Origin of the sequence: Streptomyces sp. NPDC048278 (assembly GCF_040652195.1) — a bacterium.
In the GTDB taxonomy this organism is placed as follows: domain Bacteria; phylum Actinomycetota; class Actinomycetes; order Streptomycetales; family Streptomycetaceae; genus Streptomyces.
In genome coordinates, this window is sequence record NZ_JBEZLP010000025.1 from 57,013 (window position 1) to 164,327 (window position 107,315).

Genomic DNA, 107,315 nt, shown 5'->3' on the forward strand with positions numbered 1-107,315 from the left:
CCTTCCGCGAGCCCGCCCTAGCGCAGGGCCGCGTCGAGCCCGCGAGGAGACCATGGACGAGGGGATACCGACGGCACCGGCGACGCCCGGCGACACCACCGGCAGCGCCCCGTCCCTCCCACGGGAGGATGCGGCAGGGGCCGCGGGACAGCGGCGGCGGTCGCGGAGCCGGCGGACGTTCGCCGCGGGGGCGCTCGCGCTCTCCCTGCTCTCCGCCGCGGCCGGCGGGCTGATCGGCGGCTACCTGCAGCGCACCGGCGGCCTGGAGTCCGTACAGCTGCCGCAGCCCGGTCCGCCCCCGCACGGTGCGTCCGAGCAGGGCCCGCCGCCCGGGCCGCCGCCCGGCGGCGCCGCCGGGATCGACGCGCGGGCGCTGCCCAGCGTCGTCACCCTGCGGGTCACCGGCACCGGAACCGGCGAGCAGGCCACCGGCACCGGCTTCGTCATCGACACCCGCGGGCACATCCTCACCGACAGCCACGTCGTCGCCCCCGCGACCGCCGCGGGCGGCCGGATCACCGTGACGTTCAGCAGCGGAGCCACCGCCCGGGCGACCGTCGTCGGCCGGGACGCCGGCTACGACCTCGCCGTCGTCCAGGTGAACGGCGTGCAGGACCTCACCCCGCTGCCGTTCGGCCGGCCCGGCGACCGCTCCGGTTCCTCGGACAGGAACTGACAGAAACGTCATAGGCGGGGCCTCACCCGTGCCCCGACTAGGCAAACAACCTGGAAAACCGGTCGTACACGCGCAGTCGGACACCCCGGGGCAGTACCGGTCGGACAGGTCCGGCGGGTACCGTGGACCCGGCCCGGACCACGGAACACCCGCAACAGCGACCGGAGGGCCGAGGACCGAGGACATCGCAAGGAGCTTCAGGTGTTCAATGACATAGGACCGCTCGAGCTGGTGACGATCGTCGTGCTCGCCGTGCTCGTCTTCGGTCCGGACAAGCTCCCGAAGGTCATCCAGGACGTCATGCGGACCATCCGCAAGATCCGGGAGTTCTCGGAGAGCGCCAAGGAAGACATCCGGCAGGAACTCGGCCCGGAGTTCAAGGACTTCGAGCTGGAGGACCTCAACCCGAAGACCTTCATCCGCAAGCACCTGGACAGCGACGAGATGGGGCTGAAGGAGATCCGCAACGGCTTCGACCTGAAGAAGGAGATGGCCGAGGTCACGGAGGCGGTGAACAGCCGCGAGACCGACGCCTCGCCGTCGTCCTCCGGGAGCGGCTCTTCGGGGAGCGGCCGGCTCGACATGACCAAGAAGCCGGAGGATCCGGGCAAGGACGACCGTCCGCCCTACGACGCGGACGCCACCTGAGTCCGGATCACCGACCCGCGCATGAGCGGCGCACGTGACGCGTTTCATACCGCGTGTGCGCCGCTCATTCGTCTCTTACGGCCCGAACCAGCCGCCCGTGCGACCCACGCACCGGGCGGTTTCACGGCTGGTCCCGGCGGGGTCGATATGCTGCCGAGTTGTTGTGCGGACCGGACGAGTGCGCCCGAAGGGGGGCGGGCCGCCCCGGACCGACGAGAGCTAGGAGGCGTCCGGGCAGATGGAGACGACAAGTCGGGTGGACGGACAGGCACCGGTCGTGGAGGGCGTGCAGCAGGCCCCCTCCGCCCGCCGCACGGTCGACGGCTACCTGGAGGCGCCCTTCCCCTGGTACGGCCTCGACGAGGCGTTCACGGGGCCGCGCTGGCTCATGCAGGTGGGTGTGGCGGCCGACGGCGCGGTGGAGCACGGGTCGATCGGGCACGGCGACGAGCCGTCGGTCCGGAACGAGCACCTCGCCTCGGCCGTCGGTGAACCGCGGGAGAAGTTCGCGGTCGTCGTGACCGTCGCGGCGAGTCCGTCCCGGCGGAGCGCCGACGGGACGGGGCTGCTGGAGGCCACGTCGGTGTCGTCCGCGGCGTGGCTGGCCGGGGTCGGGCTGCTGTCCTTCACCTGGCCGGGGCAGATGGACCACAGCCTCCGGGACGACTGGCTGGAGCAGCAGACCGAGACGGCGTGGGAGCTGGCGGACGAGCTGAGCGGGCCGGAGTGGTCGACGCTGTCGCTGCCGGTGGACGGGGTGGCGACGCCGTTCCACTACCGGGAGTCGGAGTTCGGGTGGGTGCTCGCCGGGTCCACGGAGGAGGGGGTGCACCTCGGGGCGTACGGGCGGGGGATGTCCGCGTACGGGCTGGGGTTCGCCGTGATCAAGGACGTTGCCGCGTACGCATGAGAAAAGGGGCGCCGGTGGTTTGGCGCCCCTTCGCCGTAGGGGGTGCGGTGCGTTCGCGACTGCGGACGAGCGGTGGTTGCTCGCGCCCACGCGGCGGAGCCGCATGATGAACACAGCCCCGCGCCCCTGACGGGGCGCTCGCTGCGGGCGTCTCAGAACTTGTTGCGCGGTGTGATCCCCAGGGACAGTCCCGAGAGGCCGCGCTGCCTGCCGCCCAGTTTGCCGGCGATGCCCCGCAGGGCCGCGCCCGCCGGGCTGTCGGGGTCGGTCAGGACGACCGGCTTGCCCTCGTCGCCGCCTTCGCGGAGGCGGACGTCGATGGGGATGGATCCGAGGACGGGGACCGTCGCGCCCGTCGTGCGGGTCAGGCCGTCGGCGACGGACTGGCCGCCGCCCGTGCCGAAGACGTCGACCATCTCGCCGCAGTGCGGGCAGGGCAGGCCGGACATGTTCTCGACCACGCCGACGATCTTCTGGTGGGTCTGGACCGCGATCGAGCCGGCCCGCTCGGCGACCTCGGCCGCCGCCTGCTGGGGCGTCGTCACGACCAGGATCTCCGCGTTCGGGACCAGCTGGGCGACCGAGATGGCGATGTCGCCGGTGCCGGGCGGGAGGTCGAGGAGGAGGACGTCGAGGTCGCCCCAGTAGACGTCCGCGAGGAACTGCTGGAGGGCGCGGTGCAGCATCGGGCCGCGCCAGACGACCGGGGCGTTGCCCGGGGTGAACATGCCGATGGAGATGACCTTCACGCCGTTGGCCGACGGCGGCATGATCATGTTCTCGACCTGGGTCGGGCGGCCGTCCGCGCCGAGCATGCGCGGGACGGAGTGGCCGTAGATGTCCGCGTCGACCACGCCCACCTTGAGGCCGTCGGCGGCCATCGCGGCGGCCAGGTTGACCGTGACCGACGACTTGCCGACGCCGCCCTTGCCGGAGGCGACCGCGTAGACCCGGGTGAGGCTGCCGGGCTTGGCGAAGGGGACCTCGCGCTCGGCCTGGCCGCCGCGCAGGGCGGTGGCCAGCTCCTTGCGCTGCTCGTCGCTCATCACGTCCAGGGTGACGTCGACGCGGGTGACGCCCTCGACCCGGGAGACCGCGTCGGTGACGCGCTGGGTGATCGTGTCCCGCATGGGGCAGCCCGAGACCGTCAGGTACACGGTGACCGCGACCGCGCCGTCCTCCCCGATCTCCACCGATTTGACCATCCCCAGTTCGGTGATGGGTCGGTTGATCTCGGGGTCGTTCACCGTCGCCAGTGCCTCGCGCACCGCGTCTTCGCTAGCCATACCCCCGATGGTACGGCGCGGCGCGCGGCCCCTATAACGCCCCTCAGCGGTCGTCTACGTCACGCCCGGGCGACCGTTCTGCCGGGAATACGGCATGTTCGTGATGACCGTCCCGCCGTTCGTCCATCTCCTTCAGCAGGTCCTGGAGCTCGGAGCGGATCCAGTCCCGGGTCGCCACCTCGCCCAGGCCCATGCGCAGGGCGGCGATCTCCCGGGTGAGGTACTCGGTGTCGGCGATGGACCGCTCGTTCTGCTTGCGGTCCTGTTCGAGGTTGACCCGGTCGCGGTCGTCCTGCCTGTTCTGCGCGAGCAGGATCAGCGGGGCCGCGTAGGAGGCCTGCAGGGACAGGGCCAGGGTCAGGAAGATGAACGGGTACTCGTCGAAGCGGAGCCCTCCGGGTGCCGCGATGTTCCACAGCACCCAGAGGATGATCACGAACGTCATCCAGACGATGAACCGCCCGGTGCCCAGGAAGCGGGCGATGCGCTCGGAGAGCCGTCCGAAGGCCTCCGGGTCCCACTCGGGCAGCAGCCTGCGCCGCGGGGCGCGCGGCTGGTCCAGGCGGTGACCGCGCGACCGGCCGGCGGCGGTGGCGCCGGCGGGCGTCCGCTCACGGGTGCCCTCACGCTCAGGCGCCATGGATCCCCGCCCCCTTCTCCGCCGTCCGCTCCTTCTGGCCCCTCTGTCCCGCCTGTCCCCTCTGTTCCGTCTGTCCCGCCTGTTCCTTCTGGTCCCCCTCGTCCAGGTGGAACTCGGTCTCCCGCCAGTCCTCCGGCAGCATGTGGTCGAGGACGTCGTCCACGGTCACCGCGCCGAGCAGCGACCCCGCCTCGTCCACCACGGGCGCCGCGACCATGTCGTACGTGGCGAAGAACCCGGCGATGACCGGGAGCGTGGCGTCGGGGTCGAGGGGTTGCAGGTCGTCGTCGCCGACCAGCGAACTGACCAGGGTGTACGGGGGATCGCGCAGCAGCCGCTGGAAGTGCACGGTGCCCAGGTACTTGCCGGTCGGGGTCTCGTCGGGCGGCCGGCAGATGTAGACCTGGGCGGCGAGGGCCGGGGAGAGGTCGGGGTTGCGGACCCGGGCGAGGGCGTCGGCGACGGTCGCGTCGGGCCGCAGGACGATCGGCTCGGTGGTCATCAGACCGCCCGCCGTGTGCTCCTCGTACGACATCAGGCGCCGCATCTCGGCCGCGTCCGCCGGCTGCATCAGGCTCAGCAGCCGTTCCTTGTCCTGTTCGGGGAGTTCGGCGAGCAGGTCGGCCGCGTCGTCCGGGTCCATGGCCTCCAGGATGTCCGCCGCCCGCTCCTCCTTCAGCTTGCCGAGGATCTCGATCTGGTCGTCCTCGGGGAGCTCTTCGAGCACGTCGGCCAGGCGGTCGTCGTCGAGGGCCGCGGCGACCTCGGTGCGGCGCTTGGCGGAGAGGTGGTGCAGCACGTTGGCGAGGTCGGCGGGGCGCAGCTGCTCGAAGGTGGCGAGCAGGCTCTCGGCGCCCTGGCCGTGCTCCTCCAGGGAGAACCCGGTGACCTGCGACCACTCGACGGTGAGCGTCTCCCCCCTGGCCCGCCGGAGGGCACCCTTCTTCCCCTTGCGGACGAAGACCCGGTCCACCTCCCAGTCCCGGCGGGCCGGCAGCTGCTGCACGGCCAGGTCGAGGACGGTGACCTCCTCGCCGGTCTCGGCCAGCTGGACGCGGCGGTCGAGGAGTTCGCCGAAGACCAGGCGTTCGGTGGGGCGCTGCTCGAAGCGGCGGACGTTCAGCACACCGGTGGTGATGACCTGGCCGGACTCGACGCCGGTCACCCGGGTCATGGGCAGGAAGATGCGGCGCCGGGTGGACAGTTCGACGACCAGGCCGAGCAGCCGGGGCGGGCGGCGGCCGACGCGCAGCATGACGACGAGGTCCCGGACGCGGCCCACCTGGTCGCCGGTGGGATCGAAGGCGGGGACACCGGCGAGGTGCGAGACGAAGATGCGGGGAGCGCCGGCTGCCATGGTGTTGCTTCCTTTACCTACCGGAGTACCGCTTGCGTGGTTTTCGGTCCCTTCTGCCCGCTCGGTGGGCTTCAGGCTAGCCCGTACCGATCGGATACGCCCTGGTGAGCGGTCCGGACGGACCGGCTCCGGCGGGCGGGTGACGCACCGGTACGCTGCGGTACGCCCTGCCGGACCCCTCAGAAAGGTGGCCCTGTCCGTGACCGCTGTCGCCCCGGGCCGTACCCGCCACGCCGCACTGGTCACCGCAGTGTGCGCCCTGGCCGTCCTCACCGGATGCGGCGGGGATCCGGACGCGGGCACGAACGGGGTGGGCAAGCTGTCGCCGGACGTGATCCAGTCGAGGACGCGGACGGCGGCGTCGTCGGTGGCGACGGTGCGGATGGCGGGCACGGTGGTCACGAGCGGGCGCACGTACGAGCTGGACATGCGCCTGAACAAGGAGGGCGGGACCGGGTCGGTCACGTCGAAGGGATCCACGTTCCAGCTCCTCCGGGTCGGCGGCACGTTGTATCTGCAGGCCGACGCGGGGTTCTGGAACCACGCGGACGGCAGTGACACGACCGCGGCGACCAAGCTCGACGGCAAGTACGTCAAGGTGCCGCGGACGGATCCGGCGTACAGGAAGTTCAGCGGCTTCACGGACAAGGACGTCCTCCTCTCGGGACTGCTGACCCTGCACGGTTCGCTGTCCACGGCCGGTCACCACGAGCAGTCGGGCACCCGCACGATCCGCATCACGGGCGACGGCGGCTCCGGCGGCACCCTCGACGTCTCCCTGGAGGGCAAGCCGTACCCCCTCCGTCTGGAACGCGGCGGCGGCGCCGGCACCCTCACCTTCTCCGACTGGGGTAAGGACTTCAGCGTGGTCGAACCGGAGAAGGGTGAGACGGTCGACTACGGGAAGCAGCTCCCGGCGTCGTGACCCGGCTCAGGTGCCGGCTACTTGGACTTCCGGCCGGACTTCCGGCGCCGCGAGAGCAGCCGTGGCAGGGCGGCCGGGGCCGGGCGCCGGGTGGTGGCGGGGGAGGCGAGCGGGGGCGCCGCCAGGTTCTCCTCCGGCAGCGGTGATGTCGTCCCCGTCGGGGTCAGGCGCAGCACCCTGCACTCCCTCGCCCAGCGGTCGGTCATCGCCTCGCCGTCGGGGGCGTTGAGGCGCTTGCCCTTCAGCTCCGCCACCGCCGCGTCCCACTCCGGGGTGCCGACGGGGAGTTCCGTGACCGTCGCGGTCCAGGTGACCAGCCGGCCGCCCTTGTCCTTGCTGCGGACGGTCACCTCCGCCGAGCCTCCGTCGGCCAGCTCGCCCAGCGGCTGCTCGGCTCCGTCGCCGACCAGGCAGACGCCCCCGTCGGCCCACGCGTGCCACACCGCACGCGCCGTCGGCGCCCCGGCGGCCCGCACCCAGACGAGGCCGGACTTCTTCGTGGCCTCCTCGACGAGGGCCTGGCCGAGCAGCTCGCTTGTCATGGCGCCCACCCTAGGCCGGATCACAGCCAGCCGTTGCGCTTCAGCGTGCGGTGGATGCCGAGGCAGATCACCCCGGTGATGGCCATGATCACCGGGTAGCCGTACCGCCAGTGCAGCTCCGGCATGTGCTTGAAGTTCATGCCGTACACCCCGCACACCATCGTCGGTACGGCGATGATCGCGGCCCACGACGTGATCTTGCGCATGTCCTCGTTCTGCGCGACGGACGCCTGTGCGAGGTTGGCCTGGAGGATCGAGTTGAGGAGTTCGTCGAAGCCGACGACCTGCTCCTGGACGCGGGCGAGGTGGTCGGCGACGTCCCGGAAGTACTTCTGGATGTCGGGGTCGATCAGCCGCATCGGCCGCTCGCTCAGCAGCTGCATGGGACGCAGCAGGGGCGACACCGCGCGCTTGAACTCCAGTACCTCGCGCTTGAGCTGGTAGATCCGCGCCGAGTCGACACCGCGCGAGACGCCGCCGCGGCGGCCCGGCGTGAAGACCTCGGTCTCCACCTCGTCGATGTCGTCCTGCACCGCGTCGGCGACCGCCACGTACCCGTCGACGACGTGGTCGGCGATGGCGTGCAGCACGGCCGAGGGGCCCTTGGCCAGCAGCTCGGGGTCGTCCTGGAGCCGGTGCCGCAGCGCCCGCAGCGAGCCCTGCCCGCCGTGCCGGACGGTGATGAAGAAGTCCCGGCCGGTGAAGCACATGACCTCGCCGGTCTCCACGACCTCGCTGTTGGCGGTGAGCTGGTCGTGCTCGACGTAGTGGATGGTCTTGAAGACGGTGAAGAGGGAGTCGTCGTACCGCTCCAGCTTCGGCCGCTGGTGGGCCTGGACCGCGTCCTCCACGGCCAGCGGGTGGAGCCCGAACTCGCTTGCGATGCCGGCGAATTCGGCCTCGGTCGGCTCGTGCAGGCCGATCCACACGAACCCGCCGTCGCGGCGCACCAGCCGCATCGCCTCGTGCGGGGTCAGCGGCTTGCCGGTCTCGACGCGGGCGCCGTCCCGGTAGACGGCGCAGTCGACGACGGCCGAGGGCGTGCCGGGGTCGCGGGTCGTGTCGTACGCGCCGTTCTCCGGCCGCAGGCTCTTGCGCAGCGAGGGGCGGGAAGGGCGGACCACGGCACGGAGGTCGCGGATCATCGACATGGGCAGGCTCCTTCGCGACAGGCAGCGGAAGACCGCCGAGGAACGGGTGGAACTACCCGGAATGAGGACGTCCTGGCTTCGGATGTTTGGCACGTCCACAAAGCGGGGAGCACCGCACCGTTGCGGTGGCGACTTCGCTACTGATTCAGATCAGACGAACGGATCCAGACAGATCCGGAGCGGACCGGTCAGAGGGATCAGGCAAGCGAAACGAAGTGCTCTTCCGAACGACAACGCGCACGAAAAGGCGGCAGCCAGCCAGAGAAAGAGATTCAGAGGCCGGAAGAGCGAGTGGTACTGCACGGGTGACTTCGATCCATGACAGCCCCACCTCCTCCAGCCGGTCCCTCGTAAGGGAGTCCTGTCGGTGTCAGGGTCTGACCGCGACGCACTGCGTGCTGCCCCGAACCACCGCGGTCAGAGTAGCAGCAGCCCTCAGTGTCAAGGCGCCGCTTTGCCCGGTACTGACGAGTTCTATGCTCACGACATGGCTGAAGTTCTTCCTCTGGTAGAAGCCCGGTTGACCACCGCACTGGGCGAACCGGACGCGCGCGCGGCGGTCACCTTCCTCGGCACGGACCGCATCGAGGTGCTCCGTTTCCACGAGGATCTCCAGGGCGAGAACGTCGTCCGCTACGCCACGCTCGGCATGTCCGCGCACCCCATGGCCGACCCCACCGCGGTGGTCGCGGACCCCGTCAAAGGGCCGCGCGCCGAGCTGGTCCTGTCGGTCCGCGCCGGGCTCGCCGAGACCGACAAGGTGCTCCGCGCGCTCGCCGTACTCGCCGCGTCCCCGCAGGTGGAGGGCCTGGTCGTGACGCCGGGCGCGTCGCTGGACGTCGGCGGCCCGCTGTGGCCGGGCGCGCCCTTCACCTCCGTCCTGGTCGGCGAGCCGGGCGGCCTCGTCGAGGACCTGGAGCTGGACGGGCCCCTCGACCCCGTACGGTTCCTGCCGCTGCTGCCGATGACGCCGAACGAGGCCGCCTGGAAGCGCGTGCACGGCGCCGGCGCCCTCCAGGAGCGCTGGCTCGCGAACGGGGCCGATCTCCGGGACCCGCACCGGAAATCCGTGCCGCTGGACTGACCCGGGGGTGAGCAAGCTCACCAAGCGGCCTGCGTCGCCGGGCAGTTGGCAAAGCGGGTGACGCCGTCGCCGCCGGCGTGCCGTGCGGCGGGCGCCGGCCGTCCACGCGGCCGGGTGCGCTGGACGGGTGATCGTCCTTGACGTGGGGGACCCGGGGTAGGACCGTGGGGCTCTATGAGGGGCGAACCCAGTTGCCCGAAGTGTGGTGGCCGGGTCAGGGCTCCCGGACTCTTCGCCGACACCTGGCAGTGCGATGTCCACGGGACCGTGCATCCGGTACAGCCCGTGATCCCGCCCAGCGTCGAGGCCCTCGGTGTGGTGGTGCACCGCACCCAGGTTCCGGTGTGGATGCCCTGGCCGCTGCCGGTCGGCTGGCTGTTCACGGGCGTGGCCTGCGCCGGTGACGACCGCAGCGGGGGCCGCGCGACCGCCGTCGCCTGCTCCGGACCCGCGCCGCTCGGCGGCATAGGGGAGATGATCCTGGTCGCCGAGGAGCTGGGGGTCGGTCTCGGCGCCCGGTACGCGGGGATCGACGGACCGGACCCCGGGCCGTACATGAACGTGGAGAAGCCGCCCCAGACGAAGGTGCTGGCCGCGGGGCGGCCCACACCGCTGTGGCACGTCTCCGGGGCCCCCGACGACCGGGCCGTCTTCGCGGGCGAGGCGCGGGGACTGTGGCTCTGGACCGTGGTGTGGCCCGAGCAGACGGGGCTGCTGATGTACGACGAGCTGGTGCTGACCGATCTGCGCGATGCGGGGGCCGAGCTGGACCTGGTGCCGTGCGGGGCGTTGTCGCCGCGGTTGCTGGAGCCGTAGCGCCGTAGGCGCCGTAGAGCCGGTGCGAAGGTCGTCCGCGTCCCGGTGCGATGGTCGTCCGCAGGCCGGTGGGGGCTGGTCGCGCAGTTCCCCGCGCCCCTGGGTGGGACAGGTAAAGGGTGCTCACCAGTTGCGGGTGTGACAGGGGCACCCTGCGTCGGCCGTTATCCTTGACGCGTCCCTTGCCGTCCCGTCCCGCTGGAGTCCGTGTCGTGCGTATCGATCTGCACTGCCACTCCACCGCCTCCGACGGTACGGACACCCCGGCCGAGCTGGTGCGCAACGCCGCCGCTGCCGGTCTCGACGTCGTAGCGCTGACCGACCACGACACCACCCGCGGGCATGCCGAGGCCGTCGCCGCGCTGCCCGAGGGGCTCACCCTGGTCACCGGGGCCGAGCTGTCCTGCCGTGTCGACGGCGTCTCCATGCACATGCTGGCCTACCTCTTCGACCCCGAGGAGCCCGCCCTGCTCGCCGAGCGCGAGCTGGTCCGGGACGACCGGGTGCCGCGCGCGCAGGGCATGGTCGCCAGGCTGAACGCGCTGGGGGTGCCGGTCACCTGGGAGCAGGTGCTGCGGATCGCCGGGGACGGTTCGGTGGGACGCCCGCACGTCGCCTCCGCACTCGTCGAGCTCGGTGTCGTACCGACCGTGAGCGACGCCTTCACCGATCAGTGGCTGGCCGACGGCGGCCGGGCCTTCGTGGAGAAGCACGAGACCGACCCCTTCGAGGCGGTCCGGCTGGTCAAGGGCGCCGGCGGGGTGTGCGTCTTCGCGCATCCCGGGGCCGCGAAGCGCGGGCGTACGGTGCCCGAGTCGGTGATCGCCGAGCTGGCGGCGGCCGGTCTCGACGGCATCGAGGTCGACCACATGGACCACGACGAGGACACCCGCGCACGGCTGCGGGGTCTCGCCGGGGAGCTGGGGCTGCTGGTCACGGGGTCCTCGGACTACCACGGCAGCCGCAAGACGGTGACGCTGGGCGAGTACACCACCCACCCCGACGTGTACGGCGAGATCACCCGCCGGGCGACCGGGGCGTTCCCGGTGCCGGGGACCGGCGGAGCCTGAGGCCCGGTCCTCGCCCGCCCAAGTCCCTCCTCCCGCAAGGCCTGTAGCACCCCCATGTTCGATCTCGCCGTCTTCGGTTCCCTCTTCCTGACCCTCTTCGTCATCATGGATCCCCCGGGGATCACCCCGATCTTCCTCGCCCTCACCGCCGGCCGGCCCGGCAAGGTGCAGAAACGGATGGCCTTCCAGGCCGTGTGCGTGGCGGGCGGTGTCATCACGGTCTTCGGGCTGCTGGGGCACCAGATCCTGGACTACCTGCACGTCTCCGTGCCCGCGCTGATGATCGCGGGCGGGCTGCTGCTCCTGCTCATCGCCCTGGACCTGCTCACCGGCAAGAACGACGAGCCGAAGCAGACCAAGGACGTCAACGTGGCGCTGGTGCCGCTGGGCATGCCGCTGCTGGCCGGCCCCGGGGCGATCGTGTCGGTCATCCTGGCCGTCCAGAAGGCCGACAGCGTGGCCATGCAGGTGTCCGTGTGGACGGCGATCCTCGCCATCCATGTCGTGCTGTGGCTGGTGATGCGCTACTCGCTGCTGATCATCCGGGTCATCAAGGACGGCGGTGTGGTCCTGGTGACGCGGCTCGCCGGCATGATGCTCTCGGCGATCGCCGTGCAGCAGATCATCAACGGCGTCACCCAGGTGATCAAGGGCGCGTAGCGCGGCGCGACGGGCCCGCAGACGCAGAACCCCCGTACGGCATCGGTGCCGTACGGGGGTTCTGAAGACTGTGCGGTGCTCCGCGCGTCGTCGGTGTGGCTGTTCTCGTCCGTCGTTGTCGCGTCGTCGTGTTACGAAACCTGGGTCTCGGCCGGTCGGATCCACAGGCGCTGCCCCACGGCGGCGGCCTGCTGCACGATCCTGCTGACGGAGGCGGCGTCCACGACAGTGCTGTCCACGGTGGTGCCGTCGACCTCGTCGAGTCGCATGATTTCGAAGCGCATGGCCTCTCCCTTCGTCGTCCTGTTCCGTAGGAGTCAACGGCTTGCGTGTTACAAACATTCCCTACGCTAAAGAAATTTTTCGAACGTCTAATTACCGACCGGTAAGAGTCTGCGGGAGACTGACCGGGACCGGTTGTGTTCGCAGCGTGACCGCCGGGACAATGGAGGCGATGAACGACGACCTCGCCGCCCTCCAGGCCCGTATCGACCGCACGAACGAGCTGCTCACCCGCATGCTCGCCGAAGTGGCCAAGACGCCCTCGACGCATGCCATCTTCGTGGACGCGGGCTACCTCTACGCGGCCACGGGCCGGCTCGTCGCCGGGACGGAGGACCGCCGCGCCTTCGACCTCGACGCCGAAGGTTTGATCGAGGCGCTCATCGACAAGGCGCGCCAGATCTTCGCCGACAGCCGCCTGCTGCGCGTCTACTGGTACGACGGCGCCCGCCGCCGCATCCACACCGCCGAGCAGCAGGCCATCGCCGAACTCCCCGACGTCAAGGTCCGCCTCGGCAACCTCAACGCCAACAACCAGCAGAAGGGCGTCGACTCCCTGATCCGCACGGACCTGGAGTCACTCGCCCGGCACCGCGCCATCAGCGACGCGGCCCTGCTCGGCGGCGACGAGGACCTGGTCTCGGCGGTCGAGGCCGCCCAGGGCTACGGAGCCCGCGTCCACCTCTGGGGCATCGAGGCCCCCGAGGGCCGCAACCAGGCCGAGCCGCTGCTCTGGGAGGTCGACAGCCAGCGCACCCTCGACCTCGAGTTCTTCAAGCCGTACGTCTCCAGACGCGCCGCCCCCGCCTACGAGGCCGGTGCCACCAGACCCACCCGCGAGGACGTCCGTTTCATCGGCGCGCAGATCGCCGCGAAGTGGCTCTCCTCGCGAGGCCGCGAGGCCCTCGTCGAACTGCTGCCCGGCCACCCCTACCTGCCCGGCCCCGTCGACCAGGACCTCCTCGTCGAGGCCGAGGGGATGCTCCAGTACTCCCTGCGCGGCCAGGCCGACCTGCGCCGCGCCCTGCGGGACGGCTTCTGGGAGCACCTCCAGACGCAGTACTAGACCCGGTCCCGGGTGCTGTCCCAGAAACCGGCGATCGCCTCGGCGGTGGCGGCGGGGCGGTCGGTGTTGGGCGAGTGCTCGGCCCCCTCGACGACCGTCCGGTGCGCGCGCAGCCGCAGTGCCATCTCGTCCAGCAGCGGTACCGGCCAGGTGTCGTCCCGCGCGCCCGACAGGACGTGGAAGGGCAGCGGCACGGCGGCGAGCTCCGCGACGCGGTCCGGTTCGGTGCACAACTGGCGTCCGGTGGCGATGAGTTGGGCCGGCTTGTTGCCCAGCCAGCGGCGCCGCAGATCCTCGCCGTCCTCCAGGCCCTCCGCCGCGCCGTCCGGTTCCTCCAGCTCTTCCGGTGCCTCCATGGCCTGCATGGCGTCCCACACCTCGGCCATCGACATCACGGCGAGCGCGTCCCGGAGCAGCTTCACGCGCTGCTGCTGGGAGGAGGAGATCTGTGCCGGGCCCGACGCCATCAGGGTCAGCGAGCGGAACGGCGTGCGGTCGAGGAGCACGGCCGCACGGGCGATCTGACCGCCGAGGGAGTGCCCCAGCAGATGCACTGGCCCGCCCGCGCCGACCGCCGCCGCCTGCGCGAGCACGTCCCGCGCCAGCTCCTCCCGGGCGTAGGCCGATTCGTCCTGCGCGGGCCCGTCCGACTCGAACTGCCCGCGACCGTCCACGGCGACCGTCCGGTACCCGCGCCGGCCCAGCGGCACGAGCAGCCGGTTGAAGTCCTCCTTGCTCCCGGTGAACCCGGGCAGCAGCAGCGCGACCCCCCTGGGCTCGACCCCGGCGGCCACGGGCGCGTCGACGACGGCGAACTCACCCCGGTCGGTGGTGAGCGCGTACGCGCGGGCGCCGGCGGGCGGGACGAAGGTGCGAGGCCTGCTCATGGGGGAGAGGGTATCCGCAGCCCGGTGACCGACCGGGAGCCGGTGGGTGAATCCCGGTGCGGGTGCGGGTGCAGGTGCGGGTGTGGGTGTGGGTGCGGGCGGGCGGTGCGGACATGCGGACGGCCCGGACCACACGGGGTGGTCCGGGCCGTCGTCACGCGTGTGCTCAGGCCTCCGGGGCCGCGGCGGTCGCCTTCCGCGTCCGGCGGACCTTCGGCTTCGCCTCCGCGTCGGCCGCCTCGGCGGATGCAGCGGTCGCCGTGGACTCGGCCGCCTTGCGGGTGCGCCTCGGCTTCGCCGCCGGCTCCTCGGTCGCCTGCGCCGGGATCTCCGCGGTGGCGGCGGCTGCCGTCTTGCGGGTGCGGCGGGGCTTGGCCTCGGTGGCTTCGGCGGTGTCGACCGCGGCTTCGGCGGCTGCGGCCGTCTTCCGCGTGCGGCGCGGCTTGGGCGCGGCCTCGGCTTCCGCCACGGCGGTCTCGGCGACGGCGGCTGCCGTCTTCCGGGTCCGACGGGGCTTCGCCTCGGTGACCGCCTCGGCCGGCTCCGCCTCGACGACGGCCGCCGTCGCCTTGCGGGTGCGGCGGGGCTTGGCCTCGGTGGCTTCGGCGGTGTCGACCGCGGCTTCGGCGGCTGCGGCCGTCTTCCGCGTGCGGCGCGGCTTGGCCGCCGCTTCGGCCTCGCCGGCCTCCGGGACGGCGGCTGCCGTCTTGCGGGTGCGGCGGGGCTTGGCCTCGGTGGCTTCGGCCGTGTCGACAGCGGTCTCGGCGGCTGCGGCCGTCTTCCGGGTGCGGCGCGGCTTGGTCGCGGCCTCGGCTTCCGCCACGGCGGTCACCGGTTCCGCCACGGTGGTCACCGGCTGCGGCTCGGCCGCCACCGGCTCGGCCGGCTCCGCGACCTTGCGGGTGCGGCGACGGGCCGGGGCCGCCGGGGCCTCGACGGCCTCCGCGGGAGCCTGCGCGACCTCGGTCACGGGCTCGGCGGCCTTACGGACACGGCGGCGCGGCTTCGCCTCGGTGGCCTCGGCGGTGTCCACCGCGGCCTCGGCCGCGGCGGCTGCCGTCTTCCGGGTGCGGCGCGGCTTCGGCTCCGCCACGGTCTCGACCGCCTCGACGGCTGCCACGGGGGCGACCGCCTCGGGTGCCTCGGCCGTCTTGCGGGTCCGGCGGCGGGCGGGGGCCGCCGGCGCCTCTTCGGCCACCGGTGCCTCGGTCACCACCGGAGCCTCGGTCACCACGGGTGTCGTCGCCTCCGCGACCGGCGTGGCCTCCGCGGACCTGCGGGTGCGGCGGCGGCGCGGCGTCTCCGCCACGGCCGGTTCCACGACGGCCTCGACCGTCTCGACGACGGCCTCCGGCGTCACGGTCACCGGGGCGGCGGCCGTCACCGGCTCCTGCGACGCCCCGTTGCGGGTGCGGCGACGGCGGCGCGGGGTCCGGGTGGCCGCGGGCTCCGACGCCGCGAGAGCGTCGTCGGCGGCGGGCGGCGCGGCCTCGGCGGCGGGCGCCGCGGACGTCGTACCGGAGGCCTGGTCCAGGGCCGTACCGTTGCGCGTGCGACGGCGGCGGCGCGGGGTGCGGGCCGGACGCTCGCGCTCCTCGGTACGGGCCTCCTGACGGGCGTCGGTGCGACCGCCCCGGCCACCGCGACCGCGGGCACCGCGGCCACCGGTCTCGCCCAGGTCCTCCAGCTCCTCCGCGTCGAGCCCGGCGCGGGTGCGCTCCGAGCGCGGCAGGACACCCTTGGTGCCCGCGGGGATCTTGAGGTCCTCGAAGAAGTGCGGGGAGGTGGAGTACGTCTCCACCGGGTCGGGGAACTTGAGGTCCAGCGCCTTGTTGATGAGCTGCCAGCGCGGGATGTCGTCCCAGTCGACGAACGTGATCGCCGTACCCGAAGCGCCCGCGCGGCCGGTACGGCCGACCCGGTGCAGGTACGTCTTCTCGTCCTCGGGGGACTGGTAGTTGATGACGTGCGTCACGCCCTCGACGTCGATGCCGCGCGCGGCGACGTCGGTGCAGACGAGGACGTCCACCTTGCCGTTGCGGAACGCGCGCAGCGCCTGCTCGCGGGCGCCCTGGCCGAGGTCGCCGTGGACCGCGCCGGAGGCGAAGCCGCGGCGCTGGAGCTGCTCGGCGATGTCGGCGGCCGTGCGCTTGGTACGGCAGAAGATCATCGCGAGCCCGCGGCCGTCGGCCTGCAGTATGCGCGCGATCATCTCCGGCTTGTCCATGGAGTGCGCGCGGTAGACGAACTGCGCGATGTTCGCGACGGTCGCGCCCTCGTCGTCCGGCGCGGTGGCGCGGATGTGGGTGGGCTGGCTCATGTACCGGCGCGCGAGGCCGATGACCGCGCCCGGCATGGTCGCCGAGAACAGCATGGTCTGGCGCTTCGCCGGAAGCATGTCGATGATCTTCTCGACGTCGGGCAGGAAGCCCAGGTCGAGCATCTCGTCGGCCTCGTCGAGGACGAGCGACTTGATGTGCTTGAGGTCGAGCTTCCGCTGGCCCGCGAGGTCCAGGAGCCGGCCCGGGGTGCCGACGACGACATCGACGCCCTTCTTCAGGGCCTCGACCTGCGGCTCGTAGGCACGACCGCCGTAGATGGCGAGAACGCGTACGTTGCGGACCTTGCCGGCCGTCAGGAGGTCGTTGGTGACCTGGGTGCAGAGCTCGCGCGTGGGGACGACGACGAGCGCCTGCGGGGCGTTGGTGAGGGCTTCGGGGGCGGCGCGGCCGGCCTCGACGTCGGCGGGGACGGTCACGCGCTCCAGGAGCGGCAGGCCGAAGCCGAGGGTCTTGCCCGTGCCGGTCTTGGCCTGGCCGATGACGTCGGTGCCGGACAGGGCGACCGGGAGCGTCATCTCCTGGATGGGGAAGGGGTTGATGATGCCGACGGCTTCCAGGGCCTCGGCGGTCTCGGGGAGGATTCCGAGTTCACGAAACGTCGTAGTCAGGGTTTTGCCTCTTCTGTGTGGCGCGGCGCGAGGCGAGCGCGGGGGTCTTTGACGGACCGTGCCGGGGACGTCGGCTGCCTTACGGGCGGGCCGTGGGGGGCACGCCGTAGTGCACGGGACCTCTGCCGACGCTCTAGCGCTCGTACCGCTGAGGGTGTGTCCCTCCGGTCGTCGTACGCACAGTGCCGTACGAGCCGGGAGGGCTGTCGGGTCGGAGCCGATCGGGCCACCGACCGGGCATCCTCATACGTGCGGCCTGTCGAGGTACGTCGGAATTCGACGGCGTACCAGCAGGCGCATTACCACCATACCCCGGAATCGTGCACATGTGATGGCCGATTTGGTCACGTCGTGGTAGTCACAGTGGTTGACCAGGGGCTTCCCCGGCACTTCTCCGGGTCTCCCTGAGATTTCCCGGGGGCCTTCTCGTGGCTTCCCGGGGCTTCCGCGAGGCGGCGGGCGGGCTATTGTGCGCTTCATGACGAGCTCTGACAAGCCTGAGACCGCCTCCGCCGAACCGACCGGTGTCGCCGCCCAGGACTGGGCGCAGGCGGCTGCCGACCCGCACTACCGTGCCGCGGTCGTGGATCTGCTCGGCGCCCTCGCGTACGGCGAGCTCGCGGCGTTCGAGCGGCTCGCGGAGGACGCCAAGCTGGCGCCCTCGCTGGTGGACAAGGCCGAGCTGGCGAAGATGGCGTCGGCGGAGTTCCACCACTTCGAGCGGCTGCGGAACCGGCTCACGGAGATCGGCGAGGACGCCACGCAGGCGATGGAGCCGTTCGTCGCGGCCCTGGACGGCTTCCACCGGCAGACGGCGCCGTCCGACTGGCTGGAGGGCCTGGTCAAGGCCTACGTCGGCGACTCGATCGCCAGTGACTTCTACCGGGAGGTCGCGGCCCGCCTCGACACCGACACCCGCGAACTCGTACTGGCCGTCCTCGACGACACCGGGCACGCAGGGTTCGCGGTGGAGAAGGTCCGCGCGGCCATCGACGCCGACCCGCGGGTGGGGGGCCGACTGGCCCTGTGGGCGCGGCGGTTGATGGGGGAAGCGCTGTCCCAGTCCCAGCGGGTGGTCGCCGACCGGGACGCGCTGTCGACCATGCTGGTCGGGGGCGTGGCCGACGGGTTCGACCTCGCCGAGGTGGGGCGGATGTTCTCGCGGATCACCGAGGCCCACACGAAGCGGATGGCGGCGCTGGGGCTGGCGGCGTAGCGCTCTGTGGGGGGTGGTTGCGGGGGGTTGCGCGGCTGCGGGTGCGTTGTGGCCGGTCGCGCAGTTCCCCGCGCCCCTTTCGGGGCGCTTCGGCTCGGGCGCTCGGAACGTGCTCGGCGTGCGAGTGGACGCTACGCCGGGATCGATCGTCGGCGCAGGTGGCGGCCCGCCGGGCGGAGCAGCAGGGACAGGGACGCCGCCGAGACGATCGCCGCGCCCAGAAGAGTGACCAGGACCGTGCCGGGGCCGAGCGCGCTGTGGGTGACGAAGTCACCGAAGAGGGCCCCCGCGACGCCCGTGCAGAACACCAGGGGACGCGCCGGGAGCCGGTGGGACAGGCGGCTGGCGGCGGCCCACGACAGGGCCAGGCCGAGCAGTGCGGATCCAAGGACTTCCAGGAGCATCACGAGTGGTCCCTCCCACGGCCGGCCGGTGCTTCACGGTCGTAGCCCGTCATACCCGTGACCTGCGGAATGCAATCCTCCTCTGTGGACGACTTGTGGGCCACATGTGGAGGGGCGACATGACGAGGGGCCGGGTGGACACACGTCCACCCGGCCCCTCCGTGCTGCTGTGGTCAGACCGCGCTGAAGCCGACCTTGCGCACCGTCGGCTCACCGAGCTCGATGTACGCCAGGCGGTCCGTCGGGACCAGGACCTTCCGGCCGCGCTCGTCCTCCAGGGACAGCACCTGTGACTTGCCGGCCAGCGCGTCGGCGACGAGGCGCTCGACCTCCTCGGCGTTCAGACCGCTCTCCAGAACGATCTCGCGAGGCGCGTGCTGCACGCCGATCTTGACCTCCACGGCTATGTCCCTCCGACGGTCAGTGAAGTGCGCGACCTTCCGCGCCGTACGCAGCACACATTAGCCCGGTGAGGGGAGGTACACGCTGCGCACGTGCACGCCAGGAGCGAACAGCGAACGGGAATTCGCCGTCGGGCGGTGTCAGTGGTGGCCGTCGAGGCCGTGCAGCGGGAATCCCGCGATGCCCCGCCAGGCGAGCGAGGTCAGCAGCTGGACCGCCTGGTCGCGCGGGACCGAGCGGTCGCTGTGCAGCCAGGAACGGGCCACCACCTGGGCGAGACCGCCGAGGCCGGAGGCGAGCAGCATCGACTCGGCGCTCGGCAGGCCGGTGTCCTCGGCGATGACCTCGCAGATCGCCTCGGCGCACTCGTTGGTGACCTTGTCGACGCGTTCGCGCACCGCCGGCTCGTTCGTCAGGTCGGACTCGAAGACCAGGCGGAAGGCCCCGCCGTCGTCCTCGACGTACGCGAAGTACGCGTCCATGGTCGCCCGGACCCGCTGCTTGTTGTCGGTCGTCGACGCGAGCGCGCCGCGCACCGCCCCGATCAAGGCCTCGCAGTGCTGGTCCAGCAGGGCCAGGTACAGGTCGAGCTTGCCCGGGAAGTGCTGGTAGAGCACCGGCTTGCTGACGCCCGCGCGTTCGGCGATGTCATCCATGGCAGCCGCGTGGTACCCCTGCGCGACGAAAACTTCCTGGGCGGCGCCCAGCAGCTGGTTCCGTCGGGCACGGCGCGGCAGGCGGGTGCCCCGCGGGCGCGCCGCCTCTGTCTGCTCGATGGCTGTCACGCCGCCTCCCAAAGTCGTCCACATGAGTCGTCCACATGCGGATCGCTCCGCGCGGCCATCGTACTTTTCGGTAACCGTGCTGTGCGCGGTGCGAGCGCAGAATTTCACGTACCGGACGACGGCGAAAGCCGCACCGGGAAATTACCGGGACATACGAACAGGCCAGGTGGGCACACCGGAGCCCGGTCGGTCGGTCACGGTCAGCGGTAGTCGTCCTCGTCCAGGGAGACCACGCGCGCCTGCTCGATCAGATCGGCCTCGTTCGCGCGGGCCGGATCGACACCCGTGAGCGGGTCGTCGTGGGACGGCGTGACGTCCGTGTGCTGCTCGGCTGCGTCGCCCTCAGGGGCCTCGACGTCGATCTCCGGGGGGTCCAGCGCCTCCAGATCGCCGAGTACGTCGGGGTCGGTGGGGTCATGGGCCATGGTGGGCTCCCTTCCTCGGAAGATCCCTGGCGGAAGCAGGGGGCCACATACGGGTGCCCTGTCTACGAGCGTAGGAGACACCGGATGCGGACGCTATGCCGTCACTGTGCTTCTGCTGTGCCTCGATCGTGCCGTCGCCGTGCGTCGCCGAGCCGTCGCCATGTCACTGTCGTGCCGTCCGGGGCCGTCCGGGGCCGTTCGCGGCCGTCCGGGGCCGTTCGCGGCTCGCGCGGCCGGGGCCGGGCACGGCCCGCGCACGGCTCGCCCGGTTAATTCTGTGACGGCGAACACATGAATCACGGTGTGATCGTCTCGTAACATTGGCGCATGTCTTCGACCGAACTGCCCTTCGTGCCGCCCACCAGCGTGCTCCCCGAGGCGGCGGCAGTCAGAGTCGCGGAGGGCGAACGGCTGCGGTCGGTGGGACTGCCCGGCGTGACCCTCTCGGTGCGTTCACGCCCGCCCGCGCGCGAGGGCCTGCCGCCCGCGCTCTACATCCACGGGCTCGGCGGCTCCTCGCAGAACTGGTCGGAGCTGATGGAACAGCTCGAAGGCGTCGTGGACGGCGAGGCGATCGACCTGCCGGGCTTCGGCGACTCGCCGCCCCCGGACGACGGCGACTACTCGGTCACCGGCCACGCGCGCGCGGTCATCCGCTATCTCGACGCGGTCGGCCGCGGCCCGGTCCATCTCTTCGGCAACTCCCTGGGCGGCGCGGTCGCCACCCGGGTCGCCGCCGTCCGCCCGGACCTCGTACGCACCCTCACGCTCATCTCGCCGGCCCTGCCCGAACTCCGCGTGCAGCGCACCGCCGTGCCGACGGTCCTCCTCGGCCTCCCCGGCGTCGCCGGGCTCCTCACCCGTACGACCGGCAAGTGGACCGCCGAACAGCGGGTACGGGGGGTGCTGGCCCTCTGCTACGGCGATCCCGGCCGGGTGACGCCAGAGGCGTTCGAGCACGCGGTCCAGGAGCTGGAGCGGCGGCTGCGGCTGCCGTACTTCTGGGACGCGATGGCGCGGTCCGCGCGCGGGATCGTCAACGCGTACACGCTGGGCGGCCAGCACGGGCTCTGGCGCCAGGCCGAGCGCGTCCTCGCCCCGACCCTGCTGATCTACGGCGGCCGTGACCAGCTCGTCGGCTACCGCATGGCTCAGAAGGCCGCGCGCAGCTTCCGCCACTCCCGGCTGCTCTCCATGCCGGACGCCGGGCACGTGGCGATGATGGAGTACCCGGCGGCGGTCGCCGGGGAGTTCCGTGAACTTCTCGCCTCAGCCGACAGGTTGGGCGACCGGCCGGCTGCCGGGACCCTCGGCGGCGGTCCGGTCGCGCCGGGCGCGGGGAGCTGAGGGACGCGTGGGACGCCACAGCCGCCGCAGGCCGGCAGCCAAGGGTGACGCGGCGGACATAGGCAACGCGCGCGCAGTCCGGAAGCAGGGCCCGGGGGGCTCGGGGGACGGCGCGCGCGGTTCCGCGGGGCCTGCGGGTCCTACCGGGCCTGCGGGGCCTACCGTGCCGCGCCCGGCCGACGGGACTCCCGCGGGCGGGGCACCGCGGTTCACGGACGGCACACCCGCGCAGGGCGTTCCACGGCTGCCCGACGGCACGCCCGCCCGGGGGGTCCCTGGGTTCGCCGGCGGGCCGGCGGCCGGTGCCGTGCCTCGCCACGCCGACGGGACCCCGGCGCACGGTGTCCCGCGTCTCCCGGACGGGACCCCGGCGCACGGGGTCCCACGAGTCCGTGGCGGGCACCCGCAGCAGCGTGAGGCAGGCGGCGGCTGGGGCCGGCTGGGCGGGCCGGACGGTGCCCCCGGCGGGCCCGCCGGTGCCGCCTTCGGGGCGACCGGTGTGTCGATACCGCGGCAGCGGCGGGGCGGGCCCGGTGGGCCGCGGCAGGACTACGTCGACGCCTTCGACGAGGAAGTCGACGTCTTCGCACCCCGCCCCGGCATCGGCGCCCAGCGCGCGGAAACGTATCCGCCCGGCTCGGGTCCGCACACGTCCCCGCTCCCGTCCGGCAACGACGGGGGTGCGGGCGAGGCCGGCGACGCGCTGCCCACCGGCGAGCCCGCGCAGCCCAAGGGCGGCAAGAGCCGGGCCTTCGCGGGGGTCGCGGCAGCCGCCGTCACGACCGTGCTCGCGGTGATCGTCGCCGGGCAGGTGATCGACGGCCGGGACGGCGCCGCCGTACGGTCGCAGTCGGCCGTGGGCGGGACGCGGGCCACCGACGGCGCCGCCTCGCGCGGGGACGGCCGCAGCACGCCGTCCGCGTCGGCCTCCGCCTCGCCGGGCGTCGTGACGCTGTCGTACGAGCAGGCGATGGGTGAGAAGTACCCGCTGAGCGCCGAGCTGGCCGGGTCCGGGAAGTTCAGCACCGTGCCGGGGAGCGCGAAGGCGCCGGGCAAGGGGCGGAAGTACACCTACCGCGTCGACGTGGAGCAGGGGCTGGGGCTGGACGGGAAACTCTTCGCCGAGGCCGTGCAGAAGACGCTCAACGACGACCGCAGCTGGGCCCACGACGGCACCCGTACCTTCGCGCGCGTGTCCACCGGCAAGCCCGACTTCGTGATCACGCTCGCCAGCCCCGGCACCACCGCCGACTGGTGTGCCAAGTCCGGCCTCGACACGACCGAGGACAACGTGTCCTGCGACTCGGCGTCCACCGAACGCGTCATGATCAATGCATACAGATGGGCCCAGGGCAGCAAGACGTACGGCGACAAGATCCATGCCTACCGGCAGATGCTGATCAACCACGAGGTCGGCCACCGGCTCGGCTACGGCCATGTGACCTGCGACAAGGACGGCGAGCTCGCGCCGGTCATGCAGCAGCAGACCAAGTTCCTGGACCACGACGGAATCCACTGTCTGCCCAACCCCTGGCCGTATCCCAAGAGTTGACAGGTGGCTCATACATCACATTGACATGCGCAGAAAGTTCGTACATATTTCTGGGCATGTCGTCCCTTCACGCCTCCGCGCGCGCCGCCATCGAGCTGGCGCTCATCGGCGTGACCGCGCTCTGCGTGGCCGACATTCACTGTCGCTGACGCCCGCCTTCAGGCGTTCGCGTCGCGATCCCTCTCTGCCGCCGTGACCTGGGTCACGGCTCTTTCGACGACCTGGCGCCCGGGCAGACGTCTGTTCACTTTCGTCTCACTCCTCGTCAATCTGTCTCGCCAGTCGAGACTCGCCTTCCGAGAGGTCGTCATTCCGATGCGTCACCCGTCCGTGAACAGCGCCCGCGCGGCGTACGTTTCGCTCGCCCTGGTCGTGGCGGCGGGCGCCGCCGCCTGCGGGCCGAAGGACAACGATGCCAACGGCTCGAGTGGCGACGCCACGCCGCACAAGGGCGGCACGCTCACCGTCCTGAACTCCGACCCGCAGTCGGACTTCGACCCGGCCCGCCTGTACACCTCCGGCGGCGGCAACGTGCCCTCCCTGGTCTTCCGTACGCTCACCACCCGCAACCGCGCTGACGGCGCCGCCGGCACCAAGGTCGTCCCCGACCTGGCCACCGACACCGGTCGCCCCAGCAAGAACGCGACCTTGTGGACGTACACCCTGAAGGCGGGCCTCAAGTACGAGGACGGCACCCCGATCACGTCCGCCGACATCAAGTACGGCATCGAGCGCTCCTTCGCCCCCGAACTCAGCGGCGGTGCGCCCTACCTGCGGGACTGGCTGGCCGGGGCGGCCGACTACCAGGGGCCGTACAAGGACAAGAAGGGGCTCTCGGCGATCGAGACGCCGGACGACCGCACGATCGTCTTCCACCTGAACAAGCCCGAGGGCGAGTTCCCGTTCCTGGCCACGCAGACGCAGTTCACGCCCGTCCCGAAGGCCAAGGACACCGGCACCAAGTACGAGGAGCACCCGGTCTCGTCGGGCCCCTACAAGGTCGTGAAGAACGAGAACGACGGAGAGCACCTGGTCCTGGAGCGCAACACGTACTGGTCCGCGTCCGTCGACGACCAGCGCAAGGCGTACCCGGACAGGATCGACGTGCAGTCCGGCCTCGACTCGTCCGTGATCAACCAGCGGCTGTCGGCGTCCCAGGGGACGGACGCGGCGGCCGTGACGACGGACACCAACCTGGGTCCGGCCGAACTCGCCAAGGTGACCGGCGACAAGGAACTCGCCGCGCGCGTCGGCACCGGCCACTTCGGCTACACGAACTACATAGCGTTCAACCCGAAGGTCAAGCCGTTCGACAACCCGAAGGTGCGCCAGGCGATCTCGTACGCCGTCGACCGGTCGTCCGTGATCAACGCGGCGGGCGGCAGCGCCCTCGCCGAGCCCGCGACCACCTTCCTGCCGAACCAGAAGTCCTTCGGCTACACGCCGTACGACCTCTTCCCGGCGGGCGACACCGGCAACGCGGCCAAGGCCAAGGAGCTGCTGAAGGAAGCCGGTTACCCGAACGGGCTCACCGTCACGCTGACCCACGACAACGCCGACAACTTCAAGACGAGCCCCGAGATCGCGACCGCGATCCAGGACGCCCTCAAGAAGGCCGGCATCACGGTCAAGCTCCAGGGCCTGGAGGACAACAACTACTCCGACACGGTCCACAGCGTGAAGACCGAGCCGGGCTTCTTCCTCGCCGCGTGGGGTGCCGACTGGCCCTCCGGCGGTCCCTTCCTCGCCCCGATCTTCGACGGCCGGCAGATCGTCAAGGACGGCGCGAACTTCAACGCCTCCCAGCTCAACGATGCTTCGGTCAATGCCGAGATTGACGCGATCAACAAGTTGACCGATCTTGACGCGGCTGCCAAGCGGTGGGGTGCACTGGACAAGAAGATCGGCGCGCAGGCCCTGACCGTGCCGCTGTTCCACCCGGTCTACAAGCGGCTCGTCGGCAAGGACATCAAGAACGTCGTGATCAGCGACTGGACCGGTGTCCTGGACATCTCCCAGGTCGCGGTGAAGTAGCGCCGTGAGCGAGGCACTTGTCGCCACCCTGGCCCCCGAGGCGTCCGCCTCGGGGGCTTCGGGGGCCCGTCAGCTCTGGCGGCGGCTGCGTGTGCAGCGGGCCGCCGCGGTCGCGGCCGGCGTCGTCGCGCTGCTCGTCCTGGTCGCGCTCGCCGCGCCGCTGCTCACCGCCCTCGAGGGCCAGGACCCGACCACCTACCACCCCGCCCTCATCGACTCCGCGCGCGGCGGCGTGCCGACCGGCTCCCTCGGCGGCATCTCCGCCGACCACTGGCTGGGCGTGGAGCCGCAGACCGGACGGGACCTGTTCGCACGGCTGGTGTACGGGGCGCGGGTGTCCCTGGGGGTCGCGTTCGCGGCGACCGTGATCCAGGTCCTCCTCGGTCTGCTCGTCGGCGTGACGGCCGCGCTCGGCGGCAGGTGGATCGATCAACTGTTGAGCCGGATCACGGACATCTTCGTCGCGCTGCCCCTGATGATCATGTCGCTGGCACTGCTCGCGATCGTGCCGCAGAGCTTCCCGCGGCCCGTCCTGGTCACCCTCGTCATCGGGTTCATCTCCTGGGGCACCATCGCGAAGATCGTGCGCGCCCAGACGCTCACCCTGAAGGGGCTCGACTACGTCGCCGCCGCACGGCTCAGCGGCTGGGGTGCCTGGCGCATCGCCCGCCGTGAACTGCTGCCCGGCCTGGCCGCGCCCGTCATCACGTACGCCTCGATCCTCATCCCGGTCAACATCAGCGTCGAGGCGGCCCTGTCCTTCCTCGGCGTCGGGGTGAAGCCGCCGACGCCCTCCTGGGGCCAGATGCTCACCGCCGCCGACGTCTGGTACCAGGCGGCCCCGCAGTACCTGCTGCTGCCGGCGGGCGCGCTGTTCGTGACCGTCCTCGCGCTGACCGTCCTCGGCGACGGCGTCCGCACCGCCCTGGACCCGCGCGCCGCCTCCCGGCTCGGCGTCGGCACCGGCCGCAGGCGCGCGGCCGGGACGACGGCGACGGCGACCGCGACGGCAACCGCGAAGACGACGGCCCCGGCGAAGGAGGAATCCGCGTGAACGGCTTCGGCGGCTTCCTGCTCCGCCGCATCGTCGGCGCCCTGGCGACCCTGCTCGCCATCTCGGTGATCGTCTACGTCGTCTTCTACGTCACCCCGGGCAACGTCGCCCAGATCACCTGCGGCCCGCGCTGCTCCCCGGAGCAGGTGCACCAGGTGGCCCAGCAACTGCACCTCGACGACCCCCTGTACGTGCGCTACTGGCACTTCCTGGAGGGCCTGGTCGTCGGCCAGGACTACTCCACCGGCACCTCCGTGGAGCACTGCTCGGCGCCCTGCCTCGGCCTGTCCTACCAGACCGACCAGCAGGTCCTGAGCATCATCCTGACCAGGCTTCCGGTCAGCCTCTCGCTGGTGTTCGGCGCGATGGTGCTGTGGCTGCTCCTGGGCGTCGGCACGGGAGTGCTCTCCGTCTGGCGGCGCGGCCGGCTCACCGAGCGCGTGCTGACCGGCCTCACACTGGCGGGCTGGGCCACACCGGTCTTCGTCATCGGCCTGGTCCTGATGATCGTCGTCTGCGGAGAACTGCAACTCCTGCCCTTCCCGCAGTACGTGAAGTTCACCGACGACCCCGAACAGTGGGCGTGGAACCTGCTGCTGCCCTGGTTCTCGCTCGCCCTCATCGAGTCCGCCGCCTTCGCCCGGATGACCCGGGCGTCGATGCTGGAGACCCTGGCGGAGGACCACATCCGCACCTTCCGCGCGTACGGCGTCGGCGAACGGTCGATCGTCGGGCGGCACGCCCTGCGCGGGGCGCTCGCACCGGTCATCGCGCTGAACGCCAACAACTTCGGCTCGGCCGTCGGCGGCGCCGTGCTCACCGAGTCGCTGTTCGGACTGCCCGGCCTCGGCCAGGAGCTCGTGCACGCCGTCAGCGTGGTCGACCTGCCCGTCGTCGTCGGCATGGTCCTCGTCGTCGGCTTCTTCGTGGTCCTCGCCAACGCCGTCGCGGACGTGCTGTACGCGGTGGCCGACCGACGGGTGGTACTGACGTGAGTCTCGTCCAAGTCACTGATCTGACCGTCGACTTCGGCGACCTGCGGGCCGTCGACGGACTGTCGTTCACCCTGGAGCGCGGCGCCGCGCTCGCCCTGGTCGGCGAGTCCGGCTCCGGCAAGTCCACGGTCGCCTCGGCCCTGCTGGGCCTGCACCACGGCACGGGGGCCCGGCTCGGCGGCTCGATCGAGGTCGCCGGCACCGACGTACAGGCGGCCTCGGACGCCGAGCTGCGGAAGCTGCGCGGGGGGAAGGCGGCGATGGTCTTCCAGGACCCGCTGTCGTCCCTCGACCCGTACTACGCGATCGGCGACCAGATCGCCGAGGTGTACCGCGTGCACACGCGCGCGTCACGACGCGCCGCACGCGCGCGTGCCGTGGAGGTGCTCGACCGGGTCGGCATCCCGGACGCCACGCGCCGGTCCCGGTCCCGTCCGCACGAGTTCAGCGGCGGCATGCGGCAGCGCGCGCTGATCGCCATGGCGCTCGCCTGCGAGCCCGAACTGCTCATCGCGGACGAGCCCACCACCGCCCTCGACGTGACCGTCCAGGCCCAGATCCTCGACCTGCTGCACACCCTGCGCGAGGAGACCGGCATGAGCCTGCTGCTGGTCACCCATGACGTGGGCGTCGCCGCCGAGAGCGTCGACCGGGTGCTCGTCATGCGGCACGGGCGCGTGGTCGAACAGGGGCCGGTCGCCGCCGTGCTCGGCGCTCCCGCCGAGCCGTACACGCGGGAACTGCTCTCCGCCGTCCCGCGCGTGGACGCGGTGCGCGCGCCGTCGCAGGCCTCCGGGGAGGCCGTCCTGGAGGCGAAGGGCCTGCGCCGCGAGTTCGGGCGCGGGAAGCGGGCGTTCGCGGCCGTGGACGACGTGACCCTGACCGTGCACCGGGGCGAGACCCTCGGCATCGTCGGCGAGAGCGGCAGCGGCAAGACCACCCTCGGCCGGATGCTGGTCGGGCTGCTGGAACCGACGGCGGGGGAGGTCCGTTACGACGGGCACGCGCGCGTGGGCGTGAACCCGGCCGTCCAGATGGTCTTCCAGGACCCGGTGTCCTCCCTCAACCCGCGACGCAGCGTCGGCGAGTCGATCGCCGATCCGTTGCGGGCGCGGGGCGAACGGGACGAGGGGCGCATCCGGGGGCGCGTGATCGAACTGCTGGAGCGCGTGGGGCTCGAAGGGGCGCACTACCAGCGCTATCCGCACGAGTTCAGCGGCGGCCAGCGCCAGCGCGTGGGTATCGCGCGGGCGCTCGCGGCCGACCCGCGCGTCATCGTCTGCGACGAGCCGGTCTCCGCGCTGGACGTCACCACGCAGGCCCAGGTCGTCGCGCTGCTCGGTGAACTCCAGCGGGAACTCGGGCTCGCGCTCGTCTTCGTCGCCCACGACCTCGCCGTCGTGCGTCAGGTGAGCGACCGGGTGGCGGTCATGCGGCGCGGCCGGATCGTCGAGACCGGGCCCGCCGACGAGGTCTACGACAACCCCCAGGACCCGTACACCAGGCAACTCCTGGCCGCCGTGCCCGCCCTCGACCCCGAGGCCGCGGCCCGGCGGCGGGCGGCGCGCCGGGAGTTGGCGTCGGCGTGACGTTTCCGCAGATCCGGACGTGACGTTCCGCCGCCGATCGGTTGCCTAGCGCGACAGAACGCGACCCGCACGGGAAAGTTACGACCGTTCACCCCTTTTGGTGGCGCGATGGACAACCGTCCGTCGCGCCACCGTCTTGTCCGCATACCGTTCGTCCCGCTGCGAGCCACCGAGCCACGGTGGCTCCCATACGGGAGATCGATCGGGGGTGCACACGTGCGCATCGGACTCGTTACGGAGGGTGGTTATCCGTATGTGAGCGGTGACGCCGGACTCTGGTGCGACCGGCTCGTGCGCGGGCTCGGGCGGCACGAGTTCGACCTCTACGCGCTCAGCCGCACCCGGCGCCAGGAGGACGAGGGCTGGCTGCCGCTGCCCTCGCACGTCAGCCGGGTCCGGACGGCTCCTCTGTGGACCGCCGACGAGGACGGCGCCAGGTACGGACGGCGCGCGCGCCGGCGCTTCGCCGAGAGCTACGGCGAGCTCGTGGAGGTGCTGTGCGCCGGTCCTGCCGCGGACGGCACGGACGGCGCGGGCGACTCGAACGCCACGGACGGGCCGGTCGGTGCGGGCGCGCCGACCGGTGCGGGCGGCCTCCGGGCCGTGCCGGATTCTCTGACGGACCGTTTCGGCAACGCGCTCCGCGGGCTCGCCGAACTCGCCCGTGACGAGGGCGGCCTGGCCGGCGCGCTCCGCTCCGACACCGCCGTACGCGCACTGGAGCGCGCCTGTCGCGCGCCCGGCGCCCTCGGTACGGCGCACGAGGCACGCGTGCCCGATCTGCTCGCCGTCGCCGCCCACCTCGAACGCGCCCTGCGCCCCCTCTCCCTGGACTGGTACGGCGACGACGGCCTCGGCGCGGCCGATCTCTGCCACGCCACCGCCGGCGGCCCGGCCGCCCTGGCCGGCCTGCTCGCCGGGCACTTCTCCGGCGTGCCGCTGCTGGTCACCGAGTACGGCGTGCACCTGCGCGCGCACTACCTCGCCGCCGGCCCCGACGCGGCCGGCCCCGCCGTACGCGTGCTGCTCGCCGCCTTCCACGGCCGGCTCGCCGCCGAGGTCTACCGGCGCGCCGCGATCATCACCCCGGCCAACGCGCACGCCCGTCGCTGGCAGGAGCGCTGCGGCGCCGATCGGGCCCGCATCCGTACCGTGCATCCCGGCCTGGAGGCCGCCCGCTTCACCGAGGTGGGCGAGGCCCCGGACCGCGCCGATCCGGACACGCTCGTGTGGGTCGGCCGGATCGAGCCGGCCAAGGACCTGGTGTCACTGCTGCACGCCTTCGCCGAGGTCCGCAGGGCGGAGCCCAAGGCGCGACTGCGGGTCGTGGGCGCCCCGGCGGGGCCGGACGGCACGGCCTATCTGGGACATTGCAGGGCGCTCGCCGCACAGCTCTTCCCCGACGAGGCCGAGGGTGTGCACGCCGTCGGCGACAACCCGGTCTCCTTCGAGGAGATAGGCGGCCCGGAGGCGCCGACCCTCGCCGACGCTTATGCGTCCGGCGCGGTCGTCGTCCTGTCCAGCGTCGTCGAGGGCTTCCCGGTGGGACTCGTCGAAGCGATGTTCTGCGGCCGGGCGACCGTCTCCACGGACGTCGGCGCCGTGGTCGAGGCCATCGGCGGCACCGGGCTCGTCGTGCCCCCGCGCAATCCGCGGGCGCTCGCGGAGGCGTGCGTGGCGCTGCTGCGCGACCCCGAGCGCCGTGAGCGCCTCGGAGCCGCCGCGCGCGCCCGGGCGCTCGAACTGTTCACCGTCGAGCAGAACATCGCGGCATTTCACAGCATTTACCTGGAGATCGTCTCGCACTGCCCGGTACGCCGGGTCGTTCTCGACCAGGCGGGCGAGCCCCTGCCGTTCGCCTTCCCGGCCGAGGCCCACGTGCCGGGCCGCTGGACCGGCCCCACGGCCCGCGTCGCGCATCGCAGGGTGCCCGGCTGGGCCCTGGGCACCGCCATGAAGCCCGGCCCCGCACGGGCCACCCCGCTCACGGCCGCCGAGGGGGCGCTGTGAACGGCGACGAGGGCAGCACGCCCAACGGCGGCCCGGGAGAGCTGGACCGGCCCGGACGGCCCGCCGCGGCCGACGCCTGGGACACACGGTCGCAGGGGTGGCTCCTGGAAACGGACGAGGCCGGCCCGGGGCACGCCCTCCCCGCGCGCCGCACCCCGGCGTCCGGCGCGGTCCCCGCGGTCGGCCTGCGGGAGGCCGGGGACACCGTCGGCAGCCGCAGAACCGCACCCCGCCGAGGCGGTGCCGCCGACCCTGTGAAGGCGCTGCTGCACCGGCACCGTGCGCTCTGCGAGCGGGCCGTGGACCCGCTGGAGATCGCCGCCGGCCTCGAGGCGCACGGCGTCACCGACCGCACCGCGGCCCGCTTCCGGCACCGCGACGTCTTCTCCCTCGCCGAAGAGCTCTACGCGCGCGTGCCCCGCGACGGCGACCGACGCACGCCCCCCGAACCGGAGCCCGCGCCGCCCGTGCGCGCCGACCGGGTCCTGCTCGCGCTCCTCCCCGGCGCCGTGTGCGCGGCGGCCGTGACCGCCGTACGGCTCACCGAGGGCCGCCCCCGCCTCCTCGCGGCAGCCGTCGGCGTGCTCGCCGTCGCCCTGGCCGTACGCCCGGTCCTGCGTCGCGGCCCCCTGGCCGCACCGGCCCGGACACCCGCCTGGCGCGCCGCCACCGGCACCCGCGCCTCCACCTGCTGGCTCCTCGCCTACGCCCTGCTCGGCGACGGCCTGCTGCGGGCCCTCGTGGACGGCGGCCCCGACGGCCTCCCGACCGGTGCCGCCGACGGCCCCTGGCCGGTGGCCACGGCCTCGGTCCTCGCGCTCACCCTGGCCTGCGCCCCGGCCGCCTGGAGCACCCACCTGTTCACCGCGGGCGCCCGCCGCAGGCTCGCGGTCAGCCGGGGCCTGGAGGAGTTCACCGGAGCCGTACAGCCGTTGCTGCTCGGCATGTTCGCCGTCTTCCTCGGCGCCCTCACCGCCCTGCTCGCCCTGTGCGGCGCCGCCCTCGGCGAACCCGCCGGCTACCCGGCGGCCCTCACCCTCGGCGCCCTCCTGCTGCTCGCCCGCCTCCTCACCGTCCACAACGTCCCGCAGGGGCCCGCCCTCCCCGTCGCCGCGGCCACCGAAGCGGCGGCCCCGGCCTTCGTCCTGGCCGGCCGGCTGCCCGGCTGCGCCTTCCTGGCCGTCCCCGTCGACACCCTGGTCGACGCCTGGGGAACGGGGGCCGTCCCGGCCCTCGGCTGCGGCGGCGCCGCCCTCGCGCTGCTGATCCGGGCGACCCGCACCCTCACCCGGGCCCCGGCCCACGCGCCGACGGGAGACCCGGCATGAGCAGAGCCGCCGACGACCACGCACTCCGCGCCGAGCCGTCCCGGCGGCGGGCCCCCGGCACCCCGCCTGAGGCAACCGCACCACCCCTTGAAGGAGACCACCACATGACCACCTCCCGACCCGGACCCGGAGCGTCCGGAACCACCGGAAGCGCCGGAACCACCGGAGTCGCCGGAGCGCACACCCCGGGAGCCGCGCGATGAGGGTTCTGCTGATCGGAGCCAACGGATACCTCGGCCGCTTCGTCGCCGACCGCCTGCTCGCCGACCCGGCCGTCCAGCTCACCGCGCTCGGCCGGGGCGACGACGCCGACGTCCGTTTCGACCTCGCGACCGGGAGCCCCGGCGCGCTCACCCGCTTCCTCGACGCGGTCCACCCGGGCGTCATCGTGAACTGCGCCGGCGCCACCCGCGGCGGGGCCCGGGAACTCACCCGGCACAACACCGTCGCCGTCGCCACCGTCTGCGAGGCCCTGCGCCGCAGCGGCTGCGGCGCCCGCCTGGTGCAGGTCGGCTGCAGCTCCGAGTACGGCCCCAGCCAGCCCGGCTCCTCCACCGCCGAGGACGCCGTGCCCCGCCCCGGCGGCCCGTACGGCGTGAGCAAGCTCGCCGCCACCGAACTCGTCCTCGGCTCCGGCCTCGACGCCGTCGTCCTGCGCGTCTTCTCGCCCGCCGGACCGGGCACCCCGGCCGGCTCACCGCTCGGCCGCCTCGCCGAGGCGATGCGCCGCGCCATGCAGTCCGGCGACGGCGAGCTCAAACTCGGCGGCCTCGGCGCCCAGCGCGACTTCGTCGACGTACGCGACGTCGCCCGCGCCGTCCACGCGGCCTCGCTCTCCGCCGCCCAGGGCGTCATCAACATCGGCTCCGGCCGCGCCGTCCGGCTCCGCGACGCCGCCGCCGTCCTCGCCCGGGTCGCCGGATACGGCGGCGCCCTGCACGAACTGGACGGCCCGCCCGGCCCGCTGCGCGGCGCCATCGGCCACCCCCGGACCGACGGCGAGCACACCGGCCCCGTCGCGTACCCGTACCCGGACGGCTGCGGCAGCTGGCAGCAGGCCGACGTGCGCTGCGCCCGCGACCGGCTCGGCTGGCGCCCCCGCATCAACCTGGAGGAGTCCCTCGCGGACATCTGGATGGAGGCCGCGTGCCGCATCTGACCAGCACCAGGGCGGGCGCCGCGACCACCGGCGTCCGCACTGCCGTCGGCGTCCCCGGCTACGCCCACCCCCTCCTCGCCCCCGCCCAGTGGGCCGAACTCACCCGCCCGGGCACACCCCTGAACTGGGTCGTCCTCAACGTGGCGAACGGCCCCGGCAGCCTCCCCGACCCGCACTGCCTGGAGGCGGTCGGCCGGCTCCGCAACGCGGGCGTCCGCGTCCTCGGCCACCTCGACACCACCTACGGCGCCCGCTCCCACGGCGACCTGCTCGCCGACGCCCGCCACTTCCACGACTGGTACCGCGTCGACGGCTTCCTGCTGGACCGCTGCCCCACCGAGCGCACCGCTCTCCCCGAGATCCGCCGCGCGGTCGCCGCGCTCCGCGCCCTCGGTGACGGCACCCACATAGTCCTCGGGCACGGCGCCCACCCCCATCCGGGCTACGCCGAGAACGCCGACCAGCTGGTGACCTTCGCCGGTCCCTGGAGCGACTACCGCTGGTCCCAGGTCGCCGAGTGGACCGCCGACTACCCGCCCGACCGCTTCTGCCACTTCGTGCACGGCGTACCCCTCGGCCACCTCGACGAGGCGCTGCGCATCGCCCGCTGGCAGGGAGCCGCCACGATCTACTTCACCGACCGGACCGACCGCTGGGGCCGCGCCGATCCCTGGGAGGCCATGCCCGGCTACTGGGACGAATTCGTCTCGCGGATCGGAACAGGTGTCTCGGAATGAAGAAGCCCGTGGCAGTGTTACAGGGAGAACAGACGTAGTGATTGACCGATCAACGGAGTCCCCGTGTCGCTGCCACCCCTGGTCGAGCCAGCCTCTGAGCTCACCGTAGACGAGGTCCGCAGGTACTCCCGCCACCTGATCATCCCGGACGTCGGGATGGACGGGCAGAAGCGGCTGAAGAACGCCAAGGTGCTCTGTGTGGGCGCCGGCGGCCTGGGCTCGCCGGCGCTGATGTACCTGGCCGCCGCGGGCGTCGGCACCCTGGGCATCGTGGAGTTCGACGAGGTCGACGAGTCGAACCTGCAGCGCCAGATCATCCACAGCCAGGCCGACATCGGCCGCTCCAAGGCCGAGTCCGCCCGTGACTCGGTCAAGGGCATCAACCCCTACGTGGACGTGATCCTTCACGAAGAGCGGCTCGAGGCCGAGAACGTGATGGACATCTTCAGCCAGTACGACCTGATCGTCGACGGCACGGACAACTTCGCCACCCGCTACCTGGTGAACGACGCCTGCGTGCTGCTGAACAAGCCGTACGTCTGGGGCTCCATCTACCGCTTCGACGGCCAGGCCTCGGTCTTCTGGTCCGAGTACGGCCCCTGCTACCGCTGCCTCTACCCGGAGCCCCCGCCGCCGGGCATGGTCCCCTCCTGCGCCGAGGGCGGCGTCCTGGGCGTGCTGTGCGCGTCCATCGGCTCCATCCAGGTCACCGAGGCCATCAAGGTCCTCACCGGCACCGGTGAGCCCCTCGTGGGCCGCCTGATGATCTACGACGCCCTGGAGATGCAGTACCGCCAGGTCAAGGTCCGCAAGGACCCGAACTGCGCGGTCTGCGGCGAGAACCCGACCGTCACCGAGCTCATCGACTACGAGGCCTTCTGCGGCGTCGTCTCCGAGGAGGCCCAGCAGGCGGCGGCCGGCTCGACGATCACTCCCAAGCAGCTCAAGGAGTGGATCGACGAAGGCGAGAACATCGAGATCATCGACGTCCGCGAGCCGAACGAGTACGAGATCGTCTCCATCCCGGGCGCCAAGCTGATCCCGAAGAACGAGTTCCTCCTCGGCACCGCCCTGGAGGGCCTGCCCCAGGACAAGAAGATCGTCCTGCACTGCAAGACGGGTGTCCGCAGCGCGGAGGTCCTCGCGGTCCTGAAGTCCGCGGGCTTCGCGGACGCCGTCCACGTGGGCGGCGGCGTGATCGGCTGGGTCAACCAGATCGAGCCCTCGAAGCCGGTCTACTGAGCTTCCGGCTGAACACAGGCTCCGCGAAGGGCGGGGGTTCCGGGCGGCACGACAGGCGCCCGGAGCCCCCGCCTTCGTCATGAGCAGACCGTGCCGTCCTTCGGGACCGTGCCGTCGACCAGATAGGCGTTCACCGCCGAGTCGACGCAGTCGCTCCCGCTGCCGTACGCGCCGTGGCCCTCGCCCTTCCAGGTCAGCTCGACACCGACCCCCTTGCCGAGTTCGTCGGCCATCCTCCGGGCGCCCTCGTACGGGGTCGCCGGGTCGCCGGTGTTGCCGACCAGCAGGATCGGTGCCGCGCCCGGTGCGCTCACCTGAGGGGTGTCCCACTGTCCCGCCACCGGCCAGTCGTGGCACCAGCCGGCCGAGTCCCAGCCCAGGAAGTCGCCGAAGACGGGCGAGACCTTCTCGAACTCCGCCAGCCGCTTCTTCGTCTCGGCGAGCGTCGGCCGCTCCTTGTCGTCCAGGCACGATATGACCCGTTGGGAGTGCGTGGTCGTGCCGTAGTGCCCCGAGGAGTCCCGCTCGTTGTACTGGTCCGCGAGTGACAGCAGCTCCGAGCCGTCGCCCTCCTCGGCCGCCTTGAGCGCGCTGGTCAGCGTCGGCCAGCTGTCCTGGCTGTACAGCGGCAGCACGATGCCGGTGACCGCGAGGCTCTGGGTCAGCTTCCGCCCGGACGACGTGGGCAGCGGCGTGGTGTCGAGCCTCTTCAGCAGACCGGCGATCTTCCGGGAACCCTGGTCCGGGTCCTGGCCGGTGGACTTGAGGTAGTCGTCCAGGGCCCGCTGGAAGCCGGCGGCCTGGTTCTTCTCCTGGCCCACCGAGTCGGCCGTCGGGTCCACCACCGCGTCCAGGATCAGCCGCCCCACGTTCTTCGGGAACAGGTGGGCGTACACACCGCCCAGTTCGGTGCCGTAGGAGATGCCGAAGTAGTGCATCTTCGTGTCGCCGAGGACCTGGCGCATCAGGTCCATGTCGCGGGCCGTGTCGGTGGTCGAGACATGCGCGATCAGCTTGCCGGCGGCCTTCTCACAGCCCTGGCCGAAGTCCGCGGCGTCCTGGAAGTACGCCGTCTCCTCCGCCGCGGTGTCCGGGGTGGCGTCGATCGACTCGGCGCGCTGGATGTCCTTGTCGCTGCGGCAGCGGATCCCCTCGCTGGCCCCCACCCCGCGCGGATCCCAGCTCACCAGGTCGTACCGCGCGCGCAGTGCGGAGACGGTGGTGGCGAAGTACGGCATCGTCGAGACACCGGAGCCGCCCGGTCCGCCGAAGTTGAACAGCAGCGAGCCGATCCGCTTGCCCGAACCCCCGCTCGCCTGCTCCCGGATCAGTGCCAGCCCGATCGTCTCCCCGTCCGGCTTCGCCCAGTCCAGCGGCACCTTGAGGGTCGCACACCGCCACTCGTCGCCGGGCGCGGCCGAGTCCGAAGTGGCCTTGCAGCGGCTCCAGTCGAGCTTCTGGGAGGTGAGGGAAGCCGGCAGGGCCACCGAGCCCGTGGCGGTGGACGTGGCCGCCGACGGCTGCCCGGACGACGCCTTCCCCTCGTCATCGCCCCCACCGGACGACCCGCCGCCGCACCCGGCCACGAGCAGCCCCGCGGCGACAGCCGCCGCCCACCGTACATATCGCAACATGCGCGCACACCCCCCACACAGGCTCTCCGCGCATTCGTTGCGGGAGAGCGGTCAGGCCATACTAGGCGGATCGAGCCGAGGCCGTTCCAGCCTGTGGATAACCCTGTGACCTGCGGTTCTGCTACGTACAGACCGTTCCCGCCCTCGGTACCGTCCCCTCCAGCAGGTAGCCGTTCACGGCACCCTGCACGCACTTGTTCTTGCTGTCGTACGCCCCGTGCCCCTGCCCCTTGTAGGTCAGCTCGACCCCGACGCCCGTCCCGAGCGCGTCCACCATTTTCTTCGCGCCCTCGTACGGCGTCGCCGGATCCCCCGTGTTGCCCACGACCAGGATCGGCGCCGCCCCGGGCGCGCTGACGTCGGGGTGGTCGGCGGCGCCCGGCACCGCCCAGTTCGTGCAGCTGACCATGGACCAGGCGAGGTAGTCGCCGAACAGCGGCGAGGCGGCGCGGAACTCGGGCAGCTTCTGCTGGACGTAGTCGGCGGTGTACCGCGGCTTCTCGTCGGCGCAGTTGATGGCGATGTTCGCGGCCGTGATGTTGCTGTACTCGCCGTTCTCGCTGCGGCCGTTCATCGAGTCGGACAGCAGCATCAGGATCTTCCCGTCGCCGTCGTAGGCCTCTTCGAGTCCTTCGGTGAGGTACTCCCAGAAGTCCTTGGAGTACAGGGACTGCGCGATGCCGTTGGTGGCGGCGGACTGGGTGAGCTGGCGGGGCAGGATGCCCGGGATCGGCTTCCTGTCGAGGTCCGCGAGGAGCTTGGCGATACGGTCCTTCACGTCCTGCGGGGTGTCGCCGATCGGGCACTCCGTCGTCTTCGAGGTGCAGTCCTCGGCGAAGTTGTCGAGCGCGAGCTGGAAGCCCTTCGCCTGCCCGAGCGAGCTCTGCTCCGGGTCCTGGGTGGGGTCGACGACGCCGTCGAAGACGGCCCGGCCCACGTTCTTCGGGAACAGGTGGGCGTAGACGCCGCCGAGTTCGGTGCCGTAGGAGATGCCGAAGTAGTGCATCTTCGTGTCGCCGAGGACCTGGCGCATCAGGTCCATGTCGCGGGCCGCGTCGGTGGTGCGGACGTGCGGCAGGATCGCCTTGGAGTTCTTCTCGCAGGCCGAGTTGAACTGCTTGGTGCGGTTGATCAGCTGGGTGCGCTCGGCGCTGGTGTCGGGCGTCGCGTCCTGCTGGAAGTAGTTGTCGAGCTGGGCGTCGTTCTCGCACTCGACGGGGTCGCTGCGGCCGACGCCGCGCGGATCGAAGCTGACGAGGTCGTAGCGGGTGCGCAGAGCCGCGTAGTCCGAGCCGAACGCGGGGAGCGTGGTGACGCCGCTGCCGCCGGGTCCGCCGAAGTTGAAGATCAGTGAGCCGATCCGCTTGCTCGCGTCGCCGCTGGCTTTGGCCCGGATCAGCGCGAGGCCGATGGTGGCGCCCTTCGGTTTCGACCAGTCCAGGGGCGCCTTCATGGTGGCGCACTGCCAGGTGCCGCCGCTGGGCAGCGGTGACGGGGCGTCGCCGCCGCCCTCGGCCTCGTCGGGCGCCGGGCAGTTCTTCCAGTCCAGCTTCTGCGCCGCCAGATCCCCGCCCGTGGAACCGTTGCTGCACCCGGTCGGCAGGGAAACCAGCACCAGGGCGGCGGTCAGGGCGGCGGCACGGATCCGGAAGGGGTTCGGCATGCTCCCATCCTGGGGTCCCGCACAGCCACGCGCGCGGGGCGCGAGCCGTCCGAGGTACGGCCCTACAGCGCGCCCTTGCGGGAGAGGTGGTTGAAGGCCAGCCAGCCGGGCAGGACCGGCAGCCACAGGGTCAGCAGCCGGTACAGCAGGACGGCGGGTGCCGCGACCTCCTTGGGGAGGCCGACGGCGATCAGGCCGACGGTCAGGGTCGCCTCGACCGCGCCGACACCGCCCGGGGTCGGCGCCGCCGAGCCGAGCGCGTTGCCGGCGAGGAAGACGACGGCGACGCTGGCGATGCTCAGCGAGGTCGACTGGTCGCCGAACGCGCGGATGGAGGCGTCCAGGCACATCACGAAGCAGGCGGTCAGCAGCAGCATGCCGCCGATGCCGGTGACGAGCTTCTGCGGACGCTGGAGCACGTCCAGCATGCGCGGCACGACACCCGCGAAGAGCGACCGCACGCGCGTGCTGACGAACTTCCGCAGGAACGGCACCGAGGTCACCACGAGGACCAGCACCGCGACGGTCAGCAGGCCCGCGATGACCGTGCGGGACGGGGACAGCGACGGGGTCTTCTCGGTGCCGGTCAGGTAGCCGAAGGACAGCAGCATCAGGATGTGACAGCCGAGCGAGAACAGCTGTGAGGCGCCCACACTCGCCACCGCGAGCCCGGGGCGCACGCCCGCGCGCTGGAGGAAGCGCGTGTTGAGGGCGACACCGCCGACCGCGGCGGGCGCGACGATCTTCACGAACGACCCGGCGAGCTGCGCGGCCACGGTCCGCACGAACGGCACCCGCTCCGGCACGAACCCGAGCAGCGACATCGCGGCGGCGACGTAGCTGATCGCCGAGAACAGCACCGCGGCGATCACCCAGCCCCACTGGGCGTTCGCGACCAGGGGGCCGAACTCGATGTGGGTGAGCTGGGTCAGCAGGTAGTAGCCGCCGATCGCGCCGGCGATGACACTGATCAGGGTCCGCGGCCGTACCCGCTCCAGGCGGGCCGGCTCGACGGGCGCCTGCGGCCTGATCCGCAGCACCTGGTGCCGGATCTGGGTGAGCAGGTCCTCCTCGCGGGCCTCTTCCAGCGCGTCGTCCAGGGCCCGCTTCTCGGCCCGCTGCTCGGCGCGCACCGTCTTCTTGTCGGGCTTCTCGGCCTCCGCCGCGCGGGCCTGCTTGGCCTGCCGGGACGCCTCCAGGACCGCGTCCCGCTCGCGCTGGGCGCGCTCCCTGGCCAGTCTGCGCAGCGTCGCGCGCGTGGAGCGGGTGAGCGCGATCGGCTGGAGCATCGGCAGGCAGTCGGCGACGGCGTCGGGGCCGAGCACGCCGACCGCCGAGGCCACCGCCCGCTCGGCGCCCGCCCGCAGCCCGAGCGTGGTGACCAGCTGGGCGATGTCCATGCGCAGCAGCAGTTCACCCGCGGCGATCTCGCCGCCGCGCAGGTCGGTGAGGATCACCGTGCCGGAACGATCCACCAGGATGGCGTCGCCCGCGAGCCTGCGGTGCGCGATCCGGCGCGACTGCAACGCCTGCACCTGGTGCCAGGTGTTGCGCAGCAGTTCGTCGGTGATCTCCTCGTCGGCCAGCGAGTCCAGCGTGCGGCCACCGGTGTGCTCGTAGACGAGCATCACGGCGTCGGGGCCGAGCTCGGAGGTGGCGATCAGCTTGGGCGCGTTGGCGCCGGCCGCGATCGCCGCGTACGCCAGCAGCGCCTCCTGTTCCAGGGCCTGGCGCAGGGACTGGAGGCTGGAGCGGGTGGCGAAGCCGCGCAGGGTCAGGTTGCGCCACGCCCGGTAGAAGAAGCCCTGGGCCTGCTGTTCCCGGTCGACGACCGTGACGTCCAGCGGCGGGCCGTCCTCCAGGGTGACGAAGTAGCGCCGGCCCCGGTCGCCGTTCTCGGTGTCCAGGGCCTCCTCGCGGGCCGCGCCGACCGGGTGGAAGCCGACGTGCCTCAGGCCCGCCAGCAGGGTCCGTCCGGTGGGGCGGACGTTCGGGGAGCCGACGGCGTACAGCGTGCCGTAGGCGACGGTCCAGCCGATCAGCACCGTGAGGATGATCGAGAACGGTGTGGTGTAGCCGGTGACCAGCATGGAGAACGCGTCGAGCAGCAGCACGATCCACAGGACCGAGCGCCATCTCGGCCGCCGGGACATGCCGACGGCCGTCATATAGGCGATGACGGGCGCGAGATAGCCGTGCACCGGGTCGGTGAGGGCGTGGATGTCGCCCGGGGAGGGCTGGGTCAGCGCCTCCTGGATCGAGCCCGGGGCGGCCCGGGCGACCCACAGGTCGGTGGCGAGGGTCACGCCGTGCGCGAGGACGGCCGCGAGCACGCCGTCGGCGATGCGCAGCCCGTCCCGCTTGATCAGCCGCTCGATCGCGAACGCGACCGGCACCAGCAGGATCGCGATGCTGGAGGCCAGCCCCGCGAACCGGATCAGCAGGTCGGGGGCCTGTCCGGTGCCCTTGTTGATGTCCTGTTCGAGCCCGGAGGTGGTGCCGTGCGCGAACGCGGCGATACCGAGCAGCACGGCGACGGCGAGCACGCCGACCAGGAGCCGCATGAGGTCGGAGGGGCGGTGCACGCGCGCGGGGAGCAGCGGTTCGTCGCCCTCCACCTCGTAGGCGTGCGTCTCGTCGCACCCGTGTTCCGCCTCGGCTTCTGCGTCTGCTTCCGCTGCGGTATCGGCTTCGGCTTCGGCTTCGGCTTCTGTTTCTGCTTCGACGGTGCCGGGGCCGGTGGCGTCCGACCGCGCGGTGCCGGGGCGTGCGGGGCCGGACTCCGGCGCGTCCGGGCGTGCGGCGGCGTCAGAGGTGCCGGCCCCGCCCTCGGGGTGCACGCCCTGCTGCTCGGTCGTCTCTTCTTGATCTCGTATCACCAGTCACCGCCCGCACGATGGTGGCATGCTCCACCGACACCCGAGGGCATCAGGGTGCAGATGCGGGGGCGCACAGTCTGCCCCAAGCGGCGCGAGAGGGCGAGGCGGCGGCCCGCCGCGGACCGCGCCGGTTGTCGGTGGGGTGCGGCAGGATGGGGCGAATGAGCGAGCAGAGCCTTCCCGAGGACACCCGAGAGGGGTACGCGGACGAGCTGCCCGAATACGCCGAGCGGGTCCTGGAGGTCGCCGAGCGGATCCCGCCCGGGCGCGTGATGACGTACGGCGACGTCGCGGAATGGCTGGAGGAGGGCGGCCCGCGCCAGGTGGGGCGGGTGATGTCCCTGTACGGCGGTGCCGTCCCGTGGTGGCGGGTGGTGCGCGCCGACGGCGTCCTGCTCCCGGGGCACGAGCTGAGTGCGCTGGATCACTACCGCGCGGAGGGCACGCCGCTGAAGGAGGCGAGCAGGGCCGCGGAGGGCCATCGGCCGCGGCTCGACATGAGGCGGGCGCGGTGGGACGGCGGCGCGGACGCGGGGGCTCACACCTGACAGCTTCCGCCATCGGAGGCCCTCGGGGGGAACCTGTGGCCCGTACGAGGGACATCGGGGACGTGCGTGGCATGGCGTACGTTCGTGAGATGTGCGGCGCAGGTGCCGCGGGCGCCGCACGGGGCGGGCGGGAAGAAGCGGAAGCGCTGCTTCCGTCCGGTTCGTCGGCGTAGCGTCGGCTGCGCGTGTCCCGCTCACCCCGCGGCCACCCCTGCGCACGCGCGACCGCGCACCGACCAGCACACCCACCAGGACCGGCGAACCACGTGAGCTCCTCTTCCTCCACCAGGCGCCTGCCGCACCAACAGGGGCGGCAGGGGAGCCGTGGCGCTTACCGACTGGTCCGTACCCCGCCGGCCGACATGGGTCCCCCTCCTCTGGACGCGGCACAGCGCGCCGTGGTTGACCACGGGTCCGGCCCGCTGCTCGTCCTCGCGGGCCCCGGCACCGGAAAGACCACCACCCTGGTCGAGTCGGTGGCCGCGCGGATCGCCCGGGGCGAGGACCCCGAGCGGATCCTGGTCCTGACCTTCAGCCGCAAGGCCGCCGTCGAACTGCGCGACCGCATGGCCCTGCGGGTCGGTGCCGGCCGCGCGCCCCGGGCGACCACCTTCCACTCGTACTGCTACGCCCTGGTCCGCGCCCACCAGGACAGCGGCCTGTTCGTGGACCCGCTGCGGCTGCTGTCCGGCCCCGAGCAGGACGTCGCCGTCCGCGAGCTGCTGGCCGGCCAGCCCGACCTGGAACGGCTCGGACTGAACCATGTCCGCTGGCCGGACGAGCTGCGCGCCTGCCTGACCACGCGGGGCTTCGCCGACGAGGTCCGCGCGGTCCTCGCCCGCAGCCGCGAACTGGGCCTCGACCCGGCCGCCCTGGACGCCTTCGCCCGCCGCATCGGCCGCCCCGACTGGGGGGCCGCAGCCGCCTTCCTCGCCGAGTACCTCGACGTCCTCGACCTCCAGGGCGTCCTCGACTACGCCGAACTCGTCCACCGCGCGGTGCTGCTCGCGCACCGCCCCGAGGTCGCCCTGGACCTCGCGGGGCGCTACGACGCCGTGTACGTCGACGAGTACCAGGACACCGACCCGGCCCAGGTGCGCCTGCTGCACGCCCTGGCCGGCGGGGGCCGCACGCTGGTCGCGTTCGGCGACCCGGACCAGTCGATCTACACGTTCCGCGGCGCGGACGTGAACGGCATCCTGGACTTCCCGTCGGCCTTCGCGCGCGTGGACGGCCGTCCGGCACCGGTGGAGGTGCTGAGCACGTCCCGCCGGTCCGGGGCCGGCCTGCTGACCGCGACCCGCCTGCTGACCCGGCGGATGCCCCTGACCCGGCTGCCCGCCGACAAGGCGCGCGCCCACCGCGAACTGACCGCCGCGCGGGACGACGGCCGCGTCGAGGTCTACACGTACCCGACGTCCGGCACCGAACTGGAGAACATCGCCGACATCCTGCGCCGCGCCCACCTGGAGGACGGCGTCCGCTGGAGCGACATGGCCGTCCTGGTGCGCGCCGGCTCCCACACCATCCCGACGGTCCGGCGCGCGCTCACCGCGGCCGGCGTGCCCCTGGACATCGACGGCGACGACGTGCCGCTGCGCCACGAACCGGCGGTGGCGCCCCTGCTGACGGCGCTGCGGGCGGTGGCGGAGGCGGAGGCGGCGCACGACGCCGAAGAGGGCGCGGTCTGGCTCGACATCGAGACCGCGCTGACCCTGCTCACCTCACCCCTCGCCGGCATGGACGCCGCCGACCTGCGCCGCCTCGGCCGCGCCCTGCGCGACGAGGAGCGGGCGGCCGGCAACGCGTTCCCGCCCCCGTCGGACGAACTGCTCGCGCGGGCGCTCGCCGAGCCCGGGCGCCTGGCCGTGCACGACCCCGGGTACGCGCGCGGGGCGCAGCGGCTCGGCGCGCTGCTGGCCCGGGCCCGGGAGCGGCTCGCGGGCGGCGGTACGGCCGAGGAGGCGCTGTGGGTCCTGTGGAACGGCACACCCTGGCCCTCCCGCCTGGAACGCTCCGCCCGGCGCGGCGGCGCGGCCGGCCGCAATGCCGACCGTGACCTGGACGCCGTGTGCGCCCTGTTCGCCACCGCCGCCCGCGCGGAGGAACGCAGCGGCGGCCGGGGCACCCTGAACTTCCTCGCGGAGACCGAGGCCGAGGACATCGCGGCCGACACCCTCGCCGGCCGCGCGGTGCGCCCGGACGCCGTGCGCCTGATGACCGCGCACCGCGCCAAGGGCCTGGAGTGGCGCCTGGTCGTCGTGGCCGGCGTCCAGGAGGGCCTGTGGCCGGACCTGCGCCGCCGCGGTTCGCTCCTGGAGGCCGACCGCATCGGCCGCGACGGACTCGCCGAACCGCTCACGCCGGGCGCGCTGCTCGCCGAGGAGCGCCGCCTGTTCTACGTCGCCGCCACGCGCGCGCGTGAGCGCCTCGTCGTCACCGCCGTGAAGGCCCCCGCGGACGACGGCGACCAGCCCTCCCGGTTCCTCACCGAACTGGGCGTCGAACCCCAGGACGTCACGGGCCGGCCGCGCCGTCCGCTCGCCGTGGCCGCCCTGGTCGCCGAGCTGCGCGCCACCACCGTCGACCCGCGCGCGTCCGACGCCCTGCGGGAGGCCGCCGCCCGCCGCCTGGCCCGGCTGGCCGCCCTCGCCGACGAGGACGGCCGCCCCCTGGTGCCGTCCGCACACCCCTACCGCTGGTGGGGCGTGTTCGAGCCGACCGAGAGCAAGGTGCCGCTGCGCGACCGCGACCAGCCCGTGGTGCTCTCCGGCAGCGCCCTCGACCAGCTCGCCAACACGTGCAGCCTGCAGTGGTTCCTCGGCCGTGAGGTGAAGGCCGACGCGCCCGCTACCACCGCCCAGGGGTTCGGCAACGTCGTGCACGTCCTCGCCGACGAGGTCGCCTCCGGGCGCACCCCCGCCGACCTCGCCGTCCTCATGGAGCGGCTGGACTCGGTGTGGAACGCGCTCGCCTTCGACGCGCCCTGGAAGTCGGCGCAGGAGAAGGACAACGCGCGCGTGGCGCTCGAACGCTTCCTGAAGTGGCACGTCCTGGACCGCACCGCACGTACCCCGGTCGCCAGCGAGCAGGACTTCGACGTCACCCTCGGGGCCGGTGACTACGAGGTACGCATCCGCGGCCAGATGGACCGGGTGGAGGCGGACGCCGAGGGCCGCGCGTACGTCGTCGACTTCAAGACCGGCAAACAGGCGCCCAGCGCGGCCGAGGTGGCCCGGCACCCGCAGCTCGCCGTCTACCAGCTCGCGGTCCGCGAGGGAGCCGTCGACGACGCCTTCGACGGCGCCCGGCCCGAGCCCGGCGGCGCCGAACTGGTCCACCTCAGACAGGGCGCCGCCCAGCGGGACGGCGGCGAGACCCTGCCCAAGGTGCAGGCACAGGAGCCGCTGGAGGGGGAATGGGTCGGCGAACTGCTGGCCACCGCCGCCGGCAAGGTCCTCGACGAGCGGTTCGCGCCGACCACCGGGCAGCACTGCACCCACTGCGCCTTCCGCGCCTCGTGCAGCGCGCGACCGGAAGGGCGGCACGTGGTGGAGTGAGCGCAGTGGGTGCAGTGCTGAACGCTGGCAGTGGGCGCAGGGACAGTGGGCGCTGTGGCAGTGAGCGCTGTGTCATCGATTGCGCTGTTTTATCGATTGTCAGTGCTCGCCGCTAGCCTCTTTCCTCATGCCCGCCCGTATCACCGACCCCGAGCAGCTCAAGGAGCTCCTCGGCATCCCGTTCACCCCGGAGCAGACGGCCTGCATCACCGCGCCGCCCGCCCCGCAGGTGATCGTGGCCGGGGCCGGGTCGGGCAAGACGACGGTGATGGCGGCCCGCGTGGTCTGGCTGGTCGGCACCGGACAGGTGGCCCCGGAACAGGTCCTCGGCCTGACCTTCACCAACAAGGCGGCCGGCGAGCTCGCCGAACGCGTCCGCAAGGCACTCGTCGGGGCCGGTGTCACCGACCCCGACGTCATCGACCCCGACCACCCGCCGGGCGAGCCGGTGATCTCCACGTACCACGCCTTCGCGGGCCGGCTGCTGACCGACCACGGCCTGCGCATCGGCCTGGAGCCGGCCTCCCGGCTGCTCGCCGACGCCACCCGCTACCAGCTGGCCGCGCGGGTGCTGCGCGAGGCCCCCGGCCCCTACCCGGCCCTCACCCGGTCCTTCGCCGACCTGGTCAGCGACCTGCTCACCCTCGACTCCGAGCTCGCCGAACACCTGGTACGCCCCGAGGACCTGCGGGCCTGGGACGCCGGACTCCTGAACACCCTGGCAGGCGTGAAGCTCGGCAACGCCGACCTGCGCAAGGTCCCCGAGACGGCCGCCGCGCGCCGCGAACTGGCCGAGCTGGTCGTCCGCTACCGGGCCGCCAAGCGGGAGCGGGACCTGCTCGACTTCGGCGACCAGATCGCGCTGTCCGCGGCGCTGGCCGGCATCGCCGAGGTGGGCAGGCTGCTGCGCGACGAGTTCCGGGTCGTCCTCCTCGACGAGTACCAGGACACCTCGGTCGCCCAACGCGTCCTGCTGGCAGGCCTGTTCGGCGCCGGTACCGGGCACCCCGTGACCGCGGTCGGCGACCCCTGCCAGGCCATCTACGGCTGGCGCGGCGCCTCCGTCGCCAACCTGGACGACTTCCCCGGGCACTTCGCGCACGCCGACGGCCGCCCCGCCACCCGCCAGTCGCTCAGCGAGAACCGCCGCAGCGGTGGCCGCCTCCTCGACCTCGCCAACGGCCTCGCCGAGCCGCTGCGCGCCCTGCACGCGGGCGTGGAGGCCCTCCGCCCCGCCCCGGGCGCGGAACGCGACGGCACGGTCCGCTGCGCCCTGCTGCGCACCCACGCCGAGGAGATGGACTGGATCGCCGACTCGGTCGCCCACCTCGTCCGCACCGGCACGGCCCCCGGCGAGATCGCGGTCCTGTGCCGTACGGCGACCGACTTCGCGGAGATCCAGGGCGCCCTCGTCGCCCGTGACGTCCCCGTCGAGGTCGTCGGCCTCTCCGGGCTGCTGCACCTGCCCGAGGTCGCCGACCTCGTCGCCGTCTGCGAGGTGCTCCAGGACCCGGGCGCCAACGCCTCCCTGGTCCGGCTGCTGACCGGCCCGCGCTGGCGCATCGGCCCCCGCGACCTCGCCCTCCTCGGCCGCCGCGCCCGGCTGCTGGTGTCCCACGCGCGCGTGGGCGACCCCGACGACCCGGACCGCAGGCTCGCCGCGGCCGTCGAGGGGGTCGACCCGGCCGAGGTGATATCCCTCGCGGACGCCCTGGACACGTTCCTGGAGCTGCCGTTCGACGGAGACCGGCCCGGACAGGGCGACGACGGGCTGCCGTTCTCGCCGGACGCGCGCGTGCGCTTCGCCCGCCTCGCCACCGAACTGCGCGAGCTGCGTCGCTCCCTGTCGGACCCGCTGATGGACGTCCTGCACCGCGTCCTCGCCGTCACCGGCCTGGAGGTGGAGCTGTCCGCGTCCCCGCACGCGCTGGCCGCCCGCCGCCGCGAGACGCTCTCCAACTTCCTGGACGTCGCCGCCTCCTTCGCGGCCGGCGACCAGGAGGCGACCCTGCTCGCCTTCCTCGGTTTCCTGCGCACCGCCGCCCAGTACGAGAAGGGCCTCGACAACGCCCTGCCCGGCGGCGAGAACACCGTCAAGGTGCTCACCGCGCACAAGTCCAAGGGCCTGGAGTGGGACGTCGTCGCGGTCCCCGGACTGGTCAAGGGCACCTTCCCGAGCGGCCAGGGCCGCGAGAAGTGGACCGCCCAGGCCAAGGTGCTCCCGCACGCCCTGCGCGGCGACACCGCCACCCTGCCCGACGTCGAGGCCTGGGACTCGCGGGGCATGAAGGCCTTCCACGAGGCCATGAAGGACCACCAGCACACCGAGGAACTCCGCCTCGGCTACGTCACCTTCACCCGCCCCCGCTCCCTGCTCCTCGGCTCCGGCCACTGGTGGGGCCCCAGCCAGAAGAAGCCGCGCGGGCCCTCCGACTTCCTCCGGGCCCTGTACGACCACTGCGCCGCCGGGCACGGCGAGATCGAGGCCTGGGCCGACGAACCGGAGGAGGACGAGGAGAACCCGGCCCTGCACGCGGTGAGCGCGGACCAGGTGTGGCCGCTGCCCCTGGACGAGGCCGCCCTGGCCCGCCGCCGCCAGGCCGCCGCGACCGTCCTCGCCCACCTGGACGCCCTCGCGGCCGGCACCGACGCGGGCGCCGCTGCCGCGGACCACGAGACCGCCGCCGCCGAGGACCCGGACTGGCCACCGCCGCCCGAGGACGAGGAACCCGCCCCCTACGAGGACGACCTCCCGGACGCGGACTCCGCCGACTGGGACTCCTGGAGCACCGACCGCCCCGCCGTCCCGCACCAGGCCGAGCCCGAGGCGGTGCCCGAGGCGCTGCCCGAGGCCGTGCCCGCCCAGCGCACGCCCCCGCGCACGCCGGAGCATGACAGCGCCGGCGCCGACAGCGCCGCCAGCGCCCAGGAACGCGAGCGCGGCCTCCTCACCCCCGAGGAGGCCCGCACCATCGCCTCCTGGGACCGCGACCTCGACGCGCTCACCGGAGAGCTGCTGCGCGCCCGCCGGAACACCACCGACGTCCCTCTCCCCGCCACGCTGTCCGCGACCCAGCTGATGCGGCTGGCCGAGGACCCGGACGGGCTCGCACAGGAACTCGCGCGCCCCATGCCGCGCCCCCCGCAGCCGGCCGCGCGCCGGGGCACCCGGTTCCACGCCTGGGTCGAGGCACGCTTCGAGGAACTCACGCTGCCCATGCTGGAGCCCGACGAGCTGCCCGGCAGCGACGCCGAGATCGCCGACGAACGCGACCTTGAAGCCCTCAAGGAGGCCTTCGAACGCACCGAGTACGCGCACCGCACGCCGTACCGCGTCGAGGCCCCCTTCCAGCTCTCCCTCGCGGGCCGGGTCGTCAGAGGCCGTATCGACGCCGTCTACCGGACGGACCACGGCGCGGGCGCGACGTACGGGACGACGTACGAGATCGTCGACTGGAAGACCAGCCGCACCCGCCCCGCCGACCCGCTCCAGCTGGCGATCTACCGGATCGGTTGGGCCGAGCAGCAGGGAGTGCCGCCCGAGTCGGTCACGGCCGCGTTCGTGCACGTACGCACCGGCGAGGTCGAACGTCCGGACGGTCTGCCGGACCGGGCCGCCCTGGAAAGCCTGATCGTCGGACAAGCCGTCGGGCATCCCGTCGGGCAGGCTGCCGGCCATCCCGACGGACAGGCTGTCGGAGAAGCCGAGTGTGACGAACCGCCCGCCGAGGATGTCGGTCCGGGCCGATAGGCTCGTGACCATGAGCCAGACCCCGGACAGCGCCGTCCGTACGTACATCGAGGAGCACCGCGCCGCCTTCCTCGCCGACCTCGCCGAATGGCTGCGCATCCCCTCCGTGTCGGCCCAGCCCGACCACGCCCCCGACGTACGCCGCAGCGCCGACTGGCTCGCCGCCAAACTGGCGGAGACCGGCTTCCCGACCGCCGAGGTCTGGGAGACACCGGGCGCCCCGGCCGTCTTCGCCGAGTGGCCCGCGGGCGACCCGGACGCGCCCACGGTGCTGGTCTACGGCCATCACGACGTCCAGCCCGCCGCCCGCGAGGACGGCTGGGACAGCGAGCCCTTCGAGCCGGTCGTCCGGGACGACCGGCTCTACGCGCGCGGGGCGGCCGACGACAAGGGCCAGGTGTTCTTCCACACACTCGGCGTCCGCGCCCACCTCGCCGCCACCGGCCGCACCGCACCCGCCGTCAACCTCAAGCTGCTGATCGAGGGCGAGGAGGAGTCCGGCTCGCCGCACTTCCGGGCCCTGGTCGAGCGGCACGCCGGGCGGCTCGCCGCCGACGCCGTGATCGTCTCCGACACCGGCATGTGGTCCGAGGACACCCCCACGGTGTGCACGGGCATGCGCGGGCTCGCCGAGTGCCAGATCGTCCTGCACGGCCCCGACCAGGACATCCACTCCGGCGTCTTCGGCGGCGCCGTCCCCAACCCCGCCACCGTCGCGGCCCGCCTGGTCGCCGCCCTGCACGACGAGCACGCGCGCGTGGCGATCCCCGGCTTCTACGACGGCATCGTCGAGCTCGGCGACCGTGAGCGGCAGCTCTGGGCCGAGCTGCCGTTCGACGAGGAGGGCTGGCTGCGCGAAGCGCATTCGTACGCCACCGAGGGCGAGGCCGGGCACACCACCCTGGAGCGCGTCTGGGCCCGCCCCACCGCCGAGGTCAACGGCATCGGCGGCGGCTACCAGGGTCCCGGAAGCAAGACGATCATCCCGTCCTCGGCGCTGCTGAAGCTGTCGTTCCGGCTCGTCGCCGGTCAGGAGCCCGACCACATCGAGAAGGTCGTCCGCGCCTGGGCCGAGGCCCGGATCCCCGCCGGCATCCGTGCCGAGATCACCTTCCTGCCGGCCACGCGCCCGTGCCTGACCCCGCTCGACCACCCCGGCCTCCAGTCGCTCGCCCGCGCCATGGGCCGGGCCTTCGAGACCCCGATCCGCTTCACCCGATCGGGTGGCTCGGGGCCGGCCGCGGACCTCCAGGACGTCCTCGGCGCACCCGTTCTGTTCCTGGGCATCTCCGTCCCCTCCGACGGCTGGCACGCCCCGAACGAGAAGGTCGACCTGGACCTCCTCCTCAAGGGCGTCGAGACCAGCGCCTACCTGTGGGGCGACCTCGCCGAGAACTGGCGCCATGCCCCCTGAGCCACCGACGCCGTCCGGAGCGGCACCCCGGGCGGGGCACACTGGAAGGGCCGCCCCGCCCGCCCCGCCCCCGCCCCACCCGTTCTCCTGCCGCCCCTTCGTCCCGCTGAACCGCCCGCTGAAACATCCGTTGCACTGGGGGAGTTGGAAGCACCCGTGACCACCTGGACCGACCACACCGCCGACCGACCCATCTCGCTCACCGCCCCGAGCGGTATCGACCGCGCCGCCCACCACCGGCTCGACGAAGCCTGGCTCGCCGCGGCGTGGAGCCACCCCGACACCCGCTGTTTCGTGGTCTCCGGCGGTCAGGTCCTCATCGACGAGACACCCGACGGCCACACCGAACTCGTCATGACGCCCTCCTTCGAGGCCCCCCTCACCGAGGCGCACCGCTACTTCCTGGGCACCGACGAGGACGGCGTCAGCTACTTCGCCCTCCAGAAGGACGCCCTGCCCGGCCGCATCGACCAGTCCGCACGCCCGGCCGGCCTGCGCGAGGCCGGACTGCTGCTGTCCCCGCGGGACACCGGCCTGATGGTGCACGCGGTCGGCCTGGAGAACTGGCAGCGCACCCACCGCTTCTGCTCCCGCTGCGGCGAGCGCACGGTGATCGCCGCAGCCGGTCACATCCGCCGCTGCCCCGCCTGCGGTGCCGAGCACTACCCGCGCACCGACCCCGCCGTGATCATGGCCGTCACCGACGAGGACGACCGCATCCTGCTCGGCCGCCAGGTCCACTGGCCCGAGGGCCGTTTCTCCACGCTCGCCGGCTTCGTGGAGCCCGGCGAGTCCATCGAGCAGGCGGTGCGCCGCGAGGTCTTCGAGGAGGCCGGGATCACCGTCGGCCCGGTCGAGTACGTCGCCAGCCAGCCCTGGCCGTTCCCGTCCAGCCTGATGCTCGGCTTCATGGCCCGCGCCACCACGACCGAGGTGACCGTCGACGGCGACGAGATCCACGAGGCCCGCTGGTTCTCCCGCGACGAACTCCGCGCGGCCTTCGACTCCGGTGACGTCCTGCCGCCGTACGGCATCTCGATCGCGGCCCGCCTGATCGAGATGTGGTACGGCAAGCCACTGCCGACGAGGAGTTTCGTCTGAGACCGGCCGGCACGACCACAGAGGAGTACTGGAACCACAACGTCCACTACCACCCCGTGGTACTGGACGCGGTACCGGACGGCTGCCGCGCCGCCCTGGACGTCGGCTGCGGCGACGGCCTGCTCGCCGCCAGGCTCGCGACCAGGGCGGAGTCGGTGACCGGCGTGGACCGGTCGGCGGAGATGATCAGGCTGGCCCGCAAGCGGGAGGCCGGGAACGTCACCTTCCTGGAAGGCGACTACCTCGACGCCGCCGCCCTCGACGCGGAGAGCTACGACTTCGTCAGCGCGGTCGCCGTCATCCACCACGCCCCCTTCGACGACGCGATCGAACGGCTGGTGGGGCTGCTCGCGCCCGGCGGCCGGCTGGTCGTCGTCGGCCTGGCGCACGACCACACCCTGCTGGACCGGGTCGTCAGCGGCTGCGGGCTCCCCGCGAGCCTCCTGACAGCGCGTCGGCACGGCGGCAACCGGGTCCCCGCCGACATGCCCGTCGAGGACCCGATCATGACCTGGAGAGAGGCCCGGCGGGCTACCGCGCACCTGCTCCCCGGGCGCCGGTTCCGGCGCCGGTTGCTGTGGCGCTACACGCTGGTCTGGGACAAGCCGGACACAACGAGCGAAGGCGGCCCCTGACCGATCCTGACCGATCCTGACGGATACGGAACGAGGCTCTTACGGCCGGGACAGCGGTGCGGAACGCACGATGCGAAATCCCACGTCGTCGATCCGGAAGGTCGGGTGGCTGCGCCGCCGCACCGACGCCCGGCAGCTCCAGTGCTCGTCGGCCCACCCACCACCACGGAGCACCCGGTAGGCGCCGTACACCTCGGCGTCGTAGACGTCCCAGCACCAGTCCCAGACGTTGCCCAGCATGTCGTACAGGCCCCACGCGTTGGGCTCCTTGCCGCCGACCGGGTGGATCCGCTCGTCGGAGTTCCCCTGGTACCAGGCAACCTCGTCGAGCCGTCCGTACCGCGGGCCGGTCGTGCCCGCACGGCAGGCGTGCTCCCATTCGGCCTCGGTCGGCAGCCGGTACCCGTCCGCGGAGGTGTCCCACTCGGCCGTCTCGGCGTCGACGCACAGCTGATACGCGGGCGTCAGCCCCTCGTGCCGGGACAAGTCATTGCAGAACCGGACCGCGTCCCACCACGAAACGCCCTCGACCGGCAGCCGCTCACCCTGGGCACTGCTCGGCCGTCGGCCCGTGACCCGTGCGTACCAGGACTGCGTGACCGGGAACGCCGACATCCGAAGCGGCGCGACCTCGACCGGCCAACTGCTCTGCGTCCGCCGGTCCGACAGCGTCACCTGCCCCGCCGGAACCGCAACCATCCTGTTCTCCGCCCCCGTGTCCACGGCAGGTCACCCTACCGGCGTCCGCCGAGAGCACGCCGGAGCGGCGTCGCGGCCGTGCTCCTGCCGAGCGCTGTACGGGGGCCGGGTGTACAGAACCCCCGATCCGGCGTCAGGCCGGTCGGGGGTCGTGTGTGTCAGGCGGGTCAGACGCCGAGCGCCTGCTTCACCTGGGCGAGGCTCGGGTTCGTCATCACGACCTCGGTGCCGCCACTGGAGGGAACCACCTGAACGGTCGGGACCGTCTGGTTTCCGCCGTTCGCCTTCTCCACGAATGCGGCCGACTCCGGGTCCTGCTCGATGTTGATCTCGGTGTACGCGATGCCCTCGCGGTCCAGCTGGCTCTTCAGCCGGCGGCAGTAGCCGCACCACGTGGTGCTGTACATCGTCACAGTGCCCTGCATCTCGCTCGCACTCCTTCGGCAGGTCGGGGAAGGTCCTCCGGGGAGGCAACGTACGCGACCCGCCCGCCATTCCCGCAGCACGGGCCGCGAGCGACGGCTCCCGCACGGGCGCGCGTGACGCCTGCCGCATTCGTACGACCGCGTGGGGTCGCCTGTGGACAACCGGCACAGTCGTCTCCGGCGACCTGGCAGCATGGCCATGTGACAGCAGCAACGCACTCCTCCCTCTTCCCGCCGGTACCGGACTCTGCCGACGCGGTGCTCGAAGGGCTCGACCCCGAGCAGCGCGCGGTGGCGACCGCCCTGCACGGTCCGGTGTGCGTGCTGGCCGGAGCGGGTACCGGCAAGACCCGGGCGATCACCCACCGGATCGCCTACGGGGTGCGGGCCGGCATCCTCCACCCGTCCAGCGTGCTCGCCGTCACCTTCACCAACCGCGCCGCCGGGGAGATGCGCGGCCGGCTGCGCCAGCTCGGTGCCCAGGGGGTGCAGGCCCGCACCTTCCACTCGGCCGCGCTGCGCCAGCTCCAGTTCTTCTGGCCGAAAGCGATCGGCGGCTCCCTGCCCCGGCTCGTCGACCGCAAGATCCAGCTCGTCGCCGACGCCGCCGCGGCCTGCCGTATCCGTCTCGACCGGGGCGAGCTGCGGGACGTCACCGCCGAGATCGAGTGGTCCAAGGTCACCCAGACCGTCCCCGCCGACTACCCCATTGCAGCTGTGAAGGCGGGCCGGGAGGTCCCCCGCGACCCAGCCGAGATCGCGCAGCTCTACTCGGCGTACGAGGACCTCAAGCGTGACCGCACGGTCATCGACTTCGAGGACGTCCTGCTGCTGACCGTGGGCATCCTGCAGGATCGGCACGACATCGCCGACCAGGTCCGCGCCCAGTACCAGCACTTCGTCGTCGACGAGTACCAGGACGTCAGCCCGCTCCAGCAGCGGCTGCTGGAGCTGTGGCTCGGCGACCGCGACAGCCTGTGCGTCGTCGGCGACGCCAGCCAGACCATCTACTCGTTCACCGGAGCAACCCCCGACCACCTGCTCGACTTCCGCACCCGCCACCCCGGGGCGACCGTGGTCAAGCTGGTCCGCGACTACCGCTCCACACCCCAGGTCGTCCACCTCGCCAACGGGCTGCTCGCCCAGGCCCGCGGCCGGGCCGCCGACCACCGCCTGGAGCTGATCTCCCAGCGCCCCGCCGGACCCGAGCCCGTCTACACCGAGTACACCGACGAGCCCGCCGAGGCCGAGGGCGCCGCCCGCCGTATCCGGGAACTCGTCGACGCGGGAGTCCCGGCCGCCGAGATCGCCATCCTCTTCCGTACGAACTCCCAGTCCGAGACCTACGAGCAGGCCCTGGCCGACGCCGGGGTGCCCTACCAACTGCGCGGCGCCGAGCGGTTCTTCGACCGGCCCGAGGTGCGCAAGGCGGGCGTGGCCCTGCGCGCGGCGGCCCGCTTCGGCGGCAACGACGCGCTGCTCGACGACACCGTGGACCTGCCCTCCCAGGTGCGCGCCGTGCTCTCCGGAGAGGGCTGGACCACCGAGCCGCCGGCCGGCTCGGGCGCCGTCCGGGAGCGCTGGGAGTCGCTGGCCGCCCTGGTCAACCTCGCCCACGACGTCGCCGCCGCCCGGCCCGCCGCCACCCTCGCCGACTTCGTCGCCGAACTCGACGAGCGCGCGGGCGCCCAGCACGCCCCGACCGTCCAGGGCGTCACCCTCGCCTCCCTGCACTCGGCGAAGGGCCTGGAGTGGGACGTCGTCTTCCTGGTCGGCGTCGCCGAGGGCATGATGCCGATCAGTTACGCGAAGACCGACGAACAGATCGAGGAGGAACGCCGTCTCCTCTACGTCGGAGTGACCCGCGCCCGGGAACGGCTCCATGTCTCCTGGTCCCTCTCCCGCACCCCCGGCGGCAGACCCGGCCGCAGGCCCAGTCGCTTCCTGGACGGTCTGCGCCCCGGCTCCACCGGCACCGTCGGCCGTGCGGGCGGCGCCGGTGGCGGAGGTGTCGAACGCGGCTTCACGGGCGGCCCCGTGGCCGCGCCCCGGCGCACCCAGCGCAGTCCCGCCCGGTGCCGGGTCTGCGGACGCACGCTGACCGACGCCGGCGAGATGAAGCTGATGCGCTGCGACGGCTGTCCGTCCGACATGGACGAGGGCCTCTACGAGCGGCTGCGTGAATGGCGTGCCGACCAGGCCCGGCTCAGCGGCCAGCCGGCCTTCTGCGTCTTCACCGACAGGACCCTGATGGCCATCGCCGAGAGCGCTCCGGACGACGACCGCGAGCTGGCCCGCATCCCCGGCGTCGGCATGCGCAAGCTCAACCGTTACGGCGCCGATGTTCTGGCCATATGTGCAGGCCAGGAGCCCGAGGGAGGAGAAGCGGGGGGCTGTTGAGAACTCGTCGAAAAAATAGTTTGCGCATGCCCCAGCAATCCCCATAGGTTCTAGGCACGGAAGCGGCGGCCTTCTCGAAGGCCCGGTTCCGTGTTGTACTTGCATACCCGAGCGGATCGGCTCAACACCGATCCCCTAGACGCCGAGAGGAGGCGAGTCCAGTGATCAGCATCGAGACCAACATCAGCGCGGCCAAAATGACCGATCCCTCGGCCGTCTCCCTGTGCATGCTCGGCGTCTCCAACCTGGGCACCGGTCTGTCCGGCATTCCTGCCGTGCGTCCGGCGTCCTCCGTTTCTCTCGCGGGTCTTCCCGTCCGTGAGCGCAATGAGCGACCGACCAAGGCACTGGAAGCAGTAGCGGCACAGGCCAAGGCCTATGCCTTTACGGCAGCCGGTGCCGGTAGCCGGAAGCAGACGACGCAGCACCACCTGATGTGGGCCTTCCGTGGGCCAGAACCCTGGAGTGATCCAGCCTGATCGATCAGGCCGGCGCCTTCAGGGCCGCGGAACCCCATCCGGGATCCGCGGCCCTTCTGTTTTCCCTGAACAGGGAGAACGGCGCGAAGGGGCCTCGGGGCAAGAGCAGAACCCGGTACCAGCCGCCAACCGGTCCAACCCGACCGGCACGACCAGACGAGGAACAACAGCCGTGCAACTCGAAGCGCACGCCCCGTCCGTACCGCCTTCCGAAACGATCCCCCCGCCCGGCCTCACGGAGGACTCCACCTTGATCCCGCTCACCGCGCTCACCGCGCTCGACGACGCCATCGAGAACCTCGGCGTACCCGTCCCCTGCCGTTCCTACGACCCGGAGGTCTTCTTCGCCGAGTCGCCGGCGGACGTCGAGTACGCCAAGTCCCTCTGCCGCACCTGCCCGCTGATCGAGGCCTGCCTCGCCGGGGCCAAGGAGCGGCGTGAGCCCTGGGGCGTCTGGGGTGGCGAGCTGTTCGTCCAGGGCGTCGTCGTCGCCCGGAAGCGGCCGCGTGGCCGCCCGCGCAAGAACCCGGTCACGGCATGAACATCCTCGGAACGATCGACCGCCCCCTCACGCACGATCCCAAGAAGCAGGCCCCGATGAAGCCGTCCACCAGCGAGCCCGCAGGCTCCGCGATCTCAGACTTCACCACTGCCGGTACCGACACCGGCTCGCGTCAGAACAGGACCCGAGAAATGCAACTCATCCCAGAAGCCCTGGCTCGTGCGCATATGCACGAGCGACTGCACGAGGCCGAGCGGGAACGCCGGGCCGTGCGCCTGGCGACCGCTCGCCGGATGCAGCGCCGGGCCGAGCGCGCCTCGATGCGTGCCCGCCGTGCGCTCGCCATCGCCGTGATGCAGTAACCCAGTACACCTGAAGCGGTGGCCTCCCTACCTCGGGAGGCGAAAGCTCCCCGCGGGGGCCGGTCCGGCCGAACGGACCGGCCCCCGCGGTGCGTTGTGCGCGCTGATCCACCTGCGGCGGAGTTATCGTCACCAGGTGACGAGTCTTCCCGGAGGCAGTGATCACGGCGGCTCCGCCACGGAGCCCCACCCGCTCGCGTGCGCCCGCTGCGGCACTCCGGCCGACGGCCCCCCGCCCGTCACCTGGACCTGCTCCGTGGAGAACGGCGTCCGCCAGTTCTTCTGCGAGGCCTGCTCCAGGGACAACCTCAGAGCGATCGAGGGCCGGCTCGACTCGCCCTGGTGGTGAGCCCGGCCCGCTACTGGACCTCGACGGCCGCCTCGGCCTCTTCGAACTCCTCGGGCAGGAACCCGGGCAGCCATGCCTCCAGTTCCTCCCGCAGCCGTACCGTCGCGCCCAGCTGGCAGAGCACGCCGATGGTGCTCAGGGTCACCCGGTGTATCAGGAGGTAGGCCGGCGGCAGGTTGAGCTGCTTGCCCAGCTGGTGGGCGGGGTTGCGGGGGTCCGCGATGCGGGCCGCCTGGCTGCGCATCCAGGTGCGGGTGAAGGTGAACTCGTCGACCTGTGCCGGTTCGATGATCGGCAGCAGATAGTCCAGGACGGCGTCGGGGTCCAGCTCTATGGACTCCTTGACGAACCCCTCCGCGCACAGCAGCTCGTAGACCGCCTCGGCGTCACCGTCCAGCGTCATCCGCAGCGAGTCGCCGATCGGGCTGGGCAGGCCGCCGGAGAGACGGTCGACGGTGCCGAAGTCCAGCACGCCGAGACGCCACTCCTCCTCGTCCTCCGGGCCGCCGGGCAGCAGGCGGAAATTGCCGGGGTGCGGGTCGGCGTGCAGCAGGCCGGTGCGGGCCGGGCCCGAGAAGAGGAAGCGGGCCAGCAGCTGACCGGCCCGGTCGCGCTGCTCCGGGGTACCCGCCGAGATGATCTCGGAGAGCGGTATTCCGTCGATCCACTCCGTGACCAGGACCTGGTCGCACTGGTGCACCACCGCGGGCACCACCACATCGGGGTCGCCCGCGAACTCCGCCGCGTGCGCGGCCTGGGCCTGGGCCTCCAGCGCGTAGTCCAGTTCCTCGGAGACCCGGTCGCGCAGCTCCGCGATCAGCGGCTTGATGTCCATACCGGGGATCAGCGGACCCAACAGGCGGGCGAAACGGCTCAGTTGCCCCAGGTCGGAGAGCAGGGCCTCGCCGGCTCCCGGGTACTGCACCTTGACCGCCACCGCCCGGCCGTCCTGCCACACCGCCCGGTGCACCTGACCGATCGAGGCCGCCGCCGAGGGCTTCTCCTCGAACTCCAGGAACAGCTCGCGCCAGTCCTTCCCGAGGCGCTCGGTGAGGACCGCGTGCACGGTGCGGGTCGGCATCGGCGGCGCGGCGTCCTGGAGTTTGGTGAGGGCCGCCCGGTAGGGGCCGGCGACCTCCTCCGGGAGGGCCGACTCGAAGACGGACAGCGCCTGCCCGAACTTCATCGCCCCTCCCTTCAGCTCGCCCAGGACCTTGAACAGCTGCTCCGCCGTGCGCTGTTGGAGCTCGCGTCCGACGATCTCCGCGGACTCGCCCACGATGCGCTTGCCCAGACCCCAGGTCGCCCGGCCGGCGAAGCCGAGCGGGAGCGCGGCGAGCTTGGCGGTCCGGGTGACCGCCTTCCGGGGAAGATCAGACATGCGCCCTCCAAGTCCCAGTCGGCCGCGCCGCGTCCGCGTGCTCTCGTCGCTCCGCCGACGGCCGTTGCCTCACCATTGTCGCGTGTGGATCCCCGTTGGTTGAGGAGTGTTCCCCCTTAGCTTTCTCCGCTGCTCCGCACGGGCATGCGGGGTGCGGCCAGACCGGTCGCGCGTGCCAGTGCAGAACCGGCACGGACGCCTCCCAGCGCACTCCCGTCACGGCCGGCGACTCCCCGTCGAGGAAGGCCAGGGCGTGCGCGGCGGCCAGCCCGGCCACGGCTGCGGCCAGCGTCTGATCGCAGGCGCCCACCCGGCGCGCCTGCCCGGACCGCCACTGGGCGATCAGGCGCGGCCAGACCGGGTCCCGGTCCGTGCGGTGCTCGTGCAGACAGCGGGCGCAGCCTGTCCCGCCGGGCAGGACGAGGGGGCCGACCACGCCGGTGCCCTCCACGACACCCGTATAGAGATGAGGGGTCCCCGAGGCCATGAGCGGCTCGGCGGCGCGCGCGTCCGGGGCGTGCACCAGGACGTCGTCGCGCGGGGCGATGATCACGAGTGCCAGGCCGGGCTCCGCCTCGGCCGGGTCCGGGCGGCGGGGCGGGCGGTCCGGGGCCGCCCGGCGGACGACTCTGCGCGCGGCCTCGGCACGGGTCTCGCCGACCGCCTCGGCCGGCAGCCCGCCCGGTGCCACGTCCCACTGCTGGACGCGGCCCACGTCCCGCACGTCGACCTCGCCGACGCCCGCACCCGACAGGAGCGCCGCCAGCGTGACCCCGACCCGGCCCGCGCCCTGCACCCGCACCCGCAGCGCCCGCCGGGCCGCCAGCCGGTCGATCGCACCGCCCGGCTCCGGAGTGATCAGGGAGAGCGCGGCGAGATCGGGCCGCAGCCGCTCCAGCACCTCCTTCTTCCCGCGCAAGGCCTCCGCGGCAGGCCCGCCGCCCTGCGCGTCGTCCACCAGCCCGGCCCGGGACAGCCGTTCCACCAGTGTGTCGACATGGCCGTCCGGCAGGTCCATGCGCCGCCCCTCCGTACGCAGCAGGGCAAGCCCGCGGGCGCCGTCGAGCAGGTCGAGGAAGCTCCCGGTCGCCGTGTCCATCGGCCCCAGTGTCATCGCGTGCGCGGGAGTCATCCCGAACTGCACGGTGTTGAGGTCGCGCCAGCCGCGCCGCAGCGCGGGCTTCACCAACGGATGCATGACAGGCCCCCGTAGCCGTCGAAAGGTCACAGAACGTCCCCGTGTGCCGGTGAAGCCGGTCCCGCTCCGGGCCCGCTCCGCCGACGATTGCCAGCATGCCGGGGCCGCCGGGCGGGCGCCGAAAGTTGTCCACAGGCGGTGAGTATTCGTCGTACAAATCAGACGCATGGTGGGGGATCGGCACCGAACCGTCCCGGACCCGGGACTTCCCCCGTGTGCAGCGGGTAACGTCGGGGCGTGCCCGCCGACCCACTGCACCGCGCCGGAAAGCCACAGCGCAGCACGACGAGCCAGCCGCCCAGCGGCTTGGGGGCGAGCGCGATCGAGGTTCGCAGGAGCGCCCGGCGCCGCCGGACCGTTTCCGCGTACCGCGAGGGCGATCGCACCGTCGTGCTGATCCCCGCCCGGATGTCCGAGGCGGAGGAGAAACGCTGGGTGACCGTCATGCTCAACAAACTCGCCGCGCAGGAGAGCAAGCGAGTGCTGGGCGACACCGAACTGGCGGAGCGTGCCCAGCGGCTGTCGGACCAGTACTTCGGGGGCCGGGCCCGCCCCGCCTCGGTGCGCTGGGTCACCAACCAGAACACCCGCTGGGGCTCGTGCACCCCCTCCGAGGGCAGCATCCGCCTCTCGCACCGGCTGCAGGGCATGCCCGAGTACGTCGTCGACTACGTGCTCTGCCACGAGCTCGCGCACCTGCTGGTGCCCGGGCACGGCCCCCGGTTCTGGCGGCTGCTGGAGGCGTTTCCGCGGACCGAGCGCGCCCGTGGCTACCTCGAAGGGGTGGTCGCGGCCGACCGGCTGCCCCACGTGCCCGGCGCGCGCGATGAGTGACACACGCCGGGAACGCTCCCTTCGGGGTCGCTGAGCGCGGTTGTGTACCGGGTCTGTACCGACTTCTTCCGATGTCCGAGTTAGCCGTTAGCCTGACGCGACGCACTCGTATTCGGGATGGGGGACGGTCGTAACGCATGGCCAGGGAATTCCAACGCGGCCACAAGGCCAGGATCAGTGACCTCACGGCCGGCACGGATCTGTACGTAGGCGTGCAGATCGCCGGCCCCGGGCTGACCTTCGACATCAGCTGCTTCGGCCTCGACGCGGACGAACGGCTTTCGGACGACCGCTACTTCGTCTTCTTCAACCAGCCGAAGTCGCCCGAGGAGTCCATCCAGCTGCTGGGTGCGCAGGCGGGCGACACGGAGTCCTTCCGGATCACGCTGGACCGGATCCCACCGCAGATCCAGAAGCTGGCGTTCACGGCGACCCTCGACGGCGCCGGGCAGATGTCGCAGGTCGCGCCCGGATACATCCGGATCGTCGCGGGCGGCGAGGAGGTGGCCCGGTACTCCTTCAACGGCTCGGAGTTCTCCACCGAGCGCGCCGTGATGCTCGGCGACTTCTACCTGAAGGACGTGTGGCGCTTCGCCGCCGTCGGCCAGGGCTTCGACGGCGGTCTGGAGGCGCTGCTGAAGAACTTCGGCGGCGAGGTGATGGAGGAGGAGCCGCCCGCCGCGCCCGAGCCGCAGCCGTCGCAGGCCGGGTCCGCACCCGGATTCGCGCCGCCCGCGTTCGCCGCCCCGGCCGCACCCGCGCCGGTTCCCACCCCCGCACCGGCCCCGGCGCCCGCCGCTCCAGCCGCCCCCCAGGGCTTCACGCCGCCCCCGGCCCCCGGCCCCGTGCCGGCCCCGAACATGCACGGCGCGCCCACCGTCATCGCCCCGATGACCCCGCCCGTCGGCGGCACCGTGCCGCCCCCGGCCCCGGCGCCCGCGCCGGGTGCGCCCATGCCGCCGCCCGGCTACGGCCGTCCTCCGGCGCCCCCGCAGGCCCCGGGCCCGCCGCCCGGATACCCGCAGGCGCCCCAGGCTCCGACCCCGCCCCCGGGCTACGGTCAGCAGCCGCCGTTCGGACAGGTCCCCGGGCAGGGGCAGCAGAGTTACGCGGTCCCGCAGGGCGCCCCCCAGGGCGGTGCCGGTGTCGGGGCGGCGCTCCAGAAGTTCAAGGAGACGCCCACCGGGCAGCGCTGGACCCCGCAGAACAGCAAGCTCATCCGCGCCGACCTCGGGATGGGCGGGCAGCCGGTGCTGGCCCGGCAGGGCAGCATGGTGCTCTACCAGGGCAAGGTCGACTTCAGTTACAAGGGCGCCGGGTTCGCCGGCCGGATCGTCGGCAACGCCACCGGCCAGGAGATGCAGCTGATGCGCTGCACCGGCCAGGGCCAGGTGTTCTTCGCCGAGAACTCCGCCAACCTGCACCCGATCGAGCTCCAGGGCGACGCGATCTGCGTCTCCGCCGAGAGCGTCCTCGCCTTCGACGAGGGCCTCCAGTACGAGGTCCGCCGCATCGAGGGGCACGGCATCCCCGGCGGCGCGCTGTTCACGATGCAGTTCCAGGGCACCGGCACGATCGTCGTCAAGACGCACGGCACGCCCGTGGTGCTGCCCGTGACGCCGACGACCTTCGCCGACTGCAACGCGATCGTCGCCTGGTCGGCGGCGTCCCAGGTGATCGTCTCCAGCCAGGTGCGGATGCGCCGCAACGCCTATCCGGGCGACACCGGGGAGAGCGTCAACCTGCAGTTCCGGGGCGCGCCCGGCAACTTCATCGTCGTCCAGCCGTACGAGGTCTGAGGGAGCCCGTCATGAACCAGCCGCTCGCGGGCTACGCCCCCGCACCCGTCACCGCCCGCATGGACAACCACGGCGACCACATGCTGAAGGTCGCCATGCAGACCGGGAACGACCTCCTCGCGCGCGTGGGGTCGATGGTCGCCTACGAGGGCTTCGTCCAGTACGAGCCCAACCCGCCTGCCGTGCGCCAGATCGCCCGCGACTGGATGACCGGCGAAGGCGCACCCTTGATGAAGTGCTCCGGTGACGGCCTGCTCTACCTCGCCGACTACGGCGCGAACGTCGTCGTCATCAACCTCAACGGCGACGGCATCTCGGTCAACGCCACCAACCTGCTCGCCTTCGACGCGCACCTGACGTGGGGCGTGGAGCGGGTCAAGGGGCTCGCGAAGTTCGCCGGGCAGGGCCTGTGGAACACCAAGATCTCCGGGCAGGGCTGGGTCGCGCTGACCTCCCGGGGCAAGCCGATCGTCGTGGACTGCGGCGGCGGCGAGGACGAGACGTACGTCGACCCGGACGCGCTGGTCGCCTGGTCGCCGAACCTCAAGGTCAAGGGCAAGCGCAGCTTCAAGGCGCAGTCGCTGATCGGCCGGGGCAGCGGCGAGGCCTACCAGATGGCCTTCTCCGGCCAGGGCATCGTCGTCGTCCAGCCCAGCGAGGACAGCACCGACCGCCTCCGGTTCCGGGGCTGAGGGGGAGTCAGGAAACCATGCAGAGCCCGCTTTTCGCCTTCAACGACTCCCAGGCCAGGGATCGCTACAGCCTGCAGAACAAGCAGATGCTGCGGGTCGTCCTGGAGGGCCACGACGACATCCTCGCCCGCAAGGGCACCATGGTCGCCTACCAGGGGCTCGTCGAGTTCGACGCCGAGTACCAGGGCCGCAACCAGGCACGCGCGCGTGCGTACACCGGCGAGGGCCTGGACCTGATGCGCTGCCACGGGCAGGGCACGGTCTACTTCGCCAACCTCGCCCAGCACATCCACGTCCTGGACGTCGAGCAGGACGGCCTGACCGTGGACAGCAGCTACGTCCTCGCCATGGACTCCGCACTGCACCACGAGGTCGTCGCCGTCGACAGCCTCTACGGCATCTCCGGGTCCGGGAAGTACCAGCTCAACATCACCGGACGCGGGCAGGTCGCCCTGATGACCTCCGGCGCGCCGCTGCTGATGCAGGTCACGCCCGACAAGTACGTGAACTGCGACGCCGACGCGATCGTCGCCTGGTCCACCGGGCTGCGCGTCCAGATGCAGGCCCAGACGCATTCCTCGGGAGTGTGGCGGCGCCGCGGCAGCACCGGGGAGGGCTGGGAGCTGAGCTTCATGGGAAGTGGCTTCGCGTTGGTCCAGCCGAGTGAACTGCTGCCGCCGCAGCACGCCCAGATCGGTCAGGGCGTCGCCGCCCAGTTCGGGATGGGCCAGCAGGGAGCGCGCGGGATGAACCAGGGCAACGTCTGGAGCTGACCGTCACCATGTAAGGGGCGCCCGCACTGGCCGGCGCCCCTTACCCGCGTCCGGCTCAGAGCCTCGCGCGGGTCCCTTCCAGCAGCCGTACGACCGACTCGTCGGCGACTTCCGGCACCTCGTCGTAGGCGAACCAGCGCAGGTCGAGGGACTCGTCGCTGATCGCGTGGGCGGCGCCGCGCGGGGCGAGGGCCGCGTACTGGACGTCGAAGTGCCAGTGGCACGGCGCCGGGATCGCGTGCCGGTCCAGGCGCACCGGGCCGCCCGGCAGCAGCGTCAGCCCCGGGATGCCGGACTCCTCGGTCGCCTCCCGCAGGGCCGCCGCCGCCGGCGTGGCGTCGCCCGGCTCGCAGTGGCCGCCCATCTGCAGCCACATCCGCAGCTTCCTGTGCAGGGTCAGCAGCACCCGGCCGTGCTCGGGGTCGACGACCAGCGCGCTCGCCGTGACATGGCCGGCGTGACAGGCCTTCCACATGCCGTCCGGGTGGGCCGCGAGGTGGTCCAGGTAGGCCTGGCGCAGCTCGTCCTGGCCCTCGTACCCCTTGAGGACGAGGACCGCGTCGTCGTGCAGGCTCACTCGGTGTCGTCGCCCTTTTCCTGGTCGTCCTTCTTGCGCAGGTCGGGCTTCTCCGCCGCCTCGCCGAGCATCTTGTCCAGCTCGGAGAAGTCCAGCTGCTCGCGGTGCACGAAACCGTCCGGGTCGTCCAGGTCGGACGCCGTCGGCAGCATGTCGGGGTGGGCCCAGAGGGCGTCCCTGCCGTCGACACCGCGCGCGTCGGTGAGCGAGGCCCACAGGCGCGAGGCGTCGCGCAGCCGGCGCGGGCGCAGCTCCAGGCCGATCAGGGTGGCGAAGGTCTGCTCGGCGGGCCCGCCCGTGGCACGGCGGCGGCGCAGGGTCTCGCGCAGCGCGTCGGCGGACGACAGACGCGGTTTCGCCGCCGCGTGGACCACCGCGTCCACCCAGCCCTCGACGAGCGCCAGAGCCGTCTCCAGACGGGCCAGGGCGGCCTTCTGCTCGGGCGTGTCCTCCGGCTGGAACATGCCCTGCTGGAGTGCGTCCTGGAGCTGCTCGGGGTTCTGCGGGTCGAACTGGCCGACCACGTCCTCCAGCTTGGCCGTGTCCACCTTGATGCCGCGGGCGTACCCGTCGACCGCCCCGAACAGGTGCGAGCGCAGCCACGGCACGTGCGCGAACAGGCGCTGGTGGGCCGCCTCGCGCAGCGCGAGGTACAGCCGCACCTCCTCCTTGGGCACGCCGAGGTCCTTGCCGAACGCCTCGATGTTCACCGGCAGCAGCGCGGCCTTGCCGGCCGGGGTCAGCGGCAGGCCGATGTCGGTCGAACCGACGACCTCGCCCGCGAGCACGCCCACGGCCTGCCCGATCTGGGTGCCGAACATGGCGCCGCCCATCGAGCGCATCATCCCGATCAGCGGGCCCGCCATGGCCTGCATCTCCTCCGGGAGGACGTCGCCCATGGCGGCGCCGACCCGCTCGGCGACCGGGTCGACCAGCTCCTGCCAGGCGGGCAGCGTCGCCTCGACCCACTCCGCACGCGACCACGCCACGGCCGAACCGGAACCCGACGGCAGCGACGTCGCGTCGTCCAGCCACAGGTCCGCCAGCCGGACGGCCTCCTGGACCGCGGTGCGCTCGGCGGGGCCGACGCTCGCGTCCTTGACGCCGTCCGAGGTGCCCTGGGAGACCGTCTGGCGGGCGATCTGCTTGGCCATGTCCCAGTTCACCGGGCCGCCCTCGTACGAGAGCATCTGGCCCAGCTGCTGGAAGGCCGCGCCCAGGTCGGTGGGGTTCAGCGAACCGAACATGGCAGCGAACGGATTGTCGGCGCCGGGGCTGCCGAAGCCGCCGGCTCCGGGCGTGCCGAAACCGAACGGGTTGGCCGGTCCCTGCCCACCACCGCTCTGCTGGTCCCTCTTCTTGCCCTCGTCGCCGTCTTCCGGCTCCTCCGGCGGAAGGCCGAAACCGAATGGGGTGTCACTCACGGGAATCCTCGGCTGGTAAGGCCACCGGTTCTCTCCGGCGGCGCGGCTGCCCGACAACACCACCCAGCGTAGACACCCTGACCCGATCGGGCCTCGGTGCTTCGCCGACAGTCGGCCTGCGGCAGGATGGATGCCACCTGGTACGTACGCGTCACTCACGCTCGTACTGAAGACAACCGCTGGAGACGCCCGGTGAGTTCCCCAGATCCGCAGGTTCGCGCAGCGCGAAACCACTCAACCCCTCCCGCGGTGCGCGGGCCCGTCGTCGCCGTGACCGGCGCCGCGACCGGGGTCGGCGCGCTGCTCACCGAGCGGCTGGCCGCGTCCGGGGAGGTCAGGCAGGTCATCGCGATCGACGAGCGGCGCGGGGAGTGCGCGGACGCCCAGTGGCACATCCTCGACGTGCGGGATCCGGCCATCGCGGACAAGCTGCGCGGGGCCGACGTGGTGGTGCACCTCGCGCTCGACCTGGACCTGGAGACCGATCCGGCGGCGCGCACCGCGTACAACGTGCGCGGGACGCAGACCGTGCTGACCGCCGCGGCTGCGGCCGGGGTGCACCGCGTCGTGCTGTGCACCTCCGCGATGGTCTACGGCGCGCTGCCGGACAACGAGCTGCCGCTGTCGGAGGACGCGGAGCTGCGTGCCACCGCGGAGGCCACCGGGGTCGGCGACCTGCTGGAGATCGAGCGGCTCGCGCGCCGGGCGCCCCGCGCGCATCCGGGGCTCAATGTCACGGTCGTGCGCCCCGCGGTGCTGGTCGGGGGCACCGATACCGCGCTGACCAGGTACTTCGAGTCGCCTCGGCTGCTTGTCGTGGCCGGGTCGCGGCCCGCCTGGCAGTTCTGCCATGTCGAGGACCTGTGCAGTGCGCTGGAGTACGCCGTCCTGGAGAAGGTCGAGGGGGAACTCGCCGTCGGATGCGACGGCTGGCTGGAGCAGGAGGAGGTCGAGGAGCTCAGCGGGACCCGGCGGATGGAGCTGCCGTCGGCGGTCGCGCTGGGGGCCGCGGCTCGGCTGCACCGGATCGGTCTCACGCCGTCGCCGGCCGGGGATCTCGCGTACACGATGTATCCGTGGGTGGTGAGCGGCAGCCGGCTGCACGACGCCGGGTGGCGGCCGGGGTGGACGAACGAGGAGGTGCTGGCCGAGTTGCTGGAGGAGGTGGCCGGGCGGCACACGGTGGTGGGGCGGCGGCTGGGGCGGAAGGACGCGACGGCGGCGGGGGCCGCGGGGGCGACGGTGGCGTTGCTCGGGGCGGCGGCCGTGGTGCGCCGGGCGCGGAAGGCTCGGCGGCGGATCTGAGGGCAGGGGCTGCCGCCCCCGGACCGCCGCGCTTCGGCCTCCGGCCTCGTCCTCGAACGCCGGACGGGCTGGAGGGGGCGTGGAGAGCTGTTGAAAGCAGTGCGGGGGACAGGGCTGTAGAAGTCTCCAAAGCCGTACGCGCGTGTGCCTGGTGTTGGTCGTATTCCGTGTGGTCGTGGGCTTGCGGCACGATGGGGGTATGACTGGTGTGAGTGATCATCCTGGGGAGCGCGGCGCCGACGATCCCGTGAAGCTGATCGGGATCCGGGAGGGTGCGCTCTCCGTGGACGAGGTGTTCGCGGCGGTGGGGGACGACGCGGCCGGTGGGATCGCGCTGTTCGTGGGGACCGTGCGGAATCACGACGGGGGCGCCGATGTGGACGCGCTCGGGTATTCGTGTCACCCCAGTGCCGAGGACGAGATGCGGCGGATCGCCGAGAAGGTCGTCGCCGAGTACCCGGTGCGGGCGCTGGCCGCCGTGCATCGGGTGGGGGACCTGCGGGTGGGTGATCTCGCGGTCGTCGTCGGTGTGTCGTGTCCGCATCGGGGGGACGCCTTCGAAGCTTGTCGAAAGCTGATCGACGACCTCAAGCACGAGGTGCCCATCTGGAAGCACCAGAAGTTCTCGGATGGGACGGAGGAATGGGTCGGGGCCTGCTGAAGGACCCTTGAGGACCCTGTCCTGCCTCCGCTTGCGTAACCGTACCCCTCGCGTGAGCGTTGTCAGTGCGGATGATTAATCTGCTGATCAGTCAGTCGCGGACGCTCATGGGGTTGGGAGGTCGGTATGGCGGCGCTCGTCTGGTTGCTGATTCCGCTTGTGGCGGCGGTCGGTGCCGGTGTGTGGGGCAGCTGGGCCAACCGGACCAGGAGGGCGCGCAGCGACGGGCCGGAACTCGACGGGTACGCGCGCTTCCGCGAGGCCATGGAGAAGTCCCGCTCCGGCGGCTGAGGGGGGCCGGGGCGCGTGTGACGGGTGGCCCTGACGGTGCGCTGACAGACCCGTCCCGTACTGTCTTCGCATGCCACGCCGCACCGCGACGATGCTCGCCTCCACTCTGATGCTGATCGCGCTCCTGTGCGCCGGAGTGCTCATCAACGTGCCGTACTCGGAGATGTCTCCCGGCCCGACCGTGAACACGCTCGGGGACCACGACGGCGAGCCGGTGCTGCAGATCTCCGGCCACAAGACCTACGCGACCTCCGGGCATCTGAACATGACCACGGTGCGGGTCACCAGTGCCGACTACAAGATGAACCTCGTCGAGGCCGTCTACGGGTGGCTCTCGCACGACAACAAGGTCGTGCCGCACGACACGCTCTACCCGGACGGCAAGACGGAGCAGCAGTCCACCCAGGAGAACGCCGAGGAATTCAGCGAGTCCCAGGAGAGCGCCAAGGTCGCCGCGCTGAAGGAGCTGGGCGTCCCGGTGAAGTCCTGGGTGATCGTCTCCACGGTTCTCAAGGGCTCCCCGGCCGAGGGCAGACTGCACGCCGGTGACGTGATCAAGGCCGTCGACGGCACGGCGGTCAAGCAGCCGGCCGACGTCGCCACCCTGGTGACCAAGCACAAGCCCGGCCAGGACGTGGTCTTCACCGTCGTGCCGGTCAAGGCGCAGGCCGCCGCCGAGAAGGCGAACAAGACGGCCACCGAGACCGAGAAGGTGACGGTCACCACGACCACCTCGGACGACAGCGGCGAGAAGCGCGCCATCGTCGGGATCTCCGCCGGGACCGATCACACGTTCCCGTTCTCCATCGACATCAAGCTCGCCGACGTCGGCGGACCGAGCGCGGGGCTGATGTTCTCGCTCGGGATCTACGACAAGCTCACCCCGGGCAGCCTCACCGGCGGCAAGTTCGTCGCCGGCACCGGCACCATCGACGACGACGGCACGGTCGGTCCGATCGGCGGCATTTCGATGAAGACCATCGGCGCGCGCAGCAAGGGCGCCCAGTACTTCCTGACTCCGGCCGACAACTGCGCCGAGGCCGCCAAGGACACCCCGAGCGGGCTCACCCTCGTCAAGGTGAAGACCATCGGCGATGCGCTCGGCGCCCTCAAGGACATCCGCAGCGGGGACACCGGTGCCCTGCCGAAGTGCACCGCCAAGGGCTGAGCGGGCCTACCGGCAGCCGGGGGCGCCCCTCCTGACGAGGGGCGCCCCCGGCGCCGTCCGCAGACATCCGCAGCCGCCGGGAGCCGTCCGCGGCCGTTCGGCGACTGCCTCAGTCCTCAGTCCTCGAAGGTCGCCCTCAGCGCGTCCGCCAGGCCCGGGACCAGGTCGGGGCCGGTGAGCACCTCCGTCGGCGAGTCCTTCTCGCGCAGCCGGACCGCCGAGTCGCGGCTGCCGTCGCGCAGCACCGCGACGGTCATCCGGACCTCCTGGCGCTCGGGGTGGCTCGCCACCCACGTGGCCAGCTTCGCCTCGCTCAGCCCCTCGGGGACCTGGGACTCGGCGGACGGCGGCAGCATCAGCCGCTCCACCGTGAGGGCGCAGCCGACCACCGGGTCCGGCCAGGCGATGGTGCCCAGGAACTCGTCCAGCGCCTTGTCCGTTGGCACTTCGTCCTGCTCGATCGGGGTGAGGCCGGTGGTCGCGGACTCGTCCTCCAGACCGAGCTGGGCGGCGAGAGCCGGTTCCTGGGCGCGCAGCCGTGCGGTGTCGACGAGGGCGAAGAGGCGAGCGGGCTGGTCCCAGCCGAGGCCGGAGGTGTACTCGTCGATCTCGAGTACGGCTCGGGTGAGCGGGTTCGCTGCCATGGGAGTGTTGGACATGGTCACAATCCTGCCTCGTTCATGGCCGGAATCGGGAACCGAGTAAGCCGTGAGTAAGTTGCATAGGTGTGGCCCCGCGATCACAGGGGGCCACGTCCGGCCCGTGAACAAGAGGGCCTGACGCAACAACAACGGATCAACAGCGGATCAAACAGCGAACTTCGAGGTGCGCACCTTGGCTTTCCAGATGCCGGACCGCGGCGGAGGCCCGACGGGGCCACGGATCAGAGCGACCGGACGTCCGTCCCGGCGGGTCCGGACCCTGCTCCTGACACTGGGCGTCCTTGCCGCGCTCGGCATGGCGTTCACCATGTTCGCGGGCTTCTGGACCGACTGGCTCTGGTACCGGTCGGTGCACTACTCCTCGGTGTTCACCAAAACCCTGTGGACCAAGATCGGGCTGTTCTCCGTCTTCGGTCTGCTGATGGCGGCTGCGGTGGGCTTCAACGTCTGGCTGGCGCACCGGCTGCGCCCCCCGCTGAGCGCCATGTCCATGGAGCAGCAGAGCCTCGACCGCTACCGGATGGGCATCGCGCCGTACAAGAAGTGGCTGCTGCTCGCGGTCACCGCGCTGGTCGGGCTGATCGCCGGCGCGTCCGCGGCCGGCCAGTGGCGCACCTGGCTGATGTGGGTCAACGGCGTGCCCTTCCACCAGAAGGACCCGCAGTTCCACCTCGACGTCTCCTTCTACGCCTTCGACCTGCCCTGGTACCGCTTCCTGCTGGGCTTCGGCTTCGCCACCGCGATCCTCTCCCTGATCGCCGCCGCGCTCACCCACTACCTGTACGGCGGGCTGCGCGTCACCAGCCCCGGTGCGCGTGCCACCGGTGCCGCGACGGGCCACCTGTCGGTGCTGCTCGGTCTCTTCGTCGCCCTCAAGGCGGTCGCCTACTGGCTCGACCGCTACGGACTGGCGGTGAAGTCCAGCGACTTCAAGGCCACCGGCAACTGGACCGGCCTGAGATACGTCGACGCGAACGCCTATCTGCCCGCCAAGACGATCCTGTTCTGCATCGCCGTCATCTGCGCGCTGCTGTTCTTCGCCACCCTGTGGCGGCGCACCTGGCAGCTGCCCGTGATCGGCTTCGGCCTGATGGTCCTGTCCGCGATCCTCATCGGCGGCCTCTACCCGGCGATCGTCCAGAAGTTCCAGGTCCAGCCCAACGAGCAGGCCAAGGAAGCCCCGTACGTCCAGAAGAACCTCAAGGCGACCCGCGAGGCGTACGGCATCGACGACACCAAGGTCACCGAGTACAAGGGCACGAGCACGACCACGGACAAGACCAAGCTCCGGGACGACGTCGACGCCACGGCGAGCATCCGGATCATGGACCCGAACATCGTCTCGCCCACGTTCCAGCAGCTCCAGCAGATGCGGAACTACTACGCGTTCCCGACCAACCTGGACGTGGACCGCTACTCCAAGGACGGCAAGGTCCAGGACACCGTCATCGGGCTGCGCGAGCTGAACCTGGCCGGCATCCCGAAGAACAACTGGATCAACGACCACTTCCGGTACACCCACGGCTACGGCGTGGTCGCCGCCAAGGGCACCGAGGCCGACGACCAGGGCCAGCCGGTCTTCACCGAGTCCGACCTGCCGTCCACGGGCGACCTGGGCACGTACCAGCAGCGCGTCTACTACGGCGAGAAGACGAACACGTACTCGATCGTCGGCGGTCCCCAGAAGGAGATCGACTACTCCGACGACGACGGTGAGAAGCTCACCAGCTACGCGGGCAAGAGCGGGGTCAGCCTCTCCAGCCCGATCAACCGCGCCGCGTACGCGGTGGCGTTCAACGAGCCGCAGATCCTGTACTCGGGCGCGATCGGCGAGGGCTCGCGGATCCTGTACAACCGCACGCCCAAGGAGCGGGTCGAGGCGGTCGCCCCCTGGCTGACCATCGACGGCGACGCGTACCCGGCGATCGTGGACCACCGTATCCAGTGGATCGTCGACGCCTACACGACGTCGAACGGGTATCCCTACGCCTCCCGTACGACCCTCGGCGACACCACCGCCGACTCGCTCACCGCGACCAACAACTCGCGCGCGGTGGTGGCCCAGCAGAACCAGGTCAACTACATCCGCAACTCGGTCAAGGCGACCGTCGACGCGTACACCGGCGAGGTCAAGCTCTACCAGTGGGACACCGAGGACCCGGTGCTGAAGACCTGGATGAAGGCCTTCCCGGGCACGGTGCAGCCCAAGAGCGCCATCTCGCAGGACCTGATGGACCATCTCCGGTACCCGCAGGACCTGTTCAAGGTGCAGCGCGAACTGCTCACCCGCTACCACGTGACGGACGCCCAGACGTTCCTGACCGGCAGCGAGGTGTGGCAGGTGCCCGACGACCCGACCAACAAGTCGGGCGACGCGGTGCCGCCGTACTACCTGAGCATGAAGATGCCGGACCAGAGCGCCCAGACGTTCTCGCTGTCGACGACGTTCACGCCCAACGGCCGGGACAACCTCAGCGCGTTCATGTCGGTCGACTCCGAAGCCGGTTCGAAGGACTACGGCAAGATCAGAATCCTGAAACTGCCGACCAGCACGACCGTCGACGGACCCAAACAGGTCCAGAGCAAGTTCAACTCCGAACAGGAGATCGCCGCCGCCATCAAGCTCCTCAAGGGCGGCGACTCCGAGGTCGAGTACGGCAATCTGCTGACCGTGCCACTGGACGGCGGCCTGCTGTACGCGGAGCCGGTCTACGTCCGCGGTGCCGGGGTCAAGTACCCACTGCTGCGCAAGGTGTTGGTCACCTACGAGGGCAAGACCGTCTTCGAGAACACCCTCGACGAGGCGCTCAACAAGGTGTTCGGCACGGACGGTTCCGATACGGGCTCCTCGGACACCGGGACGACCTCGCCGCCGACGTCGTCCGGCAACCCCACGGTCCAGGCGGCGCTGGACGACGCCCAGAAGGCCTTCGAGGCGGGCCAGGAGGCCCTGAAGAAGGGCGACTGGACGGCGTACGGCAAGGCGCAGAACGAGCTGCAGGACGCGCTGAAGCGGGCCGAGGAGGCGCAGTCGAAGGCCGACAAGGCCGGCGGCGGTACGACGGCGAGCAGCAGCCCCAGCCCGAGCGCAAGCGCGAGTGCGGGCGCCGGGAGCAGTCCGAGTCCCAGCGGGAGCGCCAGTCCGAGCGGATGACCCCCGGCGCGTGATCAAGCCCGGCCCGCGCCGTGATACGGTTGCATCACAACGGCGCGGGGTGGAGCAGCTCGGTAGCTCGCTGGGCTCATAACCCAGAGGTCGCAGGTTCAAATCCTGTCCCCGCTACTGAAGTCGAAGGCCCGGATCCTCTTGGGATCCGGGCCTTCGTGCGTGCGCGTGGGCGGACGGCCGCGCCTCCGCGATGTCCGGCCGAACGGCTCCCGGTGTCCGGACGGGCGGCGAACGCATGTACCGATGGCCGGGTCGCCGTGCCGCTGTGGGGAGTTGGCGGAGATGTGTTTGACTTGTCGTTCTGTGGGCATGTCGACAAAACGCTGAAGTGACCTCACGGTCTGCGGTATACGTGGTGTACCCAGGTTGCAGGTGGTGCGACGATGAACGTTATGGGGGACAAGGCAACTCTGTTCGAGACAGGGCGATTTGTGCAGCCTTCGGGCGAGGAGCCTACCCGCGACGAGGCCGCCGAGGCCGCTGAGGAGGCACGTCACCGGCTCCAGGCCGAGGCCGGTGACGTCGAGTCGATGAGTGTGCTCGGCGCCATGCTGCTGCGCCGTGGCGACCTCGACGGAGCCGAGCCCCGGCTGCGCGCGGCCACGGCCGCCGGTGACCGGGCCGCCGCCAACAACCTCGGTGTGCTGCTGCACCAGCGCGGCTACCCCGATGACGCCGCCGGCTGGTGGCGGATCGCTGCCGTCGCCGGATCGGCCGCCGCCGCCCACGCACTGGGCCGCCACCACCGCGAACGCGGCGACGAACCCGCCGCCGAGTACTGGCTGCGCCAGTCCGCCGAACAGGGCCACGCACTGGGTGCGTACGCCCTGGCCGACCTGCTGGAGCACCGGGGGGACGCGGGCGCCGGACAGTGGATGCGGGCCGCCGCCGAGCGCGGGCACCGGGAGGCGGCGTACCGGCTGGCGCGCGCGCTCGACCGCAGAACGGCCGTGAACGAGGGCGAGACCGGGGCCGACAACGGTGTCGACACGGAGACCGCCGGGATTGCCGGGATCACCGGGGCCGCCGGGACAGCGGGCGGCGGGACCGCGGAGGCCGACGAGGCCGAGCAGTGGTACCGGCAGGCCGCCGCCCGCGGCCACCGGCGGGCCGCGCTGCATCTCGGCGCGATCCTGGAGAGGCGCGGCGAGCTCAGGGAGGCCGGGCGCTGGTACCTGACCTCGGCCAAGGACGGCGAGGCCCGGGCCGCCTGCGCCCTCGGCTTCCTGCTGCGCGACGCCGGGGACACCGAGAGCGCCGCCGTGTGGTGGCTGCGCGCCGCACAGGACGGCGACGGCAACGCGGCGAACGCGCTCGGCGCGCTGCACGCGGAGCGTGGCGAGACGCAGACCGCCGAGCGCTGGTACCGGGCTGCGATGGACGCCGGCGACGACAACGGGGCGTACAACCTCGCCCTGCTCTGCGCCGAACAGGGACGGACCGCGCAGGCCGAGCAGTGGTACCGGCGGGCCGCGTACGCCGGGCACCGCGAGGCCGCGAACGCGCTCGCCGTCCTGCTGCTCCAGGTCGGCGACACGAGCGGTGCCGAGCCGTGGTTCTCCAAGGCCGCCGAGGCGGGCAGCGTGGACGCCGCGTTCAACCTCGGGATCCTCTACGCCGGGCGCGGCGAGGACCGGGTGGCCCTGCGCTGCTACGAGCGGGCTGCTGCCGCCGGGCACACGGAGGCCGCCCTCCAGGTCGGCATCGCCCGGCTCCGCGAGGGCGACGAGGCGACGGCCGAGCGCCATCTGCGGTGCGCGGCGGGCGGCGGCAGCGCCGAGGCCGCCTACCGGCTCGCCGCGGTCCTCGACGCACGCCGTCCCGCGGTCTCCGAGCACGAGCTCGGGGAGTCGTCCCTGAACGTGAAGACCGAGTGCGAGGAGTGGTACGAGCGGGCCGCCACGCAGGGGCACCGGCGGGCCCAGGTGCGGGTCGGGATGCTGGCCGCCGCCCGCGGGGACGTGGTGGAGGCGGCGCGCTGGTACCGGACGGCGGCCGAGGCCGGGTCGCGCAACGGCGCGTTCAACCTCGGGCTGCTGCTGGCCCGGGAGGGCAGCGAGCCGGAGGCGGCCGTGTGGTGGGAGCGGGCCGCCGACGCGGGGCACGGGCGGGCGGCGTTGCGGCTGGCCCTGGTCTACGCGCGTCGTGGCGAGCTGGCGGTGGGGCAGCAGTGGGCCGACCGGGCGGTGGCGCTGGGACCTGCGGAAGTGAGCGAGCGGGCGGGGCGGCTCCGGGACGCCCTGCGGGAGGAGCTGTCGGCGTAGGCCGGCGTTCCCGCAGGGCGTTCTCGCAGGTCAGGATGGTAGACCGGTATGGATTTGCCTCCGCACGCGTCCCTCACGTAATGTTGCATTCACCGACGCGGGGTGGAGCAGCTCGGTAGCTCGCTGGGCTCATAACCCAGAGGTCGCAGGTTCAAATCCTGTCCCCGCTACTGAAGGCCGAGGGCCGGAATCCGGAAACGGGTTCCGGCCCTCGGTTTTTTGCGGCCCGACGCCCGTCAAGGCGGCGCGCGACATCCCCGCATGACGAAGGCCCCGGTGCTCATCGTGAGCGCCGGGGCCTTCGGGAACGTCCGTTCGTCGGCGTCAGACGGCCGCCGCGCAGTCCGGGCACAGGCCGCGGTACGTCACCTCGACGTCGGAGACCGTGAAGCCGAACCGCTCCGAGGCGGGGAGGTCGGCCATCGGGTTGCCGGTCGGGTGGACGTCGCGGATCGAGCCGCAGCGGGCGCAGACCAGGTGGTGGTGCGGCTGGTGCGCGTTCGGGTCGTAGCGCTTGGCGCGCTTGTCCGTCGAGACCTCGATGACCTCGCCGAGCGAGACCAGCTCACCCAGCGTGTTGTAGACGGTCGCCCGGGAGATCTCCGGCAGCTTGACGACGGCCCTGGCGTGCACCTCGTCGGCCGTCAGATGGACGTGCTCGCCGTCGAGTACCTCGGCCACGACGCGTCGCTGCGCGGTCATCCGCCATCCGCGTCCACGCAGCCGTTCCAGAAGGTCACTCATGGCATTCAGCCTAACAGCAGGGGCTCCTTTTTCCGAACAGGTGTGACTTTGGAACCTTGCTCGACTTGGACTAAGTCCAGTGTGGATGGGCGGGCGGGCCGGGGGTCGTCAGACGGGTTGTGGTGTGCGGGCCGGGGCCCAGCAGCGGATGATGTCGCGGACCGAGACGATGCCGGCGGGTTCGCCGCCGTCCAGGACGATCAGGTGGCGGAAGCCGCCGTGGGCCATCGCCCGGGCCGCCTCCTCCAGCGTCCAGGTCGGGGTGGCGAACACGACGTCGTTGGTGGTGTGGGCGTGGATGGGCTCCGTGTCGGGGTTCTGGCCGAGGCCCACGGAGTTGAGGATGTCGCGTTCGGTGAGGATCCCGATGCCGCCTGCGTCCGGGTCGTGGACGATCGCCGCGCCCACGCGGCGCGCGGACATCAGGGCGGCTGCCTGGCGGAGGGTGTGGGCGGGGCCGACGGTGAGGACCACCGTGCTCATGGCGTCACGGACGAGCATGGAAGGTGCCACCTCCTAGAGAAATCGCTGGGCTAGTTCAGCGATTCACAAATGCACAAGTGAGGGTTCTCTCAGGGTGGCAGGTAAAGCGCGGGTCAACAAGGGGGTGCGCGCAGCCAATTGAGGGCGCACGCGCTCATATGTGAGGGGAGCGATGCGCCCGTTTGGGCTTGTTGTGCCTCAGAAGACCGTTTCAGTAACGCTGGGTGAGGTACGACAGCAGCTCGTCGTGGAGGTGGCCGTTGGACGCCGCCGCGTTGCCGCTGTGCGGGCCCGGACGGCCGTCGAGGCCGGTGAAGGTGCCGCCGGCCTCCGTCACCACGATCGCGTTGGCCGCCATGTCCCACAGGGACAGCTCCGGCTCGGCGCAGATGTCGACGGATCCCTCGGCGACCATCATGTACGGCCAGAAGTCGCCGTACGCGCGCGTGCGCCACACCTCGCGGGTCAGGTCCAGGAAGCCGTTCAGCTGCCCGCGCTCCTCCCACCCGCTGAGCGAGGAGTACGCGAAGGAGGCGTCGGCCAGCTTCGAGACGTTGGAGACGTGCATGCGGGTCGCCGAGGACAGGCTGCGGCCGGTGAAGGCGCCGTGCCCCTTCGCGGCCCACCAGCGGCGGCCGAGCGCGGGCGCGGAGACCAGGCCGACGACCGGCTGGTAGCCGCCCTCGGCCGCCTCCGTCAGGGAGATCAGGGTCGCCCAGACCGGGACGCCGCGGACGTAGTTCTTGGTGCCGTCGATCGGGTCGACCACCCAGCGGCGCGGCCCTGTGCCCTCGATGCCGTACTCCTCGCCGAGGATCGCGTCCCGTGGCCGGGCGCGCTGCAGCTGGCCGCGGATCAGCTCCTCGGCGGCCTTGTCCGCCTCGCTCACGGGGGTCATGTCCGGCTTGGTCTCGACCTTGAGGTCGAGTGCCTTGAAGCGTTCCATGGTCAGGGCGTCGGCCGCGTCCGCGAGTACGTGGGCGAGACGCAGGTCATCAAGGTAGTCCGGCATGTGACGAACGGTATCTGCCGGGGCGGGCGCGGGGCTACCAGGGGAGGCCGGGTGATGCCGGCAAGTGATCGGGCGGTGACCTCCGTTGACCCCCGGCAGGCCTGCGGCGCGCCCGCGCGTGTTGGCCGAAGGGCGCCCCCCGGTGCCTTCGCGAACCCTTGACAGTCGATTCGTGCGCGTCAAATCTGGGCGCAGAGTCGCTCGCCCCAGGGAGGCGATGATGCCTGCAGCCCGGGAATCCCTTCTGGACGCCGCGTACGCGGCGCTTGCGCGCCGGCCGTGGGCGGCCGTGCGGATGGTCGACGTGGCGGCGGCTGCCGGGGTGTCCCGGCAGACGCTGTACAACGAGTTCGGCAGCAAGGAGGGCCTGGCGAGGGCGCTGGTGCGCAGGGAGGCCGACGGGTATCTCGCGGGCGTGGAACGGGCGTTGGCGAGCCATGCAGAGGTACGGGAGCGCCTTGCGGCGACGGCCGAGTGGATGGCGGTGGCGGCTCGGGACAACGTGCTGGTACGGGCGATGCTCACGGGGTGCTGGAGCGAGCGGTTGCCGTCGCCGACGCTGTCCGCGGTGCCGTCGTCCTCGGCGGTGCCGGCGCAGCGGAGGGCGGACGGGCCGTTGCCTTCTCCCGGGGACTTCGTGCAGATCGTGCGGGACCGGGCGGTGGCGGTGCTGTCCGGGGCGGGGGCCGGGAAGGGGAACGGCGAGCTGGTCCGGTCGTGCGAGCTGGTGGTGCGGCTGGCGTTGTCTTGTGTCGCGGCGCCGCCAGAGGGGGCGGGGGCGGTGGCGGAGTTGGTGCGCGGGGCGCTTTATCGGCAACCGGTGTGAAAGTGACGAGGGGTGGTGCGGGTCGTGAGTACCCGCGGGTGCGTGGGGGCTGGCCGCGCAGTTCCCCGCGCCCCTTTGGGGCGCGTTTCAGTGAGCCCAGCCCCAGAGGCGGACGTCGGTCAGGGCGCGTTTCAGTGGGCCGAGCCCGAGAGTTGGAGGCCGATTACTCCTGCGATGACCAGGCCGATGGAGATGATCTTCAGGGTGGAGACCAGGTCGCCGAGGAAGACCATGCCGTAGATCGCCGTGCCCGCCGCGCCGATGCCGGTCCAGACCGCGTAGGCCGGGCCCACGTCGAGTTTCTTCAGGGACAGGGTCAGCAGGCCGAAGCTGCCCAGGGCGAAGGAGGCGAAGGCTATCGTCGGCCATAGTCGGGTGAAGCCGTGGGAGAGCTTGAGACACACGGCGAAGCCGGTCTCCAGGATCCCGGCCACGATCACCAGCAGCCACGCCATGTGCTGTCCTCCCGTATGTCCAGCTCGGTGCGATTATGCACTTACCGAACTCCGGTCAAGACAAACACCCCGGTGGTCAGTCGCCTTCCTTGCGGTCCCGGGTGGCCAGCAGCCGCCGCAGCGAGTAGAGGCGGGCCGGGTCCGCGTGACCCTCCGCGACCCACTCGTCCAGCGCGCAGTCCGGCTCGTCGTGGCTGCACGCGCGCGGGCAGTTCACGGTGCCCGGCTCCAGGTCGGGGAAGGCGTGGATCACGCGGGACGGGTCGATGTGGGCCAGGCCGAAGGAGCGGACGCCCGGGGTGTCCACGACCCAGCCGCCGTCGTCGGCCAGCGGGAGGGCCAGCGCGGAGGTCGTGGTGTGGCGGCCCCGGCCGGTCACCGCGTTGACATGACCCGTCGTCCGACGGCGGTCCTCGGGGACGAGCGCGTTCACCAGGGTCGTCTTGCCGACGCCCGAGTGGCCGACGAACGCCGTGATCTTGCCGTCGAGAAGGTCCTGGACCCGGCGGGCGGCCTCCCCCGCCGCCAGCTCCTCGCGGCTCGTGACCACGTACGGGATATCCAGGTCGCCGTAGAGCTCAAGCAGCTTGTCCGGCGGGGCCAGGTCCGACTTGGTCATGACCAGCAGGGGGGTGAGCCCGCCGTCGTAGGCCGCCACCAGGCAGCGGTCGATGAGGCGGGGGCGGGGCTCGGGGTCGGCCAGGGCGGTGACGATCGCCAGCTGGTCGGCGTTGGCGACGACCACCCGCTCGAACGGGTCGTCGTCGTCGGCGGTCCGCCGCAGCACGGAGGAACGGTCCTCGATGCGCACGATCCGGGCCAGGGTGTCCTTCTTGCCGGACAGGTCGCCGACCAGGGCCACCCGGTCGCCCACCACCGCGGCCTTGCGGCCCAGCTCGCGGGCCTTCATCGCGAGGATCGTCCGGTCCTCGACCAGACAGGTCAGCCGGCCCCGGTCGACGGTGAGGACCATGCCCTCGGCCGCGTCCTCGTGCTTGGGGCGGATGTTGGTCCGCGGCCGGTTGCCCTTGCGGTTGGGGCGGGCGCGGATGTCGTCCTCGTCGGTGTGCTTGCCGTAGCGGCGCATGTCTACGCCCCTACGCCCCGTCGCTCCCGAGCATCCCGGTCCACAGGTCGGGGAAGTCCGGCAGGGTCTTCGCCGTCGTCGCCACGTTCTCGATCTGCACGTCGGCCACGGCCAGGCCGATGATCGCACCGGCCGTCGCCATGCGGTGGTCCTCGTACGTGTGGAAGACGCCGCCGTGCAGCCGGCGCGGGCGGATGCGCAGGCCGTCGGCGGTCTCGGTGACGTCGCCGCCGAGCTCGTTGATCTCCTTGGTGAGCGCGGCCAGCCGGTCCGTCTCGTGCAGCCGCAGGTGGGCGACCCCGCGCAGGGTGGAGGGGGTGTCCGCGAGGGCGGCGACCGCCGCGATGCCGGGGGTCAGCTCGCCGACGTCACCCAGGTCGACGTCGATGCCGTGGATCCGGCCCGAGCCGGTGAACTCCAGGCCGTACTCGGTCAGTTCGCAGGTACCGCCCATCTCCGTGAAGATCTCGCGCAGCCGGTCACCCGGCTGGGTGGTCCGGGACGGCCAGTCCGGGATCACGACCCTGCCGCCCGTCACCAGGGCCGCGGCGAGGAAGGGCTGGGCGTTCGAGAGGTCCGGCTCGACGGTCAGGTCGCGGCCCAGCAGGGCGCCGGGCGTGACCCGCCAGACGTTCGGCTCGCCGCCCGACTCGGGGGTGTCCACCTGGGCGCCCACCGCGCGCAGCATGTCGACGGTCATCCGGATGTGCGGGAGGGAGGGGAGGCTGCGGCCGGTGTGGCGGACCTCGACGCCCTGGTTGAAGCGCGGGCCGGAGAGCAGGAGGGCCGACACGAACTGGGAGGAGGACGAGGCGTCGATGGACACCGGGCCGCCGTCCAGGGCGCCGCTGCCGTGCACGGTGAGGGGGAGCGCGCCGCGGCCGTCGTCGTCGATACGGGCGCCGAGGACGCGCAGGGCGTCGATCACGCCGTGCAGGGGGCGTTCGTACGAACGGGGGTCGCCGTCGAAGCGGATGTCGCCGGCGGCCAGGGTCGCGACGGGCGGGAGGAAGCGCATCACCGTGCCGGCGTTGCCGACGTCGACGGTGGCGGGGCCGCGGAGCCCCGCGGGGAGCACGCGCCAGGCCTCGCCGGAGCCGTCGGGGCCCACGCCCTCGTCGATGCCGACGCCCATCGCGCGCAGGGCACCGGCCATCAGCAGGGTGTCGCGGGAGCGGAGGGGGCGGCGCAGCCAGCCGGGTTCGGAGGCGAGGGCGGCGAGGACGAGGGCGCGGTTGGTGACCGACTTGGATCCCGGCACGTGAACCGTCGCGTCGACGGCTCCGCGCGCGTGCGGGGCGGGCCAGAGGGCGGTTGGTGCGGTGGGGTTTGCGGCCATGGGGTCACTTTAGTGCGCGGCCGGGGTGAGAGTGCGGTGGCGGTGGGCCGGGCCGGTGGGCGGGTGCCGCGCCGTCGGGGCAGGTCGCGCCCGCGCGGCGGAGCCGCATGTCGATATCGCCCCGCGCCCCCGACGCCTGCCCCTTCGGGGCGCGTCATACCTGCAGCAGCCAGCGCCCCCCGCCGATCAGTGAGCACAGGGACACCGTGTGGAAGAGGAACAGCCATACGCCGGCCGGGAGATGGGTCAGCCTCGACAGCTGGTCGGCGTCGGAGTCGCCCGCGCCGCCGCGGGAGCGCTTCGCCTGGAGTTCGAAGGCCGGGCGGACCCCGCCGAGCAGCAGGAACCAGACCACCGCGTACGCGAACGCCGCCTGCACCTGCGGTCCGGCCAGCCAGGACACCAGCAGGAAGGTGCCGCCCGTGAGGAAGACCGTCAGGACGCCGTAGGCGTTGCGGATCATCACCAGCATCACGACCAGCAGGACCGTGGCGAGCCAGAGCAGCAGGGTGATGCGGCCGGCGCCGAGGAGGGCCGCACCGCCGAGGCCCAGCAGCGGGGGAGCCGTGTACCCGGCCGCCGCCGTGACGATCATGCCGATGCCGTGCGGCTTGCCCCGGCTGAGCGTGAGGCCGCTGGTGTCGGAGTGCAGCCGGATGCCGGTCAGCTGGCGGCCCGTGAGCAGGGCGGTCAGGCCGTGGCCGCCCTCGTGGGCGATCGTGATGGCGTTGCGGGATATCCGCCACAGGTTGTGCGGGACGACCACCGCGACCGCGGCGGCCAGGGTCGCGAGCACCACCCACAGGTCGGGATCGGACTGGGTACCCGTCAGACGGTCCCAGAGGTCGGGCAGCGCGAGGGCGGCGGTGCTCTCCATGGTCTGGTGGTTACTCCCTACGGGCATGTGGAGTCTGGCAGTGTTGCACGTATGTGCGGACGGTATGCATCCAGTCGTGGGCCCGAGGATCTCGCAGGAGTCTTTGAAATAGAGAAGTGGGAGCCCGAGGAGACCCTGGAGCCCGACTACAACGTGGCTCCGACCAAGGAGGTCTACGCCGTCCTCGACCGTCCGGTGAAAGACGCCGAGGACCGCCGTCCGGTTCGCCAGCTGCGCACACTGAAGTGGGGGCTCGTTCCCTCCTGGGCCAAGACGCCCGAGGGCGGCGCCCGGATGATCAACGCGCGCGCGGAGACCGTGCACGAGAAGCCGTCGTACCGCCGCGCCTTCGCCACCCGCCGCTGCATCCTGCCCGCCGACGGCTACTACGAATGGGTCACCGCCCCGGAGGAGCGGGACCTGGAGGTCGAAGGGAAGAAGAAGCGGCCCCGCAAGCAGCCGTACTTCGTGCTCCCGGCCGACGGCTCGGTGTTCGCGATGGCCGGGCTGTACGAGTTCTGGCGGGACCGGACGCTGCCCGACGAGCACCCGCTGGCCTGGTGGGTGACGTGCTCGGTGATCACCACGGAGGCGGAGACCTCGCCGCTGGCCGTCGCGCCCGCCGAAGGGCCGCGGTCGCTGCACGACATCCACCCCCGGATGCCGCTGATGCTGACCCCGGACCGCTGGGACGCCTGGCTCGACCCGGCCCGCACCGACGTCGAGGACCTGCGCGCGCTGCTCGCCCCGCCGCCGGAGGGCCTGATGCGGGCCTACCCGGTCTCCACGGCGGTCAGCAACGTCCGCAACAACAGCCCCGAGCTGCTGAAGGAGCTGGAGGGGCCCGAGGAGGGCACGCTCTTCTGAGCGCTCCCCCCGCGCCCCCCGGCTTCCCCCCCCGCTCTCCCCGCCCCCTTCGGGGCGCTGCCGTCTAGCCTGCTCGCGTGACCACAGCGAAGATCGTCGGTACGGAGGCGGGGGACGCCCGCATCACCTGGTACGAGGCGGAGCGGGCGCGGCTGGTGCTGGCCGTCGGGCACGGGGCGGGCGGGGGCGTCGAGGCGCGGGACCTGCAGGCCGTCGCCGCGGTGCTGCCCGGGCACGGCGTGACCGTCGCGCTCGTCGAGCAGCCCTGGCGGGTCGCCGGGAAGAAGCTCGCGCCGGCGCCGAAGACGCTCGACGCCGGCTGGCGCGGGGTGTGGCCCGCGCTCGCCGCGCCGGGGCTGCCGGTGGTGTCGGGCGGGCGCAGCGCCGGGGCCCGGGTCGCCTGCCGTACGGCGACGGAGCTGGGGGCGGTCGGCGTCCTCGCCCTCGGCTTTCCGCTGCACCCGCCGGGGAAGCCGGAGAAGTCGCGGGCCGGGGAGCTGCTCGGGGCCGGGGTGCCGACGCTCGTCGTGCAGGGCGGCAACGACCCGTTCGGGAAACCGGCCGAGTTCCCGGCGGGCGAGTACGAACTCGTCGAGGTGCCCCACGCGGACCACGGGTTCGCGGTGGCCAAAAAGGCCGAGATCGGTCCGGAACAGGCAGTGACCATCATCACGGACGCGGTCGTCGCATGGACCGCGTCCCTCGGGTGACGCCCGGGAATGTTGCGCGACGGACCACTGTTGAGGCGGACAGAAGTGCTGGGACACCAGCGCCGACGCCGAAGGAGAGGAAGTCCGCCGCATGGGTTCGACCATCTGCCCGAGCCGTAGCAGCAGCGCTGACCTGGACTGGACGGTGCTGCACGCGGCCAAGACCGCTCCTATTCGAGCGGCGGCAGGCACGGGTCGTGTTCTATCCTCCGAGACGAGTGGGATCGGTTCTGGTCCTGCCCGGGATCTTGAGGAGGTGGGTCCGGTCACCGGTACCGACGCAGGGACCGACAACGGCCAGGCGGAGCTGCCCGAGGGCCAGGGCGTCAGCGCGGAGTCGACCTCGGAGCGCACCGCGCGCTTCGAGCGGGACGCGCTCGAATTCCTCGACCAGATGTACTCGGCCGCACTGCGCATGACGCGCAACCCGGCCGACGCCGAGGACCTGGTGCAGGAGACCTACGCCAAGGCGTACGCGTCCTTCCACCAGTTCCGTGAGGGCACCAACCTCAAGGCCTGGCTGTACCGCATTCTCACGAACACCTTCATCAACTCGTACCGCAAGAAGCAGCGCGAACCCCAGCGCTCCGCGGCCGAGGAGATCGAGGACTGGCAGCTCGCCCGCGCCGAGTCGCACATGTCGACGGGCTTGCGCTCCGCGGAGTCGCAGGCGCTCGACCATCTGCCGGACTCGGACGTGAAGGAAGCGCTGCAGGCGATCCCCGAGGAATTCCGCATCGCCGTCTACCTCGCCGACGTAGAGGGCTTTGCCTACAAGGAGATCGCGGACATCATGGGGACACCCATCGGTACGGTGATGTCCCGGCTGCACCGGGGCCGCCGTCAACTGCGCGGCATGCTGGAGGACTACGCGCGTGAGCGCGGGCTCGTCCCGGCCGGCGCCGGAGAGTCGAACGAAGCGAAAGGCTCGGGCTCATGAGCTGCGGAGAGCCGCACGAGACGGACTGCAGTGAGGTACTCGATCATCTCTACGAGTTCCTCGACAGTGAGATGCCGGACGTCGATCGCGTCAAGTTCAAGCAGCACTTCGACGAGTGCTCCCCCTGCCTGGAGAAGTACGGGCTGGAGGAGGCCGTGAAGAAGCTGGTCAAGCGGTGCTGCGGGCATGACGACGTGCCCACCGACCTGCGGGCCAAGGTGCTGGGGAGGCTGGACCTGATCCGCTCCGGCCAGCCCGTCCCGGAGCACGACGTCACGGCCGGCCGGACCGCCCAGCCCGCACCGGTCACGCCGGAGAGCTGACCGGGCGCCGACCGCGTCAGCGCCGTCCGCCGCCGGCGGCGCAGAGCGGTTCCCGCCCCCGTGTTCCGTCACCCGAACGTGCTAATCCTCCGCTCATAAGCCCCCGGACCCGTCTGCTTCCGCCCTAGGCTCCGGAGCCTGGACAGGCATGGTCGGGGGAGGGGCGAGATGGAGGCGGTCCCGGTACGGGTGCGCGCGTACGTGACCTGCGTCGCCCTCGCCGCCCTGCTCTGCCTGCTGCCGCTGCCCGGCCTGCGTACGCCCTGGTGGGCCGTCGCCCTCCTCGCCGCGCTGTACGCGGCCTGCGAGCACGTCGTACGGCGCCGGCTCGGCGGCACCTTCTACCCGGTGCTGCTCGCCGGTGCCTTTCTGCTGCCACCGCCGGCCGCCGCGCTGGTACCGCTGCCGGGCGCCCTGCTCTCCCGCGCCGAGCAACGGCCGCAAGGGCTGCGCCGGATCTGGCGGGCCGCCGAGCTGGGACTCGCCGTGTGGGGCGCGGGGCGCGTGCACTGGGCGCTGGGCGGGCGTGACGCGGTGGTCGGCTGCGACTTCCCGTACGCGCTGCTGCCCTGCGCCGCGGCCGTGCTGGCCTTCTGCGCGGTTCTCGCCCTGCTGGACGGCGGGATCCTCGCGGTCGCCGAGCGCGTGCCGGTCCGCCGGGCCTGGCGCGGCCTGCTCTCCCGCTCCCTCGCCCCGGTCGGGGTGCACGGGCTGGCCGGGCTGATGATGGCCGTGCTCTGGCGCAGCCCCTACGGTCCCGTCGCGGCTCTGCTCGTCCTGCTGCCGATGTGCGTGTCCTGGTGGGTGTTCGCCCAGTACCACCGGGAGCGCGCCGCCCACCAGGCCACCATCCGCGCGCTCGTCCAGGCCGTCGACATCAAGGACGGGTACACCCGCGGGCACAGTGAGCGGGTCGGACAGGCCTCCGTGATGATCGCGCGCGAACTGGCCATGGACGACGACCGGGTGGAGGTGCTCCGCTTCGCCGGCATCCTCCACGACGTGGGCAAGCTGGGCGTCCCCACCCGGCTGCTCCGCAAGAACGGGCCGCTCACCCCGGAGGAACGCCGGATCATCGAACTGCACCCCGAGTACGGGCACGAGATGGTGCGCGGGATCTCCTTCCTCGGCGAGGCCCGCGCGGCGATCCTCCACCACCACGAGCGCATCGACGGCAGCGGCTACCCCTACGGACTGGCGGGCGGCCAGATCCCGGAGTCGGCCCGCGTGGTGGCCGTCGCCGACGCCTTCGACGCGATGACGTCGACGCGCTCCTACAGCAGGGCCCGGCCGGTCGAGGCCGCCGTGGCGGAGCTACGGCGGTGCGCGGGACGGCACTTCGACGCGGGGATCGTCGACGCCCTGGCGCGGGCGCTGGCCAGACACGGCTGGCACCCGGCGGTCACCGCCGACGTCCGGCCACCGGATCCCACGGCGCCCACCATTCCCGCCTCCGCAGCCTCCGCCTCCGCCTCCTCCGCCTCCGGCGTCCCGGCCCAACCGCCCGAACCGCCCGGTAAGGACCGCACCGCTTCGCCCGGCGGTGACCGCGAGAGCGCCGGGCGAGGTGCCCCGTGACGTCCGGAGCCCCGGCCTTCGCCCCGGGACCGCCGGGCACGGGCAGTGGCAGTGGCATGGGCAGTGCCCGCGGCGGCGACGGCCTCGCAGGTCCGGCCGCGACAGCCCCTCGCACCCGCCGCCCCGCCGCGCTCGGCTGCATCCGCCTCGCCGCCCTGCTCCTCGCTCTCGGCTGCCTCGCCGGCACCCTCTGGGCAGGCCTCGACGACCGCGGCATCGCCCTCGCCTTCGGCCTGCTCGTCGGCATCGGCGAGTGGGCCCGGTGGACCTGCGCCGAGGTACGGGAGGCCGCTCCGCTCGGGGCCGCAGGCGGGCTCGCCTACGCCCTGCTCGGCGCCGATGCCGGGGCCGTCACCCACGACGGGGCCTGCCAGGTCGTCACCGTCGTCTGCGCGGCCTCGCTGCTCGGCAACGTCCCGCACATAGCCGACGGGCGGCGGCCCACCCTCGACCACCTCACGCGCCGCGTCCTCACCGTCGGCTTCGCCGCCGTCTGCTTCCAACCCCTCTACAGCAGGGGCGCGTTGGAGCACTGGAGCGGACCCGCGTACGCCCTGCTGCTCGTCGCGCTCCTCGTGCTCACCGCGCTCTGCGACGCCGTGCTCGCCGCCGCGCAGGCCCACGCGCGCACGGGCTGGCCGTTCGGACCGCTGCTCCGGGACGAGCTGCGCGGACTGCTCGGCATCGGGTCCGCCGTCTGCGCCACCGGCGCGGTGATGGCGCTGGCCGTCGCCGTCGTGGGGCTGTGGGCGCTGCCCGTGTTCTGCCTGCCCCTGCTCCTGACCCAGCTGTCCCTGCGCCGGTACGCGGCCGTCCGGGCCACCTACCGGCAGACCATCGCCTCGCTCGCCCGCGCCACCGAGATCGCGGGGTACACCCCGGCCGGGCACGCCCGCCGGGTCGCCACCCTGAGCCGGGCCGTCGGGCGGGACCTCGGGCTGTCCGGGGCGGAGCTCACCGTGCTGGAGTACGCGGCGCTCATGCACGACATCGGCCAGCTCAGCCTCGTCGACCCGGTGCCTGCCGGGGCCACCGCGGGGCTGCCGGCGGCGGAGCAGCGGCGGATAGCCCTGCTCGGCGGGGCCGTCGTACGGCAGACCGGGGTGGCCGCGGCGGTCGCCGTGGTCGTGGAACGGCAGGCCGACCCGTACCGGGAGCAGCCGGTCGCCGCGCGGATCGTGCGGGCCGTCAACGCGTACGAGGAGAAGGCCCGGGATTCCGGGCCCGGCGGGCCGTTGACGGCACTGGAGGAGTTACGGCTGGCGACCGCCGGGGACTACGCTCCGGAGGTCGTGGAGGCCTTGGCCCGCGTGCTCTCCGGAGACTGTCTGACCTTGCGCGCGGCTGGGTAACCCATGGGTAATGAGCGGCCCTCCCGTCGTACGTGGTTGGATGCGAGGGAGAGGGTGATGTCCGGGGGCACAAGCCAGCCCACTGTGCGGAACTGGAACTGGCAGGCGGGAATCGTGAGGATCTTCGGCAAGGGACGGCACCGGCCCTCCGCCTCCTGGCGGCAGGCCACCGACCGCGCGTTCACGCTGATCGGCGACGGCCGGTACGAGGACGCGGGCGAGCTGCTGACGCGCGCCGCCGACCTGGAACCCTGGCTGTCGGAGTCCTGGTTCAACCTCGCCCTGCTGCACAAGTTCCGGCACGACTGGGAGCAGGCCCGGGCGGCCGGCCTGCGGGCGGTGGCCCTCCTCGACCGGGAGACCGGGGCGCCCGACTGGTGGAACGTGGGCATCGCGGCGACCGCGCTGCAGGACTGGCCGCTGGCCCGGCGGGCCTGGCAGGCGTACGGGCTGCGGGTGCCGGGCGGCGCCACCGTCTCCGGTGAGCCGGACGGCATGGACCTGGGCAGTGCCGCGGTACGGCTGTCCCCGGAGGGGGAGGCCGAAGTGGTGTGGGGGCGGCGGCTCGACCCCGCCCGCATCGAGGTGCAGTCCATCCCGCTGCCGTCGTCCGGGCGGCGCTGGGGCGAGGTCGTCCTGCACGACGGGGTGCCGCACGGCGAGCGGACCACGGCGACCGGGCACGCGTACCCCGTCTTCGACGAGATCGAGCTGTGGGCGCCGTCGCCGGTGCCGACCTGGGTGGTGCTGCTGGAGGCGGCGACGGAGGCGGACCGGGACGCGCTGGAGCAGCTGGCGGGGGACGCCGGGTTCGCGGCGGAGGACTGGTCGTCGTCCGTGCGGTTGCTGTGCCGGATGTGTTCGGAGTCGCGGATGCCGTCGGACGAGGGGGACGGGGTGCATCTCGATCCCCACGACCACAGTGAGCCGGGGCATCCGGGGCCGCTCGGGCACCGGACGGACGGGCAGCTGTGGGTGCCGGAGCGGGAGTGCGGGATTGCTGCGCCGGCCTCGCTGGTGAGGGGGTTGCTGGACGGGTGGGTTGCGGACAGCCCCGATTCCAGGGATTGGCGGGATTTGGAAGAGGTTTGCTGAGGCCGTCGTTCAGCCGCCGCCTCGTTGTGGCTGGTCGCGCAGTTCCCCGCGCCCCTTTGGGGCGCGTCCCTGGGCGCAGGCTGCCACGTACCCTGTATTCGCAATATCACCCCCGGTTTGTTTGAGGAAGGCATCGTCGGTCATGGCGCAGCAGGACACCGATCAGCAGCACGCGGGCGTGCTCCCCGTGGACGACGAGGGGTTCGTCGTCGACACCGAGGGGACCGAGGAGCGCGAGAACGCCTGGCGTGAGCGGGGGACGTCGCGGCCCATCACCGTCGTCGGGAACCCGGTGCTGCACAAGGAGTGCAAGGACGTCACCGAGTTCGGGGCGGAGCTGGACCAGCTCGTCGCCGACATGTTCGCGAGCCAGCGGACCGCCGAGGGCGTCGGCCTCGCCGCCAACCAGATCGGTGTCGACCTGAAGGTCTTCGTCTACGACTGCCAGGACGACGAGGGCGCCCGGCACGTCGGCGTGGTGTGCAACCCGAAGCTGGTCGACCTGCCCGCCGAGAAGCGGCGGCTGGACGACAGCAACGAGGGATGCCTGTCGGTGCCCACCGCCTACGCCCCGCTCGCCCGGCCCGACTACGCCGAGGTCACCGGGCAGGACGAGAAGGGCAACCCGATCAAGGTGCGCGGCACCGGCTACTTCGCTCGGTGTTTGCAGCACGAGACCGACCACCTGTACGGCTACCTGTACATCGACCGGCTCTCCAAGCGCGAGCGCAAGGACGCGCTGCGGCAGATGGCCGAGAACGAGCCTCGCTACCCCGTGGTCGCCAACGACTGAGACCCAGCAGGACAGTTGTGACGCCTGGTCGGACCCGTTCCGACCAGGCGTTCGTCATGTTCGGTCAGACTCGCTCGTCTGTACGTCGTACATTCGATCCTTTGTGCACCCCTAGCGAACCCTAATCAGTCACACAAGGGGAGATTCTCGGCACTGTGGGGTAGTGAGTGAAGCAAATCCGTTCCCAGACCGGTCACTTGTGGTGCTGAATGGGAACTGCGGGGATACGCAACGGCGCACGCCCGGCACAGCGGGAGGGGCGTGCGTACCTGGCTCGGCTGAGAGGGGTTTGTTCGTGCATGCTTTCCCACACAGCACCACATCGACGCCGACGGCGGTCGCGGTTCCACCACAACTCGCCCTCCCGGTGATCGAGGCCGAGTTTCCCCGGCAACTGCATCCGTATTGGCCGCAGCTACAGGAGAAGACCCGCCTCTGGCTGCTGGAAAAGCGGCTGATGCCGGCGGACAAGGTGCAGGAATATGCCGACGGTCTTTGCTACACCGACCTCATGGCGGGCTACTACCTGGGCGCGTCCGACGAGGTCGTCCAGGCGATATGCGACTACAGCGCCTGGTTCTTCGTCTGGGACGACCGGCACGACCGTGACGTCGTGCACGGCAGGCCGGCCGACTGGCGCCGACTGCGGTTCCGGCTGCACACGGCCCTCGACGCGCCCCTGCACCACCTGCACCACCCGGACACCCTGGTCGCGGGTTTCGCCGACAGCGTCGCGCGGCTGTACACGTTCCTGCCGGGCACCTGGAACCAGCGCTTCGCCCGGCACTTCCACGAGGTGATCGAGGCGTACGACCGCGAGTTCCGCAACCGCACCTCGGGATACGTTCCCGAGGTCGAGGAATACCTGGCCCTGCGGCGCCTCACCTTCGCCCACTGGATATGGACGGACCTGCTGGAGCCGAGCGCGGGGACCGAACTCCCGGACGCCGTAAGGAAAAACCCGGCGTACCGCAGGCCGGCCCTGCTCAGTCAGGAATTCGCCGCCTGGTACAACGACCTCTGCTCGCTGCCGAAGGAAATAGCGGGCGACGAGGTGCACAATCTCGGAATCAGTCTCGTCACCCACGAGGGAATGACTCTGGAGCAGGCGGTCGAGGAACTCAGGCGACGCGTCGAGGAATGCATCAGCGAATTCCTGGTCGCCGAGCGCACCGCACTGCGGTTCGCCGAGCGGCTCGACGACGGCACCGTGCGCGGAAAGGAAATCGGCTCCGCCGTCACGGCATGTGTCGGCAACATGCGGAACTGGTTCAGTTCCGTCTACTGGTTCCACCACGAATCCGGCCGTTACATGGTCGACAGCTGGGACGACCGGTCCACGCCCCCGTACGTCAACAACGAAGCGGCAGGTGAGAAATGACCGTCGAGTCCGTGAAGCCCGCGACCGCCGAGGCTTCCGAACAGACCGAACTGCGCGAACCGCCCCTGGCCGGCGGCGGTGTGCCGGTACTCGGGCACGGCTGGCGTCTGGTCCGCGACCCGCTGGCCTTCATGGCGCGGCTGCGCGCCCACGGTGACATGGTGCGCCTGCGGCTCGGCCCCAAGGAGGTGTACGCCGTCACCACCCCGGAGCTGACCGGGGCCCTCGCCCTGAACCCCGACTTCATCATCGCGGGACCGCTGTGGGAGTCCCTGGAGGGACTGCTCGGCAAGGAGGGCGTCGCCACCGCCAACGGTCCCCGCCACCGGCGCCAACGCCGCACCATCCAGCCCGCGTTCAACCTCTCCACGATCCCCTCCTACGGGCCGGTCATGGAGGAGGAGGCGCATGCGCTGACCGAACGCTGGCAGCCCGGCTCCACCGTCGACTGCACCTCGGAGTCCTTCCGCGTCGCCGTCCGCATCGCCGCCCGCTGCCTGCTGCGCGGCGAGTACATGGACGAGCGCGCGGAGCGGCTCAGCGTCGATCTCGCGAGCGTCTTCCGCGGTATGTACCGGCGGATGGTCGTACCACTCGGCCCGCTGTACCGGCTGCCGTTGCCGGCCAACCGCGAATTCAACCGGGCGCTGGCCGATTTGCATCTCCTCGTCGACGAGATCGTCGCCGAGCGCCGGGCATCTGGTCAAAAGCCGGACGATTTGCTGACGGCATTGCTCGCGGCGAAGGACGAGAATGGCGAGCCCATCGGGGAACAGGAGATCCACGACCAGGTCGTCGCGATACTCACCCCGGGCAGCGAAACAGTCGCCTCCACGATCATGTGGCTGCTCCAGGTCCTCGCCGAACACCCGGAACACGCCGAGAAGGTACGGACCGAGGTCCAATCCGTGACGGGCGGTCAGCCGGTCGGTTTTGAGCACGTGCGGCGGCTCACGCACACCAACAATGTCGTCGTCGAGGCGATGCGTTTGCGGCCCGCCGTATGGATATTGACGCGGCGGGCCAAGACCGACACCGAGCTGGGCGGCTATCGCATTCCGGCCGGGGCCGACATCGTCTACAGCCCGTACGCCATCCAGCGCGACCCGCACTCCTACCCCGGGCACCTCGACTTCGACCCGGACCGCTGGCTGCCGGAGCGGGCGGGGGACGTGCCCAAGTACGCCATGAGCCCCTTCAGCGTCGGCAACCGCAAGTGCCCCAGCGACCACTTCTCCATGACCCAGCTCAGCCTGATCACGGCGGCCCTGTGCGCCAGGTACCGCTTCGAACAGGTCGCCGGGTCGAACGACGCCACCCGGGTGGGCATCACCCTGCGCCCGCACCGGCTGCTGCTCGCACCCGTGCCCTGGTGACCCGCCGACCGGCGGAGCACGCCTGATACCGGCGCGCGCTCAGGCGGCCTCCGGGCCCCGGAACGCGCGCCGGTAGGCGTTCGGCGTCGTCCCCAGCGACTTCACGAACTGGTGCCGCAGCGCGGCTGCCGTCCCGAAGCCGGTCCGGCCCGCGATGGCGTCCATCGTCTCGTCCGTCCCCTCCAGCAACTCCTGCGCCAGCAGCACCCGTTGCCGCAGGATCCAGCGGTACGGCGTGGTCCCGGTCTCCTGCTGGAAGCGGCGGGCGAAGGTGCGCGGGGCCATCACGGCGCGGGCGGCCAGCTGCTCGACGGTGACCTCCTCGTCGAGGTGTTCCGTCATCCAGGCCAGCACCCCGCCGACCGTGTCGCAGGGACCCTCCGGCAGCGGTCGCTCGATGTACTGGGCCTGGCCGCCGTCCCGGTGCGGGGGCACCACCATCCGCCGGGCGATCTTCCTCGCGATCTCCGGGCCCTGCTCCTTGCGCACGATGTGCAGGCAGGCGTCGATCCCGGCCGCGGTGCCCGCCGAGGTGAACACCGGGTCCTCATCGACGTACAGCACGTCCGGCTCGACCCGGGTGCGCGGATAGCGGCGGCCCAGCAGCTCCGCGTGCCGCCAGTGCACCGCGCACCTGCGCCCGTCCAGCAGCCCGGCCGCGCCGAGCACGAAGACGCCCGAGCAGACGCTGAGCACCCTGGCGCCCCGGTCCACCGCCCGGCGCAGCGCGTCCAGCAGCTCGGGCGGGTAGTCCCGGACGACGTTGGAGTCCGAGGCCGGCACCGCGATCAGGTCGGCCTCGTCGAGGCGGTCGAGGCCGTACGGGGTGGAGACGGTGAGGCCGGGCACATGGGTGCCGAGCGCGGGCCCCTCCGCGGAGACCACCGCGAAGTCGTACACCGGCAGCCCCTCGTCGGAGCGGTCGAGTCCGAAGACCTCGCAGACCACCCCGAGCTCGAAGGGGTGCACACCGTCGAGGAGCACCGTCGCCACGTTCTTCAGCATGCTGCCAGTGTGCCTCGCCGCTGGCAGTAATTCGAGGGTGTGTGGCAGTGCTGCCACTGACGGTAAGGAGTCTTCCGCGCGACAGTGGTGTCCATGAACGGAAACCAGATCGAAGGTCTCGTCGGAATGGTCCTGGTCCTCGGCATCCTGGTCCTCATGGCCCTCCCGTCCGTGCTCGGCGTCCTGCGCGACAGGCGCATCGACCGGCAGATCAGGGAGGCCCACGAGGACCGCGGGGAGTGGGAGACCCGGAAGGCTCAGAAGTCCTCGTCCAGGTCGACGGTGCCCTCCACCGCCACCTGGTACGCGGACGGACGCCGCTCGAAGAAGTTCGTCAGCTCCTGAACCCCCTGCAACTCCATGAAGGAGAACGGGTTCTCCGAGCCGTACACCGGGGCGAAGCCCAGGCGGCCGAGCCGCTGGTCGGCGACGCACTCCAGGTACTGGCGCATCGAGTCCGTGTTCATGCCGGGCAGGCCGTCACCGCACAGGTCACGGGCGAACTGGAGCTCCGCCTCGACGGCCTCCCGGAGCATGTCGGTGACCTGCTGCCGGAGCTCGTCGTCGAAGAGCTCCGGCTCCTCCTTGCGGACGGTGTCGACGACGTCGAACGCGAAGCTCATGTGCATCGTCTCGTCCCGGAACACCCAGTTGGTGCCGGTGGCGAGACCGTGCAGCAGACCCCGGCTGCGGAACCAGTAGACGTAGGCGAAGGCGCCGTAGAAGAACAGGCCCTCGATGCACGCGGCGAAGCAGATGAGGTTGAGCAGGAAGCGGCGGCGGTCGGCCTGGGACTCCAGGCGGTCCAGGTTCTCCACCGAGTCCATCCACCTGAAGCAGAACTCGGCCTTCTCGCGGATGGAGGGGATGTTCTCGACCGCGGCGAACGCCGCGGCGCGGTCCTCCGGGTCGGGCAGGTAGGTGTCGAGCAGCGTCAGATAGAACTGGACGTGCACGGCCTCCTCGAACAGCTGCCGGCTCAGGTAGAGCCGCGCCTCGGGGGAGTTGATGTGCTTGTACAGCGTCAGCACCAGGTTGTTCGCCACGATCGAGTCGCCGGTCGCGAAGAACGCCACCAGCCGGCCGATCAGGTGCTGCTCCATCGGGGACAGCTTCGCGAGGTCGGCGACGTCCGAGTGGAGGTCGACCTCCTCCACGGTCCAGGTGTTCTTGATCGCGTCCCGGTAGCGCTCGTAGAAGTCCGGGTAGCGCATCGGGCGGAGCGTGAGCTCGAAGCCGGGGTCGAGAAGGTTCTTGCTGGACATTACTGGCAGGCCTCGCAGGACTCGGGGTTTTCCAGGGAGCAGGCGACGGCGTCTTCGGGGGCCGCCTGCTGGACGGGGATGGTGGCTTGCGCCTGGGCGGCGCGGGCGATCCGGGTCGCCGGCCGCGAGCGCAGGTAGTACGTCGTCTTCAGGCCCGACTTCCAGGCGTACGCGTACATCGAGGAGAGCTTGCCGATGGTCGGCGTCTCCAGGAACAGGTTCAGGGACTGGGCCTGGTCCAGGTACGGGGTGCGGGCGGCGGCCATGTCGATCAGGCCGCGCTGCGGGATCTCCCAGGCGGTGCGGTAGAGGTCGCGCACCTCCTGCGGGATCCACACGAAGTCCTGCACCGAGCCGTTGGCCTCGCGCAGCGCCTCGCGGGTGCGGGCGTCCCAGACGCCGAGGTTCTTGAGGTCCTGCACCAGGTAGGAGTTGACCTGGAGGAACTCGCCGGACAGCGTCTCGCGCTTGAAGAGGTTCGAGACCTGCGGCTCGATGCACTCGTAGACGCCCGCGATGGAGGCGATGGTGGCGGTGGGCGCGATCGCGAGCAGCAGGCTGTTGCGCAGGCCGACGGTGGAGACGCGTTCGCGCAGCGCCGCCCAGCGCTCCGGCCAGGTGAACTCGACGCCGTAGTGGTCGGGGTGGAGCACGCCCTGTGCGGTACGGGTCTTCTCCCAGGCCGGCAGCGGGCCGCCGCGCTCGGCGAGGTCGGCGGAGGCCTCGTACGCGGCGAGCATGATCCGCTCGGCGATCCGGGTGGACAGCGCCTTCGCCTCGGCGGAGTCGAAGGGCAGCCGCAGTTTGAAGAAGACGTCCTGCAGACCCATGGCGCCGAGACCCACGGGACGCCACTTGGCGTTGGACCGGCCCGCCTGCTCGGTCGGGTAGAAGTTGATGTCGACGACCCGGTCGAGGAAGGTCACGGCGGTGCGGACGGTCTCGTCGAGGCGCTCCCAGTCGATGTCACCGCCCGCCGTGTCGACGAAGGCGCCGAGGTTGACGGAACCGAGGTTGCAGACGGCGGTCTCGCCGTCGTCCGTGACCTCCAGGATCTCCGTGCAGAGGTTCGAGGAGTGGACGACGTGTCCGGGCAGGGCCGTCTGGTTCGCGGTGCGGTTGGCCGCGTCCTTGAAGGTCATCCACCCGTTGCCGGTCTGCGCGAGGGTGCGCATCATCCGGCCGTACAGGTCACGGGCCGGGATGGTCTTGTGCGCGAGCCCCGCCGCCTCGGCCTTGCGGTAGGCCGCGTCGAACTCCTCGCCCCACAGGTCCACCAGCTCCGGCACGTCGGAGGGGGAGAACAGCGACCACGGCTCGTCGGCGTTGACCCGGCGCATGAACTCGTCCGGGATCCAGTGCGCCAGGTTGAGGTTGTGGGTGCGGCGGGCGTCCTCGCCGGTGTTGTCGCGCAGCTCCAGGAACTCCTCGATGTCGGAGTGCCAGGTCTCCAGGTAGACCGCGGCGGCGCCCTTGCGCCGGCCCCCCTGGTTCACCGCGGCCACCGAGGCGTCCAGCGTCTTCAGGAACGGCACGATGCCGTTGGAGTGCCCGTTGGTGCCGCGGATCAGCGAACCCCGGCTGCGGATGCGGGAGTACGACAGGCCGATGCCGCCGGCGTGCTTCGAGAGGCGGGCGACCTGGTGGTAGCGGTCGTAGAGGGAGTCCAGCTCGTCCTTCGGGGAGTCGAGGAGATAGCAGGACGACATCTGGGGGTGCCGGGTGCCGGAGTTGAAGAGGGTGGGGGAGGAGGGGAGGTAGTCGAGGCGGCTCATGAGCCCGTAGAGCGCGGCGACCTCGGCCACCGACCTGACGGTGTCGTCCTCGGCGAGACCGGCGGCGACCCGGAGCATGAAGTGCTGGGGCGTCTCGATCACGCGGCGGGTGATCGGGTGCCGGAGCAGGTAGCGGCTGTGCAGCGTACGGAGGCCGAAGTAGCCGAAGCGGTCGTCGGCGGCCGGGTCGACGAGCGCGTCGAGGCGGGCCGCGTGCAGCCGGGCGAACTCGGCGGTCCGGTCCGCGATGAGACCCTCGCGGTGCCCCACCGCCACGGACTCCGTGAAGGACGTCACGCCCTGCGAGGCGGCCTCGGCGCGGATGGAGACGGTGAGCAGACGTGCGGCCAGCCGCGAGTAGGCGGGGTCCTCCGAGATCAGCCCGGCGGCGGCCTCGGTGGCCAGCTCGCGCAACTCCGACTCGTCGGCCCGCGCGGACCGCCCGCGCAACGCGGCGGCGGCGACCCGGCCGGGGTCGGCGTCGGGGAGGTCGGCGGTCAGCTCGGTCAGGGTCCGCAGCAACGCGGTGCCGGGACCGTCGTCCGCCATGGATTCCACAGAGCTGGTCGCTGAGGCCGGGTCGGCTGGCGCGATGGTCACGTGGGGCTCTCCCTCGCTGGGCACGGGGCCTGGCGGAGGGCAGCGGGCAGCACGAGCGCGCGCGGGCACGCGTCGAGACCCCGGCCCACTCCACGAGGCCCGGACGTCAGAACGCCCGAACCGGGTGGCTGGGCGTGCTGTCGGCAGGTCCTCGGACTGACTCCTGTGCACGAACATGCACAAGTACACCGTTGCGGGACAGTTCCGGATTCGCACCGGATTCCCCTGCGGCGACAGCGAGCATGAGCATACATCTAGTGCCGGGCTGTCACGTCACCCCCAGATGTTGTGTCGTGGAGGTGTCGGAGCGTCAGCTCGTAGGTGAGAAGGGTGACGTCCGCCAGCTCGGGCAGGGGGCGCCAGTCCCGCTCGGGTGTGCGGACGAAGCCCAGGCGTTCGTAGATCCGGTGGGCGGCGTGCATGGTCCGCTGGGTCGACAGCACGACGGCCGTGCAGCCCGCCACGGCCCGTGCGCGGTCGACGCAGGCCCGTACGAGGGACTCGCCGGCCCCGCGGCCACGGGCGGCCCCGGCGACGGCCAGCATCCTGATCTCGGCCTGCGAGGGGGCGGCGATGTCGGCCATCGGGCCGGGGCCGGGGGTGAAGGTGACACCGCCGAGGAGGGTGTCGCCGTCCACGGCGACGAGGACGGTGGCCGCGGCTGCCCGTTTCGCGACGTTCTTGAGTTCGGTGAGATACACGTCGCTCTCGCCGAAGTCGAGGAGGCCGTCGTGGAGGTAGGCCTGGGCCGTGATGCCGCCGAGGGCGTCGTACTCGGCGGGTCGCGCTTCGCGGATCAGGATCGTCATGCGGGTGAGTGTGTACGACAGCGGGCCGCCGTGGTGTCTGAATTCGGCGGCCCGCTGCGGGTCGTGTGGGGCTGGTCGCGCAGTCCCCGAGCTCCTAAAGGGGCGCTACAGCCGGCGGGAGTTCCACCTCCACGTCCGGGTCGTCTGCGTCCGCCGTGTAGTCGGCGGGGCTGGTCTCGTCGAGGCCCTCGGGGGCCTTGAGGGCCTTGAGGGCGAAGGTCAGGACCACCGTGACCACCACGTTCATCACGAAGGCGGTGAGGCCGATGTAGCCGATCTGGCCGAGGCCGGGGATCTCCTTGGAGGAGCCGCCGAAGTGCGCCTGGGTCGGGGAGGCCACGCCGTACGCGGCGGCCGTGCCGTAGACCATGCCGACCGCCCAGCCCGCCAGCAGGGCCCAGCGGTGGAACCAGCGGGTGAACAGGCCGCCGACCAGGGCCGGGAAGGTCTGCAGGATCCAGATGCCGCCGAGGAGCTGGAAGTTGATGGCGACCGTCTTGTCCATGGTGAGCACGAAGACCAGCGCGCCCACCTTCACCAGCAGCGAGACCAGCTTGGAGACCTGGGCCTCCTGCTTCGGCGTGGCGTCCGGCTTGATGAAGTCCCGGTAGATGTTGCGGGTGAAGAGGTTCGCCGCCGCGATGGACATGATGGCCGCGGGGACCAGGGCGCCGATGCCGATCGCCGCGAAGGCCACGCCCGCGAACCAGTCCGGGAACATGTTCTCGAACAGCTGGGGGATGGCCAGCTGGCCGTTGGTGACCTTGACGCCGGCCGCGATGGCCATGAAGCCCAGCAGGGCGAGCAGGCCCAGCATCAGGGAGTACAGCGGCAGGATCGTGGTGTTGCGGCGGATCACGTCACGGCTCCGGGAGGAGAGCGTCGCGGTGATCGAGTGCGGGTACATGAACAGGGCCAGCGCGGAGCCCAGTGCCAGGGTGGCGTACGTCCACTGGCCGGCCGCGGGCGGGACGAGACCGCCCGCGCCCGCCGCCGTGAACTTGTCGCCCGCCTTGGCGAAGATGTCGTCGAAGCCGCCCAGCTTGATCGGGATGTAGATGATCGCCACCGCGATGACGAGGTAGATCAGCGCGTCCTTCACGAACGCGATCAGGGCGGGGGCCCGCAGGCCGGAGGAGTAGGTGTAGGCCGCCAGCACGCCGAAGGCGATGAGCAGCGGGAGGTCCTTCACGAACCAGTTGGTGTTGTCGCCGCCGCCCACGCCCATCACGTCGAGCACCGCCTGGATGCCGACGAGCTGGAGCGCGATGTACGGCATCGTCGCCAGGATGCCGGTGAGGGCGACGGCCAGCGAGAGGCCCTTGGAGCCGAACCGGCCGCGCACGAAGTCGGAGGTCGTCACGTAGCCGTGCTTGTGCGAGACCGACCACAGGCGCGGCAGGAACGTGAAGATCAGCGGGTAGACCAGGATCGTGTACGGCACCGCGAAGAATCCGGCCGCGCCCGCCGCGTAGATCGCCGCCGGGACGGCGACGAAGGTGTACGCCGTGTACAGGTCGCCGCCGAGCAGGAACCAGGTGACCCAGGTGCCGAACGACCGGCCGCCGAGCCCCCATTCGTCGAGCGAGTGCTCGTTCTCGGCCTTGCGCCAGCGCGCGGCCAGGAAGCCCATGACCGTGACGGCCAGGAAGAAGAAGATGAAGACGCCGAGCGCGACGCCGTTCACACCGTCCTTCACCGCTGCACACCCCCGCTCGTGCCCGTGGCCCTGCGGCTGCGCTGGTCACGCTGCCACAGCTGGTAGGCGGTCATCGTGAGCACCGTGGAGAGCAGCACCCACAGCATCTGGTACCAGTAGAAGAACGGGATCCCGATGAACACCGGGTCCGTCTTGGCGTACGAGCCCACCCACAGCAGCGCCACGAAGGGGGCTATCAGGCAGAGGGCGATGGCGACGCGGATGGGCGTCACCACCGCCGCTTTGGTCACATCGGACGCATCTGACATCTCGCGGCTCCGTCCCCTCACTGACCGCACGGCGATCACCGTTGTTCACCTGTGTAATGCGCAGGCAATCATGGCGAAAGCGAAAGGTCAGCGGAAGACCTCCTCCGCATATCGGTATGTCGATTCGGTGGAGAAGGGTGACGTGCCGTCAGGCGGGGCGGGGTGTGAACGTGGTCAGTCCTGGGGCCTCTTGAGCCGGGCGACGAACTTGTAGCGGTCGCCGCGGTACACCGAGCGCACCCACTCCACCGGCTGGCCGTCGCGGTCCAGGGAGTGCCGGGAGAGCATCAGCATCGGCAGACCCACGTCGGTGCCGAGCAGGCCGGCCTCGCGCGGCGTCGCCAGCGAGGTCTCGATGGTCTCCTCGGCCTCGGCGAGATGGACGTCGTACACCTCGGCGAGGGCGGTGTACAGGGACGTGTACTTGACGAGGGAGCGGCGCAGGGCCGGGAAGCGCTTCGCGCTCAGGTGCGTGGTCTCGATCGCCATCGGCTCGGCGTTGGCCATGCGCAGCCGCTCGATGCGCAGCACGCGACCGCCTGCCGTTATGTCGAGCAGTCCGGCGAGCCGGTCGTCGGCGGTGATGTAGCCGATGTCCAGCAGCTGCGAGGTCGGCTCCAGGCCCTGGGCCCGCATGTCCTCCGTGTAGGAGGTGAGCTGGAGGGCCTGGGAGACCTTGGGCTTGGCGACGAAGGTGCCCTTGCCCTGGATGCGTTCGAGCCGGCCCTCGACGACCAGTTCCTGGAGGGCCTGGCGGACGGTGGTGCGGGAGGTGTCGAACTCGGCGGCCAGGGTGCGCTCGGGCGGGACCGGGGTGCCGGGGGCCTGGGTCTCGGTCATTTCGAGCAGGTGCTTCTTCAGGCGGTAGTACTTGGGCACGCGCGCGGTACGGACGGCTGTCCCGCTCTCGTTCTCCGCACTGCTGACGTCGGTGCTCATGCTCCGCCTTCCCGGCTTATTGACGCGGCTCGCCTCGTGGCACGGCAGCGTACGGGATGTGCCCTGCACCCTGCGTGATCCCCTCTGTATACCGTCGCGGGCGCTGTTGGTCTAGTCCACCGAGCGAGTGGTCTACCGGAATTGTCTCGTCCGCGCCTCGGGTTTTCGAGGGTTTCTTACTTAAAGGTTCCTGCATATGTAGGTCGCATAACGGCTGGTCGGAGCCTATTCGGCCACCCTTGACAGGCCTGGTGGTCTGGGCCAAGCTTCCCGCACTGGTCTACACCATTGGTCCAGGTCCCGGCCCAACGCTCGTGCGGGGAGGCAGGGGGGTTTGTGGCATCCCTGAGGAGGGTGGCGTGAAGCGCAAGCTGATAGCCGCGATTGGTATCGCGGGCATGGTCTTCTCGGTCGCGGCGTGTGGCAGTGACAACAAGGACGACAACAAGTCCCAGGGCTCGGACGCCAAGGCACTGACCGTCTGGCTCACGGTCGACGCCCAGAACAACTGGCCCGACCTGGTCAAGGCCGCCGACGCCGCCGTGCAGAAGAAGCACCCCGGCATCAAGATCAAGCACGAGTACTACGCGTGGCCGGACAAGAACACCAAGCTGGACGCCGTCCTCGCCACGGACAAGGCCCCCGACGTGGTCGAGATGGGCAACACCGAGATGCTCGGCTACATGGTCAAGGGCGCCTTCGCCCCCGTCGACGCCTCCCAGTTCGCCGGCTCCGACCAGTGGCTCGACGGCCTCAAGGCCTCCGTCACCTACCAGGGCAAGACCTACGGCGTGCCGTACTACGCCGGTGGCCGCGTCGCCAACTGGCGCAAGGACATCGCCGCCTCGGCCGGCATCAAGACCACGCCGAAGACCTACACCGAGCTGACCGCCGACCTGGACAAGATCCAGAAGAAGGAAGGCGACAAGTTCAGCGCCTGGTACCAGCCCACCCGTGACTGGTACGCGGCCATGTCCTTCGTCTACGACGCCGGCGGCTCCATCGCCGTGGAGAACGGCGGCAAGTGGCAGGGCAACCTCTCCTCGGCCGAGTCCATCAAGGGCCTCACCGAGTTCAAGAGCGTCATCGACAAGTACATGCACGGTGACAAGACCAAGGACGAGTCGGACCGCTACATCGTCTACGGCCAGGGCAAGTCGGCCATGATCTTCGGTGCCGCCTGGGAGGGCGCGACCGCGGCCGACCCGAAGAACGACAAGACCGGCGGCAAGCTGAAGGACAACCTGGTCAACTTCGTGATGCCCGGCCCGTCCGGCAAGAACATGCCGGTCTTCCTGGGCGGCTCCGACCTCGCCATCCCGGTGAAGTCGAAGGCGCAGGGCGTCGCCGCCGAGTGGATCAACGCGTTCACCGGTCCCTCCGGCCAGAAGGGCCTGATGGCCAAGGGCAACCTGCCGAACAACAAGACCGACCTCGCCACGCTGAAGAGCGACCCGGCGACCGCGGTGCCGGCCGAGGCGGCCGAGTCCAACTGGTTCGTGCCGATGGCGCCGGGCTGGGGCCAGGTCGAGAAGGCCCAGGTGCTCCAGACGATGCTGCAGAACATCGGCACTGGCAAGGAGAGCGTCGAGGCGGCGGCCAAGGAGGCCGACGCGGCGATCGACAAGGTCATCAACACCCCGTGACGGCCTGCGGCCTGGCCTGGCCGACGGGGGGCCAGGCCAGGCCGGTGGGTTGATGCCAGAAGGAGCCGCGACGGGTCGGCGGGTCGGTGCCGGTTCGTTGTGGCTGGTCGCGCACACGCGGCGGTAGCCGCATATGGATGCCGCCTCGCGCCCCTCAAGGCGCGCGAAGCGCGCCCCCGGGGGCGCGCGGCTGGCGGCCTCTCTCGATCTGTTTGAGGAGCGCACGATGAGTGCCGTTGATACGACCACACCCGCGAAGGTGCCGGCACCTCCACCGGACTCCCCGAGAAGACCACGTGCGAACCGGCGCTCGGGCGGGCCCGCCGTGCCCTGGCTGCTGCTCGCCCCCTGCCTGCTGGTCCTGGCGCTCGTCCTGGGCTATCCGCTCTACCGGCTGGTCACCCTCTCCTTCCAGCAGTTCGGGCAGACCCAGCTGTGGGGTTTCAAGCCGGCCGAGTGGGTCGGGTTCGGGAACTTCTCCAAGGTGCTGGGCGACAGCGAGTTCTGGCAGGTCGTGCTGCGCACGATCTTCTTCGCGGCCGGCTGCGTCATCTTCACCATGGTCGTCGGCATGCTCGTCGCCCTGCTGCTCCAGCGCGTCTCCGGCTGGGTGAAGACGCTGGTCAACATCGCGCTGGTGGCCAGCTGGGGCATGCCGGTCATCGTCGCCACCACGGTCTTCAAGTGGCTCTTCGACTCCGACTACGGCATCCTCAACGCCCTGCTCAGCAAGCTCCCCGGGGTCGACATGGTCGGCCACAACTGGTTCGCCAGCGGACCCGAGGGACTCGCGGTGATCATGCTCCTGGTGGTCTGGGGAGCGGTCCCCTTCGTGGTCATCACGCTCAGCGCCGGACTCACCCAGGTCCCCAAGGAACTGGAGGAGGCCGCCCGCCTCGACGGCGCAGGACCCTGGGGCGTCTTCCGCTACGTGACGCTGCCCATCCTCAAGCCGGTGATCGTGATGCTCACGACCCTCTCGGTCATCTGGGACATGGGCGTCTTCCCGCAGGTCTTCGTGATGCGCGGCGGCCACCCCGAGGCCGAGTTCCAATTGCTGACCACCTGGTCCTACGACCGCGCCTTCGTGGTCAACGACTACGGGCAGGGCTCCGCGATCGCCCTGCTCACCGTGCTCCTCCTGCTCGGCGTCGTCGCCGTGTACATGCGCCAGATGCTGAAGATCGGAGAGGTCGAATGAGCACCGCCGCCACCCCCGGCCACCGGAAGTCGAAGGCCGGCTGGAACCTCCTCGGCCTCCTCGTCTTCGTCGTCGCGGGCTTCCCCGTCTACTGGATGCTGAACACGGCGTTCAAACCGGCGAAGGACGCCATCGACCCGGACCCGAGCCTGCTGCCCACCGGCATCACCTTCTCCAACTTCAGCCGCGCGCTGGACATCGCCGACTTCTGGGGCCCCGTCGGCCGCAGCCTGATCGTGTCCCTCTCCGTCGTGGTGATCGGCATGGTCGTCGGACTGCTGGCCGCCCTGGCCATCTCCCGGTTCGCCTTCCGCGGCCGCAAGATCGTGATCGTCGGCATCCTCGCGGTCCAGATGATCCCCCTGGTCGCCATGATCATCCCGGTCTTCCTGCTCCTCAACGACCTGGACCAGTACGACAAGCTCAGCGGCCTGATCATCACCTACCTGACCTTCATCCTGCCGTTCACGGTCTGGACCCTGCGCGGGTTCATCGTCAACATCCCGAAGGAGCTGGAGGAGGCCGCCATGGTCGACGGCTGCTCCCGTACCGGCGCCTTCGTCCGCGTGGTCTTCCCGCTGCTCGCCCCCGGCCTCGTCGCCACCTCGGTCTACGGCTTCATCCAGGCCTGGAACGAGTACCTCTACGCCCTGATGCTGCTCAGCCAGGACCACCAGACGGCCACCGTCTGGCTGGCCAACTTCACCACGCAGCACGGCACCGAATACGCCCCGATGATGGCCGGCGCCACCATGCTCGCCGTGCCGATCGTCGTCCTGTTCCTCCTCGTCCAGCGCAAGATGGCCGCGGGCCTCACCGCGGGCGCCGTGAAGGGATAACCCCATCCGATGACGACATTCGCCAGCGGTACGGACACACTCACGCGCGACGCGCTGACGGTCCTCCAGCCGGGCTTCACCGGCACCACCGCTCCCGACTGGCTGCTGCGCCGGCTCGGCGAGGGCCTCGCCTCCGTGGGCGTGTTCGGCCGCAACATCATCTCGGCCGAGCAGCTCTCGGCCCTCACCGCCCAGCTCCGCGCCGAGCGGGACGACGTCCTGGTGGCGGTCGACGAGGAGGGCGGTGACGTCACCCGCCTGGAGGTGCGCACCGGTTCCTCCTTCCCCGGCAACCACGCCCTCGGCGCCGTCGACGACCCGGAGCTGACCCGGCAGGTCGCCCTGGAGCTGGGCCGCCGCCTCGCCGCGTGCGGGGTGAACTTCAGCTGGGCCCCGGTCGCCGACGTGAACTCCAACTCCGCCAACCCGGTCATCGGCGTCCGCTCCTTCGGCGCCGACCAGGACCTGGTCGCCCGGCACACGGCGGCCTATGTCACCGGGCTCCAGGCGGCCGGGGTGGCGGCCTGCACCAAGCACTTCCCGGGCCACGGCGACACCGCCGTCGACTCCCACCTCGCGATGCCCCGCATCGACGCGAGCACCGAGGTCCTGCACGCCCGCGAGCTGGTGCCCTTCCGCGCCGCCATCGCGGCCGGCAGCCGCGCCGTGATGAGCGCGCACATCCTGGTCCCCGCCCTGGACCCGGCCCGGCCGGGCACGCTCTCCCACCGCGTGCTCACCGAGCTCCTGCGCGGCGAACTCGGCTACGACGGCCTGATCGTCACCGACGGCATCGAGATGCAGGCCATCGCCGGCACCTACGGCATCGAACACGGCACCGTCCTGGCGCTCGCCGCCGGAGCCGACGCGATCTGCGTGGGCGGCGGCCTCTCGGACGACGAGACGGTACGACGCCTGCGCGACGCCCTGGTCGAGGCGGTCCGCTCCGGCGAGCTCCCCGAGGAACGCCTGGCGGACGCGGCGCAGCGGGTACGGGCCCTGGCGACCTGGACGGCCACGACGGAGGTGGCCAAGCCGGACCCGACCCTCACGGACATCGGCCTCGTCGCCGCCCGCCGCGCGCTTCATGTGACGCGCGTCGACCCCTACACGCCCCCGGCCGAACCGGTCTTCGTCGCCTCCTTCACCCCCGAGACCAACATCGCCGTGGGCACGGAGACCCCGTGGGGTGTCGCCGCCGCACTGACCCGGCTGGTGCCCGGCACCGAGACCGGCAGCTTCGCGGGCGAGGACGCGGGCCACGCGGCGATCGTGGCGGCGGGGGAGCGCCGGATCGTCGCCGTGGTCCGGGACGAACACCGGCACCCCTGGATGGCCGGGGCCCTGGACACCCTGCTCAAGGCCCGCCCCGACACGATCGTGGTCGAGATGGGCGTACCGCAGGCCACGCCCCGGGGCGCCCTGTACATCGCGACGCACGGTGCGGCCCGGGTGTGCGGAGCGGCGGCGGCCGAGGTCATCGCGGGCGTGCCCGGCTAGCGCGGCCCCTCCGGGCGGTCCTCGGCTCCGGCAGCGTCACCGGGCCGGGGACCGCACCCCGAACCACTGCTCGGCGTCCCACGCCACGAACCGCTCCAGCTCGGTGAAGCCGAGCTTCGCCGCGAGGCGCATCGAGCGGGCATTGGCGGTCTGGGTGTAGAGCACCACCGGCTCACCGGGCCGTACGCCGGAGAACCAGTCGAGCGCCGCCGCGCAGGCCTCGGCGGCGTACCCGCGCCCCCACGCCCCGGGCAGGAACAGGTACCCGAGGTCGGTCCCGCCGGCCTCCCGGCGGTGTTCGCTGCCCGGCGTCTCGGGGGCGTGCGGTTTGAGCTGAACGGTGCCGATCATCGCTCCGTCGAGCTCGACCACGAACCACCCGGGTTGCCGCCCGGGCACCTCGGACACCGTCCGCTCCAGCTCGGCACGCGGCCGGGGGCCGCCGACATAGGCGTTCACCTCGGGCGAGGCGCTCAGCTCGATGACCGCCGCCCGGTCCCGCCCCTCCGACTCACGCAGCACGAGCCGCTCGGTCTTGATCGGAGCAGGAGGCCAGACGTCGTTTCCTAATACAGTCATGGCGCGCAACGTATCGGACGCGCCCCAAAGGGGCGCGGGGAACTGCGCGAGCAACCCACCACGCGCCGGCAGTCCGCATCGAACCGCACCCGGCAGACGGATCCGCTAAATCCCCTGCCAGTC

Annotated in this window: 96 protein-coding genes, 2 tRNA genes and 1 riboswitch; of the genes, 61 read left to right on the forward strand and 37 right to left on the reverse strand. The window is 71.8% G+C overall.

Annotated elements, in window-relative coordinates; all coding sequences use genetic code 11:
• Nucleotides 1-52: 52 nt before the first annotated feature.
• From AB0D74_RS34185 to AB0D74_RS34195, 3 genes are all read left to right on the forward strand, one after another.
• Nucleotides 53-676, forward strand: coding sequence for a trypsin-like peptidase domain-containing protein (locus tag AB0D74_RS34185; RefSeq protein ID WP_362595592.1), 624 nt, complete (start codon nt 53-55; stop codon nt 674-676).
• Between the two features lie 201 nt (nt 677-877).
• Nucleotides 878-1,324 carry a sec-independent translocase gene (locus AB0D74_RS34190; protein ID WP_362595594.1) on the forward strand — a complete coding sequence of 149 codons (447 nt, stop codon included), beginning with the start codon at nt 878-880 and terminating at the stop codon, nt 1,322-1,324.
• A 238-nt stretch (nt 1,325-1,562) separates the two neighbouring features.
• On the forward strand, nt 1,563-2,234 hold the full coding sequence (locus tag AB0D74_RS34195; RefSeq protein ID WP_362595596.1) for a hypothetical protein: 672 nt from the start codon (nt 1,563-1,565) through the stop codon (nt 2,232-2,234).
• 152 nt (nt 2,235-2,386) lie between these two features.
• Here the strand turns inward: AB0D74_RS34195 and AB0D74_RS34200 are convergent, their stop codons facing one another.
• Genes AB0D74_RS34200 through AB0D74_RS34210 form a run of 3 tightly spaced genes read right to left on the reverse strand, consistent with a single transcriptional unit; the run spans nt 2,387 to nt 5,517 of the window.
• Nucleotides 2,387-3,520 (reverse strand): Mrp/NBP35 family ATP-binding protein, encoded by a 1,134-nt coding sequence (locus tag AB0D74_RS34200; protein ID WP_362595598.1) that lies wholly within the window; start codon nt 3,518-3,520, stop codon nt 2,387-2,389.
• A gap of 43 nt (nt 3,521-3,563) precedes the next feature.
• Nucleotides 3,564-4,160: a DUF1003 domain-containing protein gene (locus AB0D74_RS34205; RefSeq protein ID WP_362595600.1), complete on the reverse strand. Its 597-nt coding sequence runs from the start codon at nt 4,158-4,160 to the stop codon at nt 3,564-3,566.
• Complete coding sequence (locus AB0D74_RS34210) at nt 4,150-5,517, reverse strand: CBS domain-containing protein (protein WP_362595602.1); 1,368 nt, start codon at nt 5,515-5,517, stop codon at nt 4,150-4,152. The genes AB0D74_RS34205 and AB0D74_RS34210 overlap by 11 nt, the downstream gene beginning before the upstream one ends.
• Before the next feature lie 199 nt (nt 5,518-5,716).
• Between AB0D74_RS34210 and AB0D74_RS34215 the strand changes: the two genes are divergently transcribed.
• Entirely contained in the window at nt 5,717-6,442 is a 726-nt protein-coding gene (locus tag AB0D74_RS34215; RefSeq protein WP_362595604.1) for a hypothetical protein, read from the forward strand.
• 17 nt (nt 6,443-6,459) lie between these two features.
• Here AB0D74_RS34215 and AB0D74_RS34220 read toward each other — a convergent pair whose 3' ends face one another.
• Together AB0D74_RS34220 and AB0D74_RS34225 are read right to left on the reverse strand one after the other, a co-directional pair.
• Nucleotides 6,460-6,984 (reverse strand): hypothetical protein, encoded by a 525-nt coding sequence (locus tag AB0D74_RS34220; RefSeq protein WP_362595606.1) that lies wholly within the window; start codon nt 6,982-6,984, stop codon nt 6,460-6,462.
• A 20-nt stretch (nt 6,985-7,004) separates the two neighbouring features.
• Nucleotides 7,005-8,135 carry a magnesium and cobalt transport protein CorA gene (locus tag AB0D74_RS34225; protein ID WP_362595608.1) on the reverse strand — a complete coding sequence of 377 codons (1,131 nt, stop codon included), beginning with the start codon at nt 8,133-8,135 and terminating at the stop codon, nt 7,005-7,007.
• 487 nt (nt 8,136-8,622) lie between these two features.
• Here AB0D74_RS34225 and AB0D74_RS34230 point away from each other — a divergent pair, with 487 nt between their 5' ends.
• The 4 genes from AB0D74_RS34230 (at nt 8,623) to AB0D74_RS34245 (ending at nt 11,765) form a co-directional block, all read left to right on the forward strand.
• Nucleotides 8,623-9,219, forward strand: a complete 597-nt coding sequence (locus AB0D74_RS34230; RefSeq protein WP_362595610.1) for a suppressor of fused domain protein — start codon at nt 8,623-8,625, stop codon at nt 9,217-9,219.
• Nucleotides 9,220-9,393: 174 nt separating this feature from the next.
• Complete coding sequence (locus AB0D74_RS34235) at nt 9,394-10,035, forward strand: DUF6758 family protein (protein ID WP_362595612.1); 642 nt, start codon at nt 9,394-9,396, stop codon at nt 10,033-10,035.
• A 212-nt stretch (nt 10,036-10,247) separates the two neighbouring features.
• On the forward strand, nt 10,248-11,105 hold the full coding sequence (locus AB0D74_RS34240) for a PHP domain-containing protein (RefSeq protein ID WP_362595614.1): 858 nt from the start codon (nt 10,248-10,250) through the stop codon (nt 11,103-11,105).
• A gap of 54 nt (nt 11,106-11,159) precedes the next feature.
• A complete protein-coding gene (locus tag AB0D74_RS34245) occupies nt 11,160-11,765 on the forward strand; it encodes a MarC family protein (protein ID WP_362595616.1) in 606 nt (201 codons plus the stop codon).
• Between the two features lie 131 nt (nt 11,766-11,896).
• Here AB0D74_RS34245 and AB0D74_RS34250 read toward each other — a convergent pair whose 3' ends face one another.
• Nucleotides 11,897-12,049 (reverse strand): hypothetical protein, encoded by a 153-nt coding sequence (locus tag AB0D74_RS34250; RefSeq protein WP_362595618.1) that lies wholly within the window; start codon nt 12,047-12,049, stop codon nt 11,897-11,899.
• Between the two features lie 161 nt (nt 12,050-12,210).
• Between AB0D74_RS34250 and AB0D74_RS34255 the strand changes: the two genes are divergently transcribed.
• Complete coding sequence (locus AB0D74_RS34255; protein WP_362595775.1) at nt 12,211-13,113, forward strand: NYN domain-containing protein; 903 nt, start codon at nt 12,211-12,213, stop codon at nt 13,111-13,113.
• Here the strand turns inward: AB0D74_RS34255 and AB0D74_RS34260 are convergent.
• Together AB0D74_RS34260 and AB0D74_RS34265 are read right to left on the reverse strand one after the other, a co-directional pair.
• A complete protein-coding gene (locus tag AB0D74_RS34260) occupies nt 13,110-14,000 on the reverse strand; it encodes an alpha/beta hydrolase (RefSeq protein WP_362595620.1) in 891 nt (296 codons plus the stop codon). The two genes, AB0D74_RS34255 and AB0D74_RS34260, sit on opposite strands and share 4 nt — an antisense overlap.
• Nucleotides 14,001-14,166: 166 nt before the next feature.
• Nucleotides 14,167-16,857 carry a DEAD/DEAH box helicase gene (locus AB0D74_RS34265; protein WP_362595622.1) on the reverse strand — a complete coding sequence of 897 codons (2,691 nt, stop codon included), beginning with the start codon at nt 16,855-16,857 and terminating at the stop codon, nt 14,167-14,169.
• Nucleotides 16,858-17,419: 562 nt separating this feature from the next.
• On the opposite strand from AB0D74_RS34265, the gene AB0D74_RS34270 reads away from it, so the two are divergent.
• Nucleotides 17,420-18,166 (forward strand): ferritin-like fold-containing protein, encoded by a 747-nt coding sequence (locus AB0D74_RS34270; protein ID WP_362595624.1) that lies wholly within the window; start codon nt 17,420-17,422, stop codon nt 18,164-18,166.
• Nucleotides 18,167-18,297: 131 nt separating this feature from the next.
• Here the strand turns inward: AB0D74_RS34270 and AB0D74_RS34275 are convergent, their stop codons facing one another.
• The 4 genes from AB0D74_RS34275 to AB0D74_RS34290 all read right to left on the reverse strand — a co-directional run bounded on the left by AB0D74_RS34275 (nt 18,298) and on the right by AB0D74_RS34290 (nt 20,182).
• A complete protein-coding gene (locus tag AB0D74_RS34275; protein WP_294005637.1) occupies nt 18,298-18,570 on the reverse strand; it encodes a hypothetical protein in 273 nt (90 codons plus the stop codon).
• Nucleotides 18,571-18,743: 173 nt separating this feature from the next.
• Nucleotides 18,744-18,971: a DUF3107 domain-containing protein gene (locus AB0D74_RS34280; RefSeq protein ID WP_046730492.1), complete on the reverse strand. Its 228-nt coding sequence runs from the start codon at nt 18,969-18,971 to the stop codon at nt 18,744-18,746.
• A gap of 141 nt (nt 18,972-19,112) precedes the next feature.
• Nucleotides 19,113-19,757 (reverse strand): TetR/AcrR family transcriptional regulator, encoded by a 645-nt coding sequence (locus tag AB0D74_RS34285; RefSeq protein ID WP_362595627.1) that lies wholly within the window; start codon nt 19,755-19,757, stop codon nt 19,113-19,115.
• 200 nt (nt 19,758-19,957) lie between these two features.
• A complete protein-coding gene (locus AB0D74_RS34290) occupies nt 19,958-20,182 on the reverse strand; it encodes a hypothetical protein (RefSeq protein ID WP_362595629.1) in 225 nt (74 codons plus the stop codon).
• A 327-nt stretch (nt 20,183-20,509) separates the two neighbouring features.
• Here AB0D74_RS34290 and AB0D74_RS34295 point away from each other — a divergent pair, with 327 nt between their 5' ends.
• The 12 genes from AB0D74_RS34295 to moeZ all read left to right on the forward strand — a co-directional run bounded on the left by AB0D74_RS34295 (nt 20,510) and on the right by moeZ (nt 35,229).
• Complete coding sequence (locus tag AB0D74_RS34295; protein WP_362595631.1) at nt 20,510-21,529, forward strand: alpha/beta hydrolase; 1,020 nt, start codon at nt 20,510-20,512, stop codon at nt 21,527-21,529.
• Nucleotides 21,530-21,536: 7 nt separating this feature from the next.
• Nucleotides 21,537-23,081 carry a DUF3152 domain-containing protein gene (locus AB0D74_RS34300; RefSeq protein WP_362595633.1) on the forward strand — a complete coding sequence of 515 codons (1,545 nt, stop codon included), beginning with the start codon at nt 21,537-21,539 and terminating at the stop codon, nt 23,079-23,081.
• A 56-nt stretch (nt 23,082-23,137) separates the two neighbouring features.
• Nucleotides 23,138-23,230, forward strand: coding sequence for an Ms4533A family Cys-rich leader peptide (locus AB0D74_RS34305; protein WP_351321593.1), 93 nt, complete (start codon nt 23,138-23,140; stop codon nt 23,228-23,230).
• A gap of 166 nt (nt 23,231-23,396) precedes the next feature.
• Nucleotides 23,397-25,115 (forward strand): ABC transporter substrate-binding protein, encoded by a 1,719-nt coding sequence (locus AB0D74_RS34310; RefSeq protein WP_362595636.1) that lies wholly within the window; start codon nt 23,397-23,399, stop codon nt 25,113-25,115.
• Between the two features lie 4 nt (nt 25,116-25,119).
• Nucleotides 25,120-26,169: an ABC transporter permease gene (locus tag AB0D74_RS34315; RefSeq protein WP_362595638.1), complete on the forward strand. Its 1,050-nt coding sequence runs from the start codon at nt 25,120-25,122 to the stop codon at nt 26,167-26,169.
• Nucleotides 26,166-27,164 carry an ABC transporter permease gene (locus AB0D74_RS34320; RefSeq protein WP_362595640.1) on the forward strand — a complete coding sequence of 333 codons (999 nt, stop codon included), beginning with the start codon at nt 26,166-26,168 and terminating at the stop codon, nt 27,162-27,164. The genes AB0D74_RS34315 and AB0D74_RS34320 overlap by 4 nt, the downstream gene beginning before the upstream one ends.
• On the forward strand, nt 27,161-28,753 hold the full coding sequence (locus AB0D74_RS34325; protein ID WP_362595642.1) for an ABC transporter ATP-binding protein: 1,593 nt from the start codon (nt 27,161-27,163) through the stop codon (nt 28,751-28,753). Before AB0D74_RS34320 ends, AB0D74_RS34325 begins: the two co-directional genes overlap by 4 nt.
• A 216-nt stretch (nt 28,754-28,969) precedes the next feature.
• Nucleotides 28,970-30,763, forward strand: a complete 1,794-nt coding sequence (locus tag AB0D74_RS34330) for a DUF3492 domain-containing protein (RefSeq protein WP_362595644.1) — start codon at nt 28,970-28,972, stop codon at nt 30,761-30,763.
• Complete coding sequence (locus tag AB0D74_RS34335) at nt 30,760-32,091, forward strand: hypothetical protein (protein ID WP_362595646.1); 1,332 nt, start codon at nt 30,760-30,762, stop codon at nt 32,089-32,091. Before AB0D74_RS34330 ends, AB0D74_RS34335 begins: the two co-directional genes overlap by 4 nt.
• Nucleotides 32,092-32,290: 199 nt before the next feature.
• A complete protein-coding gene (locus AB0D74_RS34340; protein WP_362595648.1) occupies nt 32,291-33,250 on the forward strand; it encodes an NAD-dependent epimerase/dehydratase family protein in 960 nt (319 codons plus the stop codon).
• Nucleotides 33,238-33,987, forward strand: coding sequence for a spherulation-specific family 4 protein (locus AB0D74_RS34345; protein WP_362595650.1), 750 nt, complete (start codon nt 33,238-33,240; stop codon nt 33,985-33,987). The genes AB0D74_RS34340 and AB0D74_RS34345 overlap by 13 nt, the downstream gene beginning before the upstream one ends.
• Nucleotides 33,988-34,050: 63 nt before the next feature.
• On the forward strand, nt 34,051-35,229 hold the full coding sequence (moeZ, locus tag AB0D74_RS34350) for an adenylyltransferase/sulfurtransferase MoeZ (protein WP_362595652.1): 1,179 nt from the start codon (nt 34,051-34,053) through the stop codon (nt 35,227-35,229).
• Nucleotides 35,230-35,306: 77 nt separating this feature from the next.
• On the opposite strand, the gene AB0D74_RS34355 is transcribed toward moeZ, so the two are convergent.
• The 3 genes from AB0D74_RS34355 to AB0D74_RS34365 form a co-directional block, all read right to left on the reverse strand.
• Entirely contained in the window at nt 35,307-36,863 is a 1,557-nt protein-coding gene (locus tag AB0D74_RS34355) for an alpha/beta hydrolase (protein WP_362595654.1), read from the reverse strand.
• A 121-nt stretch (nt 36,864-36,984) separates the two neighbouring features.
• Nucleotides 36,985-38,526 carry an alpha/beta hydrolase gene (locus AB0D74_RS34360; protein WP_362595656.1) on the reverse strand — a complete coding sequence of 514 codons (1,542 nt, stop codon included), beginning with the start codon at nt 38,524-38,526 and terminating at the stop codon, nt 36,985-36,987.
• A 62-nt stretch (nt 38,527-38,588) separates the two neighbouring features.
• Nucleotides 38,589-41,405 (reverse strand): lysylphosphatidylglycerol synthase domain-containing protein, encoded by a 2,817-nt coding sequence (locus tag AB0D74_RS34365; protein ID WP_362595658.1) that lies wholly within the window; start codon nt 41,403-41,405, stop codon nt 38,589-38,591.
• Between the two features lie 161 nt (nt 41,406-41,566).
• Here AB0D74_RS34365 and AB0D74_RS34370 point away from each other — a divergent pair, with 161 nt between their 5' ends.
• The 6 genes from AB0D74_RS34370 (at nt 41,567) to AB0D74_RS34395 (ending at nt 52,414) form a co-directional block, all read left to right on the forward strand.
• The gene (locus AB0D74_RS34370) at nt 41,567-41,953 is read left to right on the forward strand and encodes an MGMT family protein (RefSeq protein WP_362595660.1); all 387 of its coding nucleotides are present in this window, start codon (nt 41,567-41,569) and stop codon (nt 41,951-41,953) included.
• A 266-nt stretch (nt 41,954-42,219) separates the two neighbouring features.
• Nucleotides 42,220-45,513, forward strand: coding sequence for an ATP-dependent DNA helicase (locus AB0D74_RS34375; protein ID WP_362595662.1), 3,294 nt, complete (start codon nt 42,220-42,222; stop codon nt 45,511-45,513).
• A gap of 127 nt (nt 45,514-45,640) precedes the next feature.
• A complete protein-coding gene (locus AB0D74_RS34380; protein WP_362595664.1) occupies nt 45,641-49,264 on the forward strand; it encodes an ATP-dependent DNA helicase in 3,624 nt (1,207 codons plus the stop codon).
• Between the two features lie 10 nt (nt 49,265-49,274).
• Complete coding sequence (locus AB0D74_RS34385) at nt 49,275-50,678, forward strand: dipeptidase (RefSeq protein WP_362595666.1); 1,404 nt, start codon at nt 49,275-49,277, stop codon at nt 50,676-50,678.
• Between the two features lie 156 nt (nt 50,679-50,834).
• Complete coding sequence (nudC, locus tag AB0D74_RS34390; RefSeq protein ID WP_362595668.1) at nt 50,835-51,779, forward strand: NAD(+) diphosphatase; 945 nt, start codon at nt 50,835-50,837, stop codon at nt 51,777-51,779.
• Nucleotides 51,780-51,835: 56 nt separating this feature from the next.
• A complete protein-coding gene (locus AB0D74_RS34395; RefSeq protein WP_362595670.1) occupies nt 51,836-52,414 on the forward strand; it encodes a class I SAM-dependent methyltransferase in 579 nt (192 codons plus the stop codon).
• Nucleotides 52,415-52,453: 39 nt separating this feature from the next.
• Here AB0D74_RS34395 and AB0D74_RS34400 read toward each other — a convergent pair whose 3' ends face one another.
• Together AB0D74_RS34400 and AB0D74_RS34405 are read right to left on the reverse strand one after the other, a co-directional pair.
• Entirely contained in the window at nt 52,454-53,113 is a 660-nt protein-coding gene (locus AB0D74_RS34400) for a formylglycine-generating enzyme family protein (protein WP_362595672.1), read from the reverse strand.
• A gap of 167 nt (nt 53,114-53,280) precedes the next feature.
• Entirely contained in the window at nt 53,281-53,538 is a 258-nt protein-coding gene (locus AB0D74_RS34405) for a mycoredoxin (RefSeq protein ID WP_086682403.1), read from the reverse strand.
• A 201-nt stretch (nt 53,539-53,739) separates the two neighbouring features.
• Between AB0D74_RS34405 and AB0D74_RS34410 the strand changes: the two genes are divergently transcribed.
• The 5 genes from AB0D74_RS34410 to AB0D74_RS34430 all read left to right on the forward strand — a co-directional run bounded on the left by AB0D74_RS34410 (nt 53,740) and on the right by AB0D74_RS34430 (nt 57,630).
• Complete coding sequence (locus tag AB0D74_RS34410) at nt 53,740-55,938, forward strand: ATP-dependent DNA helicase UvrD2 (RefSeq protein WP_362595675.1); 2,199 nt, start codon at nt 53,740-53,742, stop codon at nt 55,936-55,938.
• 161 nt (nt 55,939-56,099) lie between these two features.
• Nucleotides 56,100-56,417 (forward strand): hypothetical protein, encoded by a 318-nt coding sequence (locus AB0D74_RS34415; RefSeq protein ID WP_362595677.1) that lies wholly within the window; start codon nt 56,100-56,102, stop codon nt 56,415-56,417.
• Nucleotides 56,418-56,589: 172 nt separating this feature from the next.
• Complete coding sequence (locus AB0D74_RS34420; RefSeq protein WP_010984500.1) at nt 56,590-56,958, forward strand: WhiB family transcriptional regulator; 369 nt, start codon at nt 56,590-56,592, stop codon at nt 56,956-56,958.
• A complete protein-coding gene (locus AB0D74_RS34425; RefSeq protein WP_362595679.1) occupies nt 56,955-57,281 on the forward strand; it encodes a hypothetical protein in 327 nt (108 codons plus the stop codon). Before AB0D74_RS34420 ends, AB0D74_RS34425 begins: the two co-directional genes overlap by 4 nt.
• 136 nt (nt 57,282-57,417) lie before the next feature.
• Nucleotides 57,418-57,630 carry a hypothetical protein gene (locus tag AB0D74_RS34430; protein WP_362595681.1) on the forward strand — a complete coding sequence of 71 codons (213 nt, stop codon included), beginning with the start codon at nt 57,418-57,420 and terminating at the stop codon, nt 57,628-57,630.
• Between the two features lie 10 nt (nt 57,631-57,640).
• Here AB0D74_RS34430 and AB0D74_RS34435 read toward each other — a convergent pair whose 3' ends face one another.
• On the reverse strand, nt 57,641-59,011 hold the full coding sequence (locus AB0D74_RS34435; protein ID WP_362595683.1) for an AarF/ABC1/UbiB kinase family protein: 1,371 nt from the start codon (nt 59,009-59,011) through the stop codon (nt 57,641-57,643).
• Nucleotides 59,004-60,209 (reverse strand): TOMM precursor leader peptide-binding protein, encoded by a 1,206-nt coding sequence (locus tag AB0D74_RS34440; protein WP_362595685.1) that lies wholly within the window; start codon nt 60,207-60,209, stop codon nt 59,004-59,006. The genes AB0D74_RS34435 and AB0D74_RS34440 overlap by 8 nt, the downstream gene beginning before the upstream one ends.
• A gap of 237 nt (nt 60,210-60,446) precedes the next feature.
• Here AB0D74_RS34440 and AB0D74_RS34445 point away from each other — a divergent pair, with 237 nt between their 5' ends.
• The 4 genes from AB0D74_RS34445 to AB0D74_RS34460 all read left to right on the forward strand — a co-directional run bounded on the left by AB0D74_RS34445 (nt 60,447) and on the right by AB0D74_RS34460 (nt 64,307).
• Nucleotides 60,447-61,043 (forward strand): M48 family metallopeptidase, encoded by a 597-nt coding sequence (locus AB0D74_RS34445; RefSeq protein ID WP_362595687.1) that lies wholly within the window; start codon nt 60,447-60,449, stop codon nt 61,041-61,043.
• Between the two features lie 137 nt (nt 61,044-61,180).
• Nucleotides 61,181-62,842, forward strand: coding sequence for a TerD family protein (locus AB0D74_RS34450; RefSeq protein ID WP_362595689.1), 1,662 nt, complete (start codon nt 61,181-61,183; stop codon nt 62,840-62,842).
• Between the two features lie 11 nt (nt 62,843-62,853).
• A complete protein-coding gene (locus AB0D74_RS34455; protein WP_089098886.1) occupies nt 62,854-63,534 on the forward strand; it encodes an AIM24 family protein in 681 nt (226 codons plus the stop codon).
• 17 nt (nt 63,535-63,551) lie between these two features.
• Nucleotides 63,552-64,307: an AIM24 family protein gene (locus AB0D74_RS34460; protein ID WP_362595692.1), complete on the forward strand. Its 756-nt coding sequence runs from the start codon at nt 63,552-63,554 to the stop codon at nt 64,305-64,307.
• Nucleotides 64,308-64,362: 55 nt separating this feature from the next.
• Here AB0D74_RS34460 and AB0D74_RS34465 read toward each other — a convergent pair whose 3' ends face one another.
• Both AB0D74_RS34465 and AB0D74_RS34470 read right to left on the reverse strand, forming a co-directional pair.
• Entirely contained in the window at nt 64,363-64,884 is a 522-nt protein-coding gene (locus tag AB0D74_RS34465) for an NUDIX hydrolase (RefSeq protein WP_362595694.1), read from the reverse strand.
• Nucleotides 64,881-66,308, reverse strand: a complete 1,428-nt coding sequence (locus AB0D74_RS34470) for a zinc-dependent metalloprotease (protein WP_362595696.1) — start codon at nt 66,306-66,308, stop codon at nt 64,881-64,883. The genes AB0D74_RS34465 and AB0D74_RS34470 overlap by 4 nt, the downstream gene beginning before the upstream one ends.
• Before the next feature lie 192 nt (nt 66,309-66,500).
• Here AB0D74_RS34470 and AB0D74_RS34475 point away from each other — a divergent pair, with 192 nt between their 5' ends.
• From AB0D74_RS34475 to AB0D74_RS34490, 4 genes are all read left to right on the forward strand, one after another.
• The gene (locus AB0D74_RS34475) at nt 66,501-67,613 is read left to right on the forward strand and encodes an SDR family oxidoreductase (RefSeq protein WP_362595698.1); all 1,113 of its coding nucleotides are present in this window, start codon (nt 66,501-66,503) and stop codon (nt 67,611-67,613) included.
• Between the two features lie 199 nt (nt 67,614-67,812).
• Nucleotides 67,813-68,274 (forward strand): molybdenum cofactor biosynthesis protein MoaE, encoded by a 462-nt coding sequence (locus AB0D74_RS34480; RefSeq protein ID WP_362595700.1) that lies wholly within the window; start codon nt 67,813-67,815, stop codon nt 68,272-68,274.
• Between the two features lie 126 nt (nt 68,275-68,400).
• The gene (locus AB0D74_RS34485; RefSeq protein WP_177232951.1) at nt 68,401-68,565 is read left to right on the forward strand and encodes a hypothetical protein; all 165 of its coding nucleotides are present in this window, start codon (nt 68,401-68,403) and stop codon (nt 68,563-68,565) included.
• 70 nt (nt 68,566-68,635) lie between these two features.
• On the forward strand, nt 68,636-69,733 hold the full coding sequence (locus AB0D74_RS34490; protein WP_362595703.1) for a PDZ domain-containing protein: 1,098 nt from the start codon (nt 68,636-68,638) through the stop codon (nt 69,731-69,733).
• A gap of 116 nt (nt 69,734-69,849) precedes the next feature.
• On the opposite strand, the gene AB0D74_RS34495 is transcribed toward AB0D74_RS34490, so the two are convergent.
• The gene (locus AB0D74_RS34495) at nt 69,850-70,392 is read right to left on the reverse strand and encodes a PPA1309 family protein (RefSeq protein ID WP_362595705.1); all 543 of its coding nucleotides are present in this window, start codon (nt 70,390-70,392) and stop codon (nt 69,850-69,852) included.
• A 166-nt stretch (nt 70,393-70,558) separates the two neighbouring features.
• Between AB0D74_RS34495 and AB0D74_RS34500 the strand changes: the two genes are divergently transcribed.
• From AB0D74_RS34500 to AB0D74_RS34515, 4 genes are all read left to right on the forward strand, one after another.
• Nucleotides 70,559-73,549, forward strand: coding sequence for a UPF0182 family protein (locus AB0D74_RS34500; protein ID WP_362595707.1), 2,991 nt, complete (start codon nt 70,559-70,561; stop codon nt 73,547-73,549).
• Nucleotides 73,550-73,604: 55 nt separating this feature from the next.
• Nucleotides 73,605-73,678: transfer RNA gene (locus AB0D74_RS34505), tRNA-Met, on the forward strand.
• A gap of 269 nt (nt 73,679-73,947) precedes the next feature.
• Complete coding sequence (locus tag AB0D74_RS34510) at nt 73,948-75,828, forward strand: sel1 repeat family protein (protein ID WP_362595709.1); 1,881 nt, start codon at nt 73,948-73,950, stop codon at nt 75,826-75,828.
• A gap of 96 nt (nt 75,829-75,924) precedes the next feature.
• Nucleotides 75,925-75,998: transfer RNA gene (locus AB0D74_RS34515), tRNA-Met, on the forward strand.
• 154 nt (nt 75,999-76,152) lie between these two features.
• On the opposite strand, the gene AB0D74_RS34520 is transcribed toward AB0D74_RS34515, so the two are convergent.
• The 3 genes from AB0D74_RS34520 to hisN form a co-directional block, all read right to left on the reverse strand.
• Nucleotides 76,153-76,572 carry a Fur family transcriptional regulator gene (locus AB0D74_RS34520; protein WP_362595711.1) on the reverse strand — a complete coding sequence of 140 codons (420 nt, stop codon included), beginning with the start codon at nt 76,570-76,572 and terminating at the stop codon, nt 76,153-76,155.
• Between the two features lie 108 nt (nt 76,573-76,680).
• Nucleotides 76,681-77,073 carry a CBS domain-containing protein gene (locus AB0D74_RS34525; RefSeq protein WP_361289898.1) on the reverse strand — a complete coding sequence of 131 codons (393 nt, stop codon included), beginning with the start codon at nt 77,071-77,073 and terminating at the stop codon, nt 76,681-76,683.
• A gap of 193 nt (nt 77,074-77,266) precedes the next feature.
• Nucleotides 77,267-78,067: a histidinol-phosphatase gene (gene hisN, locus AB0D74_RS34530; protein WP_362595714.1), complete on the reverse strand. Its 801-nt coding sequence runs from the start codon at nt 78,065-78,067 to the stop codon at nt 77,267-77,269.
• A 217-nt stretch (nt 78,068-78,284) separates the two neighbouring features.
• Here hisN and AB0D74_RS34535 point away from each other — a divergent pair, with 217 nt between their 5' ends.
• Nucleotides 78,285-78,893, forward strand: coding sequence for a TetR/AcrR family transcriptional regulator (locus tag AB0D74_RS34535; protein WP_362595716.1), 609 nt, complete (start codon nt 78,285-78,287; stop codon nt 78,891-78,893).
• Between the two features lie 131 nt (nt 78,894-79,024).
• Here the strand turns inward: AB0D74_RS34535 and AB0D74_RS34540 are convergent, their stop codons facing one another.
• The 4 genes from AB0D74_RS34540 to AB0D74_RS34555 form a co-directional block, all read right to left on the reverse strand.
• Nucleotides 79,025-79,348 carry a multidrug efflux SMR transporter gene (locus AB0D74_RS34540; RefSeq protein WP_362595718.1) on the reverse strand — a complete coding sequence of 108 codons (324 nt, stop codon included), beginning with the start codon at nt 79,346-79,348 and terminating at the stop codon, nt 79,025-79,027.
• A gap of 76 nt (nt 79,349-79,424) precedes the next feature.
• Nucleotides 79,425-80,435: a ribosome small subunit-dependent GTPase A gene (rsgA, locus tag AB0D74_RS34545; RefSeq protein WP_362595720.1), complete on the reverse strand. Its 1,011-nt coding sequence runs from the start codon at nt 80,433-80,435 to the stop codon at nt 79,425-79,427.
• 10 nt (nt 80,436-80,445) lie between these two features.
• Complete coding sequence (gene aroA / locus AB0D74_RS34550; protein ID WP_362595722.1) at nt 80,446-81,774, reverse strand: 3-phosphoshikimate 1-carboxyvinyltransferase; 1,329 nt, start codon at nt 81,772-81,774, stop codon at nt 80,446-80,448.
• A 154-nt stretch (nt 81,775-81,928) separates the two neighbouring features.
• Nucleotides 81,929-82,651, reverse strand: a complete 723-nt coding sequence (locus AB0D74_RS34555) for a M50 family metallopeptidase (RefSeq protein ID WP_362595724.1) — start codon at nt 82,649-82,651, stop codon at nt 81,929-81,931.
• Nucleotides 82,652-82,702: 51 nt separating this feature from the next.
• Here AB0D74_RS34555 and AB0D74_RS34560 point away from each other — a divergent pair, with 51 nt between their 5' ends.
• The 10 genes from AB0D74_RS34560 to AB0D74_RS34605 all read left to right on the forward strand — a co-directional run bounded on the left by AB0D74_RS34560 (nt 82,703) and on the right by AB0D74_RS34605 (nt 93,066).
• Nucleotides 82,703-83,518, forward strand: a complete 816-nt coding sequence (locus tag AB0D74_RS34560) for an SOS response-associated peptidase (RefSeq protein ID WP_362595726.1) — start codon at nt 82,703-82,705, stop codon at nt 83,516-83,518.
• A gap of 77 nt (nt 83,519-83,595) precedes the next feature.
• Complete coding sequence (locus AB0D74_RS34565; RefSeq protein ID WP_362595728.1) at nt 83,596-84,228, forward strand: alpha/beta family hydrolase; 633 nt, start codon at nt 83,596-83,598, stop codon at nt 84,226-84,228.
• A 256-nt stretch (nt 84,229-84,484) separates the two neighbouring features.
• The gene (sigR, locus tag AB0D74_RS34570; RefSeq protein WP_189267612.1) at nt 84,485-85,168 is read left to right on the forward strand and encodes an RNA polymerase sigma factor SigR; all 684 of its coding nucleotides are present in this window, start codon (nt 84,485-84,487) and stop codon (nt 85,166-85,168) included.
• On the forward strand, nt 85,165-85,491 hold the full coding sequence (rsrA, locus tag AB0D74_RS34575; protein ID WP_362595730.1) for a mycothiol system anti-sigma-R factor: 327 nt from the start codon (nt 85,165-85,167) through the stop codon (nt 85,489-85,491). The genes sigR and rsrA overlap by 4 nt, the downstream gene beginning before the upstream one ends.
• Nucleotides 85,492-85,659: 168 nt before the next feature.
• Entirely contained in the window at nt 85,660-87,069 is a 1,410-nt protein-coding gene (locus AB0D74_RS34580) for an HD domain-containing phosphohydrolase (protein WP_362595732.1), read from the forward strand.
• Nucleotides 87,066-88,421: an HD domain-containing protein gene (locus tag AB0D74_RS34585; protein ID WP_362595734.1), complete on the forward strand. Its 1,356-nt coding sequence runs from the start codon at nt 87,066-87,068 to the stop codon at nt 88,419-88,421. Before AB0D74_RS34580 ends, AB0D74_RS34585 begins: the two co-directional genes overlap by 4 nt.
• Nucleotides 88,422-88,535: 114 nt before the next feature.
• Nucleotides 88,536-89,516 carry a hypothetical protein gene (locus AB0D74_RS34590; protein WP_362595777.1) on the forward strand — a complete coding sequence of 327 codons (981 nt, stop codon included), beginning with the start codon at nt 88,536-88,538 and terminating at the stop codon, nt 89,514-89,516.
• Between the two features lie 142 nt (nt 89,517-89,658).
• Nucleotides 89,659-90,309 carry a peptide deformylase gene (gene def, locus AB0D74_RS34595; protein ID WP_351710987.1) on the forward strand — a complete coding sequence of 217 codons (651 nt, stop codon included), beginning with the start codon at nt 89,659-89,661 and terminating at the stop codon, nt 90,307-90,309.
• Nucleotides 90,310-90,604: 295 nt separating this feature from the next.
• Nucleotides 90,605-91,690, forward strand: coding sequence for an epi-isozizaene synthase (cyc1, locus tag AB0D74_RS34600; protein ID WP_362595737.1), 1,086 nt, complete (start codon nt 90,605-90,607; stop codon nt 91,688-91,690).
• A complete protein-coding gene (locus tag AB0D74_RS34605; protein WP_362595739.1) occupies nt 91,687-93,066 on the forward strand; it encodes a cytochrome P450 in 1,380 nt (459 codons plus the stop codon). The genes cyc1 and AB0D74_RS34605 overlap by 4 nt, the downstream gene beginning before the upstream one ends.
• A 39-nt stretch (nt 93,067-93,105) precedes the next feature.
• On the opposite strand, the gene AB0D74_RS34610 is transcribed toward AB0D74_RS34605, so the two are convergent.
• Nucleotides 93,106-94,071, reverse strand: coding sequence for a helix-turn-helix domain-containing protein (locus AB0D74_RS34610; protein ID WP_362595741.1), 966 nt, complete (start codon nt 94,069-94,071; stop codon nt 93,106-93,108).
• A gap of 93 nt (nt 94,072-94,164) precedes the next feature.
• Between AB0D74_RS34610 and AB0D74_RS34615 the strand changes: the two genes are divergently transcribed.
• Nucleotides 94,165-94,416 (forward strand): hypothetical protein, encoded by a 252-nt coding sequence (locus AB0D74_RS34615; RefSeq protein WP_362595743.1) that lies wholly within the window; start codon nt 94,165-94,167, stop codon nt 94,414-94,416.
• Here AB0D74_RS34615 and AB0D74_RS34620 read toward each other — a convergent pair.
• The 6 genes from AB0D74_RS34620 to AB0D74_RS34645 form a co-directional block, all read right to left on the reverse strand.
• On the reverse strand, nt 94,329-95,336 hold the full coding sequence (locus tag AB0D74_RS34620) for a ribonucleotide-diphosphate reductase subunit beta (RefSeq protein WP_352363296.1): 1,008 nt from the start codon (nt 95,334-95,336) through the stop codon (nt 94,329-94,331). The genes AB0D74_RS34615 and AB0D74_RS34620 overlap by 88 nt on opposite strands.
• A complete protein-coding gene (locus tag AB0D74_RS34625) occupies nt 95,336-97,711 on the reverse strand; it encodes a ribonucleoside-diphosphate reductase subunit alpha (protein ID WP_362595746.1) in 2,376 nt (791 codons plus the stop codon). Before AB0D74_RS34625 ends, AB0D74_RS34620 begins: the two co-directional genes overlap by 1 nt.
• Nucleotides 97,712-97,835: 124 nt before the next feature.
• Nucleotides 97,836-97,968, reverse strand: a riboswitch (cobalamin riboswitch).
• Nucleotides 97,966-98,520 carry a GNAT family N-acetyltransferase gene (locus AB0D74_RS34630; RefSeq protein WP_362595748.1) on the reverse strand — a complete coding sequence of 185 codons (555 nt, stop codon included), beginning with the start codon at nt 98,518-98,520 and terminating at the stop codon, nt 97,966-97,968. (Overlaps the previous riboswitch by 3 nt.)
• A 94-nt stretch (nt 98,521-98,614) precedes the next feature.
• On the reverse strand, nt 98,615-100,219 hold the full coding sequence (mctP, locus tag AB0D74_RS34635) for a monocarboxylate uptake permease MctP (RefSeq protein ID WP_362595750.1): 1,605 nt from the start codon (nt 100,217-100,219) through the stop codon (nt 98,615-98,617).
• Nucleotides 100,216-100,488 carry a DUF3311 domain-containing protein gene (locus AB0D74_RS34640; RefSeq protein ID WP_362595752.1) on the reverse strand — a complete coding sequence of 91 codons (273 nt, stop codon included), beginning with the start codon at nt 100,486-100,488 and terminating at the stop codon, nt 100,216-100,218. Before AB0D74_RS34640 ends, mctP begins: the two co-directional genes overlap by 4 nt.
• A 174-nt stretch (nt 100,489-100,662) precedes the next feature.
• Nucleotides 100,663-101,427 carry a GntR family transcriptional regulator gene (locus AB0D74_RS34645; protein ID WP_352363284.1) on the reverse strand — a complete coding sequence of 255 codons (765 nt, stop codon included), beginning with the start codon at nt 101,425-101,427 and terminating at the stop codon, nt 100,663-100,665.
• 359 nt (nt 101,428-101,786) lie between these two features.
• Between AB0D74_RS34645 and AB0D74_RS34650 the strand changes: the two genes are divergently transcribed.
• The 4 genes from AB0D74_RS34650 to AB0D74_RS34665 all read left to right on the forward strand — a co-directional run bounded on the left by AB0D74_RS34650 (nt 101,787) and on the right by AB0D74_RS34665 (nt 106,613).
• Entirely contained in the window at nt 101,787-103,073 is a 1,287-nt protein-coding gene (locus AB0D74_RS34650) for an extracellular solute-binding protein (RefSeq protein WP_362595755.1), read from the forward strand.
• 226 nt (nt 103,074-103,299) lie between these two features.
• Nucleotides 103,300-104,274, forward strand: coding sequence for a sugar ABC transporter permease (locus AB0D74_RS34655; RefSeq protein WP_362595757.1), 975 nt, complete (start codon nt 103,300-103,302; stop codon nt 104,272-104,274).
• Complete coding sequence (locus AB0D74_RS34660) at nt 104,271-105,113, forward strand: carbohydrate ABC transporter permease (RefSeq protein ID WP_362595759.1); 843 nt, start codon at nt 104,271-104,273, stop codon at nt 105,111-105,113. The genes AB0D74_RS34655 and AB0D74_RS34660 overlap by 4 nt, the downstream gene beginning before the upstream one ends.
• Nucleotides 105,114-105,122: 9 nt before the next feature.
• Nucleotides 105,123-106,613 carry a glycoside hydrolase family 3 protein gene (locus AB0D74_RS34665; RefSeq protein WP_362595761.1) on the forward strand — a complete coding sequence of 497 codons (1,491 nt, stop codon included), beginning with the start codon at nt 105,123-105,125 and terminating at the stop codon, nt 106,611-106,613.
• 36 nt (nt 106,614-106,649) lie between these two features.
• Here the strand turns inward: AB0D74_RS34665 and AB0D74_RS34670 are convergent, their stop codons facing one another.
• On the reverse strand, nt 106,650-107,192 hold the full coding sequence (locus tag AB0D74_RS34670; RefSeq protein ID WP_362595763.1) for a GNAT family N-acetyltransferase: 543 nt from the start codon (nt 107,190-107,192) through the stop codon (nt 106,650-106,652).
• Nucleotides 107,193-107,315 lie beyond the last annotated feature (123 nt).

Coding starts and splice junctions, on each gene's coding strand:
- AB0D74_RS34185 (WP_362595592.1), top strand. CDS start 53: ATGGACGAGGGGATACCGACGGCACCGGCGACGCCCGGCGACACCACC.
- AB0D74_RS34195 (WP_362595596.1), top strand. CDS start 1,563: ATGGAGACGACAAGTCGGGTGGACGGACAGGCACCGGTCGTGGAGGGC.
- AB0D74_RS34200 (WP_362595598.1), bottom strand. CDS start 3,520: ATGGCTAGCGAAGACGCGGTGCGCGAGGCACTGGCGACGGTGAACGAC.
- AB0D74_RS34205 (WP_362595600.1), bottom strand. CDS start 4,160: ATGGCGCCTGAGCGTGAGGGCACCCGTGAGCGGACGCCCGCCGGCGCC.
- AB0D74_RS34210 (WP_362595602.1), bottom strand. CDS start 5,517: ATGGCAGCCGGCGCTCCCCGCATCTTCGTCTCGCACCTCGCCGGTGTC.
- AB0D74_RS34220 (WP_362595606.1), bottom strand. CDS start 6,984: ATGACAAGCGAGCTGCTCGGCCAGGCCCTCGTCGAGGAGGCCACGAAG.
- AB0D74_RS34225 (WP_362595608.1), bottom strand. CDS start 8,135: ATGTCGATGATCCGCGACCTCCGTGCCGTGGTCCGCCCTTCCCGCCCC.
- AB0D74_RS34230 (WP_362595610.1), top strand. CDS start 8,623: ATGGCTGAAGTTCTTCCTCTGGTAGAAGCCCGGTTGACCACCGCACTG.
- AB0D74_RS34235 (WP_362595612.1), top strand. CDS start 9,394: ATGAGGGGCGAACCCAGTTGCCCGAAGTGTGGTGGCCGGGTCAGGGCT.
- AB0D74_RS34245 (WP_362595616.1), top strand. CDS start 11,160: ATGTTCGATCTCGCCGTCTTCGGTTCCCTCTTCCTGACCCTCTTCGTC.
- AB0D74_RS34250 (WP_362595618.1), bottom strand. CDS start 12,049: ATGCGCTTCGAAATCATGCGACTCGACGAGGTCGACGGCACCACCGTG.
- AB0D74_RS34255 (WP_362595775.1), top strand. CDS start 12,211: ATGGAGGCGATGAACGACGACCTCGCCGCCCTCCAGGCCCGTATCGAC.
- AB0D74_RS34260 (WP_362595620.1), bottom strand. CDS start 14,000: ATGAGCAGGCCTCGCACCTTCGTCCCGCCCGCCGGCGCCCGCGCGTAC.
- AB0D74_RS34265 (WP_362595622.1), bottom strand. CDS start 16,857: ATGACGCTCCCGGTCGCCCTGTCCGGCACCGACGTCATCGGCCAGGCC.
- AB0D74_RS34275 (WP_294005637.1), bottom strand. CDS start 18,570: ATGCTCCTGGAAGTCCTTGGATCCGCACTGCTCGGCCTGGCCCTGTCG.
- AB0D74_RS34290 (WP_362595629.1), bottom strand. CDS start 20,182: ATGGCCCATGACCCCACCGACCCCGACGTACTCGGCGATCTGGAGGCG.
- AB0D74_RS34295 (WP_362595631.1), top strand. CDS start 20,510: ATGTCTTCGACCGAACTGCCCTTCGTGCCGCCCACCAGCGTGCTCCCC.
- AB0D74_RS34305 (WP_351321593.1), top strand. CDS start 23,138: ATGTCGTCCCTTCACGCCTCCGCGCGCGCCGCCATCGAGCTGGCGCTC.
- AB0D74_RS34310 (WP_362595636.1), top strand. CDS start 23,397: ATGCGTCACCCGTCCGTGAACAGCGCCCGCGCGGCGTACGTTTCGCTC.
- AB0D74_RS34340 (WP_362595648.1), top strand. CDS start 32,291: ATGAGGGTTCTGCTGATCGGAGCCAACGGATACCTCGGCCGCTTCGTC.
- AB0D74_RS34355 (WP_362595654.1), bottom strand. CDS start 36,863: ATGTTGCGATATGTACGGTGGGCGGCGGCTGTCGCCGCGGGGCTGCTC.
- AB0D74_RS34360 (WP_362595656.1), bottom strand. CDS start 38,526: ATGCCGAACCCCTTCCGGATCCGTGCCGCCGCCCTGACCGCCGCCCTG.
- AB0D74_RS34370 (WP_362595660.1), top strand. CDS start 41,567: ATGAGCGAGCAGAGCCTTCCCGAGGACACCCGAGAGGGGTACGCGGAC.
- AB0D74_RS34380 (WP_362595664.1), top strand. CDS start 45,641: ATGCCCGCCCGTATCACCGACCCCGAGCAGCTCAAGGAGCTCCTCGGC.
- AB0D74_RS34385 (WP_362595666.1), top strand. CDS start 49,275: ATGAGCCAGACCCCGGACAGCGCCGTCCGTACGTACATCGAGGAGCAC.
- AB0D74_RS34400 (WP_362595672.1), bottom strand. CDS start 53,113: ATGGTTGCGGTTCCGGCGGGGCAGGTGACGCTGTCGGACCGGCGGACG.
- AB0D74_RS34405 (WP_086682403.1), bottom strand. CDS start 53,538: ATGCAGGGCACTGTGACGATGTACAGCACCACGTGGTGCGGCTACTGC.
- AB0D74_RS34425 (WP_362595679.1), top strand. CDS start 56,955: ATGAACATCCTCGGAACGATCGACCGCCCCCTCACGCACGATCCCAAG.
- AB0D74_RS34435 (WP_362595683.1), bottom strand. CDS start 59,011: ATGTCTGATCTTCCCCGGAAGGCGGTCACCCGGACCGCCAAGCTCGCC.
- AB0D74_RS34440 (WP_362595685.1), bottom strand. CDS start 60,209: ATGCATCCGTTGGTGAAGCCCGCGCTGCGGCGCGGCTGGCGCGACCTC.
- AB0D74_RS34450 (WP_362595689.1), top strand. CDS start 61,181: ATGGCCAGGGAATTCCAACGCGGCCACAAGGCCAGGATCAGTGACCTC.
- AB0D74_RS34455 (WP_089098886.1), top strand. CDS start 62,854: ATGAACCAGCCGCTCGCGGGCTACGCCCCCGCACCCGTCACCGCCCGC.
- AB0D74_RS34460 (WP_362595692.1), top strand. CDS start 63,552: ATGCAGAGCCCGCTTTTCGCCTTCAACGACTCCCAGGCCAGGGATCGC.
- AB0D74_RS34480 (WP_362595700.1), top strand. CDS start 67,813: ATGACTGGTGTGAGTGATCATCCTGGGGAGCGCGGCGCCGACGATCCC.
- AB0D74_RS34485 (WP_177232951.1), top strand. CDS start 68,401: ATGGCGGCGCTCGTCTGGTTGCTGATTCCGCTTGTGGCGGCGGTCGGT.
- AB0D74_RS34490 (WP_362595703.1), top strand. CDS start 68,636: ATGCCACGCCGCACCGCGACGATGCTCGCCTCCACTCTGATGCTGATC.
- AB0D74_RS34495 (WP_362595705.1), bottom strand. CDS start 70,392: ATGTCCAACACTCCCATGGCAGCGAACCCGCTCACCCGAGCCGTACTC.
- AB0D74_RS34510 (WP_362595709.1), top strand. CDS start 73,948: ATGAACGTTATGGGGGACAAGGCAACTCTGTTCGAGACAGGGCGATTT.
- AB0D74_RS34520 (WP_362595711.1), bottom strand. CDS start 76,572: ATGAGTGACCTTCTGGAACGGCTGCGTGGACGCGGATGGCGGATGACC.
- AB0D74_RS34525 (WP_361289898.1), bottom strand. CDS start 77,073: ATGCTCGTCCGTGACGCCATGAGCACGGTGGTCCTCACCGTCGGCCCC.
- hisN (WP_362595714.1), bottom strand. CDS start 78,067: ATGCCGGACTACCTTGATGACCTGCGTCTCGCCCACGTACTCGCGGAC.
- AB0D74_RS34535 (WP_362595716.1), top strand. CDS start 78,285: ATGATGCCTGCAGCCCGGGAATCCCTTCTGGACGCCGCGTACGCGGCG.
- AB0D74_RS34540 (WP_362595718.1), bottom strand. CDS start 79,348: ATGGCGTGGCTGCTGGTGATCGTGGCCGGGATCCTGGAGACCGGCTTC.
- rsgA (WP_362595720.1), bottom strand. CDS start 80,435: ATGCGCCGCTACGGCAAGCACACCGACGAGGACGACATCCGCGCCCGC.
- aroA (WP_362595722.1), bottom strand. CDS start 81,774: ATGGCCGCAAACCCCACCGCACCAACCGCCCTCTGGCCCGCCCCGCAC.
- AB0D74_RS34555 (WP_362595724.1), bottom strand. CDS start 82,651: ATGGAGAGCACCGCCGCCCTCGCGCTGCCCGACCTCTGGGACCGTCTG.
- AB0D74_RS34560 (WP_362595726.1), top strand. CDS start 82,703: ATGTGCGGACGGTATGCATCCAGTCGTGGGCCCGAGGATCTCGCAGGA.
- rsrA (WP_362595730.1), top strand. CDS start 85,165: ATGAGCTGCGGAGAGCCGCACGAGACGGACTGCAGTGAGGTACTCGAT.
- AB0D74_RS34580 (WP_362595732.1), top strand. CDS start 85,660: ATGGAGGCGGTCCCGGTACGGGTGCGCGCGTACGTGACCTGCGTCGCC.
- def (WP_351710987.1), top strand. CDS start 89,659: ATGGCGCAGCAGGACACCGATCAGCAGCACGCGGGCGTGCTCCCCGTG.
- AB0D74_RS34605 (WP_362595739.1), top strand. CDS start 91,687: ATGACCGTCGAGTCCGTGAAGCCCGCGACCGCCGAGGCTTCCGAACAG.
- AB0D74_RS34610 (WP_362595741.1), bottom strand. CDS start 94,071: ATGCTGAAGAACGTGGCGACGGTGCTCCTCGACGGTGTGCACCCCTTC.
- AB0D74_RS34615 (WP_362595743.1), top strand. CDS start 94,165: ATGAACGGAAACCAGATCGAAGGTCTCGTCGGAATGGTCCTGGTCCTC.
- AB0D74_RS34620 (WP_352363296.1), bottom strand. CDS start 95,336: ATGTCCAGCAAGAACCTTCTCGACCCCGGCTTCGAGCTCACGCTCCGC.
- AB0D74_RS34630 (WP_362595748.1), bottom strand. CDS start 98,520: ATGACGATCCTGATCCGCGAAGCGCGACCCGCCGAGTACGACGCCCTC.
- AB0D74_RS34640 (WP_362595752.1), bottom strand. CDS start 100,488: ATGTCAGATGCGTCCGATGTGACCAAAGCGGCGGTGGTGACGCCCATC.
- AB0D74_RS34645 (WP_352363284.1), bottom strand. CDS start 101,427: ATGAGCACCGACGTCAGCAGTGCGGAGAACGAGAGCGGGACAGCCGTC.
- AB0D74_RS34655 (WP_362595757.1), top strand. CDS start 103,300: ATGAGTGCCGTTGATACGACCACACCCGCGAAGGTGCCGGCACCTCCA.
- AB0D74_RS34660 (WP_362595759.1), top strand. CDS start 104,271: ATGAGCACCGCCGCCACCCCCGGCCACCGGAAGTCGAAGGCCGGCTGG.
- AB0D74_RS34665 (WP_362595761.1), top strand. CDS start 105,123: ATGACGACATTCGCCAGCGGTACGGACACACTCACGCGCGACGCGCTG.
- AB0D74_RS34670 (WP_362595763.1), bottom strand. CDS start 107,192: ATGACTGTATTAGGAAACGACGTCTGGCCTCCTGCTCCGATCAAGACC.